101 protein-coding genes, 1 tRNA gene and 2 pseudogenes (1 of these 104 running past the window's edge) are annotated in these 115343 nt (G+C 63.5%); 65 read left to right on the forward strand and 39 right to left on the reverse strand.

The window, feature by feature from the left end; all coding sequences use genetic code 11:
* Positions 1–333: 333 nt before the first annotated feature.
* Genes imuA through QYH69_RS10860 form a run of 3 tightly spaced genes read left to right on the forward strand, consistent with a single transcriptional unit; the run spans position 334 to position 5695 of the window.
* Positions 334–1041: a translesion DNA synthesis-associated protein ImuA gene (imuA, locus tag QYH69_RS10850; protein WP_308831868.1), complete on the forward strand. Its 708-nt coding sequence runs from the start codon at positions 334–336 to the stop codon at positions 1039–1041.
* Positions 971–2458 carry a DNA polymerase Y family protein gene (locus QYH69_RS10855; RefSeq protein ID WP_308831869.1) on the forward strand — a complete coding sequence of 496 codons (1488 nt, stop codon included), beginning with the start codon at positions 971–973 and terminating at the stop codon, positions 2456–2458. The genes imuA and QYH69_RS10855 overlap by 71 nt, the downstream gene beginning before the upstream one ends.
* A 27-nt stretch (positions 2459–2485) precedes the next feature.
* Positions 2486–5695: an error-prone DNA polymerase gene (locus tag QYH69_RS10860; protein ID WP_308831870.1), complete on the forward strand. Its 3210-nt coding sequence runs from the start codon at positions 2486–2488 to the stop codon at positions 5693–5695.
* Positions 5696–5916: 221 nt separating this feature from the next.
* On the opposite strand, the gene QYH69_RS10865 is transcribed toward QYH69_RS10860, so the two are convergent.
* Together QYH69_RS10865 and QYH69_RS10870 are read right to left on the reverse strand one after the other, a co-directional pair.
* Entirely contained in the window at positions 5917–6864 is a 948-nt protein-coding gene (locus QYH69_RS10865; RefSeq protein ID WP_308831871.1) for an SDR family oxidoreductase, read from the reverse strand.
* A gap of 32 nt (positions 6865–6896) precedes the next feature.
* Complete coding sequence (locus tag QYH69_RS10870; protein ID WP_308831872.1) at positions 6897–7106, reverse strand: cation transporter; 210 nt, start codon at positions 7104–7106, stop codon at positions 6897–6899.
* 146 nt (positions 7107–7252) lie between these two features.
* On the opposite strand from QYH69_RS10870, the gene cueR reads away from it, so the two are divergent.
* The 3 genes from cueR (at position 7253) to QYH69_RS10885 (ending at position 8738) form a co-directional block, all read left to right on the forward strand.
* On the forward strand, positions 7253–7666 hold the full coding sequence (cueR, locus tag QYH69_RS10875; protein ID WP_308831873.1) for a Cu(I)-responsive transcriptional regulator: 414 nt from the start codon (positions 7253–7255) through the stop codon (positions 7664–7666).
* 283 nt (positions 7667–7949) lie between these two features.
* Positions 7950–8096 carry a DUF3563 family protein gene (locus tag QYH69_RS10880; RefSeq protein ID WP_075157570.1) on the forward strand — a complete coding sequence of 49 codons (147 nt, stop codon included), beginning with the start codon at positions 7950–7952 and terminating at the stop codon, positions 8094–8096.
* Between the two features lie 273 nt (positions 8097–8369).
* Complete coding sequence (locus tag QYH69_RS10885; protein ID WP_308831874.1) at positions 8370–8738, forward strand: hypothetical protein; 369 nt, start codon at positions 8370–8372, stop codon at positions 8736–8738.
* An 80-nt stretch (positions 8739–8818) separates the two neighbouring features.
* On the opposite strand, the gene QYH69_RS10890 is transcribed toward QYH69_RS10885, so the two are convergent.
* Both QYH69_RS10890 and QYH69_RS10895 read right to left on the reverse strand, forming a co-directional pair.
* Positions 8819–9664, reverse strand: a complete 846-nt coding sequence (locus QYH69_RS10890; RefSeq protein WP_308831875.1) for a 23S rRNA (adenine(2030)-N(6))-methyltransferase RlmJ — start codon at positions 9662–9664, stop codon at positions 8819–8821.
* 221 nt (positions 9665–9885) lie between these two features.
* Positions 9886–10857 carry an aldo/keto reductase gene (locus tag QYH69_RS10895; RefSeq protein WP_308831876.1) on the reverse strand — a complete coding sequence of 324 codons (972 nt, stop codon included), beginning with the start codon at positions 10855–10857 and terminating at the stop codon, positions 9886–9888.
* Between the two features lie 228 nt (positions 10858–11085).
* On the opposite strand from QYH69_RS10895, the gene QYH69_RS10900 reads away from it, so the two are divergent.
* Together QYH69_RS10900 and QYH69_RS10905 are read left to right on the forward strand one after the other, a co-directional pair.
* Entirely contained in the window at positions 11086–11883 is a 798-nt protein-coding gene (locus QYH69_RS10900) for a 3-hydroxybutyrate dehydrogenase (RefSeq protein ID WP_308831877.1), read from the forward strand.
* Between the two features lie 15 nt (positions 11884–11898).
* Positions 11899–13185: a patatin-like phospholipase family protein gene (locus QYH69_RS10905; protein ID WP_308831878.1), complete on the forward strand. Its 1287-nt coding sequence runs from the start codon at positions 11899–11901 to the stop codon at positions 13183–13185.
* A 204-nt stretch (positions 13186–13389) separates the two neighbouring features.
* Here QYH69_RS10905 and QYH69_RS10910 read toward each other — a convergent pair whose 3' ends face one another.
* Positions 13390–14589 (reverse strand): amino acid aminotransferase, encoded by a 1200-nt coding sequence (locus QYH69_RS10910; RefSeq protein ID WP_308831879.1) that lies wholly within the window; start codon positions 14587–14589, stop codon positions 13390–13392.
* A gap of 654 nt (positions 14590–15243) precedes the next feature.
* Between QYH69_RS10910 and uvrB the strand changes: the two genes are divergently transcribed.
* From uvrB to QYH69_RS10940, 6 genes are all read left to right on the forward strand, one after another.
* Positions 15244–17337 (forward strand): excinuclease ABC subunit UvrB, encoded by a 2094-nt coding sequence (gene uvrB / locus QYH69_RS10915; RefSeq protein ID WP_308831880.1) that lies wholly within the window; start codon positions 15244–15246, stop codon positions 17335–17337.
* A 368-nt stretch (positions 17338–17705) separates the two neighbouring features.
* Positions 17706–18254: an iron transporter gene (locus tag QYH69_RS10920; protein ID WP_308831881.1), complete on the forward strand. Its 549-nt coding sequence runs from the start codon at positions 17706–17708 to the stop codon at positions 18252–18254.
* Positions 18255–18376: 122 nt separating this feature from the next.
* Entirely contained in the window at positions 18377–18712 is a 336-nt protein-coding gene (locus QYH69_RS10925; RefSeq protein ID WP_374992391.1) for a cupredoxin domain-containing protein, read from the forward strand.
* A 132-nt stretch (positions 18713–18844) separates the two neighbouring features.
* A complete protein-coding gene (locus tag QYH69_RS10930; protein WP_308831883.1) occupies positions 18845–19690 on the forward strand; it encodes an FTR1 family protein in 846 nt (281 codons plus the stop codon).
* Positions 19687–21093: a 4Fe-4S binding protein gene (locus QYH69_RS10935; protein WP_308831884.1), complete on the forward strand. Its 1407-nt coding sequence runs from the start codon at positions 19687–19689 to the stop codon at positions 21091–21093. The genes QYH69_RS10930 and QYH69_RS10935 overlap by 4 nt, the downstream gene beginning before the upstream one ends.
* A gap of 53 nt (positions 21094–21146) precedes the next feature.
* Positions 21147–21563 (forward strand): heme-binding protein, encoded by a 417-nt coding sequence (locus QYH69_RS10940; RefSeq protein WP_308831885.1) that lies wholly within the window; start codon positions 21147–21149, stop codon positions 21561–21563.
* A 316-nt stretch (positions 21564–21879) separates the two neighbouring features.
* Here the strand turns inward: QYH69_RS10940 and QYH69_RS10945 are convergent, their stop codons facing one another.
* From QYH69_RS10945 to QYH69_RS10960, 4 genes are all read right to left on the reverse strand, one after another.
* Entirely contained in the window at positions 21880–22170 is a 291-nt protein-coding gene (locus tag QYH69_RS10945) for a hemin uptake protein HemP (RefSeq protein WP_308831886.1), read from the reverse strand.
* A 162-nt stretch (positions 22171–22332) separates the two neighbouring features.
* Complete coding sequence (locus tag QYH69_RS10950) at positions 22333–22827, reverse strand: SRPBCC family protein (protein WP_308831887.1); 495 nt, start codon at positions 22825–22827, stop codon at positions 22333–22335.
* A 154-nt stretch (positions 22828–22981) separates the two neighbouring features.
* Positions 22982–23380 carry an OsmC family protein gene (locus tag QYH69_RS10955; protein ID WP_075157554.1) on the reverse strand — a complete coding sequence of 133 codons (399 nt, stop codon included), beginning with the start codon at positions 23378–23380 and terminating at the stop codon, positions 22982–22984.
* Positions 23381–23601: 221 nt separating this feature from the next.
* Positions 23602–24474 carry a pirin family protein gene (locus QYH69_RS10960; RefSeq protein ID WP_308831888.1) on the reverse strand — a complete coding sequence of 291 codons (873 nt, stop codon included), beginning with the start codon at positions 24472–24474 and terminating at the stop codon, positions 23602–23604.
* Between the two features lie 122 nt (positions 24475–24596).
* On the opposite strand from QYH69_RS10960, the gene QYH69_RS10965 reads away from it, so the two are divergent.
* Complete coding sequence (locus QYH69_RS10965; protein ID WP_308831889.1) at positions 24597–25598, forward strand: LysR family transcriptional regulator; 1002 nt, start codon at positions 24597–24599, stop codon at positions 25596–25598.
* A 381-nt stretch (positions 25599–25979) separates the two neighbouring features.
* On the opposite strand, the gene QYH69_RS10970 is transcribed toward QYH69_RS10965, so the two are convergent.
* The 8 genes from QYH69_RS10970 to QYH69_RS11005 all read right to left on the reverse strand — a co-directional run bounded on the left by QYH69_RS10970 (position 25980) and on the right by QYH69_RS11005 (position 32850).
* A complete protein-coding gene (locus QYH69_RS10970; RefSeq protein WP_308831890.1) occupies positions 25980–26402 on the reverse strand; it encodes a biopolymer transporter ExbD in 423 nt (140 codons plus the stop codon).
* 16 nt (positions 26403–26418) lie between these two features.
* Complete coding sequence (locus QYH69_RS10975; RefSeq protein ID WP_075158869.1) at positions 26419–27177, reverse strand: MotA/TolQ/ExbB proton channel family protein; 759 nt, start codon at positions 27175–27177, stop codon at positions 26419–26421.
* A 98-nt stretch (positions 27178–27275) separates the two neighbouring features.
* The gene (locus QYH69_RS10980; RefSeq protein ID WP_308831891.1) at positions 27276–28025 is read right to left on the reverse strand and encodes an energy transducer TonB; all 750 of its coding nucleotides are present in this window, start codon (positions 28023–28025) and stop codon (positions 27276–27278) included.
* A 208-nt stretch (positions 28026–28233) separates the two neighbouring features.
* The gene (locus QYH69_RS10985; protein WP_308831892.1) at positions 28234–28470 is read right to left on the reverse strand and encodes a (2Fe-2S)-binding protein; all 237 of its coding nucleotides are present in this window, start codon (positions 28468–28470) and stop codon (positions 28234–28236) included.
* A 184-nt stretch (positions 28471–28654) separates the two neighbouring features.
* Positions 28655–29668, reverse strand: a complete 1014-nt coding sequence (murI, locus tag QYH69_RS10990) for a glutamate racemase (RefSeq protein WP_308831893.1) — start codon at positions 29666–29668, stop codon at positions 28655–28657.
* Between the two features lie 281 nt (positions 29669–29949).
* Complete coding sequence (bfr, locus tag QYH69_RS10995; RefSeq protein WP_075157548.1) at positions 29950–30432, reverse strand: bacterioferritin; 483 nt, start codon at positions 30430–30432, stop codon at positions 29950–29952.
* 220 nt (positions 30433–30652) lie between these two features.
* Positions 30653–32176: a fumarate hydratase gene (locus QYH69_RS11000; RefSeq protein ID WP_308831894.1), complete on the reverse strand. Its 1524-nt coding sequence runs from the start codon at positions 32174–32176 to the stop codon at positions 30653–30655.
* A 56-nt stretch (positions 32177–32232) separates the two neighbouring features.
* Positions 32233–32850, reverse strand: a complete 618-nt coding sequence (locus QYH69_RS11005) for a TIGR00645 family protein (RefSeq protein ID WP_374992387.1) — start codon at positions 32848–32850, stop codon at positions 32233–32235.
* A gap of 575 nt (positions 32851–33425) precedes the next feature.
* On the opposite strand from QYH69_RS11005, the gene acs reads away from it, so the two are divergent.
* The 4 genes from acs to QYH69_RS11025 all read left to right on the forward strand — a co-directional run bounded on the left by acs (position 33426) and on the right by QYH69_RS11025 (position 38124).
* On the forward strand, positions 33426–35408 hold the full coding sequence (gene acs / locus QYH69_RS11010; RefSeq protein ID WP_308831895.1) for an acetate--CoA ligase: 1983 nt from the start codon (positions 33426–33428) through the stop codon (positions 35406–35408).
* Positions 35409–35547: 139 nt separating this feature from the next.
* Positions 35548–35901: a DUF4212 domain-containing protein gene (locus QYH69_RS11015; protein ID WP_075157544.1), complete on the forward strand. Its 354-nt coding sequence runs from the start codon at positions 35548–35550 to the stop codon at positions 35899–35901.
* Entirely contained in the window at positions 35898–37916 is a 2019-nt protein-coding gene (locus QYH69_RS11020; protein WP_308831897.1) for a VC_2705 family sodium/solute symporter, read from the forward strand. Before QYH69_RS11015 ends, QYH69_RS11020 begins: the two co-directional genes overlap by 4 nt.
* Before the next feature lie 117 nt (positions 37917–38033).
* Positions 38034–38124: transfer RNA gene (locus tag QYH69_RS11025), tRNA-Ser, on the forward strand.
* Positions 38125–38874: 750 nt separating this feature from the next.
* On the opposite strand, the gene QYH69_RS11030 is transcribed toward QYH69_RS11025, so the two are convergent.
* A complete protein-coding gene (locus tag QYH69_RS11030) occupies positions 38875–39483 on the reverse strand; it encodes a VC0807 family protein (RefSeq protein WP_308831898.1) in 609 nt (202 codons plus the stop codon).
* 223 nt (positions 39484–39706) lie between these two features.
* On the opposite strand from QYH69_RS11030, the gene QYH69_RS11035 reads away from it, so the two are divergent.
* Positions 39707–39973: a hypothetical protein gene (locus tag QYH69_RS11035; protein ID WP_308831899.1), complete on the forward strand. Its 267-nt coding sequence runs from the start codon at positions 39707–39709 to the stop codon at positions 39971–39973.
* 184 nt (positions 39974–40157) lie between these two features.
* Positions 40158–40352 carry a hypothetical protein gene (locus QYH69_RS11040; protein ID WP_308831900.1) on the forward strand — a complete coding sequence of 65 codons (195 nt, stop codon included), beginning with the start codon at positions 40158–40160 and terminating at the stop codon, positions 40350–40352.
* Positions 40353–40374: 22 nt separating this feature from the next.
* On the opposite strand, the gene QYH69_RS11045 is transcribed toward QYH69_RS11040, so the two are convergent.
* Positions 40375–40794 carry a secondary thiamine-phosphate synthase enzyme YjbQ gene (locus tag QYH69_RS11045; protein ID WP_308831901.1) on the reverse strand — a complete coding sequence of 140 codons (420 nt, stop codon included), beginning with the start codon at positions 40792–40794 and terminating at the stop codon, positions 40375–40377.
* Between the two features lie 253 nt (positions 40795–41047).
* On the opposite strand from QYH69_RS11045, the gene QYH69_RS11050 reads away from it, so the two are divergent.
* From QYH69_RS11050 to QYH69_RS11105, 12 genes are all read left to right on the forward strand, one after another.
* On the forward strand, positions 41048–41743 hold the full coding sequence (locus tag QYH69_RS11050) for a GntR family transcriptional regulator (protein WP_308831902.1): 696 nt from the start codon (positions 41048–41050) through the stop codon (positions 41741–41743).
* Positions 41744–41822: 79 nt separating this feature from the next.
* Entirely contained in the window at positions 41823–43100 is a 1278-nt protein-coding gene (gene mtnK, locus QYH69_RS11055) for an S-methyl-5-thioribose kinase (protein ID WP_308831903.1), read from the forward strand.
* 8 nt (positions 43101–43108) lie between these two features.
* Positions 43109–44182, forward strand: coding sequence for an S-methyl-5-thioribose-1-phosphate isomerase (gene mtnA / locus QYH69_RS11060; RefSeq protein WP_308831904.1), 1074 nt, complete (start codon positions 43109–43111; stop codon positions 44180–44182).
* Complete coding sequence (locus QYH69_RS11065; RefSeq protein ID WP_308831905.1) at positions 44179–44976, forward strand: class II aldolase/adducin family protein; 798 nt, start codon at positions 44179–44181, stop codon at positions 44974–44976. Before mtnA ends, QYH69_RS11065 begins: the two co-directional genes overlap by 4 nt.
* A gap of 129 nt (positions 44977–45105) precedes the next feature.
* The gene (locus tag QYH69_RS11070) at positions 45106–46230 is read left to right on the forward strand and encodes a sugar ABC transporter substrate-binding protein (protein ID WP_308831906.1); all 1125 of its coding nucleotides are present in this window, start codon (positions 45106–45108) and stop codon (positions 46228–46230) included.
* A gap of 114 nt (positions 46231–46344) precedes the next feature.
* Positions 46345–47898 (forward strand): sugar ABC transporter ATP-binding protein, encoded by a 1554-nt coding sequence (locus QYH69_RS11075; RefSeq protein WP_308831907.1) that lies wholly within the window; start codon positions 46345–46347, stop codon positions 47896–47898.
* Positions 47895–48896 carry an ABC transporter permease gene (locus tag QYH69_RS11080; RefSeq protein WP_308831908.1) on the forward strand — a complete coding sequence of 334 codons (1002 nt, stop codon included), beginning with the start codon at positions 47895–47897 and terminating at the stop codon, positions 48894–48896. Before QYH69_RS11075 ends, QYH69_RS11080 begins: the two co-directional genes overlap by 4 nt.
* 40 nt (positions 48897–48936) lie before the next feature.
* Positions 48937–49947 carry a dihydroxyacetone kinase subunit DhaK gene (locus QYH69_RS11085; protein ID WP_308831909.1) on the forward strand — a complete coding sequence of 337 codons (1011 nt, stop codon included), beginning with the start codon at positions 48937–48939 and terminating at the stop codon, positions 49945–49947.
* A gap of 61 nt (positions 49948–50008) precedes the next feature.
* Positions 50009–50638: a DAK2 domain-containing protein gene (locus tag QYH69_RS11090; protein WP_308831910.1), complete on the forward strand. Its 630-nt coding sequence runs from the start codon at positions 50009–50011 to the stop codon at positions 50636–50638.
* Positions 50639–50943: 305 nt separating this feature from the next.
* The gene (locus QYH69_RS11095; protein WP_308831911.1) at positions 50944–52269 is read left to right on the forward strand and encodes a chloride channel protein; all 1326 of its coding nucleotides are present in this window, start codon (positions 50944–50946) and stop codon (positions 52267–52269) included.
* A gap of 63 nt (positions 52270–52332) precedes the next feature.
* Positions 52333–52662 carry a hypothetical protein gene (locus tag QYH69_RS11100; protein WP_308831912.1) on the forward strand — a complete coding sequence of 110 codons (330 nt, stop codon included), beginning with the start codon at positions 52333–52335 and terminating at the stop codon, positions 52660–52662.
* A gap of 26 nt (positions 52663–52688) precedes the next feature.
* Positions 52689–53246 (forward strand): cupin domain-containing protein, encoded by a 558-nt coding sequence (locus QYH69_RS11105; protein ID WP_308831913.1) that lies wholly within the window; start codon positions 52689–52691, stop codon positions 53244–53246.
* Positions 53247–53277: 31 nt separating this feature from the next.
* On the opposite strand, the gene QYH69_RS11110 is transcribed toward QYH69_RS11105, so the two are convergent.
* A complete protein-coding gene (locus QYH69_RS11110; protein ID WP_308831914.1) occupies positions 53278–53550 on the reverse strand; it encodes a hypothetical protein in 273 nt (90 codons plus the stop codon).
* A 243-nt stretch (positions 53551–53793) separates the two neighbouring features.
* Between QYH69_RS11110 and QYH69_RS11115 the strand changes: the two genes are divergently transcribed.
* From QYH69_RS11115 to QYH69_RS11125, 3 genes are all read left to right on the forward strand, one after another.
* Positions 53794–54285 carry an MgtC/SapB family protein gene (locus QYH69_RS11115; protein WP_308831915.1) on the forward strand — a complete coding sequence of 164 codons (492 nt, stop codon included), beginning with the start codon at positions 53794–53796 and terminating at the stop codon, positions 54283–54285.
* A 258-nt stretch (positions 54286–54543) separates the two neighbouring features.
* Positions 54544–54807: a hypothetical protein gene (locus QYH69_RS11120; protein ID WP_308831916.1), complete on the forward strand. Its 264-nt coding sequence runs from the start codon at positions 54544–54546 to the stop codon at positions 54805–54807.
* A gap of 175 nt (positions 54808–54982) precedes the next feature.
* A complete protein-coding gene (locus QYH69_RS11125) occupies positions 54983–55477 on the forward strand; it encodes an Lrp/AsnC family transcriptional regulator (RefSeq protein WP_308831917.1) in 495 nt (164 codons plus the stop codon).
* Between the two features lie 102 nt (positions 55478–55579).
* Here the strand turns inward: QYH69_RS11125 and QYH69_RS11130 are convergent, their stop codons facing one another.
* Positions 55580–56254: a TetR/AcrR family transcriptional regulator gene (locus QYH69_RS11130; protein ID WP_308831918.1), complete on the reverse strand. Its 675-nt coding sequence runs from the start codon at positions 56252–56254 to the stop codon at positions 55580–55582.
* A 198-nt stretch (positions 56255–56452) separates the two neighbouring features.
* Positions 56453–56845 carry an SgcJ/EcaC family oxidoreductase gene (locus QYH69_RS11135; protein ID WP_308832027.1) on the reverse strand — a complete coding sequence of 131 codons (393 nt, stop codon included), beginning with the start codon at positions 56843–56845 and terminating at the stop codon, positions 56453–56455.
* Positions 56846–57083: 238 nt separating this feature from the next.
* Here QYH69_RS11135 and QYH69_RS11140 point away from each other — a divergent pair, with 238 nt between their 5' ends.
* Together QYH69_RS11140 and QYH69_RS11145 are read left to right on the forward strand one after the other, a co-directional pair.
* Complete coding sequence (locus QYH69_RS11140) at positions 57084–57731, forward strand: TetR/AcrR family transcriptional regulator (protein WP_308831919.1); 648 nt, start codon at positions 57084–57086, stop codon at positions 57729–57731.
* 242 nt (positions 57732–57973) lie between these two features.
* On the forward strand, positions 57974–58183 hold the full coding sequence (locus QYH69_RS11145) for a hypothetical protein (RefSeq protein WP_308831920.1): 210 nt from the start codon (positions 57974–57976) through the stop codon (positions 58181–58183).
* 212 nt (positions 58184–58395) lie between these two features.
* On the opposite strand, the gene QYH69_RS11150 is transcribed toward QYH69_RS11145, so the two are convergent.
* On the reverse strand, positions 58396–58557 hold the full coding sequence (locus QYH69_RS11150) for a DUF1328 domain-containing protein (protein WP_028368672.1): 162 nt from the start codon (positions 58555–58557) through the stop codon (positions 58396–58398).
* A 643-nt stretch (positions 58558–59200) separates the two neighbouring features.
* On the opposite strand from QYH69_RS11150, the gene QYH69_RS11155 reads away from it, so the two are divergent.
* From QYH69_RS11155 to QYH69_RS11190, 8 genes are all read left to right on the forward strand, one after another.
* Positions 59201–62017, forward strand: coding sequence for a sugar ABC transporter (locus tag QYH69_RS11155; RefSeq protein ID WP_308832028.1), 2817 nt, complete (start codon positions 59201–59203; stop codon positions 62015–62017).
* Positions 62010–66122 carry a tetratricopeptide repeat protein gene (locus tag QYH69_RS11160; RefSeq protein WP_308831921.1) on the forward strand — a complete coding sequence of 1371 codons (4113 nt, stop codon included), beginning with the start codon at positions 62010–62012 and terminating at the stop codon, positions 66120–66122. Before QYH69_RS11155 ends, QYH69_RS11160 begins: the two co-directional genes overlap by 8 nt.
* An 86-nt stretch (positions 66123–66208) precedes the next feature.
* The gene (locus QYH69_RS11165; protein WP_308831922.1) at positions 66209–66784 is read left to right on the forward strand and encodes a penicillin-binding protein activator LpoB; all 576 of its coding nucleotides are present in this window, start codon (positions 66209–66211) and stop codon (positions 66782–66784) included.
* Positions 66785–66833: 49 nt separating this feature from the next.
* A complete protein-coding gene (locus QYH69_RS11170) occupies positions 66834–68252 on the forward strand; it encodes a PelD GGDEF domain-containing protein (RefSeq protein ID WP_308831923.1) in 1419 nt (472 codons plus the stop codon).
* Positions 68245–69303 carry a hypothetical protein gene (locus tag QYH69_RS11175; protein WP_308831924.1) on the forward strand — a complete coding sequence of 353 codons (1059 nt, stop codon included), beginning with the start codon at positions 68245–68247 and terminating at the stop codon, positions 69301–69303. Before QYH69_RS11170 ends, QYH69_RS11175 begins: the two co-directional genes overlap by 8 nt.
* The gene (gene pelF / locus QYH69_RS11180) at positions 69300–71000 is read left to right on the forward strand and encodes a GT4 family glycosyltransferase PelF (protein ID WP_308831925.1); all 1701 of its coding nucleotides are present in this window, start codon (positions 69300–69302) and stop codon (positions 70998–71000) included. The genes QYH69_RS11175 and pelF overlap by 4 nt, the downstream gene beginning before the upstream one ends.
* Complete coding sequence (gene pelG, locus QYH69_RS11185) at positions 71000–72373, forward strand: exopolysaccharide Pel transporter PelG (protein WP_308831926.1); 1374 nt, start codon at positions 71000–71002, stop codon at positions 72371–72373. The genes pelF and pelG overlap by 1 nt, the downstream gene beginning before the upstream one ends.
* A gap of 1 nt (position 72374) precedes the next feature.
* The gene (locus QYH69_RS11190; protein WP_308831927.1) at positions 72375–73340 is read left to right on the forward strand and encodes an endo alpha-1,4 polygalactosaminidase; all 966 of its coding nucleotides are present in this window, start codon (positions 72375–72377) and stop codon (positions 73338–73340) included.
* 15 nt (positions 73341–73355) lie between these two features.
* On the opposite strand, the gene QYH69_RS11195 is transcribed toward QYH69_RS11190, so the two are convergent.
* Positions 73356–74003, reverse strand: coding sequence for a LysE/ArgO family amino acid transporter (locus tag QYH69_RS11195; RefSeq protein ID WP_308831928.1), 648 nt, complete (start codon positions 74001–74003; stop codon positions 73356–73358).
* A gap of 99 nt (positions 74004–74102) precedes the next feature.
* Between QYH69_RS11195 and QYH69_RS11200 the strand changes: the two genes are divergently transcribed.
* Positions 74103–74996 (forward strand): LysR family transcriptional regulator ArgP, encoded by an 894-nt coding sequence (locus tag QYH69_RS11200; RefSeq protein WP_308831929.1) that lies wholly within the window; start codon positions 74103–74105, stop codon positions 74994–74996.
* A 96-nt stretch (positions 74997–75092) separates the two neighbouring features.
* Here QYH69_RS11200 and QYH69_RS11205 read toward each other — a convergent pair whose 3' ends face one another.
* Both QYH69_RS11205 and QYH69_RS11210 read right to left on the reverse strand, forming a co-directional pair.
* Positions 75093–76400 (reverse strand): MFS transporter, encoded by a 1308-nt coding sequence (locus QYH69_RS11205; protein WP_308831930.1) that lies wholly within the window; start codon positions 76398–76400, stop codon positions 75093–75095.
* The gene (locus QYH69_RS11210; protein ID WP_308831931.1) at positions 76397–77467 is read right to left on the reverse strand and encodes a PRC-barrel domain containing protein; all 1071 of its coding nucleotides are present in this window, start codon (positions 77465–77467) and stop codon (positions 76397–76399) included. Before QYH69_RS11210 ends, QYH69_RS11205 begins: the two co-directional genes overlap by 4 nt.
* 560 nt (positions 77468–78027) lie before the next feature.
* Between QYH69_RS11210 and QYH69_RS11215 the strand changes: the two genes are divergently transcribed.
* The gene (locus QYH69_RS11215; RefSeq protein WP_374992388.1) at positions 78028–79434 is read left to right on the forward strand and encodes an NCS2 family permease; all 1407 of its coding nucleotides are present in this window, start codon (positions 78028–78030) and stop codon (positions 79432–79434) included.
* 154 nt (positions 79435–79588) lie between these two features.
* On the opposite strand, the gene QYH69_RS11220 is transcribed toward QYH69_RS11215, so the two are convergent.
* Positions 79589–79771, reverse strand: a complete 183-nt coding sequence (locus tag QYH69_RS11220) for a hypothetical protein (RefSeq protein ID WP_075157504.1) — start codon at positions 79769–79771, stop codon at positions 79589–79591.
* 106 nt (positions 79772–79877) lie between these two features.
* Positions 79878–80789, reverse strand: a complete 912-nt coding sequence (locus QYH69_RS11225) for an NAD-dependent epimerase/dehydratase family protein (protein WP_308831932.1) — start codon at positions 80787–80789, stop codon at positions 79878–79880.
* A 105-nt stretch (positions 80790–80894) separates the two neighbouring features.
* Here QYH69_RS11225 and QYH69_RS11230 point away from each other — a divergent pair, with 105 nt between their 5' ends.
* The gene (locus QYH69_RS11230) at positions 80895–81782 is read left to right on the forward strand and encodes a LysR family transcriptional regulator (protein WP_308831933.1); all 888 of its coding nucleotides are present in this window, start codon (positions 80895–80897) and stop codon (positions 81780–81782) included.
* Between the two features lie 233 nt (positions 81783–82015).
* On the opposite strand, the gene QYH69_RS11235 is transcribed toward QYH69_RS11230, so the two are convergent.
* Genes QYH69_RS11235 through QYH69_RS11245 form a run of 3 tightly spaced genes read right to left on the reverse strand, consistent with a single transcriptional unit; the run spans position 82016 to position 85503 of the window.
* The gene (locus tag QYH69_RS11235; RefSeq protein WP_308831934.1) at positions 82016–82537 is read right to left on the reverse strand and encodes a hypothetical protein; all 522 of its coding nucleotides are present in this window, start codon (positions 82535–82537) and stop codon (positions 82016–82018) included.
* A 31-nt stretch (positions 82538–82568) separates the two neighbouring features.
* A complete protein-coding gene (locus tag QYH69_RS11240; RefSeq protein WP_308831935.1) occupies positions 82569–83093 on the reverse strand; it encodes a hypothetical protein in 525 nt (174 codons plus the stop codon).
* Between the two features lie 7 nt (positions 83094–83100).
* Positions 83101–85503 carry a DUF6531 domain-containing protein gene (locus QYH69_RS11245; protein WP_308831936.1) on the reverse strand — a complete coding sequence of 801 codons (2403 nt, stop codon included), beginning with the start codon at positions 85501–85503 and terminating at the stop codon, positions 83101–83103.
* 272 nt (positions 85504–85775) lie between these two features.
* Between QYH69_RS11245 and hutH the strand changes: the two genes are divergently transcribed.
* The 8 genes and pseudogenes from hutH to QYH69_RS11285 all read left to right on the forward strand — a co-directional run bounded on the left by hutH (position 85776) and on the right by QYH69_RS11285 (position 96481).
* Positions 85776–87299, forward strand: a complete 1524-nt coding sequence (gene hutH / locus QYH69_RS11250; protein ID WP_308831937.1) for a histidine ammonia-lyase — start codon at positions 85776–85778, stop codon at positions 87297–87299.
* A 1-nt stretch (position 87300) separates the two neighbouring features.
* Positions 87301–87996 carry a histidine utilization repressor gene (gene hutC, locus QYH69_RS11255; RefSeq protein ID WP_308831938.1) on the forward strand — a complete coding sequence of 232 codons (696 nt, stop codon included), beginning with the start codon at positions 87301–87303 and terminating at the stop codon, positions 87994–87996.
* 115 nt (positions 87997–88111) lie between these two features.
* Positions 88112–89800, forward strand: a complete 1689-nt coding sequence (hutU, locus tag QYH69_RS11260; protein ID WP_308831939.1) for a urocanate hydratase — start codon at positions 88112–88114, stop codon at positions 89798–89800.
* A gap of 14 nt (positions 89801–89814) precedes the next feature.
* On the forward strand, positions 89815–90438 hold the full coding sequence (locus QYH69_RS11265; protein WP_308831940.1) for a HutD family protein: 624 nt from the start codon (positions 89815–89817) through the stop codon (positions 90436–90438).
* 42 nt (positions 90439–90480) lie between these two features.
* The gene (gene hutI / locus QYH69_RS11270) at positions 90481–91698 is read left to right on the forward strand and encodes an imidazolonepropionase (RefSeq protein ID WP_308831941.1); all 1218 of its coding nucleotides are present in this window, start codon (positions 90481–90483) and stop codon (positions 91696–91698) included.
* 334 nt (positions 91699–92032) lie between these two features.
* Positions 92033–92701, forward strand: a complete 669-nt coding sequence (locus QYH69_RS11275) for a hypothetical protein (RefSeq protein ID WP_308831942.1) — start codon at positions 92033–92035, stop codon at positions 92699–92701.
* A gap of 291 nt (positions 92702–92992) precedes the next feature.
* Positions 92993–94305 (forward strand): annotated as a pseudogene (locus tag QYH69_RS11280) (MFS transporter).
* A gap of 283 nt (positions 94306–94588) precedes the next feature.
* Positions 94589–96481, forward strand: a pseudogene (locus tag QYH69_RS11285) (DUF3857 domain-containing transglutaminase family protein).
* A gap of 34 nt (positions 96482–96515) precedes the next feature.
* On the opposite strand, the gene QYH69_RS11290 reads toward QYH69_RS11285, so the two are convergent.
* On the reverse strand, positions 96516–97667 hold the full coding sequence (locus tag QYH69_RS11290; RefSeq protein WP_308831943.1) for a branched-chain amino acid ABC transporter substrate-binding protein: 1152 nt from the start codon (positions 97665–97667) through the stop codon (positions 96516–96518).
* 480 nt (positions 97668–98147) lie between these two features.
* Entirely contained in the window at positions 98148–99488 is a 1341-nt protein-coding gene (locus tag QYH69_RS11295; protein WP_308831944.1) for an aminotransferase class III-fold pyridoxal phosphate-dependent enzyme, read from the reverse strand.
* Positions 99489–99803: 315 nt separating this feature from the next.
* On the opposite strand from QYH69_RS11295, the gene QYH69_RS11300 reads away from it, so the two are divergent.
* The gene (locus QYH69_RS11300) at positions 99804–100790 is read left to right on the forward strand and encodes a helix-turn-helix domain-containing protein (protein ID WP_308831945.1); all 987 of its coding nucleotides are present in this window, start codon (positions 99804–99806) and stop codon (positions 100788–100790) included.
* Here the strand turns inward: QYH69_RS11300 and QYH69_RS11305 are convergent.
* Together QYH69_RS11305 and QYH69_RS11310 are read right to left on the reverse strand one after the other, a co-directional pair.
* On the reverse strand, positions 100787–101701 hold the full coding sequence (locus QYH69_RS11305) for a phosphodiester glycosidase family protein (protein WP_308831946.1): 915 nt from the start codon (positions 101699–101701) through the stop codon (positions 100787–100789). The genes QYH69_RS11300 and QYH69_RS11305 overlap by 4 nt on opposite strands.
* 347 nt (positions 101702–102048) lie before the next feature.
* Positions 102049–102510, reverse strand: coding sequence for a hypothetical protein (locus QYH69_RS11310; RefSeq protein WP_075157486.1), 462 nt, complete (start codon positions 102508–102510; stop codon positions 102049–102051).
* Positions 102511–102740: 230 nt separating this feature from the next.
* Here QYH69_RS11310 and QYH69_RS11315 point away from each other — a divergent pair, with 230 nt between their 5' ends.
* Entirely contained in the window at positions 102741–103616 is an 876-nt protein-coding gene (locus QYH69_RS11315) for an alpha/beta hydrolase (protein WP_308831947.1), read from the forward strand.
* A 70-nt stretch (positions 103617–103686) separates the two neighbouring features.
* Here QYH69_RS11315 and pdxY read toward each other — a convergent pair whose 3' ends face one another.
* The 3 genes from pdxY to glgC form a co-directional block, all read right to left on the reverse strand.
* Positions 103687–104550, reverse strand: a complete 864-nt coding sequence (gene pdxY, locus QYH69_RS11320; RefSeq protein ID WP_308831948.1) for a pyridoxal kinase PdxY — start codon at positions 104548–104550, stop codon at positions 103687–103689.
* A gap of 219 nt (positions 104551–104769) precedes the next feature.
* Positions 104770–106230, reverse strand: coding sequence for a glycogen synthase GlgA (glgA, locus tag QYH69_RS11325; RefSeq protein ID WP_308831949.1), 1461 nt, complete (start codon positions 106228–106230; stop codon positions 104770–104772).
* Between the two features lie 120 nt (positions 106231–106350).
* Positions 106351–107619 (reverse strand): glucose-1-phosphate adenylyltransferase, encoded by a 1269-nt coding sequence (glgC, locus tag QYH69_RS11330; RefSeq protein WP_308831950.1) that lies wholly within the window; start codon positions 107617–107619, stop codon positions 106351–106353.
* Positions 107620–108204: 585 nt separating this feature from the next.
* Here glgC and QYH69_RS11335 point away from each other — a divergent pair.
* Positions 108205–109239: an alpha/beta hydrolase gene (locus QYH69_RS11335; protein WP_308832030.1), complete on the forward strand. Its 1035-nt coding sequence runs from the start codon at positions 108205–108207 to the stop codon at positions 109237–109239.
* Between the two features lie 223 nt (positions 109240–109462).
* Here QYH69_RS11335 and QYH69_RS11340 read toward each other — a convergent pair whose 3' ends face one another.
* A complete protein-coding gene (locus QYH69_RS11340) occupies positions 109463–110461 on the reverse strand; it encodes an LLM class flavin-dependent oxidoreductase (RefSeq protein ID WP_308831951.1) in 999 nt (332 codons plus the stop codon).
* Between the two features lie 775 nt (positions 110462–111236).
* Here QYH69_RS11340 and QYH69_RS11345 point away from each other — a divergent pair.
* The 5 genes from QYH69_RS11345 to QYH69_RS11365 all read left to right on the forward strand — a co-directional run.
* On the forward strand, positions 111237–111794 hold the full coding sequence (locus QYH69_RS11345) for a hypothetical protein (protein WP_308831952.1): 558 nt from the start codon (positions 111237–111239) through the stop codon (positions 111792–111794).
* 42 nt (positions 111795–111836) lie between these two features.
* The gene (locus QYH69_RS11350; RefSeq protein WP_308831953.1) at positions 111837–112946 is read left to right on the forward strand and encodes a patatin-like phospholipase family protein; all 1110 of its coding nucleotides are present in this window, start codon (positions 111837–111839) and stop codon (positions 112944–112946) included.
* A gap of 205 nt (positions 112947–113151) precedes the next feature.
* Positions 113152–113955, forward strand: coding sequence for an ABC transporter ATP-binding protein (locus tag QYH69_RS11355; RefSeq protein WP_308831954.1), 804 nt, complete (start codon positions 113152–113154; stop codon positions 113953–113955).
* A gap of 173 nt (positions 113956–114128) precedes the next feature.
* Positions 114129–115115: a GlxA family transcriptional regulator gene (locus tag QYH69_RS11360; protein WP_308832031.1), complete on the forward strand. Its 987-nt coding sequence runs from the start codon at positions 114129–114131 to the stop codon at positions 115113–115115.
* A gap of 109 nt (positions 115116–115224) precedes the next feature.
* A protein-coding gene (locus QYH69_RS11365) for an aspartate aminotransferase family protein (protein ID WP_308831955.1) crosses the window boundary here: on the forward strand, positions 115225–115343 show its start. It continues 1117 nt past the right edge of the window; 119 of the gene's 1236 nt are visible here — the first part of the coding sequence; the start codon lies at positions 115225–115227; its stop codon lies off the right edge, out of view.

Here is a 115343-nt window from a genome sequence, read left to right on the forward strand (position 1 = left end):
CGTCAGGCTCCCCCTCAGCTGAAAACATCAACCCCGCCCGCACAGGCGGGGTTGCTGCGTTTACAGCCCGGCTAAAACCGATTAACACCGTGAGTATCGAATTCCCGATATACGGTGTGCCGTCCAATCGCCCCAACGAATTCTTCCTGAGCCGGTCCTTCAATTAACGCTTTCACCTGATTATCTCAACTGAGCCTGAAAGCGCCGGCTAATCGTCTTACTTCACGTCTTACTTCAGCTGAATCTCGTTCCGCGCATCTCAAAAAGTGCCAATTAGAGTGCTGAATTGCGTGTAGGATACTGTATATATATACAGGCTTTTTCCTACGATCGATGTCCCCCGTCGCTATCCCTGCCGAAGAGATTCATCCGGCGCTCTGGCGAGCCTCGCAGCTTGCGCACGGGCGTGGAAAGACGGTCGACACGGGTTATCCGGTCCTGTCTACCGAATTGCCCGGTGGTGGGTGGCCGCTCGGTGAGCTCGTCGATCTGATGGTGGAGCAGCCGGGTGTCGGCGAAATGCGGCTTCTGCGGCCCGCGCTCAGTCTGCTCAACGATCGACCCATCGCGCTGATCAGGCCGCCGCATATCCCGGACGGACCGGGTCTGAACTATATCGGTCTGTCGCTCGACCGGCTGTTGCAGATCAAGGCGACGAAGATCACCGACGCATTATGGTCAGCGGAGCAGATGCTTCAGGCCGGCAGTTGCGGTGCAGTACTGCTGTGGGTGCAGCACGTAAAAGCATCGTCGTTGCGGCGTTTGCATCTGGCTGCTCAATCATCCGAGACGCTGTTCATCATGGTCCGGCCGCTTACGGCCGCACAAGACTCATCGCCGGCTCCATTACGGCTGGCCTTACGAGCGGCTGCGGAAGGCCTGATGGTCGACATAGTGAAACGACGAGGTCCCATGCGCGCGCAGCCTCTGTCGATTTCCCTGCAACCCACACCTGTTCTGTATTCCCGTCATGCGCGTCTTTCTCGCCGTTCATTTGCCGAAGCTGCCCCTCGAAGTCTTCCAGCCGAAGTGGCTGCGTGAGGGCGCGGCGGCCGGTGCGGAGCATGGCTGTGCCGTGCTGGAGAAGGGCGTGGTGGTCATCGTCGATCGCGCAGCCCGCGCGGCCGGTGTGCGTCCTGGCATGAAGCGGGCAGGCGTGCACACGCTTGCGCCGCAGACGCGTTTATACGACCGCGACATCACACGCGAAAGCGCCGCGCAGCAAGAAGTCGGCATCGCGCTGATGAAGTTCTCACCGGATGTCGCCTTGCTCGACGAGGCGACGGTTATCGTCGAAGTCGGTGCGAGTCTACGGCTTTTCGGCGGCGTGCTGTCGCTGTGCCGACAGGCGAAAGCGTTGCTCGATACGTTCGGCCTGACCGCGCGCATCAGTGCGGCGCCGACCGGCCAAGGCGCGTGGCTGCTCGCGAAGCACGGCAATCGCAGGGTGCTGCAAATCAGTTCGCTCGAGCGCTCGCTCGCGCCATTGCCGATGCATGCGGTGCCGGAGATCCGTCCGTTTGCCGACTGGTTCACCGGGCTCGGCTGCGAATCGATTGCCGATGTGCGTCGTCTGCCGCGCGCGGGCTTGCAGCGTCGTTGCGGCGAGCATCTGCTCGACTCGCTCGATCGTGCATTCGGCGTTGCGCCCGAGTTGTTCGACTGGCTCGAATTGCCGCCCACTTTTTCCGCGCGCATCGAGCTACCTGATCGTCTTGAGCATGCGGACGGTGCGGTATTTGCCGCGCACCGGTTGCTCGTACAACTATGTGGCTGGCTATGTGCGAAGCAACTCGCGGCCGCCGCCGTGACGCTCACTTTCGAACACGAGCGGGGCAGGCAGGCCCTCGAGCCGACGCTGATCGACATTGCGCTCGGCGAACCGGCATGGCGCGAGGAGCATCTGTTGCGGCTCGTGAAAGAGCGTTTGCATCGCGCGGAACTGCCGGCGGCGGCCATTGCGCTGCGGCTCGATGCGACGAAAATCGCTTCGGCGAAACAGGCCAACGACAATCTTTTCCCGGAGCCGGGCGGCACGCTGGAAGACCATGCGCGTCTGCTCGAATTGCTGATCGCGCGTCTCGGCCCAGAAAACGTGTTGCGTTCCGCGCCGACGGCCGATTATCGCCCTGAAATTGCGAACCGCTGGGTGCCGGTCGCCGATCAGGAGAAGAAGATCGCTTTACCGCAGGGCTTGCCGCGCCCGACATGGCTGCTGGAAACGCCGGTGCGTCTCCTGATGCGCGAGAACCGTCCGTTCTACGGTTCGCCGCTGCGCAAGGTGTCTCCGGCCGAGCGGATCGAAGCCGGCTGGTTCGACAACGGCTTCGTGACGCGCGATTACTACGTCATGCAGGCAGAGGATCTCAGCTGTTACTGGATATACCTCGAGCGCGTCGGCAGCCGTACAGCCGCTGATGAGGAGCAGCGCTGGTTCCTGCATGGCCTGTTCGGCTGACGGAACACAACGGGAACACAACGCACCATGGCCTCGACCGTCGTCCCGCCCGCCGTGCCGCCGTCCGCCGATGGCTCTTTCATCGAACCGTCCGCTGTGTCGTACGCATTGCCGGCCTATGCGGAGCTGTTCTGCTTCTCGAATTTCACGTTCCTGCACGGCGCATCGCATGCGGAGGAACTGGTGCAGCGTGCAGTGGAACTGGGCTATTCAGGACTCGCGATCACCGACGAATGCTCGCTTGCCGGCGTCGTTCGCGCACATGTCGCGGCGAAGGAAATGAATCTGCCGCTCGTCATCGGCTCGTATTTTCAACTGCGCAATGCCGACGGATCGCCCGCATTCGGGCTGATTCTGCTCGCGCAGAATCGCGAGGGATACGGCAATCTGTCCGAGTTGATCACGCTTGCGCGCACGCGCGCGCCGAAGGGCGAGTACCGTTTGACGCCGCACGATCTGTCGCGGCCCGATCGCGATCACGCGCATCTGCGCGGCATGCCCGATTGTCTTGCGATTCTGGTGCCGGAATTTCCGGCCAAGGAAGAAACGCTCGATGCGCAAATCGCATGGCTCGATGAGACGTTTTCCGATCGCGCATGGGTGGGCCTCGTGCTGCATCAGCGCGCAATGGACGATATTCATCGCGGCTCGGTTGAATATGTGGCGGATCGTCAGCAGGTGCCGGTCGTCGCGCTTGGCCATGTCGTGATGCACGTGCGCTCGCGCAAGCCGTTGCAGGACACCTTGACGGCGATTCGTGCCGGCAAGCCGGTGCGCGAATGCGGCTACGATCTCGCGCCGAATGCGGAACAGCATCTGCGTTCGCGTGTGCGCATCGCGAATCTTTATCCCGAGCATACGGTGCGCGAGACGATGAGCTTGCTCACGCGCTGCACGTTCTCGCTCGATAGCCTTCGTTATGAGTATCCCGATGAGATCGTGCCCGCGGGCTACACGCCGACCACGTATTTGAGGCAGGAAACCTACAAGGGCGCGCATCGGCGCTTTGCATCGGGGATTCCATACGAAGTGCAGCAACAGCTCGAATACGAACTCGCGCTGATCGCGGATATGAACTACGAGTCGTACTTCCTCACGGTTTACGACATCGTGCGTTATGCACGCAGCCAGCACATTCTGTGTCAGGGGCGCGGTTCCGCGGCCAACTCCGCGGTCTGCTATTGCCTCGGCGTCACCGAAGTGGACCCGGCGCGCGGCAACATGCTGTTCGAGCGATTTATTTCGAAAGAGCGCGGCGAGCCGCCGGATATCGACGTCGATTTCGAGCATCAGCGGCGCGAGGAAGTCATTCAGTACATCTATAACAAATATGGCCGCGACCGCGCGGCGATCGCCGCTGCGGTATCTACCTACCGGCCGCGCGGTGCGCTGCGGGAAACCGGCAAGGCGCTCGGCATCGATTCGCAGATTGTCGACAAGGTGGCGAAGACGCATCACTGGTTCGATTCGAGCAGCGATCTGCTGAAGCGTTTCGAAGAGGCGGGCCTCGATCCGGAAACGCCGTTGATCCAGATGTGGGCGAAACTCGCATCGCAACTGCTCAATTTTCCGCGGCATCTGTCACAGCATTCGGGCGGTTTCGTGATCAGCCGCGGCAAGCTGACACGGCTCGTGCCGGTCGAGAATGCGGCGATGGCGGACCGGTCGGTGATCGAATGGGACAAGGACGATCTCGAATCGCTCGGTCTGCTGAAGGTCGATGTGCTCGCGCTTGGCATGCTGTCGGCAATTCGGCGCGCGCTCGATTTCGTTTCGCAGCGGCGCGGCGAAGACTTCGAAATGCAATCGATTCCGCCCGAAGACAAGGAAACATACAGGATGATTTCGCGCGCCGACACGGTCGGTGTGTTCCAGATCGAATCGCGTGCGCAGATGAGCATGTTGCCGCGCTTGCAGCCCAGAGAGTTCTACGACCTCGTAATCGAAGTCGCGATCGTGCGGCCAGGGCCGATTCAGGGCGGGGCGGTGCATCCGTATCTGCGGCGGCGGCAAAAGCTCGAGCCTGAAACCTATCCGAGCGACGCGCTGAGAGTCGCGCTCGGCCGCACGTGCGGCGTGCCGATTTTCCAGGAGCAGGTGATGCAGGTGGCGATTATCGCGGCCGGCTTCACGCCGGGCGAAGCCGATCAGCTGCGCCGCTCGATGGCGGCCTGGAAGCGCAAGGGCGGCCTGCAGAAATACTATGACCGCATCGTCAGCGGCATGCTGGAGCGTGGCTACGAGAAGGATTTCGCTGACTCGATCTTCGAGCAGATCAAAGGGTTCGGCGAGTACGGTTTCCCGGAGAGTCATGCCGCCAGCTTTGCGTTGCTTGTTTACGCGAGCAGCTGGCTCAAGTGTCATGAGCCCGAGGCGTTTCTCGCTGCGTTGCTGAACAGTCAGCCGATGGGCTTTTATTCGCCGTCGCAGCTCGTGCAGGACGCGAAGCGTCATGGCGTCAAGGTGTTGCCGGTCGATGTCATGGTGAGCGGCTGGGATGCGTCGCTCGAGACACTCGCAGGCGAAGCACGTCCCGCGGTGCGTCTCGGACTCTCGTTACTGCGCGGAATGAAGGATGGCGCGGCGGAACGCATCGAGATTTCACGCGCGGTGCGGCCATTCGTCAGCGTGCACGATCTTGCGCACCGCGCGCAGCTCGACCGTCGCGATCTGCATGTGCTGGCCGATGCGAATGCGCTCGCGACGCTCGCCGGCAATCGTCGCGCGGCGTTGTGGCAATCGGTGGCTGCGGTGCCGGACAAGGACATGCTGGCGGGCACCGCGGTCACGGACGAAACGCCCGCGCTGGGCGCGCCGTCGGAAGCGCAGGACATCGTCGCGGACTATCGGTCCGCGGGCCTCACGCTCGGCCGCCATCCGCTCGAGCTGCTCAGACCGCAATTGCTCGAACACCGGTTGATGCCGGCCGCGACGCTCAACAGGTATCGCAACGGCCGGCTCGCACGCGGCTGCGGCATCGTCACGGTGCGGCAGCAGCCGGGCACCGCGAAAGGCGTGATCTTCGTCACGATCGAGGACGAAACCGGCAACATCAATGTGATCGTATGGCCGAAGCTTGTCGAAGCGCAGCGCAAGGAGCTGCTGGGCGCGTCGCTGCTGGCGGTGTATGGCGTCTGGCAATGCGAAGGCGAAGTGCGGCATCTCGTTGCGCATCGGCTTGTCGATATGTCGCATCTGCTCGGCGGACTGCAGTCGACGAGTCGCGACTTTTGCTGACGGGCGTTGCCGGCAAGAAAGCGGGCGCCGCAATGATGCGCGAGTACGGCCGATTCAACCATTGAACCCGTGTATCTGCACGCGACGAAAATCGCGCGGCATCCCGAAGACTGGACGCAAAGATGCGTGCGAGCGCGCCGGCAGGCACGGCATGCGCGCTACGTTGCGCGTCGCGGCGCATCACGAGCTGAACTCATGTAGCGGCACTCATGTAGCGGCACTCAGGCCGCAGTGCCGCGCCATGGAAAATTGGCCAGCACCTGCCGGATCGCGACGTCGAACGGTGTGCGGCGTCCGATGCCGAGCGCTTCGAGCACGCTCGAGTCGAGGTGGCAATCGCGCGGACGAGGCGTCGCGTCAGCCGGCGCGTATTGTGGCGTCAACTGCGGTGGCGTCAACTGCGGCGGCATCGACTGCGCATCGAGTTCGAGCGCTTTGGCGAGCCGGCATGCGATGTCGTACTTCGTCATCGGTTCGTCGCCCGACCATTGCGTGATGCCGCACACGGGCTCGCCGCGCGCATGCCGCTCGAGCATTTGCATGATTACGATCGCGACGTCCGGCGTGAACGTCGGATAGCGCGTTGCCCATGCGTCCATCACCGCCGGACCCGCCGTGGCGCTAGCCGAAGCGGCGATCGCCGGCACGAGGCTCGTCACCGCCGACTCCTGCCAGCTGACGATCGGCCCGTACAGCAACGGCAAGCGGAGCACGCAGCCATTGTTCGTCGCATCGAACAGTGCCCGCTCGCCTTCGAGCTTGCTGCGGCCGTAGGCGTTGATCGGCGCTGGAGGCGTATCGTGACGATAGGGCGGCCGCGTGCCGTCGAACACGTAGTCGGTCGAAATCGACAGCACCCACGCGCCGTGCCGTCGCGCCGCTCCCGCAATTGCACGCACCGCTTCGACGTTCAGCGCGCGAGCGAGCGCGGGATCGTTCTCGCAAACATCGGGACGCCGTTCGGCCGCGGCGATCACGATCGCGTCTGGTGCCTGCTCATCGACGAAGCGGGTAATCGCATTTTCATCGCGGATATCAAGCACGACCTGCGGTGCCCCGGCATGCGCAAACGCCGTTTGCACGACCTGCCAGTCATTCCGTTGCGACAGGCGATGCGCAACGGCGCGGCCCAGCAGCCCCGATGCACCGATTAATGCGACCTTGTACATGTGTCGTCAGTCCTGGGCGGGCTTTTCCTCCGTCACTGATTCGCGACGGCGACGACCGTGTAGCCGGCGTCATCGATGGCCTCTTTCAAGCTCTCGACCGATGCGGACGATTCGACGGAGACCTTGCCTGCCGTCAGATCGACGCTCACATGCGCGGCTGCGTCGCGTTCGCGAATCGCATGGGTAACGGCCGACACGCAATGCTGGCAGCTCATGCCTTCCACGTTGAATTCGATGGTCATTCGAAACTCCTTATCAAACAGGTAAGACGACAGTTGGATTATGCCTGGCGGATCCCAATTAAGCCCCGATGAGACCTCGAGCTGAGCTTCCCATCATGGGAAGGTGTAGGATCAGACGGCAAAGTGATGAAACGGGAACAAGTGACATGAATATCGGCGAAGCCGCTCGCGCGTCGGGCGTCACGGCGAAAATGATCCGCTACTACGAAAGCGTGGGCCTGCTCGCAGCGAGGGAGCGCACGCCGGCCGGTTATCGCGTGTACGGAACGCAGGAAGTGCATTCGTTGCGGTTTATCCGCCAGGCGCGACGCCTCGGTTTTCTTGTCGACGACATTCGCCGCCTCCTTGCGCTGTGGCACGATCGCTCGCGCGCCAGCGCCGAAGTCAAGGCGATCGCGCTCGAACACGTCGCGGAGCTCGACCGGCGGATCGCCGAACTGTCGGAGATGCGCGACACGCTTTCCCATCTCGCGGCTCATTGCCACGGTGACGATCGGCCCGACTGCCCGATTATCGAGCGGCTCGCAGCCAGTGAGAGTGGCGGATGCCAAGGCGACTGATCGATTGGTGGGGAGGGTTCGCGGTCATCGTTGTATGGAGTGTTGCACAAGAGTGGTGCGTTTTTGATTCGCAAACTGCCGTTCTGTGCCTGGTCGTCAAAAAAGGACAGTGAATCAACTGCTTACCGCTGCGAAGTGAGTGCACCATTCCAAATCGGAATGCACGCAATTCAGGCATTTCACTGGCGGATGCGCCGTGGAAGGCTATAATGCGGGTTAACCCTTTTACGGGAAATCCCTGATGTCCAATCCACCGGGGATTCATAGTCCTTGGAGAAGCATCATGATCGCGTACATTGTCGAAAAACTGAGCAACTGGTTTGAAACCGCGGAGCAAAGCCGTCGCGAAACGTATTTGGCCGAATCGGCCGATATCGTTCAGCTGGAACAGCGGATCCGCGAACTCGAAAAGGGCGGCTATTCGCTGTAAGGCAGCCCGAAGGCACGATGCCGTGGTTGATCGAGCCCCGCTTTGCGGGGCTTTGTCGTTTCTGGCACCCGTACACTTAATATTCACTAGTCTGAACGTTGCCACTGCGGTAAGGTAAAGCGGTTTTTGATATAGGCGCTCGTGTCTCGCTATTGCATCCGCTTGTACCTTCATTTGTACTTTTCTTTGTATCTTGGCTTGTATTTTTACCGGTCTTGCAGTCGACTTCGTTGATGTCTATTTTTTTGGCCTCGTCACCCGGCTTGTTCATTCATGCGCAACATCCGTTCGATCCGCTTCGCGCTCCCCGCCGCGGCCTCGACGCTACTGGCGACCGCGCTCGTTGCTTCGACAGCCTTCGCCGCAGGCGGCGGACAACCACTGATCCTCGACACGCAACATGGCATCAGCGACGGCCAGAGCGGCATCGTGCTGCAAAACGCACCGCTCTCGCAGGAGCCGATCGTGCAGGCGGCGCCCGCGGCCCAACCCGCGCAGCTTGCACCGTATAACCAGTCGACGCCGATTTACGTCGCACCATACATCAACCTGCCGACCAACACGGCGAATGGCGGCAGACCGCCCCACGCGGGCGGCCTGCAAGCGCCACGTCCGACGCCACAGCCGCGGCTGCCCCAATAGCGTCGCGCGGCATCAACGACAACGGCGCAGGCTGTTTGCGGAAAGACTGGCGGTGGCCTCGGCAACGGTAGACCGTCGATCTAGTCGAGCCGGAACTCGACCTTGAATTGCGCCGCTTTGTCCTGCCCTAACGCTTCTACGAGCCAGGGCATTGTTTCCTTCATCGCATCCGGCAGTGTGTACGGCGGGTTCACGATGAACATGCCGCTGCCGAACAGGCCGAAACCATCGGCCGGCGGGCTGGAGACAGTCAGCGACACATGCAGCCAGTTCTTCTCCTGCAAGCGCTTGAGCTGCTCCGCGAATCGCTGGGATTCGGGCCGCGCGACCTGCGGATACCAGACCGCATAGGTGCCCGTCGCAAAACGCTTCAGCCCGTCTTCGATGCAACTGAGCGTGCGCGAGTAATCGCGTTTGTCCTCATACGACGGATCGATCAGCACGAGCCCCCGTCTTGGCGCCGGCGGCAACAGCGGCTTGATGCCTTCGATCCCGTCGCCCGCGAATAGCATGGCCCGCTTGCCCGCGTCGCGGAAGTTGTGCCGTAGCACGTCGATTTCGGTGCTGTGCAGTTCGAAGAGACGCATCCTGTCCTGCGCGCGCATCAGACGCCACGCGAGATAAGGCGAGCCCGGGTAGTAACGAAGCTCGCCGTCCGGATTGAGCGCCGATACTTCTTCGACGTACTCGGCAAGTACAGGTGGCAGATCGGTGCGTTTCCACAGCTTCACGATGCCGCTTGCCGACTCGGCGGACTTGACCGCGTAGCCTTCCTTCAGTGCATACACGCCGGCGCCAGCATGCGTGTCGATGTACCAGTAGGCTTTGTCTTTCTGACCAAGATATTTGAGCAACTGCACGAGTACGGCGTGCTTCAGTACGTCGGCGTGATTGCCCGCATGGAAGGCGTGTCGATAGCTGAGCATGTTGGGATCGATCCGGGGCGGGTGTCCAGAAACAGATAGGCACGTGCCGGCCGTTCCGACCGGTGACGCATGGTTTGTACGTTGACGGTTCGTCCAACGCGGGCGCGTATTGTAGTACGGTAGTACGCGCCGCCGGTAGCGCGCGACACCGCGCGACGGTCCGGTGCATTCAGCTTCCAGCGGCGACGTCCCGGCGTTGCGGCGTTACGTTCGAGCGAAGCTCATTGATACGACTCACCGACGATCGCCTCGATGCGCTGCTTGATTTCCGGCGTGATCTTCGCCGCGACATCTTGCGCCTTCATGTTTTCGCCGATCTGCTCGACGCGCGACGCACCAGTAATGACGGTGCTCACGTTCGGGTTCTTCAGGATCCACGCGAGCGCCAGTTGCGCGAGCGAGCAGCCGAGTTCGTCAGCGACGTTGCCGAGCTTGCCGACAATGCTGTTCCTGTTCGTGTCGGTCACCGCGCTGCGCAGCCAGTCGAAACCCTGCAGTTCCGCGCGGCTGCCAGCCGGCACGCCATTGCGGTATTTGCCGGTCAGCAGGCCCGAGGCAAGCGGGCTCCATGTCGTCAAGCCGAGACCGATGTCCTCGTAAAGGCGGCTGTACTCTTCCTCGACACGTTTGCGGCAAAACAGGTTGTACTGCGGCTGTTCCATGACGGGCTTGTGCAGATGATGCCGCTCAGCTATTTCGTACGCCGCGCGGATTTCATCGGCGCTCCATTCGGACGTACCCCAGTATTGCGCCTTGCCGCGCGAAATGATGTCGCTCATTGCCCAGACCGTTTCCTCGATCGGCGTATGCGGATCGGGACGATGGCAAAACACGAGATCGACGTAGTCGAGCTGCAGGCGCGCAAGCGAGCCATCGATCGCGTTCATCAGGTACTTGCGATTCAGCGTGTGATACTGGTTCGGCGCTTCATTGAGGCCCCAGAAGAACTTCGTGGACACAACATAGCTAACGCGCGGCCACGCGAGTTCCTTGAGCGCATGACCCATGATTTCTTCTGACTTGCCGCCTGCATAAACTTCCGCGTTATCGAAGAAATTGATGCCGGCATCGCGTGCCGCAGCGAGCGATTCGCGCGCGAGGCGACGGTCCACCTGATTGCCGTACGTGATCCACGAGCCGATCGACAATTCGCTGACCTGCAGGCCCGATCGGCCCAGACGACGATAGTTCATGCCTTTCCCCTTTGGTATGCATACGGTTGTTTCAAGCAATATTCGAAACCGCTTAGCTTAATCCGATTCCGCGCGATACGTGACGCGTGCTTTGCGCATTCAGGTTCATGCACAATAGCAGCGCTGGCTGCAGTGCAACATTCGGCCGGATGGCATATGCCGTTCGGCTAGCTTCACGGCGCACGTGCGTCATGGTTTCATTGTTCATCTACTGCATGGAGGTTCCGGATGTCGTCACTGAATACGAGTCTCACGGGCAAGGTCGCGGTCGTCACCGGCGCGGCAAGCGGCATCGGCAAACAGATCGCGTTGACGCTGTCGCGAGCGGGCGCGGCCGTCGCGATTGCCGACCTGAACCAGGACGGTGCGAACGCCGTTGCCGATGAAATCACGAAGGCGGGCGGCAAGGCCATCGGTGTCGCGATGGACGTGACGAACGAAGACGCCGTCAATCAAGGCATCGACAAGGTTGCGGCCGAATTGGGCTCGGTCGACATCCTGGTTTCAAATGCCGGCATCCAGATCGTTAACCCGATCGAGAGCTACGCGTTTTCCGACTGGAAAAAGATGCAAGCCATTCACGTCGACGGTGCGTTCCTCACCACGAAAGCGGCGCTCAAGCACATGTACAAGGACGATCGCGGCGGTGTCGTGATCTACATGGGCTCGGTGCATTCGCACGAAGCGTCGCCGCTGAAGTCAGCGTACGTGGCTGCCAAGCATGCGCTGCTCGGTCTCGCACGCGTGCTCGCCAAGGAAGGCGCGAAGCATAACGTGCGCTCGCACGTGGTTTGCCCGGGCTTCGTGCGCACGCCGCTCGTCGACAAGCAGATCCCCGAGCAGGCGAAGGAGCTCGGCATCAGCGAAGAAGAAGTCGTCAAGCGCGTGATGCTGGGCGGCACGGTGGACGGCGTGTTTACGACCGTCGAAGATGTTGCGCAGACAGTGCTGTTCCTGTCGGCCTTCCCGACAGCGGCATTGACCGGGCAGTCGTTTATCGTGAGCCACGGCTGGTACATGCAATAACCATGGAGAGCGCGAATGGCACAACGCAACGTCAGCAACGCCAAACAGGCTCGCGCGGGCGTGGCCGGCGAAGGTAGCGGCGAGCCTGCCGGTGCCGCAGGCGGCGGCACCGCTGCCAGTGCGGCGGCCGACGCGGGTGCACGCGCGAGCGGTCGCCTCGAGTTGCCGCAGTACGAAACGATCGCGCTGATGCTGCAAGGCGGCGGCGCGCTCGGCGCGTATCAGGCCGGCGTGTACCAGGGGCTCCACGAGGCGGGCATTGTGCCGAACTGGCTCGCCGGTATCTCGATCGGCGCATTGAATACGGCGATCATTGCCGGCAATGCGCCCGAGCATCGCGTCGAGCGGCTGCTGGAGTTCTGGGAGACCATCTGCCAGCCTGCGTTCGGGCCACCGCTGCCGCCATTCGTCGAGCACGCATTTTTCAATTCCACCGACGCCGTCCGCAAGGCGTTCACCGCGATGCAAGCCGTCGGTGCGATCGTCGACGGGCAGAAGGGCTTTTTCGTGCCGCGCTTTCCGCCGCCGCTGCCGACCGTGTCCGGCCCGCCGCAAGTCGCGAGCTTTTACGACACCACGCCGTTGAAAGCGACGCTCGAGCGGCTTTGCGATTTCGATCGCATCAACTCGGGCGAGATGCGCGTATCGGTCGGGGCGGTCAACGTCGGCACCGGTAACTTTTCGTACTTCGACAACATGCACCCGGATACGGTGTTGAAGCCGGAGCACTTCATGGCGTCCGGCGCGTTGCCGCCGGGCTTCGGCGCTGTCGAGATCGACGGACAGTACTACTGGGATGGCGGGCTGATGTCGAACACGCCGCTCTATCAGGTCGCTCAAACCACGCCGAGGCGCGATACGCTCGCATTTCAGGTCGATTTGTGGAGTGCGATCGGCCCGGTGCCGGACAACATCACCGATGTGCAGGGGCGCGTCAAGGACATCCAGTATTCGAGCCGCACGCGCTACGTCACCGACACGATGCAGCGTACGCAGCGTTTCAGGCACGTGCTGCGCGAACTGCTCGATCGTGTCGCGCCTGAGCATCGCAACGACCCGTGGTGCAAGCTGGCCGACGAGCTATCGTGCTCGAAGCGCTACAACGTGATCCATCTGATCTACCGGAACAAGGAGTACGAAGGGCACTACAAGGACTATCAGTTCGGCTTGTCGACGATGCGGGAACACTGGCAAAGCGGGCTCGAAGACATTCGCGCGTCGCTTGCGCAGCCTGGTTGGCTCGATATGCCGGACAACGACTCGGGTTTCGTCACGCACGATATTCATCGCGACGCACGTTGATACCCGCCGGGCGCGAGCGGTGCCACAGTCGATGCACGAGATATCGCGAAAAAGCGTAGAGCAAAAGCGCAAGGCGAACGAGCAAAGAAAAAGCGGCACCGCTTTCACAGTGCCGCTTTCGCTTTTACTCTTTCTTTCGCCTTCACACGCCGCGTCGACCGGAGCGGGAGCGTATAACCCGGCCACCCGGTACGAGCGGCGGCTTTACTTCAACACGTGCGCGATCGCGTTCGCCACGACATCGAGGTTGCGCGTGTTGAGCGCCGCGACGCAGATGCGTCCGGTGCTGACCGCATAGATGCCGAACTCTTCGCGCAGACGATCGACCTGGGCAGCCGTCAGCCCCGAGTACGAGAACATGCCGCGTTGCACGTTTACGAAACTGAAATCGCGATTGACGCCAGCAGCCTGCAGGCGCTCGACGAGCCCGTTGCGCATCGCGCGGATACGATCGCGCATTTCGCCGAGTTCCGCTTCCCATGTCGCGCGCAGCTCCGGCGAACCGAGCACGGCCGCGACGATCGAGCCGCCGTGCGTCGGCGGGTTCGAATAGTTCGTGCGGATCACGCGCTTCAACTGGGACAGCACGCGCGAGCCTTCTTCCTTGCTGTTCGTGATGATCGACAGTGCGCCGACGCGCTCGCCATACAGCGAGAACGACTTCGAAAACGACGAGGACACGAACACGTTCAGCTCCGACTGCGCAAAAAGACGCACGGCGGCCGCGTCTGCCTCGATACCGTCGCCGAAGCCCTGATACGCGATATCGAGGAACGGCACGAGCTGACGTGCCTTCACGACTTCGACGATCTGGCGCCACTGGTCGGCCGTCAGATCGACGCCGGTCGGGTTGTGGCAGCATGCGTGCAGCACGACGATCGTGCCCGGCGCATAGCCGTTCAGCGCCGTCAGCAGGCCTTCGAAATTGACGCCGTTCGTCTTCGCATCGTAGTACGGGTACGAGATCACCTCGAAGCCGGCATTCTCGAACAGCGCGCGGTGATTCTCCCAGCTCGGGTCGCTGATCGCCACCTTGGCCGACGGGTTCAGACGCTTGAGGAAATCCGCGCCGATTTTCAGCGCGCCGGTGCCGCCGAGCGCTTGCGCGGTGATGACGCGGCCGGCCGCGACGAGCGGCGAGTCCTTGCCGAGCAGCAGTTGCTGGACCGCTGCGTCATAAGCGGCGATGCCTTCGATCGGCAGGTAGCCGCGCGGCAGCGCCGCTTCGATGCGTGCCTTTTCCGCGTCGCGCACTGCGCGCAGCAGCGGAATCTTGCCTTCCTCATTCGTGTAGACGCCTACGCCGAGATTGACCTTGGTCGGGCGCGGATCGGCGTTGAAGGCTTCGTTGAGGCCCAGGATCGGGTCGCGGGGGGCAAGTTCGACAGCGGAAAAGAGAGACATGATGGTTCGGCAGTAGTGAAAAGGAAGACGGCGACGGGACAGCTTCTCAATCGGCTAGGTCGGCGCTTGCGAGCGCATGGCTTGCCACCACGCAAAATGCAACCCGGTGACGCGCGGGCGAAGCGCAACGCGCCATTGTAGCGAATCCGCGAGCGGTTTTCGGCGCGAATCTGTTGGAATGCAGCACGATGGCCACATATGCAAGCTTGCGCGCCTGGTCGCGGCGCAGACGACAACGCGCCGCGCGGGCGGTCGCGGCCAGCGCATTGCGAGACGATTTGCACGGATTTCAGCGTGGATTCGAGCGGATTTTGAGCGGGTCCTGAGCGGGTCCTGAGCGGGTCCTGAGCGGTTTCGCGTGGTTTTGAGTGCCGGATCACTGCTCGTGCCGTGCCCGCTCGAAGCGCGGAAACAGCGCTCCAGGCAGGCGGTACGAGCGGGCCGTACAAGCGGGCCGTACAAGCAGGCCCCCGGCCGCCGTGCCAAGTGCCTTTAGCGACGCAAGTGCCGCCCCTGAACCCTCGTAAGCGGGAATCTGACCGCCCGGCCCCATGGCTGTATCCGGATCCGCGTTCAAACCGCCTTTAACTCACAGCTTGCCGCTTCGCAAATCGCTAGAATAGTCGTTTGCTTTCGGCCCAGGATGCCGCCCTCATGTCCGAACATCACTTGAGTGAAGTCGACGACACGCTAGACGAATCCAAATTCGTCTCGTTCGAAGGCTCGCCGTTTAAGCTCTATCAGCCGTATGCGCCGGCCGGCGACCAGCCGACGGCCATCCAGACGCTCGTCGAAGGTGTCGAGGACGGACTGTCGTTCCAGACGCTGCTCGGCGTGACCGGCTCCGGCAAGACTTACACGATGGCGAACACGATCGCGCGGCTCGGCCGCCCGGCCATTGTGTTCGCGCCGAACAAGACGCTCGCCGCGCAGTTGTACGCGGAGTTTCGCGAGTTCTTTCCGCGCAATGCGGTCGAGTACTTCGTCTCGTACTACGATTACTACCAGCCGGAAGCGTATGTGCCGCAGCGCGACCTGTTCATCGAGAAGGACTCGTCGATCAACGAGCACATCGAACAGATGCGCCTGTCGGCAACGAAAAGCCTGATGGAGCGTCGCGACGTGGTGATCGTCGCGACCGTGTCGGCAATCTACGGTATCGGCAACCCATCCGAATACCACCAGATGATTCTCACGCTCAGAACCGGCGATCGGCTGGGGCAGCGCGAGGTAATCGCGCGGCTGATCGCGATGCAGTACACGCGCAACGAGGCCGATTTCCAGCGCGGCACATTCCGCGTGCGCGGCGATACGATTGACGTGTTTCCGGCCGAGCACGCCGAAATGGCCGTGCGCATCGAGCTCTTCGACGACGAGATCGACACGCTGCAGCTGTTCGATCCGCTCACGGGCCGTGTGCGCCAGAAGATTCCGCGTTTCACCGTCTATCCGTCGTCGCACTATGTCACGCCGCGTGAAACCGTGATGCGCGCCGTCGAAACAATCAAGGCCGAATTGCGCGAGCGGCTCGAGTTCTTCCATTCGCAAGGCAAGCACGTCGAAGCGCAGCGGCTCGAGCAGCGCACGCGCTTCGACCTCGAGATGCTGCAGGAACTCGGCTTCTGCAAAGGTATCGAGAACTACTCGCGGCATTTCTCCGGTGCGCTGCCGGGAGAGCCGCCGCCGACGCTCGTCGACTATCTGCCGCCCGATGCGCTGATGCTGCTCGACGAGTCGCACGTGTTGATCGGTCAGTTGAACGGCATGTACAACGGCGATCGCGCGCGCAAGCAAAACCTCGTCGATTACGGCTTCCGGCTACCTTCGGCGCTCGACAACCGGCCGCTCAAGTTCAATGAGTTCGAGCGCAAGATGCGCCAGGTCGTGTTCGTGTCGGCGACGCCTGCGGACTACGAAAAGAAGACCGCGGGCCAGGTGGCCGAGCAGGTCGTGCGGCCGACCGGCCTCGTCGATCCGGAGATCGAAGTGCGCCCGGCGCGCAGCCAGGTCGACGACGTACTCGGCGAAATCAACGAGCGCGTGAAGGCGGGCGAGCGCGTGCTCGTCACGGTGTTGACGAAACGCATGGCCGAACAGCTGACCGAGTTTCTCGCGGACCACGGCGTCAAGGTGCGCTATCTGCACAGCGACATCGACACGGTCGAGCGCGTCGAAATCATCCGCGATCTGCGTCTTGGCACGTTCGATGTGCTGGTCGGCATCAACCTGCTGCGCGAGGGGCTCGACATTCCCGAAGTGTCGCTCGTCGCGATTCTCGATGCGGACAAGGAAGGCTTCCTGCGCGCCGAGCGCTCGCTGATCCAGACGATCGGCCGCGCCGCGCGTAACGTGAACGGCAAGGCAATTCTGTATGCGGACAACGTCACGGATTCGATGCGCCGCGCGATCGACGAAACCGAGCGGCGGCGCGCGAAGCAGATCGCCTACAACGCGCAGATGGGCATCGTGCCGCGCGGCGTCGTCAAGCGGATCAAGGACATTATCGATGGCGTCTACAACGCGGACGAAGCGCGCACCGAACTGCGCGAGCAGCAACAGCGCGCGAAGTTCGAGGACATGTCCGAAAAGCAGCTCGCAAAGGAAATCAAACGCATCGAAAAGCAGATGATGGACTACGCAAAGAACCTCGAATTCGAAAAGGCGGCGCAGGCGCGCGATCAACTCGCGCTGTTGCGCCAGCGCGTGTTCGGCGCGAACGTCGGCGACCATCTGACCGGCACCGACTGACGAGGTGAAATCTTCTCCGGTTACGCTGCGTGCGGCATCGCGCCGCACGTGGCGAGACCCCTTGGATTCACTTCCTGTCTTACTCCGGCAAGACGGCTACAAGCTCCCCGTAAACCCCTGTCGCGATTAGGTTTCCAGCACATTTGCATTTGTCCCGGAAACAGAAGAGTGATAAACTCGCGACAAGTATTGAGAATGGTTCGCATTACCGTTATTTACTGGTTTCGCAGTCGCAGAAGTCCGCAGTGAGCACGCAGTCGGCGGTCGTGGTTGGCACTCGTGGCCGGCAGTACCAGGAAAGTCCTCGCGTGAATCGTCGTGGCAGGTCGTGACGGTCAGCTTCGACTTACAAAAACAAAGGAGTTTCAATGCGCGTTTCGTCAATTTTGTGCGGCGGTGTTTTCGCCGTTGCGGCGGCTGTTGCCTTGCCGGCCGCGGCTGCCGAGTACCCGATCGGCAAACAGCAGATTCAGGGTGGTATGGAAATCGGCGCCGTGTATCTGCAGCCGATCACGATGGATCCTGAAGGGATGATGCGCAAGGCGTCGGATTCGGATGTTCACCTCGAAGCCGACATCCATGCGGTCAAGAACAATCCGACCGGCTTTGCGGAAGGCGACTGGATGCCGTACCTGCAGGTGCATTACGAACTGACGAAGAACGGTTCGAGCTGGTCGCAGAAGGGCGATCTGATGGCGATGGTCGCGAACGACGGTCCGCACTACGGCGACAACGTGAAACTGTCGGGACCGGGCAAGTATCACCTGAAGCTGATCGTCGAACCGCCGATGCAGACGGGCCATATGGCGTTCGGCCGTCACATCGACAAGGAAACCGGCGTGGGCCCGTGGTTCAAGCCGTTCACGCTCGATTACGACTTCACGTTCGCCGGCATCGGCAAGAAGGGCGGGTATTAAGCGCGGGAACGCGCAAACGCAGGAACGCAGCGAGTCGCATGACTCGACGATAACGCGTGGCGCGCGGCGCCGCGCGTTCTTAAGCGAAGCTTCAGGGATGATGCATGAGACTTAACAACAGGATGGTGCGTGCGGCAATCGCGGTGGTGTCGCTGGTCGGGCCGACTGCTGTCGTCGATGTCGCGTACGCTGCCGATCTGCCGACGTTCCAGCTCCAGATGAACGACGGCAAGCTGAACCCGGCTCGCATCGAAGTGCCTTCCGGCCAGCGTATCAAGATCGAAGTGCATAACGTCGGCAAGGGCGCGGCCGAGTTCGAGAGCGTCGAGCTGCGCAAGGAAAAGGTATTGGCGCCCGGCGCGTCGTCGTTTGTCGTGATCGCGCCGCTGTCGCCGGGCGAGTACAAGTTCTTCGACGATTTTCATCAGCAGGCGCAAGGCGTGATCGTCGCGAAGTAAAAGAAGCAGCAGGGCAGCGGTAGCAGAGCAGCAATTGCGGGCACCGGTTCGGGCAGTCGGTCGATGTCCACGGTCACACAGGCAAGGATCGGGAGCGCGCAGGCGCTCCCTGCAATGCGGTTGGAGGGTTTGATGGGTCAGGTGATGTTCGTGGTGTGGCGGGAGAGTGTCGAGGCGCTGCTGGTAGTCGGCATCCTGTATGCGTGGCTGAAGAACGGCGACGAGAATGCGCGGCGCGGCTTGCCTTATCTGTGGGCGGGCGTCGGCGCGGGCGTGCTCGCGGCGATCGCGCTGGGCGCCGCACTGGTCGGCTTCACTGAAGTTCTTTCAGGCGACGCGCAGGACTATTTTCAGACCGCGATCGTGCTGATCGCCTGCGTGCTGATCGTGCAGATGGTGCTATGGATGAAGAAGCACGGCCGCACGCTCAAGCGCGACATGGAGCAATCGCTGCAAAAGAGCACGCAGGATGCGAACTGGTGGGGCATCACGCTGCTCGTCACGCTCGCCATCGCCCGCGAGGGCAGCGAGACGGTGATCTTCCTTTACGGCGTCGGCTTTGGCCAGTCGGGGCATGTTCCGGTGAGCCAGTCGCTGGCGGCGCTGATCGGACTCGCGCTAGCGTTCCTGACCTTCTACGTGCTGCAACTGGGCGGCAAGGTGTTCTCGTGGCGCCTTTTCTTCCGCGTCACCGAGATCATGCTGCTGTTCCTCGGCGCGGGCCTCTTCGAGACCGGCGTCGACAAGCTGATCGACAAGGAATTCCTGCCGACCATCGTCGACCAGGTGTGGAACTCGTCGTGGCTGCTCGATGATTCGAGCACGTTCGGCTCGCTCGTCGCGACGCTGACCGGCTATCGCGCGCATCCGGCGCTGATGAATCTGATTGCCTATGCCGTGTACTGGGCGGTCGTCTATCTGCTGATGCGCCGTGCGCAGCGCCCGCTCGCGCAACGTCAGGCGGGGCGCACCGCATGAGTAGCGTGGTAAGCCGACCGGGCCGGCTTGCCGAAGCCGGCCAGTGGATGCAACGCCACGGCGCGGCAATCCGCGCCATCCAGTGGGTGGTCGTCGCCGTTTATGCATTTCTGATCCTCGTTCCGGCCTTCACGCCGCTGCCCGGCGATACCGCGCACCTGTGGAACAACCTGACGCTGGCCGCGCAGTTCGTGTTCTGGGGCATCTGGTGGCCGTTCGTGCTGCTGTCGATGGTGATGCTCGGCCGCGTCTGGTGCGGCGTGCTGTGCCCGGAAGGCGCGCTCGCCGAGTTCGCGAGCAAATTCGGCCGCGGCCGCGCGATTCCGCACTGGATGCGCTGGGGCGGGTGGCCGTTCGTCGCGTTCGGCATCACGACCATCTATGGACAGATGGTGAGCGTCTATCAGTATCCGAAAGCGGTGCTGCTGGTACTCGGCGGATCGACGTTCGCGGCGATGATCATCGGCTTGCTGTACGGGCGCGAGAAGCGCGTCTGGTGCAAGTATCTGTGCCCCGTGAACGGGGTCTTTGCGCTGCTGGCGCGGCTGGCGCCATTTCACTACAAGGTCGACGAAGACGCGTGGCGCCGCTCGTACAAACAGGGCGAGCACGGCCACCGCGTGATACCGATCAATTGCGCGCCGCTCGTGCCGCTGCGCAATATGAAAGGCGCTGCAGCGTGCCATATGTGCGGGCGCTGCGCCGGCCATCGCGATGCGATTGCGCTGACGTGGCGCAAGCCTTCCACCGAAGTCGTCGAACTCGGCGACAAGCAGGCGAGCGCGTGGGACACGGCGCTGATTCTCTACGGCCTGCTCGGTATCGCGATCGGCGCATTCCACTGGACCGTGTCGCCGTGGTTCATCGGCGTCAAGCAGTTCCTCGCGACATGGCTGATCGACCGCGACATCACATGGCCGCTCGAAACCGACCACGTGCCGTGGTTCCTGTTCACGCACTATCCGGAGCAGAACGACGTCTTCTCGTGGCTCGACGGCACGATGGTGATCGGCTATATCGTCGTGACGGGACTCGCATACGGCACCGTGCTGCTGGCGCTGATGGCAGGTGCGTCGCGCGCGCTCGGCCGTTTCGACAGGACGCGCCTGCATCATCTCGCGCAGGCGCTGATTCCGATCGCGGGCACGGGCGTATTTCTCGGACTGTCGGCCACCACGCTATCGCTGTTGCGTGCCGAGCATGTGCCGCTTTTCTGGGCGTCGGATGTGCGGCTTACGATTCTCGCCATCGCGAACGTGTGGAGCGCCTGGCTCGCGTGGCTCGTCACGCGACGTCACAGCGAACGGCTTTTCCAGCGCGGGTTCGCCATGCTATGGTTCATCGCTGCATTGGCCGTCGTCGATAGCGCATGGTGGCTCATGTTCTGGGGCTGGGCGCGCTGACGGCGAATCGAGCGACCCGGTTAGGCCTCATGCAGGCCTGTACGGAGACTACCGTGAGAAGCAAACTTGTTCTGACCGACGACGACGTCAGGAAAATGGCCGCCGCTGCCGAAGCGCACGCGGCCTCGAACCAGTGGCATGTCACGATCGCGATCTTCGACGAAGGCGGCCATCTGCTCTATCTGCACCGCGGCGATGGCGTCGCGGCGAGCACCGTCGAAATGGCGATCGGCAAGGGCCGCACCGCGCTGCTCGGGCGGCGCGAAACCAAGGTCTACGAAGACATCATCAAGCAGGGGCGCACCGCGTTCCTGAGCGCGCCTTTGATCGCGATGGTCGAGGGCGGCGTGCCGATCATCGTGAATGGCGAGGTGGTCGGCTCGATCGGCGTGTCGGGCGTGAAGTCCGATCAGGACGCGTCGATCGCGCGGGCCGGCATCGCCGCGCTCGATGAGGCGCACACGCCCTGATACGCGACCGCTGAAAGCGCAAAAGCCGCGCAGGGGTTTATCCATTTGCGCGGCTTTTGTCGTATCGCTTAGCTGCATCGCGATGCACTGGCCCGATTGGTCGATACGGCCATATGACGCGTTGCCATGCGTGAGAACCAAAAAAAGTGGCCTGGCTGGCTTCGACGGCTGGCTTGGGTGTCTGCACGAAGGGGTCTAGATCTCGCGTGCAAGCCGTCGTGGCTGGCTAAAGCCCAACACCTCTCGCAGAGGTGGTCCCCACAATACCCTTTAGTACTGCAATCAGCGACTGCAACGCTGCCTTTTCACGCAGCGTCTACTTCGTCAGAATCAGTTTGCCCAGACGCGTTGCGCGCAACTGGTACGTCTCGCCGTTGTGCGTGATGCTGATGTGACTGCGGCCCTGCAGCAGCGTTTCGCTGCGGACGACGCGTTCGGCGACACGTTCTCCAGCCGATGACTCCGGCGACGCTGCCGCGGCGTTACCCGCGCGTTCCGCGGTAGGCGTGGCGGCCGGTGCGCTGGTCTTGCTCGCACGGCTGGTCGTCAGCGCTTGCGCGGCGGGGCGGCGCAGGCTCAACGTTGAAGGGCGCGTCACGTTCGTCATTCGGTGCCATCGGTTTGTCGATTCGATGGAGTTGATTCTAAATGATAACCATTCCTATTCACAAGAAATCGAAATTCATCGGAATGACGATCTGATAGTGAAGATCGAAAAGGCAGCCGTGGGCGCGTCTGCGCGAGTCTGCGGGCGAGTGCCGCAACGGAGTCAGTGCAGTCGGTCCGGCGTGTTGTGCCCGAGCACGTACTCGCGAATCAGGCGCACCGTATCGATATCGGATTCGCGATACGCGGATTTCACGATTTCCTGCGTCTGGCGCACGTCGTTGTCGGCCGGCTTCTCTTCGGTAGTCGGCAGCGTCGTCCGATACTCGAAGCGCAGGAACAGCTGCAGTGCGTCGGGCTGCTCGATTGTCATCGTAAGCGAGCCGCCGACGTGCGCCGACGTCGCCATGATGTCGTAGCGCACGCTTTCTTTCGGTTCAAGCGTGACGCGATCGCGCACGGTGGCATGGCCGTAATGCAGTTCGCGCTCGAGCGTGCTTTCGGTGCGCGACAGTATCGTGCAACTGTCGAGGCCCAGTACGAAGAGTTGCGGCTGTTCAGCGCGCAGCACGAGGCCTTCCCAAAGCTGATCGCGCGTCATGTCTTCCATGAGCGGGTTCAGCGGGTCGTTGATCTGGATCAGATGTTCGAAATTCAAAACGGCAGCTTCCTCGTTGTCGCGAACGGCGCGTCGGCATCGTCACCTCAGATCGTCGGATCGTCGCATCAGTGCGGCGCATCAGTACGTCGCATTACATGGGGCGCACGACGTGCGACATCGACCTTGCCTCGGCGCCACGTCGCGGCGCATATCAAACAGCGGTCAAACCCGTGCGGATCGCAATCGGCCGCGTCAGGATCTTGTGGACGGGACATGCATTGGCGATCTGCAGTAACCGTTCCCGCTGCTCGTCGGACAAATTGCCTTCGAGCGAAATCTGGCGGTCGATCGTCGATCCTTCGTCGCCGGTTTCAATCGACAGCGTGACGTGCACATCGTCGAGCGGCCAGCCTTTTCGTTGCGCATACATCTTCAGCGTGATCGATGTGCATGCGCCAAGGCTCGACAGCAGCAGGCTCACCGGCGTCGGTCCGCGGTCGCCGCCGCCCAGCGATTCGGGCTCGTCGGCGAGCCACGTATGTGCGCCGTCGTCGAAAAGAACCTGGAAGTTCGTCGAGCCGATATGTGCGCCGACCTTGGGCTCTGCCATGTACGCTCCTTTAACGGTAGATTGCAGCGCGCGGGCATGAAGCCTGAGGCCCCTGACGCCCCTGAAGCCCCTGAAGCCCCTGAAGCCCCCCGAGGCCATCGACGTGCATCAGACGCCGCGCGCAAGGCGAACCGCTATTGTGACCGAAATCGCGCGAAACATCGTGTTGGCGTGGGCAACGCCAGCGCGGGCTCGCAATGCGTGCTCATGCGTCAAACGCATCAATGCGCGATGCTGCCCATACGGCCCGCCTGGTAGTCGATCACCGCCTGGCGGATTTCGTCTTCCGTGTTCATCACGAACGGGCCGTAGCGAACGACCGGTTCGTTGAGCGGCACGCCGCCGAACAGCAGCACATCGAGCGGCTCGTCGCCGGCCGCGAGCGTGATGCTGTCGCCATCGGCGTTGAACACGACCATCTTCCGCGCGTCGATCGATTGCCGGCTTTCGCCATACAGGCCCGTGCCCGACAGACCGTAAGCGAACACGCGGTATTCGCGCGGCACCGGATGCACGAGTCGTGCGCCTGGCTGCAGCGTGAAATGCTGATACAGAATCGGCGTGCGCGTTTCGATCACCGCTTTTGCACCGAGCGCTTCGCCTGCGATGAGCTTCACGCGAACCTTGCCGTCCGCCGACGTCGCAACCGGAATACGTGTCGACGGTATCTCCTGATAGTGCGGTGCGATCATCTTGTCGCGGCGCGGCAGGTTCACCCAAAGCTGCAGCCCGTGCACGCGGCCGCCCGTCGCAACGAACGAAGGGTCAGGCATCTCGCTGTGCACGACGCCGGCGCCCGCCGTCATCCATTGCACATCGCCCGCATGCAGCGTACCGGAATGTCCTGCCGAATCCTTGTGGCCGAATTGCCCTTCGAGCACATACGTAACCGTTTCGAAGCCGCGATGCGGGTGGTCGGGTGCGCCCTTCGCTTCGCCCGGCGCATAGTCGACCGGGCCCATTTCGTCGAGCAGCAAAAATGGGTCGAAGTCCATCAGCATTCGGGTAGGGAACGGACGGTGGACGACAAAACCACCGCCTTCGGTCGTGCGAACGGCGGGATACGTGCGTTCGATCGTTCGGGTCGAGCTCATCAAAGTCACCTCGAAAAATGGGGAATGGCGTTATTTTTGAAACGTAGGGCTATTATATGGACCGCTTTTGGCGCTAACAGTGGGCGCGCCGCAATGGATTGTTCTACCAGTGGAACGATAAGATGAAGATCGATTCGCATAACCTGAACGACCTCATGTACTTTTCGCAGGTCGTCGAGCACGGCGGTTTTTCCGCTGCCGAGCGCGTGCTCGGCATCTCGAAGTCGCGGCTATCGCGCCGCCTGACGGAACTCGAAGGCTCGCTCGGCGTGCGACTGTTGCAGCGTTCGACGCGCAAGCTCGCGCTGACCGAAGCGGGCCATCTGTTTTATCAGCACTGTCAGGCGATGCTCGCGGAGGCGCAAGCGGCCGTCAACGTCGTGCAGCAACTGCGTTCGTCGCCGCGCGGCACGGTTCGCGTGAGCGTGCCCGTCACCGTCTCGCAAACGATCATGTCGCAGATTCTTCCCGAGTTCATGCATCGTTACCCGGAAGTGCACATCGTGATGCGCGTGACGAACCGTGTCGTCGATCTGTTCGAAGATTCGATCGATGTCGCGCTGCGTGTGCGTTCGGATCCGCCCGATAACTCGAACATCATCGTGCGGCCGCTGTGGCGCACGGAGCAGATGCTCGTCGGCGCGCCGAGCCTGTTGGACCAGAACGCTCCGCCGCTGCAGCCGTCGGACCTGAACCGCTTCGAGACGCTCGATACGCCGACCCACGACGGCCGTTACGTATTCAATCTGATTGCGCCCGATGGCACACGGCATATGCACGAGCATGAACCGCGCCTCGTCACCGCCGACCTCGGGACGATACGCGAGGCGGCGATGGCGGGCGTCGGCATCGCCGCGCTGCCGGAAATGCTGTACGGCGCCGCGTTGCGTTCGGGCCAGTTATCGCCGGTGATGCCGGGCTGGACGCTGCCGTGGCCGCAGCTGTATGCGGTGTTTCTGTCGCGGCAGGGCATGGTGCCCGCGGTGCGGACTTTCGTCGATTACCTCGTCGAAATGCTGGATCCCGATGCGGGCAAATACATCACGCGCGAGTGCCCGACGCGATTTTCCGCCGAACTGGAGCACACCGAAACCCATGCCAACGCGCGAGCGGAATCGCTATAGGCAGTGCCAGGTATCGAGGATGCTGCTCGCGGCTGCTGCATGGCTGGCGGTTTGATTTAGGCATTCGAGCGCGCGCATCGATCAGTACTTTCAATGGCCGTTTGCTTGAATGCGCGCCCCGCCAGGCCTATATTGGAATCCCGTTCGCAAGGGAGCTTCCTATGCGAAAACTCATGGCCGCTATCATAGCGAGCCTGATAGGGCTGACCGCGCTGTCCGTGTCGACCACGGCTGTCGCATGCGGTGATGCTGGCTACTCTTCCGATGGCAAGTAATCCCGCCGCCCGAAGGCGCCGCGTGCGCAAGGAAAAAAGGCCTTCATCCGACGATGAAGGCCTTTTACTTTATCTGCTTTGTCCGTCCAGCGCGTGAGCTCAGAGCTCAGGGCTTCCCGACCGGCTGCGTGACGAAGCCGATTTTCGTCAGTCCGCCTGCCTGCGCAGCGGACATAACGTCGGCCACCTTCTCGTACGCAACCTTACGATCCGCATTCAGATGCAGTTCCGGCTGCGGCGTCTGCTGTGCCGCCGCAGCGATCTTCGCACGCAGATCGTCATCGGAAATTTTCTTGTCGTCCCACATTACGTTGCCGTCGGCGTCGATCGACACGGTGACCTGCGCCGGCTTCGTGTCTTCCTTCTGGCTGCTCGCGTGCGGCAGATCGATCTTCACCGCATGGCGGATCACAGGAATCGTCACCATGAAGACGATCAGGAGAACCAACATGACGTCGACGAGCGGCGTCATGTTGATTTCGTTCATCAGGCCGTCGTCGTCGTCGCCGGCGAAAGGGCTCATTGCCATCGAAGTGCCTCGTCAATCAGTTCGCGTTGGCGGCATGGGCCGGGCGTCGCTGCGCCGCCAGCCGAAGACCGTCAGCGCTACGCCGCGACGACGACAGACGCGCGCCCGTCACGAAGAACGCGTGCAAGCCGTGCGCGAAGCGGTTGAGTTTCGTGACGATGCCCTTGTTCGCGCGCGTCAGCGCGTTGTATGCGAGCACCGCGGGAATCGCGACGAACAGACCGGCCGCGGTCATGATCAGCGCCTCGCCGACCGGACCGGCCACCTGGTCAATCGACGACTGGCCGGTTGCGCCGATCGTCAGCAGCGCGTGATAGATGCCCCACACGGTGCCGAACAGACCGACGAACGGCGCGGTACTGCCGATCGACGCGAGAATCGCGAGACCGCTCTGCATGCGCGCGACGCAATCGTCCATCGTGTCTTTGAGGCAGCGCGTGATCCAGTCGGACACATCCATGCGGTCATGCAGATGCGGTTGCGTCTGGTGATGATGATCGGCGGCTTCCTGGCCCGACAGCGCGAGCGCGAGGAACGGATTGTCCTGCGGCGTCGACTTGCCGCTGCCGAGTTTGCCGATACCTTCGGCGAGATCGTCCGAATGCCAGAACGCGCGCTCGGCGTTTTTCGTGAGCCGGTTCAGGCGCATCACGCCGAGGCTCTTGACGACGATCACGGTCCACGACAGCACCGACATGATCAGGAGCGCGAGCGCGATGCCGCGCGTCACGAAATCCCCTTGCGCCCACACGTGGGCCATACCGTAGTTTTGCATTGCCATTCCTTCTTTTTGAAAACTGCGTCAGCGGTTCGACGGCGCCGACAGATCGAATTCCGCGTTGACTGCGCTGGAGCGCCCGCCCATGCGCAGGCTCAATCCTTGAGGCCGAACTCGAACGGTTGCGTGTACGTTGCGCGGATCGGCTGGCCGTTTTCCAGATACGGCTTGCAGGAACTCGAACGCATCGCCGAGATCGCGGCGTCGTCGAGCCGGTCGAAACCGCTGCTCTTTTTGAGCTCGATGTTTTCGATCTTGCCCGTCAAGCCGACGACGAAACGCACGTACGCAGTGCCGCTTTCGCCGCGGCGGCGCGACAAGGCCGGATAGTCGGGAGCCGCGATGCTGCAGTCGAGATGCGAGACGCTCTTCGGTGCCGACAGCGCAAGCGTCGGCCTGGCGGTTGCGGGCGGCGCCGCCGCTTCAGGCGGCGCGGCGGGCGCGGGCGGAGCGGGCGGCGCCGGCTCGGGCGAGGCGATCTCGTGTTGCGACGGCGCGGCCGCTTCGGGCAGCGGCGTCGGTGCCGGTTTTTGCACCGGCGTCGGCCGCGGCTGGACCTTCGGCTTTTCGCGATGGACCGGCGGCGTGGGTTTCGGCGGCGGCGTCGGCGTCGACTGGATTGCCGCCGGCGCGGCCACGGGCGGAGCGGGCGGGCTCAGCAGTTCGGCCGTGATCGAGCGCAGTTCGACTGGCTTCGGCATGGGCTTGTCGCGCATCGTCAACACAATGACGATGAGCACGGCATGCACGGCGAGAACCGCGACGATCGCCGCCGCGAGGCGCGGCCTGAACCGGGCGGATCCGGCGGGCGGGAAGCCTGCCGTGGTAGGGGAGGAAGCCTGCATGTTTAGCGTAGCGGCGCGCCGGCGATGCGGCACGTCAGGCAAAGCAAGGTCATTTGCGGAATATAAGCAGCGAAATGAACAGCGTCGTGACAAAACCAATCAGCAATTCCATCCCGAACTCCTCGAGAATCGTGTCGCTGGCTTGAGTCCGATAACTGGGTGGCTTGCTGACGGCGGTTGGGCGCGGAGACTGCCGCGCCGGCAGAGCTTACGCGGCCTTGCGTTCGTAGAACCTCAGCGGGACGGCCTCAACCGGCGCATCCACGCCGCAGCGGCTCGCGCAGACGCCGCTTTGCGCCATCACGTCGCGCACGGTCTCCTCGCATTTGCCACAGCAGATCGCAACGCCGAGTTCGAACTGCAGCTCGTCGAAAGTATCGATGCCCTCGGCAATCGAGGCGCGGATTTTCCGGTCGGAAACGGATTTGCACACGCAGACAATCATGGTGGATCGCGATAGGCAACGTTAATGCGAATTATTATCATTTTGTAGACGCGGTTTGGCAAGCGCTACGTGCGGAATTTTGTAACAAAACCAGCCTCCTGGCAGGGTTTTCGCCGGCCGGACGTGCTGTGCCGCACTCAGGTGCGCGGAGAGCGGGAGGGCTGGATTTCGCGGGCGAAGGGAATCAGGCCGCTTCGGGCTCCGAACGCGAGGTAGGTGCCAGATCGGAGAGCTGATCGTCGCCAGGCGTAGTCGCTTGCGCCCCCGTTTTGGCCTCGATGTCGGCGTGCCCGGCCTCTTCGAGCTCGATCGTTCGGGGCGACGGAATCGTCACGCGTTCGACGGGCGCTTCGATATCGAGCAAGGTGCGCGTCAACTGCCGCAGATGCGCTCCGTCGCTCGTCGAGCAGAAGCGCGGCACGCCCGCCGCGGCGCCGGGAGCCGCGCGCAAACCGTGCTGGTCGAGTACGCGTTCGAGCTGGCGCGCGATCGCGACACTGGTGTCGATCAGCGCGAGCCGGTCGCCGACAAGATCGCGGATCGTGGCATCGAGAAACGGATAATGCGTGCAGCCGAGCACCAGCGTGTCTGCACCGGCATCGAGCATCGGCTGCAGATAGCCGTCGAGCAGCGCGCGCAATTCAGGCGAACCGAGGTCGCAGCGCTCGATTGCCTCGACGAGACCGTGGCCCGGCTGGCAGAGGAACCTGCAATCGGCCGCGTAACGCTCGTGCAGTGCGAGAAACCGCGCGCTGCGCAGCGTAACCTGCGTCGCCAGCACGCCGGCGACATGGGTCTTCGACTGCAGCGCCGCAGGCTTGATGCCGGGCTCGACGCCGATCACCGGAATCGGCAAGCGCTCGCGCGCCTGCGCGATCGACTGGGCGGTGGCCGTATTGCAGGCGACGACGAGCGCTTTTGCGCCCTGCGCGATTAGCCATTCGCCGATCGCAAGCGTGCGCTCGGCGATGAAATCGTCGTCGCGTGCGCCGTACGGCGCGTAACGCGAATCCGCGACGTAGATCACTGCTTCGTCGGGCAAGTGCGCACGCACGGCGCGCAGCACGGACAGCCCGCCGAGGCCCGAATCGAAGATGCCGACCGGCGCATGCGAGCCGACCGCCGGGATACGCTCCGCCGTCGGCGCGCCGGACGGCGAGGAGGGGGCGTTGATCGAAGCGGACGGCAAAGCGGTCATGGAAGGAAGAAAGCGTTCAGCACGAAAATCGTGCGGCGTATGCCACGGGCGCGCGATGACGATGAACGGCGATTGCGGCTAGCGCGATGCAAGTGGCCGGCAGTTTAACAGCATAGAAGCAGGATAGAAGCAGGACAGAAGCGTATCAAAGCGGAGCCGGACGGCAACTGCAGTACAAGCCATAACCGGCATGCGACATCACGTCAGATCGCATCGCATGTGCACTGCGCGGCCGAACGAAAACCAACGACCACGCGCGAGCATCGATCACAGCATCGTGCTTACGACTCCATCGAGTCGCCCATGCCCGATTGCTGGTAATTCTGAATGCCGACCTTGTCGATCAGGTCGAGCTGCGTTTCGAGCCAGTCGATATGTTCTTCGGTGTCTTCGAGAATCGACACGAAAATTTCGCGCGACACGAAATCGCGTACCGATTCGCAATGCGCGATCGCTTCCTTGCACGTTGCCTGCGAGCCTTGCTCGAGTTTCAGATCGCACTCGAGAATCTCTTTGGTTTCTTCGCCGATGAGCAGCTTGTGCAGGTCTTGCAGATTGGGTAGCGCATCGAGCATGAAAATACGTTCGATCAGTTTATCGGCGTGCTTCATTTCGCCGATCGACTCGTCGTATTCGTGCTTGCCGAGCTTGTCGAGGCCCCAATGTTTGTACATCCGCGCGTGCAGAAAATACTGGTTGATCGCAGTCAGTTCGTTCTTCAACTGCGCGTTCAGATATTCAATGACCTTCTTGTCGCCTTGCATGATGGTATTTCCTCTTGGAGACCGGGCAGATTTGATTTTCCACAACAATAAACGCCCGGTTCGAAAATGCCAAGAACAGATGTGGTTGATGAGAATCGTTTGCGCGAATCGGCTTCGCGCCTGATTGATAAGAATGCTCTGAACGATAAAAAGGCCGGGACCTGAAGCCCCGGCTTTGCTTCTTTAAAGCGGTGCAGACCGCTTGAGCCGCCAACGGTGTTCAGGCGGTCGCGACCGGAATCTTGCCGATCTTCGCTTGCCATTCCTTCGGCCCGGTCTGATGGACCGACGTGCCGTTCGAGTCGACGGCGACGGTCACCGGCATGTCCATCACATCGAACTCGTAGATCGCTTCCATGCCGAGGTCTTCGAATGCGAGCACCTTCGCGCTGCGAATCGCCTTCGAGACGAGATAGGCGGCGCCGCCCACGGCCATCAGGTACGCGGCCTTGTGCTTGCGGATCGATTCGATCGCAACGGGACCGCGCTCGGCCTTGCCGATCATCGAGATCAGGCCTGTCTGCGCCAGCATCGTCTCGGTGAACTTGTCCATGCGCGTCGACGTCGTCGGCCCTGCCGGGCCGACCGCTTCATCGCGTACCGGATCGACCGGGCCAACGTAGTAAATCACGCGATTCGTGAAATCGACCGGCAACTTCTCGCCCGCGGCCAGCATGTCGGCGATGCGCTTGTGCGCGGCGTCGCGGCCCGTCAACATCTTGCCGCTCAACAGCAAGGTCTGGCCCGGCTTCCAGCTCGCGACTTCTTCGGGCGTGAGCGTATTCAGATCGACGCGCTTGCTCGTTTCGGTGTTCGCGGTCCATTGCACTTTCGGCCATGCATCGAGTGACGGCGGCTCGAGCTTCGCGACACCGGAGCCGTCGAGCGTGAAATGCGCGTGACGCGTGGCCGCGCAGTTCGGGATGATCGCGATCGGCTTGCTCGCCGCATGCGTCGGCGCGGCCATGATCTTCACGTCGAGCACCGTGGCCAGACCGCCGAGACCTTGCGCACCGATACCGAGCGCGTTCACTTTCTCGTGCAGTTCGACGCGCAGTTCTTCGATCCAGTCTTGCGGGCCGCGCGCGATGACGTCCTGAATGTCGATCGAATCCATCAGCGATTCCTTGGCCATCAGCATCGCCTTCTCCGCCGTGCCGCCGATGCCGATGCCGAGCATACCCGGCGGGCACCAGCCCGCGCCCATCGTCGGCACGGTCTTGAGCACCCAGTCGACGATCGAATCGGACGGATTCAGCATCGCGAACTTCGACTTGTTTTCCGAGCCGCCGCCCTTCGCCGCGACCTGCACATCGATCTTGTCGCCGGGCACGATCTCATAGTGAATCACCGCCGGCGTGTTGTCTTTCGTGTTCTTGCGCGCGCCTTCGGGCGGGCTCACGATCGATGCGCGCAGCACGTTGTCGGGATGCATATAGCCGCGGCGCACGCCTTCGTTGATCATGTCGGTGACGCTCATCGTGGCGCCGTCCCAACGCACGTCCATGCCCACTTTCACGAACACGGTGACGATGCCGGTATCCTGGCAGATCGGCCGGTGGCCTTCGGCGCACATGCGGCTGTTGGTCAGGATCTGCGCGATCGCATCCTTTGCCGCAGGGCTTTCTTCGAGCTCGTAAGCACGGCCGAGCGCCTGGATATAGTCCAGCGGGTGGTAATAGCTGATGTATTGCAGCGAATCGGCGATGCTCTGAATCAGGTCTTCCTGTTTGATAACGGTCATGGCTAGCTCAGTGGGGACATTGGCGTTTTTTGTCGTGATCGCGAATGCGCTATCACTCATGCGCCTTCAGGGGAGGAGAAATCGGTGGTCTCGGGCGCCTTCGGTTTGCGCGGCGCGGGCTCGTGAAAGTGCTCGGGATGCGTGTGCGTCGTCAGTCGGTCGACGAGTGCCATTACGACCGCCGACAGCAGGAACGCGAGATGAATGAGCACCTGCCAAAGGATTGCGTGTTCGCTGCGCTGGTCGGGATCGATAAAGGTCTTTAACAGATGGATCGACGAAATGCTGATCAGCGCCATCGAAAGCTTGACCTTCAGCACGCCGGCGTTCACATGGTCGAGCCATTCGGGCTCATCGGGATGGCCTTCTACGCCCAGACGCGACACGAACGTTTCGTAGCCGCCGACGATCACCATGATCAGCAGATTCGAGATCATCACCACGTCGATCAGGCTCAATACGACGAGCATCGTGCTCGTTTCGTCGAGCTTCATCGCCGACGTGACGAGATGCCAGACTTCCTTGAGGAAAAGCACCACATAAACTGCTTGCGCGACGATGAGGCCCAGATACAGCGGCACCTGCAGCCAGCGGCTCATGAAGATGATGGTGGGCAGCGGGCGCATGCGGCGGCGGGGCGAGTGGCGGCCGGGATCGAAGTTCGAGGCGGACATAGGCGGTCAGGATCGCGGAAGAGGTCGCCGGTCGTGCCGGCTGGGGGCTGCGCCGGGTCAGTTCCGTTTCGGACGTGCGCGCGGCGCGACATTGTACCGCGACACCCGCCGGCGCCGCGCCGCTGGGGATAATCGCGTCGATATGTGTGCCCGTTGCCGCTTCGCTGGAAGAAAAATGCTCAGTTCAGTTAGCATTGCAGGAGTGGAGTATCACCGTGCAACGCGGCGAGTAGGGGATGACCCGAATGGGTAGGGCCGCGTAAGTGCACGGTAAGTTGCGGCGTTTAATTTGGCACGGTAAGGGGTCGGCAGGGCGGTATCCGACCTGTGCGCGAAGCGCACTCATCTGAAGTTACGTACGCGCTGGCCGACGGGCGCGATGTTGCGTTGCCGCATGCGTGTTTGCTTCACATCGTGCCGAACGGCGCGGATCGTCACGCGACTTCGTTGTGCACAAGGGTAAGGAGACAGGCGCCACGCTGCGCTCGCAAGCGCTACGCGCAAGCCGGCGTCATACGGCGTGCCGAGGCACGCCGGCACAGGTTTTACGTTTCATCTTCACCAAGGGGTAGTCGATGTCAGCGATTGAATCCGTTCTTCAGGAACGCCGCGTATTCCCGCCGTCCGCCGAAACGATGAAAGCGGCCACGATATCCGGCATGGACGCTTACCAGGCGCTCGTCGCCGAAGCGGAACGCGATTACGAAGGTTTCTGGGCGCGACTGGCGCGCGAAACGCTCAGTTGGCACAAGCCGTTCACGAAGGTGCTCGACGAATCGAACGCGCCGTTCTACAAGTGGTACGACGATGGCGAGCTCAATGCGTCGTACAACAGCCTCGATCGTCATGTCGAAGCGGGCAACGGCGAGCGCGTCGCCGTGATCTTCGAAGCCGACGACGGCACCGTGACGCGTGTCACGTACGCGGACATGCTGCAGCGTGTGTCGCGCTTCGCCAATGCGCTGAAAAAGCGCGGCATCAAGAAAGGCGATCGCGTCGTCATCTATATGCCGATGTCGATCGAAGGCATCGTCGCGATGCAGGCATGCGCGCGCATCGGCGCGACGCATTCGGTCGTGTTCGGCGGCTTCTCGTCGAAATCGCTGAACGAGCGCCTCGTCGACGTCGGCGCTACAGCGCTGGTGACCGCCGACGAGCAGATGCGCGGCGGCAAGGCGCTGCCGCTCAAGAGCATCGCCGACGAAGCGCTCGCGATGGGCGGCTGCGACGCGGTGAAGAACGTGATCGTTTATCGCCGCACGGGCGGCAAGGTTGCCTGGAACGAAGGCCGCGATCTGTGGATGCATGAAATCACGCAAGGCGAAAGCGATCAGTGCGCGCCGGAATGGGTCGGCGCCGAGCATCCGCTTTTCATCCTGTATACGTCGGGTTCGACGGGCAAGCCGAAGGGCGTGCAGCACAGCACGGGCGGCTATCTGCTGTGGGCCGCGCAGACCATCAAGTGGGCGTTCGACTGGAAGCCGACCGACGTGTTCTGGTGCACGGCCGACATCGGCTGGGTCACCGGCCACAGCTATATTGCTTACGGGCCGCTCACGCTCGGCGCGACGCAAGTCGTGTTCGAAGGCGTGCCGACCTATCCGAACGCGGGCCGCTTCTGGGACATGATCGCGAAGCACAAGGTCACGCTGTTCTACACGGCGCCGACGGCGATCCGTTCGCTGATCAAGATGGCCGACGCGGACCCGAAGGTACATCCGAAGAGCTACGATCTGTCGTCGCTGCGCGTGCTCGGCACGGTCGGCGAACCGATCAATCCCGAAGCATGGATGTGGTACTACGAGCAGGTCGGCGGCGCGCGCTGTCCGATCGTCGATACGTGGTGGCAGACCGAAACCGGCGGCCATATGATCACGCCGGTGCCGGGCGCGACGCCGCTCGTGCCGGGTTCGTGCACGCTGCCGCTGCCGGGCATCATGGCCGCTGTCGTCGACGAAACGGGGCAGGACGTGCCGAACGGCCAGGGCGGCATTCTGGTCGTGAAGCGTCCGTGGCCGTCGATGATCCGCACGATCTGGGGCGACGCCGAGCGCTTCAGGAAGAGCTACTTCCCGGACGAGCTGGGCGGCAAGCTGTATCTCGCCGGCGACGGCAGTATCCGCGACAAGGAAACCGGCTACTTCACGATCATGGGCCGCATCGACGACGTGCTGAACGTGTCGGGTCACCGGCTCGGCACGATGGAGATCGAATCGGCGCTGGTCGCGAATCCGCTCGTGGCGGAAGCGGCCGTGGTTGGCCGCCCCGACGAAACGACGGGCGAAGCGGTATGCGCGTTCGTGGTGCTGAAGCGCTCGCGTCCGGAAGGCGATGAAGCGAAGCAGATCGCCAACGACCTGCGCAACTGGGTCGGCAAGGAAATCGGGCCGATCGCGAAGCCGAAGGACATCCGTTTCGGCGACAACCTGCCGAAAACGCGCTCGGGCAAGATCATGCGGCGCCTGCTGCGCTCGCTGGCGAAGGGCGAGGAGATTACGCAGGATGTGTCGACGCTCGAGAACCCGGCGATTCTCGATCAGTTGGGCGAGTCTCGCTGAAGTGAAGCGCGGCTGAAGCAGGCGAAGCGCTTCAGAAAGCAATACAGCAATACCACGACAGTCGTATTGCAGTCGTACGAAAGGCCGTTGCGCGGACAATCCTGATTGCGTGCGCAACGGCTTTTTGTTAAATAGGCGCATGGCCGCGCCACACGCTTCGAACCGACAAACAATCAATCCACCGCCTGAGCCGCCGCCGGTTTCAGACGCGATGGCGCTCGCGCATCGTCGTTACTGGCGATTCAATCTGATGCTGATCGCGACGCTGATGGTGATCGGCTTCGTCGTATCGTTTATTGTGCCGGCCGCCTCGCGAGGGTTGGCGGGTGTGCGGCTCTTCGGGTTCAGCTTGCCGTTCTATGTCGGCGCGCAGGGGGCGATTCTCGTCTACCTGGCGTTGATCGTCGTCTACATCGTCTCGATGCAATTCGCGGATCGCGCATTGCAGCGTGCATTCGAAGCGGATGCCGCCGCGCGGCAAGCGAACCGATGAAGCTCGCGCATCGGCTGATCCGCTCGTATTCGATTTATACGCTCGGCTTTCTGCTTTTTATCCATATTGCGTGGCGCATCGAAGCGGCGAACGGGCCCGGCATGTGGGTCGGCTATGTGTTCCTGTTCGTGCCGATCGCCGTCTATGCGGTGATCGGTTTGCTGTCGCGCACGTCGGATCTCGTCGAATACTACGTGGCGGGGCGGCGCGTGCCGTCGGCGTTCAACGGCATGGCGACCGCGGCCGACTGGCTTTCCGCGGCATCGTTTATCGGCCTTGCGGGTTCGCTCTACGCGACCGGCTACGATGGCCTTGCATACATGATGGGCTGGACCGGCGGTTACTGCCTCGTCGCGTTTCTGCTCGCGCCGTATGTGCGCAAACTCGCGCGCTATACGATTCCCGATTTTCTCGGCACACGGTTTTCGAGCAACGCGGTACGCGGACTCGCGGCACTCGCGGCGATTCTCTGTTCATTCGTGTATCTGGTCGCGCAGATTCAGGGTGTCGGCTTGATCGCGACGCGCTTTATCGGCGTCGATTTCGCGATCGGGATTTTCTGCGGACTGGCGGGCATACTCGTGTGCTCGTTTCTGGGCGGGATGCGCGCGGTGACATGGACGCAGGTCGCGCAATACATCATTCTGATCGCCGCGATCCTGATTCCGATTTCGATGATCGCGCACAAGGACGGGCTTGGCTGGGTGCCGCAGTTCAACTATGGGCGCGTGATGGAGCGCGTCGAAGCGCTCGAGCGCGACGTGCGCAGCGCGCCGCAGGAGCAGGCCGTGCGCGAGGTGTACCGGCGGCACGCGGCCCAGATACAGACGGAGATCGACGCGTTACCGCAATCGTTCGTCGACGGGAAGAATGCGTTGACGCAACGGCTCGAGGAGCTGCGCCGACACAACGGGCCGCTGCGCGAAATCGCCGAACTCGAACGCACGCTGGCGCGGTTTCCGCGCGACGCGGCGGCGGCGCGGGTCGTATGGACGCAGCAACGCGATGAACTGCTCGCGTTGGCCGCGCCGCCCGTGCCGATGCATGAGCCGTTTCCCGATGAAGGCGAAGAAGAAAGACGCGTGCACAAGCGTAATTTTCTTTCGCTGCTGCTGTGCCTTTCGTTGGGGACGGCGAGCCTGCCGCATATTCTGACGCGCTATAACACGACGACGTCGGTCGCTTCCGCGCGTCGCTCGGTGGGGTGGACGCTGTTTTTTGTCGCGCTCTTCTATTTGACTGTGCCGGTGCTTGCGGTGTTGATCAAGTACGAGATCTTGACGAATCTGGTCGGCGGGCGCTTTTCGGACTTGCCGCAATGGGTGATGCAGTGGCGCAAGGTCGAGCCTTATCTGATCAGTATTGCGGACCTGAATGGCGACGGCATCGTGCGTTGGAGCGAGATCCGCATGCAGCCCGATATGGTCGTGCTGGCCGCGCCGGAGATTGCGGGACTGCCGTATGTGATGTCGGGGTTGATTGCGGCGGGTGCGCTCGCCGCGGCGCTTTCGACGGCGGACGGTCTGTTGCTGACGATCGCGAATGCGCTGTCGCACGATGTCTACTATCACATGGTCGATCCGCAAGCATCGAGTCAGCGGCGCGTGACGATCTCGAAGATCCTGCTGCTGGGCGTGGCATTGTTTGCGTCGTATGTCGCGTCGTTGAATACGGGGAATATTCTGTTTCTGGTCGGCGCGGCGTTTTCGCTGGCCGCGTCGAGTCTGTTTCCTGTGCTCGTGCTCGGCGTGTTCTGGAAGCGGACGACGCGTCTGGGCGCCGTGGCCGGGATGGTGGCGGGGCTCGCGGTGTGCGTCTATTACATCGTGTCGACGTACCCGTACTTCACGCAGATGACGGGCTTTGCCGGGCCGCGGTGGTTTGGGATCGAGCCGATCAGCTCGGGCGTGTTCGGTGTGCCGGCCGGGTTTGTGGTGGCGATCGTGGTGAGTCTGGTCGACCGGAAACCGGATGCTTATACGCGGGCGTTGGTGGACTATATCCGGCACCCCTGAGGGGGCTATTCCCGGGTGATGCGCGGGTGTTTGGCGGCGGTCCGTCCGCCGTTTGGCTGTCGGCCGTTCGGGGTATGGGCGAGCGCCCGGGAGTTTGCTATAATGCGCGTCCCCGCCGGAGAGATGGATGAGTGGTTTAAGTCGCACGCCTGGAAAGCGTGTATAGGTTAATAGCCTATCCGGGGTTCGAATCCCCGTCTCTCCGCCAGAACGGAATGATAAGCCGTTGAATCCAAAGAGATTCAACGGCTTTTTCTTTTTTGACTCATCAAGCGGCCATCATGGCGCGCATGAAGATGGCGAGTAACGCCGGAAGACTGGATGTCTTTCTTCTGGATTTACCGCAGCATCAAACGATATTAGCGCATACGAACATAGCGCTCGCGCATAGGCTTCGCGAAGAGCAAAACCGTGCGCCGGGCGAACCTTGCACGAGTTCCAGGAAGATATTTTTCCGCCCTTCAAGGACAATGCTCGACTCTCGCGAAAGCGACAGGCGTACGCCGCCGCTTTCGGAAGCAAACACCCGTTCGACAGAGAAGGGGCCCTTCGCCAACACCAGTCAGCAATCTTTTCAATGGTTACATCAGCCTGTTCGTCGGAACGCTGGAGCCCTGATTGTGAGGCAAGTACATCTTCAGCGACGTCGATCTTCCACGGGCATTGCACGTGAAGAACCCACTTTCCGATGTGCTTTATCGCGCCATTTGGTTGACCAGTTTTTAATTCTGTCGCCAAGTCTTTCTCAGGTTTCGAAAGAACCGGCAGACATTAGCGCGTAACTGTCAACGTCCTTCTCAAAGTTGCGGGCCTGGTGTCATCGGCGAAGCACTTGCCGGCGGTCATAAGCCAGATGACGAGCAAATCCGATAGCTTGACCGATAGAACAGATCATGGCTAGAGCGAGCGAATTAGCGGGGAGTTAGACAAAGACAAGACCGAACATCGCAGCAAGGCCTCACTGCGTTTTGATCACCACATGCCGATAAACGATCGTCCACACCGTCAACGCCGCATATACCGCGTAGCCGACGTAAGTCGAGATACGATGCGCGTCATCGGTGTCAAACGACAGCACGACTCCTAGCCGCGCCGCGTTTTCACAAACGAGGCCGATGCCCCAAACGGCCGTCATCAACCGGATCGATCTCGCGAGCGCGGGCCGGCTCAGCCACATCGCGTCGAATTCGGACTCGCGCCCCTGGCGCTCGCGCGATAGCGTCGAGCGCGCGAGATAGAAAACGAGCGGCCGCCGCAGCAGAAGCGAAAGCAGAAAAAGCACACCGACGATGCCGCTTACCAGAGGCTCACGCGCCGCGCGCAATGCATCGGCAGCACCGGATGCGAAGATCAGCACCGACATCGCGATGCTCGCGAGCACGAGCGCACTGAGCGCATCGAAGTGCCGATAACGCAAAAGATCGATCCCGATCCACACAAATAGCGGAACGGAAGAGACGAGCAACGCGCCGGGCAGGCCGATGTGCGGAAAGGCGATGCGATACGCCGCCGTCGGCAATACCACGTTGACGAAAAATGCCAGCCCGTAACGAACGGAGGGAATCATCGTGACCGCCTGCTTTCAGGTGGGACAGGTGCGGCGAGACGCGAGAAAGCAGCGCAAGTATATCGGTTCAACTTTCCGTCAATCTGCTGTAAGGCGCACACGCTTGCACGAGTCCCTGAAAGCGCCCATGTCGCTGAACGACTTCTTCGCCAGATGTATAGTCGCGGCCTCTCCGCATCTCGCGGCGAGCTCGCGTGCAGTTTGTTAGGAATCTGGAGGATTTATGGCATTCAATCACCGCGGCTTTCGGGTAACTGTCGATATGGCGCCCGACCCGTCCGGCACGCAATGGCATTGCGAGGCCACGATTGAGGGCATCGAAGAACGCACACGCCAGGCGCACATTCCAGGCGTCGACGTGACCTTCCCGAAGCTGAAAATCGACGTGCTGATGGCGATGAGCATCATCGAACGCAACGCAGTCACGTCGATTGACGATTGGCATACAGCGCAGGTTGCATCTACCCAACTGCCGTGCGAACTTCACTGATCGATAAACGCCGTTTGTGCCGTAATCGAGGCGGCAACCTGTCGTGACGATACGAAATCGCGACATGGCCGGAGGAGACAAATTGACGCACCGCCGAAGCTTACGAGGTCGAGGCAAGCTTACGGGTTTCGTCATGCCCAAGCTTCGGGTAAGCTGAAACCACGTCAAAACCGGGGAGCAGCGAATGACGCTCAGAATTACAGCTGTCACAATCGATCGCAATGTCCATCCGAATACCGTCTTCGTGGTTCTGCAGAATCCGGCAGGGGAGTCGGCGAAGGTGCAGGTTCACTTTCAAGCCAGCATGAACGTCAACGACTTCACGCTAAAAGAACTCGAGCGAATGGCTCACGAAGAGCTCAAGCGTCTCGAAGACTGATGCTGCGCTGACGGACCGCAATTCAGGTCCCAAGCAGGTGCAACACGATGTCGCGCGTCGACGGCTCACGCCGGTGCTCGAACAGATAGATCCCTTGCCATGTGCCAAGCACGAGGCGACCCTCTTCTACCGGCACGGACAACTGCACCTGCGTCAACGCCGTGCGCAGATGCGCAGGCATGTCGTCGAGTCCTTCCGTATCGTGTTCGTAGCGATGCGCATCTTCGGGCGCGATCGTCGCGAAGTATCGCTCGATATCGCGTTGCACCGATGGGTCCGCGTTCTCCTGAATTAGCAGCGATGCCGAGGTATGCCGGCAGAAAATCGTCAGCAACCCGACTTCAATCGACTGTTCCGCGACGAACTCCCTGATCTGCTTCGTCATGTCGACGAGTCCGCGCGTGCGCGCCCGCACGTGCAGATGGTGAAGCGCTTGCAGCATTCAAAACTCCCCAAGGTCATTGCGCTGGTTCAGCCGGCGCCCAGGACAATTGAAGCAATCAAAGCGAAAAATCGCTAAAGCTCAAGCATAGGCGGCGATGTGCGCGCGCAGCAACCGTATCGCCCATCGGGCTCGCTCTCTCTGAGGGTCGTCTAACCACGGGTAAACACCCACGGAAACATCAGACATCTGATGTATATTCGGTCCGTTAGCCGACTCCCTTGCCCCTATGCGCCTGTCCGTCGAACACTCGATGAGCGAGAAGATCCAGGAATCGCTGATGGCGATGATCCGCGAGCGATCGTTGAAGCCGGGCGACCAGATACCCACTGAAATGGAGCTTTGCGAGCTGTTGGGGGTCGGGCGGTCAAGCCTGCGCGAAGCGGTCGCGCAGATGATTTCGCATGGTCTGCTGTCGAGAGTACAGGGACGCGGCACGTTCATCAGACAAATTTCGCTTAAATTGCAAGGCGGCCTCGATGATCTGATGTCTGTAACCGACATGATCCGCAGCGTCGGTGCAGTGCCGTCCACGTGCCGGATCCAGATCGAGCATATCAAGGCGTCGGAAAGCCTGGCGGGCAAGCTGCAGATCAACGTCGGCGATGATTGCGTGCGCATCGAACGCGTGCGCTGTGCCGATGACGCGATTGCCGCCTACTGCATCGACACGGTGCCGAAGGCCGTTTTCGATGCGGCCGGCAGCGATCTCGGCGAGTCGCTGTTTGCGATGTTCGCACGCACGGGCCGCCGCCTGTCGCACACGCATACGTCGATCCAGCCGACCATCCTGACGCCGCGCGATCTGCCCGAACTCGGCGATGGCTTCGGTCTGTTTCTGCTGCTGGACGAGGTCGATTTCGATCAAAGCGGCGAGCCGCTTTGCTACAGCAACGACTACTACAACACGAGCATCTTCAAGTTCGACCTGGTTCGCAAGAAGCGATAACACGCGGGCACTAACGCCTGGCGCAAAAGCGCCAGAGAACGAACCGGGCATTGCGGTTCAACCGTGGAGGAGACAGTCCATGGAATTTGAGGCAATGAGTTGTGACGAACTCTCGGCTTATCTATGCAGCGTACCTTCAGTCTATGCGCTGCTGAACGAGCCTGGCCAACTCGACATTGCCGAAGTCGGCGACGGCAACCTGAACTACGTCTACTTCGCGAGCAATGCGAAGACACCCGAGAAAAGCGTGGTCGTCAAGCAGGCGCCGCCGTTTCTGCGTCTCGTCGGCAAGACCTGGCCGCTGACGCGGCACCGCATGGAGCGCGAGGTCGCGGCGCTGCGGCGCTTCGGCGCACTGTGTCCGCAACATGTGCCGCGCGTCTATCACGCCGACAACGAGCGCTTCCTGATGGTGATGCAGCGGCTGTCCTCGCATCGCATTCTGCGGCAAGGACTGATGGACGGCATCGTCTATCCGAAGCTTGCCGGCCATCTGTCGACCTATCTTGCGCATACGCTGTTTTTCGGCTCCGATCTCTATCTCGCGCCGGACGTGAAAAAGCAGGCCGTGAGCGCCGCGATCAACAGCGAGCTGTGCAAGATCACCGAAGACCTCGTCTTCACCTATCCGTTCGAGGACCACGCGTCGAATGTCTACAGCGCTGCGTTTCCGCGCGCCGAAATCGAGCGGCTCTGGAAATCGCCCGCGTTGCGCGTCGCGGTCGGTGAAATGAAGTGGTCGTTCATGAACGACGCCGAAACGCTGCTGCATGGCGACTTGCATACGGGTTCGATCATGGTCAATCAGGACGAGACCTACGTGATCGACCCGGAGTTCGCGTTCTACGGACCGATGGGCTTCGATGTCGGCGCGGTGCTCGCGAATTTGCTGCTCGCCTATTTCTCGCGCGATTGGCACGACGGACATACGAAACCACACGCAAAAACGAGCGCGGCACCCGCGTATCGCGACTGGTTGCTCGAACAGGCCACGCAAATCTGGAACGGCTTTGCGACACAGTTCGCCGCGCTGTGGCGCGAGCACGAAAGCCGCCGTAAAAGCCATTTCATCGGCGACGATCGCAGCGGCGCATGCGCGGAAGCATTTCGCGCGCGCTTCATGCAGCGGCTCTTCGCAGCATCGCTCGGCTTTGCGGGCTGCAAGGTGATCCGGCGCATCGTCGGCATGGCGAAGGTTGCGGACGTCACGAGCATCGCCGACGATGCATTGCGCGCAACGGTCGAAGTACGCGCGCTGCGATGCGCGGAGCGGCTGCTCGTCGACCGGCATTCGATTGCATCGATCGACGACGTCGTCGCGCTGGCGCGCGAAGTTCAGGCGACGCACTACGAATAGGAGCATGCATGGTTTCGCCGTCGCTTTTCCAGAATTTGCCGGCCACGCTCGCGTGGGACAGCGATAGTCTGCGGATTCTCGATCAAACCCGTTTGCCGAATGAAACGGTGGTCGAGACGCTAGGCACCGCACAGGATGTCTGGCGTGCGATTCACGAATTGCGCGTGCGCGGCGCGCCCGCGATCGGCGTCGCGGCGGCCTATGGCTTGTGCGTCGCGGTGCAGCGCGCACGGCATTTGACGCTCGAGGCGTTTCGCGCCGCATTGAAAGAACAGGCTGCATATCTCGACAGCGCACGTCCAACCGCGGTCAACCTCAGCTGGAGCCTGAAACGCATGCTGCGCGCAGCGGATCGCGCGAGCGCCGCCGATACCGCCTCGCTCTATCGCGCGCTAGTCGATGAAGCGACGCGCATCCATCGAGAAGACGTAGCGCTTTGCGAAGGTATCGGCCAGCATGGCTTGCCGCTCATTAGCGCAGGTAGCGGCGTGCTCACGCATTGCAACGCGGGCGCGCTTGCCACGACCGGACTGGGCACCGCAACCGCGCCGATCTACACGGCACAGCGCGAAGGCATCGCGTTTCGCGTCTACGCGGACGAAACGCGGCCGCTGCTTCAAGGCGCGCGTTTGACCGCATACGAACTGCAGCAAGCCGGCGTCGACGTTACGTTGATCACGGACAGCATGGCCGCATCGTTGATGGCGCAACGATTGATCGACGTCGTGATCGTCGGCGCGGACCGCGTGGCCGCGAACGGCGACTTCGCGAACAAGATCGGCACGCTGAGCGTCGCAATTGCGGCGCGCTATTTCAACGTGCCGTTCTATGTTGCGTGCCCGTCGTCGACGCTCGATTTCCAGACGCCGACCGGCCGCGGCATCGTCATCGAAGAGCGCCGCGATGACGAGGTCACGCATCTGGGCGGCACGCCGATCGCGCCTGCGGGAATCAAGGTCCGTAATCCTGCGTTCGATGTGACGCCGCATGATCTCGTAACCGGCTATATCACCGAACGCGGCATCGTCCGCACTCCGTTCGATGCGAATCTCGCGGCGCTGTTCGGAGGAGCGGCGGCATGAACGGCACGAGCGGCACGAGCCGCACGAGCCGCACGAGCCGCACGAGCCGCACGAGCCGCACGAGCCGCACGAGCGCGGGCACGAACGATGCGGATGCGCAGAGCGGACACGTTCCGCAAGGCACACACGAAGCCGCGCTGCGCGACGAAATAGTCCGCACGGCTCGCGAATTGGAACGCCTCGGCATCAATCAGGGCACGTCCGGCAATGTCAGCGCGCGTTTCAACGAAGGCCTGCTGATCACGCCGAGCGGTGTGCCCGCAAGCGCACTGAGCGCCGATGCGATCGTGTGGCTGCCATTCGATGTCGAAGCCGACGCGCCGGTCTTCGCGCAGAGCCGTCCGTCGACCGAATGGCGTTTTCACCGCGACATCCTGCGCGCACGCAGCGATGTCGGCGCGGTCGTGCACACGCATTCGAGCGCGGCCACGGCGATCGCGATACACGGCAGGGACATCCCCGCGCATCACTACATGGTGGCGGTCGCCGGCGGCAATTCGATCCGCTGTGCGCCGTATGCGACGTTCGGCAGTCAGGCGCTGTCCGACCATGCGCTCGAAGCGCTGAAAGACCGCACCGCCTGTCTGCTCGCACATCACGGCGTGATCGCGCTGGGCCGCGATCTCGCAAAGGCGCTGTGGCTCGCGAACGAAGTGGAAGTGCTTGCGACGCAGTATCTGCTCGCGAGTCAGCTTGGCCCGCCGCCGGTGTTGTCCGACGACGAAATCGCCGAGGTGGTGAAGAAGTTCAGCAACTATGGTTTGCGCCGCGCAAGCGGCAGCGACAAGCCCTGACGTGCACCGCACGACACGCGTCAGGACCGGTTTTCGCATCGCAGTTCTGTTTGCCGCAGTTCTGTTTGACCCAACGCCAGACCGGATGCATCGGACACGGCGCATACAACTTGAACAATGGAGACACTCATGGCCTGGAACGCAGGAAGATTCGATCGCTGGACCTCATTCGGCCCGTCGGCCGCCGCCGTGCTGCTGTGCACGGCGGCCGTGCTGAGCGGCTGTTCGAAAAACGAATCGTCGTCGGGCAGCAACGCGGCAAGCGATACGAGTGCAAGCGCGCCCGCCGCGGCAAGTGCGGCGCCGGCCGCGGCCGCGTCGGGCGGCGGCGAGAACGGCGGCAAGGCGAAGGTCGGCTTCTCGGTCTCGACGCTGAACAACGCGTTCTTCGTCGGCCTGAAACTCGGTGTCGAGAAAGGCGCGAAAGCCGAGGGCTTCGAACTCGTGCAAACGAACGCAAACGGCGACGCGCAGCAACAGGTCAACGATGCGATCAACCTGTTGAGCCAGGGCGTCACCGCGCTCGTGCTGAACCCGATCGATTCGAAGGCGATCATTCCCGCGGTGCAGAAGGCGAACCAGATGGGCGTGCCGATCTTCACGCTCGATCGCGGCTCCGATGGCGGCAAGGTCACGTCGTTCGTCGCGTCGGATAACGTCGCGCTGGGCCAGACCGCGGCGAAGTGGATCGCCGATCAGCTCAAAGCACGCTATGGGTCGCCCAAGGGCAATGTGGTCGACCTGATCGGCCTCGTCGGCACGACGGCCGCCACGGACCGCGAAAAGGGCTTTAGCGACGAGATCGCGAAATACCCGGACATCAAGGTCGTCGCGCGTCAGGAGGGCGGTTTCGATCAGGAGAAATCGTTGAACGCAATGACCAACATCCTGCAGAAATTCCCGCAGATCGACGCGGTGTTCGGTGCCAACGACGACAACACGGTCGGTGCGGAAAAGGCGATCGACAACGCGGGCCGCTACAAGCCGCTCGGCGACAGGCAGCACATCATGGTGATCGGTGCGGACGGCACCGCTCAGGCGCTTTCCGCGATTCGCGCCGGCAAGCAGGACGCGACGATCTCGCAGAACCCGATCCAGATGGCGGCGAAATCGTTGAGCTTCATTTCCGACTACATCGCGAAGAAGAACGTGCCGGCGAACTACGCATGGCCGACGCTTCTGATCGACAAGTCGAATATCGACTCGGACGAAGTGAAGAAGTACGGCTTGTGGTCGCTCGAGGTCAGCCAGTAAGCGGCGGCATCGACAGCGCGCGTGCGTCGCGTCGAACGGTGGCACGACTCGACGTACGCGCTTCCTTGCACGCTCCGCTTCAACGCATGCTTTAAGAGCAGGACGGAATCATTCATGAATGCCGGAACGAGTTCGCAGCAGCAGGCCGCCGCCCGGGCCGAAGGGCGCCCGGGCGGCGTGCCGCCGTTGCTGCATATGGAAGGCATCGTCAAGAGCTTTCCCGGTGTGAAGGCGCTGCGCGGCGTGAGCCTCACGCTGCATGCAGGGCACGTGATGGCGATTGTCGGCGAGAACGGCGCGGGCAAATCGTCGCTGATCAAGACCTTGTCCGGCGCATACGAGCCGGACGAAGGCACGATCGAGATCAACGGCGTGGCGCTTGCGCGCGGCACGCATGCGGCCATCGATGCAGGCGTCGCGGTCATCTATCAGGAGCTGTCGCTCGTCAACGATATGACGGTGGCCGAAAATCTGTTCCTCGGCCGCATGCCGGCAAGCGGCGGTTTCGTGAACCGCCGTGCGGCCGACCGTCGCGCACGCGAAGCGCTCGCGCAGGTCGGGCTCGATAACGTGCCGCCGTCGATGCGGCTCGGCGATCTGCCGCTCAACAAGCGGCAACTCGTCGAAGTCGCAAAGGCGCTCGCGCGCGAAGCCCGCATCCTCGTGATGGACGAGCCGACCGCCGCGCTGCAGCACGACGATATCGCGAACCTGTATCGCGTCGTGCGGCGCCTGCGCGAGGGCGGCATGGGCATCATCTTTATTTCGCACCATCTTGAAGAGGTGTTCGAGCTCGCGGACTCGGCCGTCGTGATGCGCGACGGCGCGACCGTCGACGCGCGGCCGATGTCGCAATGGACCGAGCAGGACCTCGTGCAGGCGATGGTCGCGCGCAACCTCGATTCGTTCTATCCGTGGGAGCCGCGCGAATATGGGCCGGTCGTACTCGAAGTGCGCGATCTCGCCAGTCCGCCGGTCGTGCGGCACGCGGGCTTTGCCGTGCGCGCCGGCGAAATCGTCGGTATCGCAGGCATTGCCGGCGCGGGCCGCACTGAATTGCTGAAGGCGATTTTCGGCGCACAGAAGGTCACGCAGGGCGAAATTCATGTGCGCGGCCGCAAGGTCGACATTCATTCGCCGGCAGCCGGCGTCAGTGCAGGCCTCGTCTATACGGCCGAAGACCGCAAGCTCGAAGGGCTCGTGCTCGATGCGAGCATCGAGGAAAACATCGCGCTGTCTAGCCTGAAGGCGCTTGCCACGGGAGGTTTCGTGCGCAGTGCGCGAAAACGCAAGCTCGCGCAGGAGGCCAGTGCGCGTTTCGCCGTGCGCGCGCCGTCGGTGACCGCGATCACCGGCAATCTGTCGGGCGGTAACCAGCAAAAAGTGATTCTGGGCCGCGCAACGGCGACCGGCCCCGCGGTCATCATGCTCGACGAGCCGACGCGCGGCATCGACGTCGGCGCGAAGACCGAGATTTACGCACACATGATAGCGATGGCGCGCGCGGGCGCCGCGGTATTGATGGTCAGCTCCGAATTGCCGGAGCTGCTTGGCATGTCCGACCGCGTGCTCGTGATGTATCGCGGTCGTATCGTCACCGAGTTGCCGCGCGACAAGGCAGATTCGGAGACGGTGATCCAATGGGCTACGACAGGAGTAGGCGCATGAATTCGACGGCAGCAAAAGAAGCCGATTCGCAGGCGTGGTCGACACGCGTGATCCGGCAAATGCGCAGCGGCATCGGTCCGCTGCTCGCGGCACTTTTGATTATCTGCATCGTGTTGTCGTTCGCGTTACCGGAGTTTCTGACGACGAGCACGCTGACCAACATCATGGTGCAGGTGTCGGTGGTCGGCATCGCGGCGGTCGGCGGCACGTTCGTGATCATCACGTCGGGCATCGATCTGTCGGTCGGCTCGCTCGTCGCGTTGACGGGCATGGTTGCCGCGACGTTCATGGCCGGCTCGCAGCCCGATGCCCTGGGCCTCGGTCTGGCGGGTCTCGTGATCGCGCTTGCCGTGGGCGCCGGCGTCGGCGCGCTGAACGGCTTTGCGGTCGCATGGCTGCGGCTCGTGCCGTTCATCGTCACGCTCGCGATGATGGCCATGGCGCGCGGCCTCACGCTCGCCATTTCCGATGGCCGCACGAAGTTCGATTTCCCGAATGCGTTCACGGCGTTCGGCGCGAAATCGATCGCCGGATTGCCGATGCCGATGCTCGTGATGCTCGTCGTGTTCGTCATCGGCCATGTGCTGCTTCGTAAAACGACGTTCGGTCATCAGGTGTTCGCGGTCGGCGGCAATCGCGAGGCGGCGCGTCTGGCCGGTATTCCGGTGCAGCGCGTGATGTTCATCACCTACGCGCTCGCCGGCCTGACGGCGGCGATTGCCGGCATCGTGCTGGCCGGGCGCCTGAATTCGGCATTGCCTTCAGCAGCGAACGGGCTCGAACTGCAGGTGATCGCAGGCATCGTGATCGGCGGCACGTCGCTCGCGGGCGGGCGCGGCTCGATCGTCGGCACCTTTATCGGGGTCGTGCTGATCGGCGTGATCAACGTCGGGCTATCGCTGCTCGGCGTGAACCCGTTCTGGACGCAATTCATTCAGGGCGGCGTGATTTTCGCCGCCGTGATGCTCGATGCGCTGAGCCAGCGCCGCAAGAACTGAAACCCTTTTCTTTTCAGGCAGATCATTTCGGGAGAAACACGTGAAGAAGATCATCAATCAGCCGGACCAGTTCGTCGACGAAATCATCGAGTCGCTGTTCGTCGCGCATCCGGGCTGGATCAAAGCCGCCACCGCGGATCAACGTGCGCTCGTGCGCGCCGATGCGCCTAAAGCAGGGCACGTCGGCATCGTTACCGGCGGCGGCTCCGGCCATATGCCGGGCTTTCTCGGTTACGTGGGGCAGGGGCTGTGCAGCGGCGTCGCGGTCGGCAATGTGTTTTCGTCGCCGTCGTCGGAACAGATTTTCGAAGCGACGAAAGCAGTCAACGGTGGCGCAGGCGTGCTTTATGTGTACGGCAATTACGGCGGCGACGTGCTCAATTTCGATCTCGCGGCGGATCTGGCAGAGGCGGAAGGCATCGACGTGAAAACCGTGGTGCTGACCGACGATGTCGCGTCCGCGCCGCGCGAACGCTCGAGCGACCGGCGCGGCGTGGCGGGCATGGTGTTCGCGTTCAAGTGCGGCGGCGCGGCGGCCGAACGCGGCGATTCGCTCGATGACGTCGCGCGCATTACGGCGAAGGCGAACGACGCGTGCCGCACGATGGGCGTCGGCTTGTCGCCGACCATCCTGCCCGCGGCCGGCAAGCCGACGTTCACGCTGCCCGACGGACAGATGGAAGTCGGCATCGGCATTCACGGCGAGCCGGGCACGCACCGCGGCGCACTCGAAACGGCCGATGCGATTGCGGACCGGCTCTCCAGCGAAATCCTGCGCGATCTCGCGGCTCCGAAGGGCACGCGCGTCGCGGTGCTGGTCAACGGCCTTGGCGCCACGCCGCTCGAGGAACTGTATCTGCTGTATCGGCGCACTGCGAAAAACATCGCGGATCAGGGGCTTACGATCGCGCGCTCGTACGTCGGCGAGTATGTGACAAGTCTCGAGATGGCCGGCGCATCGATCACGATAATGAAACTCGACGACGAACTCGAGGCGTTGCTCGCGGCGCCCGCGCGTTCGCCGTTCTTTCGTGACTGGCTGCCGACGTGACGGCGACGGCGCGCGTTGGCAATGAACGGATCTCGTTGAACCGGAGTGAGGAGAGATAGGCATGAGCGTTTCCAGCAGTGACATGCGCGAGCGCGTGAGCCGCGCGCTCGATGCGTTGCCCGCGCATACCGAGGAATTGCGCGATCTCGACGCCGCGCTCGGCGACGGCGACCTCGGCATCACGGTGCAGTCCGGCTCGAAGGCCGTGGTCGCGGCGTGGGCCGCGCTGCCCGCCGATGCGTCGGCGTCCGACCTGCTGCTCGCCGCGGGCAAGGCGTTTTCGACCGCGAATCCGTCGACGTTTGCGGCGCTGGTCGGCGGCGGTCTGCTTGCGGCGGCAAAGACCGTCACCGGCAAACACGCACTCGAGAAAGCCGATGCGCTCGCCATCGGCCGCGCGATCGCGGCGCGCATCACCGAGCGCGGCAAAAGCAAGGTCGGTGACAAGACCGTGCTCGATGCGCTCGTGCCGAGCCTCGACGTGCTCGAAGCATCGCAGGGCGATGCGGGCGCAGTGCTCGACGCGATGATCAGCATCGCGAAGGAACAGGTCGACACGACAGCCGCGCTGCAATCGCAGAAGGGGCGCGCCGCATGGGTACAGGAGCGCAGCATCGGGCATCCCGATCCTGGCGCGACCGCTTATTTGAGGTTCCTCGAGAAACTGCGTCAGGCGTTCGCGGCGAGTTGACGAAGCTGCTGCCCGCGCAGCGACGCAGGCGCGAAGCGATGCAGCGGGCTGCAGTGTGCCGCAGCGGACGACGACTGGACGTGAAGGGCTGCGTGCGGGAAGCGATTGGGCAGTGCGGTTATGAAATGGCGCCATGTCGGCTTCGCGTAGCGTTGCAAGGCTTACGGCAACGGCCCGGGCGCACGGCATACGGGCTTTGCGCGCGGTGCCTCGCGTGCATCGATGGCCCGGGCCGAGTCATTTGATTCATCGGCATGTAAATTCTATAGTGCACGGGTCGCCGACGCCTTTCAGGGAGCTCCTTCATGCCTTCCGAATCCGTGCGCGAGCAATCGCCGCCGCCGCATCCCGGTCGCGCCGCGCTGCGCCTCGCGGTGGCGACAGTCGCGACCGGTATCGTCGCCGGCCTCGGTGGCGCGCTGCTCGCGCTGCTGCTGCACGGCATCCAGCATGTCGCCTACGGCTACAGCCTCGACAGGCTCGTCGATACACAGACGTTCCTGCAGGGCGTGACCGATGCGTCGCCGCTGCGTCGTGTGGCGGCGATGTTCGTCTGCGGCGTGGTCGCGGGTTTCGGATGGTGGGCGCTGCATCGTTTTGGCCGGCCGCTCGTCGGCATCGCGAAGACGCTTGCCGCGCCCGATGCGCCGATACCCCCTCGCACGACGCTCGTGCATGTGCTGCTGCAAATCGTGACCGTCGCGCTGGGTTCGCCGCTCGGCCGCGAGACCGCGCCGCGCGAACTCGGCGCCGTTATCTCCGGCTGGCTTGCAAAGCTCGCGCGGCTCACGCCCGCGCACGTGCGGCTGCTGATCGCATGCGGCGCGGGAGCGGGGCTCGCGGCCGTCTATAACGTGCCGCTCGGCGGCGCGGTGTTCGTGCTCGAAGTGCTGCTCGTCTCGATGAACGCGACTGCCGTCGCGATGGCGGTGACCGCCTCGGTCATCGCGGCGCTGACTGCACGTCTCGCGCTCGGCGACGCGCCGCTGTACGTCGTGCCCGCGCTGACAGACAGCACGAGCCTGATTATCTGGGCCGTGAGCGTGGGGCCGATTCTCGGTGTTGCGGCCTATGGCTTCAGTTGGGCGGCGAAGAAGGCGGGCGCGGCAGCACCGCGCGACGGCTGGCGCTTGCCGGCGTTGTGCATGTTGAACTTCACCGCGATCGGCGCGCTCGCCGTCTATTTTCCGCAGCTGCTCGGCAATGGCAAAAGCGCCGCGCAGCTCGGCTTGGACACGCATGTGACGATCGGCCTCGCGGCCGCGCTGCTCGCGCTCAGAGTAGTGGTGACGCTCGGCAGCCTGCGCGTGGGCGCATATGGCGGCGTGCTGACGCCGAGCCTCGCGATCGGTTCGCTGGCCGGCATCGTGCTTGGCAGCGTGTGCGGATTCGTCGGCGTCAATCTGCCGACGGGTGCATTCGCGTTGATCGGCGCGACGGCGTTTCTCGCGTCGTCGATGAATATGCCGATCACCGCGGTTGTGCTGATCGCCGAGTTCACGCATATGCGCCATGCGATGCTCGTGCCGATCGTGCTTGCCGTTGCGGGTTCCGTCGCCGCCGCCCGGCTGTGCAAGATGCTTGCGCGCAAGCCGTGTCAGGACGCGCCAACGCAGGGCGCGTCGGTCTGAGCGCGGCTGCGCCGGGTACGTCCGTTGCTGGTTCGTAAGCTCAGTGTGTTCAGGGAGCGCATGATGGCCACGACGAAACCAGGCAGCGGCGCGGACGACGCCGAGCCCTTCGATCCTTCCGAACAGTCGCCGACTGAAATATCGAAGCCGATCGGCGACGCGATACCGACGCCGGTCGAGCCCGGTCTCGATCAGCCGCTGCCCGAAAAGGGCGAGCAGCCTGCGAAGCATGATCGGGCGGACCCTGCCGATCATGCCAATCCGGCGGCGCCGGCCGATGCTGACGAACCGTTAGGCGAATCGGACCCGCCCAAGGGCGTGCCCGCACCAGGACCATCGGATTTCGCGTTGCGCGAAACCGTCGGGGAGCGCACGCGCGGCGGTGCTGCCTGATCTGTAACGATTGCCCGGAGGCAAGCATGCACGCGGATCCCGCAATCCGGCCCGATGCCACGAAGCTCGACGTCGAAGTATTCAAGCTGGCGCCTCACGACTGGGTGCCGAACAATCGCAAGCTGCCGGTCGTTTTGTACCGCGACGCGCTGTCCGGCGACGCCGGCATCGACGCCGAAGAGCGTGCCGCCGCATTCGAAGCACTGTTTGACGAGCACCACTGGCCGCCGCGCTGGCGCGACAGCATCTTCGACTACCACCATTTCCATTCGACCGCGCACGAAGTGCTCGCGATTGTGTCCGGCGAAGCCGATGTGATCGTCGGCGGGCCGCGCGGCCGCGTCGTGCATGTGCACACCGGCGATGTGATGCTGCTGCCCGCCGGCACCGGCCACTGTTTGCAATCGGCAAGCGGCCGGTTCAGCGTGGTCGGCGCCTACCCGGCAGGACAGCAGTGGGATATCCGCCGCGATGCGCTGACGCGCGAAGAGTGCACGAGGATGGAGGCCTTGCCGTTCCCGCCGTCCGATCCGGTACTGGGCCAAACCGGACCGTTGATCGATTACTGGTTGCGCGCCGGCTGAATCCGGATACGACGGCGACGGCGCTGTCGCGTCAGAAGCACTCGAATGTAATTTCGATCGATTCGTTGTCGACGCCACGCACGCCGATCGTGTGCACCGAAATCGCGTGCATGCGCTTGTTCTGCTCGCGGCAGTACGTATTCGCGTGTTTCATTCCCGCATTGCGGATGCTGTTCCATGATGCAAAGCTATTGCGCGCACGGCTCGTAACGATCAACGAGCCGTTCGGCCGTACTTCCACATTCGATACCGCCGTGCAGGCAGTCAGCACACTCACCCCAGCCAGCAGCAGACGTCTCTTCATGTTCCTCCCGAAGTGCGCGCATTGTGAGGGCGCACGCGCCCCGACGGCAATAGGTACAAAGACCCGGTACGAAAACCCGTCGACAATGTTTGACAACGGCGCGGCCGCTCCGCATGCGGCATCGTGCGGCAGACGATGACGCGCCCGCCCGCAGCCGTCATCATACTGGCATCGCGCCGCGGGCCGGCTCAGGCGTCGCGCGGCCGATGAGCCCATTTTCCGCCGACCGTAAGGAGAGCCAATATGAACGGGTGGATGCACGAGGTCTGGGTCGTGGCGCAGCGCGAGTTCTCCGATCTCAACGATCTGGCGAGTATCACTCAGCTCGTCATCCGTCTTTGCGTTGCGCTCGTGCTCGGCAGCGTGGTCGGTTTCGAGCGCGAACTGGCCGGCCGGGACGCCGGCTTGCGTACGCATATGCTGGTCTCGACCGGATCCGCGCTTTTCGTGCTCGTGCCATTGCAGGCCGGCTTTGGGCAGGACGACATGAGCCGCGTGCTGCAAGGCCTCGTGTCCGGCATCGGTTTTCTCGGCGCCGGCGCAATCATCAAACTGAGCGCCGAGCGCGAAGTACGCGGACTCACAACGGCGGCGAGCCTGTGGTTCGCGGCCGGCGTCGGTGTCGCGGCCGGGCTCGGGCGCGAGGCGACCGCGATCCTCAGCACGGTGATCGCGCTCGTGATTCTCGCGGGCTTGCGAGCGTTGAAGCCGTCGATAGGGCCGCTCAACAAGTGAGCGTATCGTAAGGAACGGTGGCGCGGGTGCCTCGAACGCTGCCCGATCAAACTTCAGGCGAACGATATTCCGGCGGCATGTAAAAGGGCGTCGTCTCGGCGCTTTCGGTCGCGATCGGTCGACATGGCGACCGCGCACCTGGGCGTCCATGAAAGTGGTGCGATGGGTGCGCGTGCCGACCCTGTGATGGCCATCGGGTATTGGCGTAACGACGCGGCGGTGCACGGCAAATTTGTGGCTGAAGGACTGTGACGGGCGATGCTGGCGTTGCGGACGACGAAGGTTTCATTCGTTTTATCGGACGCGACGACGATGTCGTTGCCGGAGCGTCGTGCGGATAGGCGCCGCGACTACAGAAGGCTGCCTGTTGCGGCATCTGGCCGCATCATTCATTTTGCCGGCGATCTGCCGTTAACGGCGACAGGCAAAGTGATCGCGCGCGAACCGGGCAAATACATGGCGCGTGCGGCATTGGCAATTTTCGGGACAACAATGTTCTGTAAAGCGCAGATATTTGATTGAAGCCATACAAAGTGTCGACATATTGTGGGCATCATTTTTTCACTTGAGCTATACTCAACCCCGCGCAGCTGGTAAATTCGGCTCGTTGGGCGGAGTTCATTAAAAAGATGTAGATGTTTGCATTTTTAACTTGACTAAAGCTCAACCAGCCTCTGATTTGTTCAGGTGAGGCTAGATGACTTCAGGGACCGATAAGGATCGCAAAAAATCGTGTGCGGGAACGACACTGGACGCTACTGACCGCAAACTATTGGCGTTGTTATCGGAAGACGCACGCCTCACGTACGCCGAGCTCGGCAAGCGCCTCCACCTCTCCGCTCCCGCCGTACATGAACGCGCGAAGCGCTTGCGCCAGGATGGCGTCGTCAAGGCTACCGTCGTCACAATGGATGCCGCAAAACTCGGACGGCCTCTACTCGCGTTCGTGCATGTCGATACGACAAGCTGGATGGCTACCCGGCAACTGCTGCAGCTCGAAGAGTTGCCCGACATTGAAGAGATTCATACCGTCACCGGCGAAAGCGCGATGCTGTTGAAGGTTCGCACGCGCGACACGCAAAGTCTTGAACGTTTGCTCGAGCGTATTCATTCAATCGAAGGCTTTGCCGGAACGCGCAGCTACATTGCTTTGACGACCTATCTCGAACGTGGCCCGAGCCCGTGCGTATGAACGCGCGTCGGCGCGCACACCGGGCTATGCGCATCACCGCGATTTCATTTCAATTGCCTGCGCGACGACATTCATTCGCCGCGCAGTGTCTTCGGCAGCACGTTACTGGTCGATGCGTTTGAGCGACGCGGCGACGTCCTCGCGGAATTGACGAAGACGGCGCAGTTCGTCGCCGTTTGGCGCAATTGCCTTCATGATGAGTCGGGTGACTTCGGAGGCGGTCGTGGGGATGTCCGGCACGCGATCGGCTTCGATATTGCGCCACAGGATGTGTTCCATCATGCCGAACAGCATGTCGCGTACGATCGATAAACGGATCTCCGGGTCGATCTCGCCGGCTGCTTGCGCTTCGCGCAGCGCGATCATGAAGCTCGCGAGGTAGCGGCGTTTGAGATCGGCAAGATCTTCGGCGAACTCGCCGTGAACCGTGCGGCCCTCGCTGAGGATGAGCGCACAGAAGCCTTTCGTATCTTGCAGCAGATAATTGAGGTGCCGCGTCACCACATAGTCGATCTTGTTGCGCAGGCCTTCGGTGCGTGGAAAGTCCTCTTCCATTTGCGCGGTGATCATCGTGTACCAGGTGTAAAGCAACTCCTGGCAAAGCTCACGCTTGCTGCCGAAATACGTGAAGATCGTCGCTTCGGAAATGTTGAGGCGGCGCGCGATTTCCGCGGTCGTGCCGCGGTCGAAGCCCTGTTCCCCGAATACAACCTGAGCCGTATTCAGAATATCGATTACGCGTTGTTCCGAACGAGCGCCAAGAATCTTCGCAGCCAATTTTGGGCTGGTGAATTTAGGCGATAGAACCACGAAGCCCCCTGAGGATCGAGATTTGATTATTACTCAGGTTCGCGGATCGCTGCAAGTCCAAAACAAAACGTTATAAGGCAATCAGCATACGTTGCCACACGAAGTTAGACGAACATCGCGCTCTTCGCATTGCGGCGTGGCTTGCGACCCGTTTGTGCGAAAGTCTTATGCTTGCGGTTTCGTGACCATCAGGTTCGCATCCCTTGCGAGCCGCCATTTGCCGTCCGGTTCCTTGCGCAGGATCGTCAGGGTATAGCCTGCGCGACGGGCGGACTGCGTATTGCCAGGCAATGTCATCGTGACGTCAAGACAATTGCGCAGGAACGCCCAGTCGCCGAGTATCTGTAATTCCTCGATATTGCTTGTCGCTTCGAAATGCGCGGGTTTCAGGTTGTCCATTTCAGCCATGAAAGCCGCCTTTCCGAAAGGCTTTTCACCGCACACCATAAAAACGGCATCGTCTGCGATCAGACTCGACAACGTGGCTAAATCGCCGGCTCGCGTGGCGGCGAGCCAGCTATCCACGAGATTGCGAATTGCGCGTTCATCCTCGTTCATTGCTCTTTCCTCGATCGGTTTTGCAAGAATTTCGATTACGGGCCGTGCGGTCGTGCCGGTGTTGAGTCCGGGTTGAAGTCGATTTTTGTTTCGGAGTCGCGACGAAAAAGTCCGAATCACGCAATCGATGATCTTTTCGGCCATCCATTCGGGCAAGACGTTGCGGATATTACACAGTGCCTGCTGAAAGCCGTTGCCAACTCAACTAAGATAGCGGTGTCCCGTTATAGGAGTCCCTTTGTCCAACTCGTCTTCGGAACGACGTCGGCCGAAGCAGGCCCGCGCGTCATTCGCACTCGACAGCATTCTCGAAGCCGCCGCGCGCATTCTCGAAGTACATGGCAAATCAGGACTGACCACTCAGCGCGTAGCCGACGCGGCGGGCTTCAGTATCGGCGCGCTCTACCAGTATTTCCCGAACAAGGAGGGCCTTGTCGAAGCGCTCGCACGGCGCGAACTGGATCGCCTCACCGAACTGATGAGCAACGCGCTTGCCGACGCTGCTCCGTCGGGTACGGGCCTCAACGCGCGTCGCATGATACGCGCGATGGCCGCGTTCATCGGCGACAGGCCGCGCCTCTACGGCATTTTGCGCGCCGAGTGGAGCGATGCGGCGCGGGATTCGCCGATCGGCGAGGGCATGCAGCGTTATTTCCGGCTGATCTCGGACGCATTGCATAACGAGAGCCCCGAACCCGGCAAGCGCATTGCCGCGGACGAGGCGCGCTTCGTACTGTTCCGTGCGATTTCGGGTGTGCTGCTCGCCACCGCGCTCGAGCGGCCCGAATATCTCGGCACGCGCAGGTTCGAGGACGAAATGGTGCGCCTCATTCTCGGCTTCATCCGCTACGATCTGCCGTCCGGCGTCGCTCCCATGGGCAGCTAATCGCCGCCGGGCACCGACATGCGCGATGCATATGTGCCGCGCGCCGTTCGCGTGCCAAGCTAAGTTATGAGGAATCCTCGCATACTGTGCGAGCCTCTTGTCCGACCGTTTGTGCCGATGTCATATTGTCGGTCCGCGGACGGGCCAAGCCTGTCCATTCTTTCCACTCGAACAAGAAAGCTTGTCGGCGCCTGGCGATCGAATAGCTGTCAAAAAACGCTTGGCCGTCATCGGGGAAGGCCATGAATCACTACCAGCTGGAAACGGATATCCAGCACCTCGAGCAGGTGCTTACCCATGCCTGCGCAAATGATCGGATTCCGCTTTCGCTTTCGTACTGGCGCAAGCGCGTGGAGAGCGTCACCTCCGCCGCATCCGTGCCGTCGCAACGCAGCCGCGTAAAGAAGCTGAACGAAGCTTTGCTTGCCCTCGAAGCGCGAGCGCGGTCGTAACAGTCCCTGGTCGTCGTTTCTACATGTGCCTGCGCCGGCGCGGCCCGCATCCGCGGACCGCATCTTCGGCGCGCATCACCTTTGCTATCCGAACCTAACCAGGTCCGGATGCATGGCCTGCCCGCGCAGGCGGCAACAGTTTCAATCGCCCCGGCACGGCTTGCAATTTTTGCGGCCCGGCACGCCGACCCGGCGGGTTCGAGCGGTGCGCGTCAACGTCGAATGACGCCCATCAGCAGCGTCACGAGGAAGATCACGATAAAGATGAAGAACAGCACCTTCGCGATTTCCGCGGCGCCAGCCGCTATGCCGCCGAAGCCGAACACGGCCGCGATGATGGCGATCACGAAGAAAATGGCAGCGTATCGAAGCATGAATCCCTCCACCGTTGAGTAGCTGAAACGAACTGATCAACCCGATTGCGGCGGCCGTCGCATGGTTGCTCCCGACTCACCGACGCATCCAGCAGAGCAACACTTGTGCCTGTCACTCGGGAATTTTTCCGGGAAATTTTGCGGATATTTCTGCAGAATTGCCAGTTGTAAAAAAGCCAAAACGTTGCAGATGCGATTTCCATGCAAAATTCTGTTTTAACGTTTGCGCGTCTTTAACGATAAGGGCTATTGATCAATCGCACCTTTCATTCGGTAGTTTTTGCGCAGTCTATTTCGACAAAAGGCCTTTTCTTTGTGCGGCAACGCACGCTAAAATGCGCGCCAAATTCAGGGAATAGCGCTTCGTGAAGTCCGTTCGTTGCTGGTCTGCAATTCGACGCGGAAATAGCGCGTGGCGGAGAAAAAACCGGTGCGTTGGGAATCCGATTCAGGAAGTCGCATAAGCCGTCGATAAGCAGGTAATTCGATGGTCCGGTTAAAAGCAATAAGCGAACGGACAGCCATCATGTCAACGGAGTTTGGGGCGGGGACGGCGAGGCCGGTATCGGCACGCATTCGTTGGTTTTTTTCAGCACTTCCGGTGCGGCATACCGCGTGCGTCTGGGCGACGCTCGCGCTCGTCATGCTCGCGGGCGCCGTGTCGCAACGCGAAGCGCAGGCACAGACGCATTCTCAGACTCCCGACGTTCAGGACACCGCTGCGGCGCCGTCCGGCAACCGCGCAACTCGCAGCAGCGCGCCTAACATTGCCTTCTTCGATGGCGCGCATCCGCCCGTCGATCTGCTGCAGGCCTTCGATGCCGTGGTGATCGACCCGGCGAGCGGCTTCGACCCCGCCGCACATCCGCTCGCGCATACGGCCTGGATCGCACGCACGCACGCGATGAGCGGCGATGCATCGTCATTCGTCGCACAGCAGATCGAGCCGCTGTGGCAGCGCGGCTATCGAGGCTTCCTGCTCGACACGCCGACGGCGATTGCCGCGATTGACGCAATTCGCGCGGCGCATGCCGACGCGCGTCTGGTCGTCGGCGGCGCCGACGCGCTCGAGGCCGCGCTGCCGCACGCCGCCGCGCTGTATGCGGTGGTGGGTCCGTCGCTCGTGCGCGGCGCCGCGCCGGGCGCCGGCACGCGCACGCTCGACGTGTCGGCCGATGAGCGTGCCGCTCGCAGCGCGGCCGCGCGTTCGTTCACGCAGCGCACCGGCGTGCCGGTGATCTCGATCGAATTGTGCCCAGGCGACGATCGCGCCTGTGCGCGCACCACCGCCGCGCAGGTCGTGGCGAGCGGCGTGACGCCCTATGTGACGAACGTTTCGCGCAACGTGGTCGGCATCGGCGCGATCGAGGTGCTGCCGCGGCGCGTCCTCGTCGTGCAGGATCGCCCCGACGATCTGCCGCTCGACGAAACGCCCGGCGTGCGCGACGTCGCCACGCCGCTCAACTACCTCGGCTACGACGTCGCATACGCGAACATCAACGACGGATTGCCCGACGACGTGACGCCGGACCGCTATGCGGGCGTCGTCGTCTGGCTCGAAGGCGACGAGGCGCGCGACACGGCTACGTGGCGCAGATGGATCGACGCACGCATCGCTTCGCATGTGCCGGTGGCGTTCATCGGGCAGTTCGGTTTCGATGCGGCCGAAGACGAAGGTCCGGCACTCGATCTGGAGCCGGTGGCAGGGCCCTTCACAGAACCGGTCAGCGTGGTGTCGCGCGACCCGGTCATCGGTTTCGAGACGGACCCGAAGCTCGGTCCGCGCGATCTGACGGGCGTGCGTGTCGGTGCGGCGAGCCGGTCGCTGTTGCGTGTGAAGTCCGGCGAAGCGACGCTCGATCCGGTCGCGATCACGCCATGGGGCGGTTACGCACTGAGCCCCTACACCGTCGTTTCGCTGAACGGCATCGGCCAGGAGCGCTGGGCGATCCAGCCGATCAGATTCTTTGCCGATGCGCTGCGTCTCACGCCGATGCCGGCGCCGAGCGTGACGACCGAGAACGGGCGGCGTCTTTTCATGTCGCACGTCGATGGCGACGGCTTCGCATCACGCGCGGAGTTTCCGGGCGCCGACTACTCGGGCGAAGCGCTGTACCAGCAGATCTTCACGCGCTACAAGGTGCCGATGACGCTGTCGGTGATCGAAGGCGAGGTCGGTCCGAAGGGCCTGTATCCGCAGATATCGCCACGCCTCGAAGAGATCGCGCGCAAGATGTTCGCGCTGCCGTACGTGTCGATCGGCACGCACACCTATTCGCATCCGTTCGAATGGGAGAACGTCGATGCGAAGACCGGCGAGCGAATCGATCGCGGCGGCGGCGACACGGCATTCTCGCTGAACATTCCGAACTACAAATTCAACATCGACCGCGAGATCACGGGCTCGATCGACTACATCAATTCGCGCCTCGCGCCTCCGGGTAAAAAGACCGTGGTGCTGCAATGGCCCGGCAACTGCGAGCCGCCCGCGATCGTCGTGCGCAAGGTATATGCGGCGGGCGTCGACAACATCAACGGCGGCGACACGGTCATCACGAAGAGCGCGAACAGCTGGACGAACATCGCGCCGATCGGTGTCGCGAAAGGGCCGGGCGCTTACCAGGTGTACGCGCCGAATCAGGACGAGAACGTTTATACGAACGACTGGCTCGGGCCGTTCTACGGATTCACGCGCGTGCTGGAAACGTTCGATATGACCGACCGGCCGCTGCGCTTCAAGCCGATCGACATCTATTACCACATGTATAGCGGCACGAAAGTCGCATCGCTGCGTGCGCTCGACCAGATCTTCGCAGCAGTGTTGAAGCAACCGGTGCTGCCGGTGCAGATCACCGATTACACGCATAAGGTGCTCGACTGGCGGACGTTCGCGGTTGCGCGCGAAGTGCGCGCAGCGAGCGCCGAGAACACGGCAGCCGCCGCGGGCAGCACGTGGATCGTGCGCGGCAACGGCGAAGTGCGCGAACTGCATTGGCCGGGCACGAATGCGCCCGATCTGCGCGCGTCGCGCGGCGTGACCGGCTATGCGCCCGGTCCCGACGGCACGTACATCCACATCGCCGACGGCGCCGCGCGCGTCGCATTCGACACGCCGTTGCGCGACGCGATCGCCGCGCAGGCGCCGACGGCATCATCGGCTGCAGCGACGGCCGCGAACCGCGCGCAAACGCCGGCCGCATCGTCGAACACCATGCCTTACATCGCGCAGGCCAACGGTTTCGTGCGCGATTTCAAGCGCGACGGCCGTGGCATGTCGTTCCAGTTCGGCGGCTACTACCAGCCCTTTGTCGAACTCGCGAACGCGCAGGGCTGCAGCGTCAGCGTAGCGGGGCGGCCGGTCGCAACGAAGCGCGATGGCTCGAAACTGCGTTTCGACACGGCGCCCGCCGCCGGTCTGAACGTCGACTATCAGCCCGTCGAGGTTGCGTGTCATGGCTAATCCGGCGGCGAATGTGGAAACCCAAACGGCCAGTTCCGCGGCGCAGAAGCGCCCGCGCATCGTTTCGACATGGCTCGTGCTGACGCTGGCCGCCGTCGTGCTCGCGACGATGTACGCTGTGGCGCCGCGCGGTGGCATGCGTGAGCGCATTGCGTCGGTCGGCGCGCCAAGCGATCTCTCCGTTGCCTATCTCGAAGCGTGGTCGCGCGTGCAGCCGGACAACGAAGAATTTCTGTCGCTGCTCGGTGCGCAGTATCTGTATCTCGGCCGCGCCGACGATGCGCAGCGCGTTGCTGCGCGGATGGACGCACTGCATACCGACGATATGCGCCGCGCCGCAACGATGCTACGTCTTGGCGTCGCCGAGCAACGCACGTTCGCGCTCGTCGAAACCGATCCGCGCCGTGCGGCCGCGCTCGACGACCTTCGCGCAAAATTGACTGCCGCGGCAAACGAGCAATGGGCGCCGCACGATCTCGAATGGCTTGCGCAGCGCGCGGCCGCGGCCGGCTTGCCGCGAGTCGCCCTCGATCTTTATGCGCGGTTGTCGGCGCACGACCCGAAAGGGCGCCACGAGTGGGACACGCAGATCACGCGCTACGCGCTGCAGGTCGGCGACTACCATGCGGCCGCCGATGCGTGGTTCCGCAAGCAGGCCACCGCGCAGACGCGCGACGAAGCACGCCGCTGCTTTATCGCGGGCATCCGCACGCTGCAGTCCGGCAATCTGCTCGACGATGCGCTCGCGGCGGCCGACGCGCATCTCGGCACGCTCGACGACGATCCGGCGACGCTGATCGTATTGCTGAATCTCGCGCGTGCGGCGAACCGTCCGGAGGCGGTCGACCGCTACGCGCGGATGCTGGCCCGCTATGCGCAGGCGCAGCCCGCCGAACCTGAGGGGCCGCATTCGCCGCGTTCGCCGGCCGCACTGGCATACGCGCAGGCGCATGGCGATCTGGCTGCCGCAATGGCGATCGTCGCGAAGATGCATGCGCGTACGCGCGTCAATGCAGCTTCCGCGTCGTACGCGTATCTGGACGGTCCGGTCGCGCGGCGCGCCGCGGGTGCGTCGTATGCCGCGCCTAACGCTATGCATGATGGTGTGTATTTGATTCGCGTTGCGGCGTCGACGCAGCCCGTCGCGGCGCCCGAGCAACCGGTTGTTCCGGCTACTGCATCGACGTCAGCCGCATCGACGTCGGCGGCAGTGCCGGCCGGCGCATCGGCGCCCGTCGCGAACGGGAATATAGCCGACGTCGTCTACAACGCATTCGTCGAATCAGGCGACCTCGCGAGCGCCGAGAAGATCGCCGCGCAACAGGTCCAGCGCGATCCGCACTCGGTGCTGTGGGTCAAACGCCTCGCGCAGACGGCCGAGTGGAACCGCGATGCGCCGCGCGCGCTGAAATCGTGGCTCGACTACGCGCAACTGTCCGACGACCCGGTCGGCTGGCAGAACGTGCTGCGCATCGCGCCGATGCTCGACGACGACGAAGCGTATCTGACCGCGCTCGTCCATCAGGCACGCCAGACGCCGAACGACCTGAAGCTGATCGACAACGTCACCGCGACCTACGAGCGCCTCGGCCGCCCCGACGACGGCCTCGCGTTCCTGCGTTCGCTGCCGCGCGGCGTGAATGGCGATGCGCTCGACCAGCGCATCGGTGCCCTCGCGGAGCGGGCCGGCCACGACGATCAGGCGCTCGCCGCCTATCGCGCAGTGCAGGCACGCCATCCGAACGATGCAAATGCGGCATTGCGCACTGCAAGCGTGCTGTATCGCGCGGGCGACTATCGCGCGTCGTTTGCGGCATTGAAGCGCGCGCGCGCCGGCGCGAGCGACAAGGACGAGGATTTCTGGCGCGACTACGCGGAGCTCGCGCGCCTGCTGCAGCTCGACAGCGAAGCGAACGATGCATACCAGCATCTGCTCGCAAGCGGCGTCGCGACGCCCGAAGAGCTCGGCGAAATGACGTACTTCTACGATCCGTATCCGATCGACGCGGGACGCGTGGCCGAACTGCGCTACCGGCGCGATCACACGCCGCGCGCGCTGCAGGATGCGATCTTCTATTACACCGACGCGCAGGCATACGACCGCGTCGCCACATTGCTCGCGAGCCTCACACCCGACGAGTTGCGTGCCGCCGAAGCTTCGCCGGGCGTGCTCGCCGTGCGCGCCGAATACGAGCGTCTGACCGACCGGCCGCTCGATGCGCTTGCCGACCTCAAGCGTGCGGTGGAGCTGCCCGATGCGACGTCGGACATGCGCGCGGCGTATCTGTGGACGCTCGTCGACTACGGCAGCGATGCGGACCTGAAGCTCGCGCTCAATCGCTGGCGCGGCAATATCGATCGCAGCGCCGCGTTGTGGGAGCCGTATGCGGCCGCCGAGATGCGTCTGAACCGGCCGGTCGCCGCGCTCGAGTATCTGCGCCGCCAGGCCGGCGCGCTGTCGCGCGATCCGCTGTGGCTGCTGACCTATGCCGACGCGCAGGAAATGGCGGGCCACGCGGACCTCGCTTGGTCGATTCGCCACAAGGTCTGGCTGCAGCTGCAACAGGATGCAGCCGCGCTCGCGAAGCTGCATGGGGCGCCGCGCGGCGCGCTGCGCGGACGCACCGCGCAGGATGCGGAAACATTGGCCGATGTGCGCGGCCGGCGCGTTGCGCTGTCGACCGACTACACGACGGCCGACGCCTCGGCGGCACTGCTCGATAACCTGCTCTCGACGCAAGCCGCACCGCCCGACGTTTCGTATGTGCGCCGCACGCTGCTCGGCAGCGCGAGCGGCTTGCCCGGGGGCGCGCCCGAGGCCGGCGCGAAACTGCCGCAAAACAGCCGCCTGCGCGATGCGGTCGCCAAAGAGGTGGCGATCGCATGGGCGCTGTCGCACGAAAGCAATCCGCTTGCGAAGCGTTGGCTCGCGCAGCAATACGCGGCGCGTCTCGCGCGCCCCGCGGATGCGCAACTGACGATCGCGCTTGCCGACAACGACATTCCCGCGCTCGAGCGCCTGCTGTCGCAGGAGCGCTCGCGGTTGCCGATCGCGGACCGCATCGACGCGACGATCGCTGTCGACCAGCGGCGGCGCGCGCAGCAGATTGCATTCGAGGGCCTCGAAGGCGCGCCGGAAGACACGGCCTTGCATACGCGCGTGACCGAAACGGCGCTCGACTGGCCGCAATCGATCGACGCGACGGTGACGAGCCACGTCGAGCATCCGCTCGACTATATCGAGCAGACACTCGCGGCGAGCCACAAGATCGCCGAGCGCTATATGGTCGGCGTGCTCGGTGTGCAGAACTTCCAGCATTCGACCGATATCACGCAGCTCGTCGATGTGCCGTCGGTCGACCGGTCGCTGAGCATCTATGGCGAGCGCCAGACACGCGATACCTCGTTCAAGGTGACAGCCGGCCGGCGCGACGCGCTCGCAAGCTTCTATACGTTTGCGCTCGCCGCCGAAACGGGCCGCAATTCGCCGCTCACGCTCGGCCTGCGCGCGGGCCGCAATCAGCTTGCCGACGAAACGCAATCGCTGCAGGTCGGCGCCATGAAGGACAACCTCGTCGGCGACTTCACGTATCGCGTGACCGAGCGCATTACGATCACCGGTAGCGTCGAAGCAGACCGTTTCTATAGCCAGGCGCGCAGTTATATCGGCAGCGGCGTGCTGTCGAACGGCGAAATCAGCTATCGCTTTCACACCGAATATCCGGACTACACGTTGCGCGTGGTCGGCACGCACGGCGGTTACGGCGCAAGCGGCAGCGCGGATCCGCTGATCTCGCGGCTGATTCCCGCGGCCGATCAGCCCGCGGTCGCGAGCGATTTCCTGCCCGATACGTACACGCAGTACGGCCTCTACTTCGGTTTCGGCAACGATCTGCTCGAACAGTACACGCATCGCTGGCGGCCGTTTCTCGACGTCGGCATCCTGCACGATTCGAATCAGGGCTGGGGACCGGACTTCAACGTCGGGCTGGCGGGCACCGTGTTCGGTGGCGACCATATGGCCTTGTTTATCCAGCATCAGCGCGTGTCGCGTCTCGGAACGCCGGTCACGCTGATGGGTGCGCGATATAGCTGGTACTACTGATGGGCAGGGCAGGGCGGCAGTGACCAAGACTCGCATCGAAAACGCGCGACAACGTAAAACGCAATGAACGGGAAAGGAGTGGTTCGATGAACACCAGAGACAAACTTACGCATACGGCACAGGGGCGGTTCCGTCCGCTTCGTTGGCTTGCCGCCGCCGCAACGACCGCACTGCTGCTTTCCGCATGCGGTTCGATCAGCCAGAGCGCGGCAACGCCGTCGCTCGTCACCGGCGATTCGGTGGCGGTCGTCGCGCTGGCGAATTTCACCGAGACGCCGGCGGCCGGCAGCAGCGCGACCGCGATCGCCGCGAACGTGCTGCGTCAGAACGGCCTGACGGACGTGCGCGTCGCGCCGGCCGATGCGGCGTCGAATGCGATGTTCGACACCGCGCAGCGCGAGATCGGCGAGAAGAAGCTCGCCTGGGCGCGCGAGCAGCACGTCAAATACGTGCTGACCGGCGCGGTCGAAGAGTGGCGTTACAAGGCGGGCGTCGATGGCGAGCCGGTCGCGGGCGTCACGTTCGAACTCGTCGATGTCGCGTCGGGCCAGGTCGTATGGAGCGCAACGGGCTCGCGCAGCGGCTGGAGCCGCTCGAGCCTCGCGAACGTCGCGACCTCGCTGATCGGCAAGCTGCTCGCGCCGTTGCGCGCGCACGCATGAAGCGGCGCATGCCGTCATCGGGTTTTAGACAAGCCATCAGGAGTCGGCCGTGAATACCGCCACTTCCCGACCGGACAGCAGCGCGAACGCGGCAGCCGTGAAGCCGCGCAGCGCGCACCCGTTCGGTCATCTGAATGCCGTGCGGCGCTTCGTGGCGCCTGCGGTCACGCGGCCGTTCGCGATCGTCGAGACGATCGGCTTCATGCTGATCGTCTGCCTGCTGTGCTGGCATTTCGATCCGTCCGACCCGCTGCTGCTCGACACGGGCTTTCCGTGGCTCTGGTTCGCGACGCTCGTGGTCGCGCTGCGCTACGGCACGCTGCTCGGTCTTCTGGCGAGCGCGATGCTGGTCGGCGCCTGGCTCGTGCACACGCACGGCGGCGGCGACGCATGGCCGACGACGTTTTTCATCGGCGGCCTGTTGCAGACGATCCTCGTCGGCCATTTCGGCGATATCTGGGGCGCGCGCGCGGCACGCGCGAACGCGCTCAACGGCTATCTGAACGACCGGCTCGTCGCGATCACGAATAGCCACTATCTGATGCGGCTATCGCACGAGCGGCTCGAGAAAGACCTGCTGTCGAAGCCGACCACGCTGCGCGACTCGATTACCGAGTTGCGCCGCCTGTCGGTCGCGCACGGCCTCGAGGCGCCGCGCACGCGTGCCGCGGACGATATGCCCGGGGCGCACGAACTGCTCGAATTCGTCGCCCAGGCGTGCCAGATCGAAGTGGCCGCGCTGTTTCCCGTGCATGGCGGCAAGGCCGGCGCCGCCGCGCTCGCTCGCGTGGGCGACGCATTCGAGCTCGATGCGCACGACGATCTCGTGGCGCGTGCGCTCGAAACGAAGAGCGTTGCGCATCTGCGCAGCGACGAGCGGCCGGTCGTGCATACCTCGCTGCTCGTCTGTGCGCCGGTGGTCGCCGCGGACGGCGAGGTGCTCGCGCTCGTCGCGATCCGGCGTATGCCGTTCCTGTCGCTGAACTTCGACAATCTCCAGTTGCTGCTCGTTTTGCTCGGCTATTACGCGGACGGCGTCGAGCACTCGCGGCAGGTACGCGAGATTCTCGATGTCGTGCAGAACTGCCCGTACGACTTCGCGCTCGATTTGAGCCGGCTCTCGCGGCTTGCGCGCTCGGCGGGCATCGCGTCGTCGCTGGTCGCGCTCGTGTTCCCGCATGACGATGCCGGCGATTCGTTCTTCGAGCATGTGATGCGCCGGCGCCGCTCGCTCGATCTGCTGTGGCCGATCAGGACCGAGGGCAAGTCGGTGCTCGTGAATCTGATGCCCGCGACCGACGAGACCGGCGTCGACGGCTATCTCGCGCGCATCGAAGCGAGTCTGCGCGTGCAGTTCGATCTCGATCTCGAAGGCGCGCGCATCGGCGTGCATACGCTGCATCTGGGCAGCGGCGCACCGGGCCCGGCGTTGCGAGGGCTGCTGACACGCAGCGGCATCGATGGCTAAGCCCGAGCGCTCTTCGAGCGCTTCCAACGCTTCGAACGCGTGGCGCGTGGTGTTGTCGGTGCTGGCCCTGCTGGCGATCGTCGCGCTGGCACTCGTGCAGGGCAGCGTGCTGTGGCAACTCGCGCCCGGTGCGACCGTCGAAGGGCCGATCCTGCCTGCGATGCTGCTCGACGCGATCTGCGGCGCGCTGCAGGCGGTGCTGTTCCGCTTGCTGTTGCCGCCACGGTATCGCGAGCCGCGCGGCTTCACGCTGCTGTTCCTGTGGCTCTTCTGCACGTTCGTGCCGGTTGCGGCCGGCCTCGTCCTGCTCGCGAGCTGCATATGGGCTGCCTGGTTTCCAGGCAAGCGCAGCGACGACGATCTCGAAGAAGTGCCTGCGCCCCAGTTCGTCACGTATCTGATGTCGCGCGTCTCGCACGGCGGCGGCGCGCGCCTGCAGGCGCGGCTCGTCAATACGCAGGTCAATGCATCGGACCGGCTGTCGGCGCTCGTCGCGATCCAGAGCATGCCGACGCGTACCACGGGCACGTTGCTGCGCGACCTGCTCGCCGATCCGATCGAAGACGTGCGGCTGATTGCGTACGGCACGCTCGATCAGGCCGAGAACGACGTGATGCAGAAGATTTTCCAGACCGCGCAGACACTCGAACTCGCGCAGACCGATAGCGAGCGTCACGCGATCAACCGGCAACTGGCCGAGCTGTATTTCGAGCTCGTTTATCAGAACCTCGTGCAGGGCGCGGTCTATACGCACACGCTCGAGCAGGCCGACCATTACGCGAGCGCCGCGCTCGAGATCGACGCCGGCGACGCAGCGCTGTGGTTGATCCGCGGGCGTCTCGCGCTCGCACAGGGCGCGGCCGCCGATGCCGCGGGCTATCTGGCGCGCGCCCAGGCGCTCGGTTTTCCGCGCGAGCGCCTCGTGCCGTGGCTCGCCGAAGCCGCGTTCCTGCAACGCGATTACACGCGCGTGGCCGAATTGCTCGCGTCGCTCGGCCATGCATCGGCGCTGCCGCTGCTCAAACCCGTCGTTCAATACTGGTCGCCATGAATTCGTCACTTTTTCGTCGCGCCGCCGATGCCGATGTATGCCTGCTGCTCGAAGGCACGTTCCCTTACGTGCGAGGCGGCGTGTCGAGCTGGGTCAATCAGATGATCCGCTCGTACCCGGGAATTCGCTTTGCGATCGCATTCGTCGGCAGCCGCGAAGAGGACTATCACGGCGCCGCGTATGAGCTGCCCGATAACGTCGTCCACTTCGAAGCGCATTACCTGTATGAGGCGGCACCGGCCGACAGGCAGACGGCGCGCGAAATTCCCGGCGATGCGGCCGCATTCGCAAAATCGGCCCAACTGCACGATGCATGGCGTAACCGGCACGGCGCAAATCCGGCCGCGCTGATGGCCGACCTCGTGCACCTGATCGGCGACGACGGACCGCTCAACGAGCAGCAATTCGTGTCGAGCCGCGCGGCATGGGACTTTATCGTCGATCAGTACCATCGGCATTGCACGGACCCGTCGTTTACCGACTACTTCTGGACCGTGCGCATCATGCACAAGCCGCTGTGGCAGCTCGCGCGCATTGCCGCGCAATTGCCGCCGGCGCGCGTGTACCACACGGTATCGACGGGCTATGCGGGCTTTCTCGGCGCGCTGCTGCACTATCGGAGCGGCCGGCCGCTGCTCGTCTCCGAGCATGGCATCTACACGAAAGAACGCAAGATCGACCTGCTGCAAAGCCAGTGGATTCGCGACAACCGCGGCGCGTTCGAGCGCGACATCTCGAAGATCAGCTATTTCCGCGAGCTGTGGGTGCGTTTCTTCGAAGCGCTCGGCAAGCTCGCGTACGACGCCGCCGACGATATCGTTGCGCTCTACGAAACGAACCGGCAGCGGCAGATCGCCGACGGCGCCGATGCGGCGCGTACGCGCAATATTCCGAATGGCGTCGATGTCGACGGGCTGGCGCCGCTCGTCGCAAAACGCGCGCCGCATGAGCCGGATCAGGCGCGGGCCGGCAAGGTCGTCGCGCTGATCGGCCGCGTCGTGCCGATCAAGGACATCAAGACGTTTATCCGCGCGATTTTCATTGCGTCGCGCACGATGCCCGATATCGAAGGCTGGATTGTCGGACCGGAGGAAGAAGACCCGGCCTATGCACAGGAATGTCGCGCGCTCGCGCAAAGTCTCGGCCTCGCGCGACACGTGAAGTTTCTCGGCTTTCAGCGCATCGATGAAATCCTGCCGCAAGTCGACGCGCTTGCCTTGACGTCGATCAGCGAGGCGCTGCCGCTGGTCGTGCTCGAAGGCTTCGCCGCGGGCGTGCCGTCGATTACCACCGACGTCGGGTCGTGCCGGCAGCTGATCGAAGGCTATGGCGACGAAGACCGTGCGCTCGGCGCGGCCGGCCTTGTCGTGCCGATCGCGAACCCGGCGGCATTCGCACAGGCGGTGCTCGAACTGCTCGGCGACGTGCCGCGCTGGCGATCTGCACAGGCAGCGGGTCTCGAACGCGTGCGCCGCTTCTATACGAAGGCTCAGATGATCGATCAATATCGCGAACTGTACGAGCGGCTTGCCGCCGCGCCGACGCGGACCGCGCGTGGCGGTGCGAGCGCGGCGGGCGGTGCGGCGGGCAACGCATCGGGCATGACGGGTTGCCCGGTGCACGCGGGCGCGCGCGGCGCCGCGGCCGCGGCCGGTGCAGCGGGCGTACAGCCTTCGCAGGCGCAGGAGAATCGCTGATGGCAGGCATTGGTTTCGAGCTTCGCAAGATCCTGCGGCGCGACACGCTGACCGGCGCGATGCGCGCCTACGCTTACGCGGGGCTGATCAGTTCAGGGCCGCTGATCATGTCGATCGTCGGCATTCTCGTGATCGGCCTGATGAGCCTTGCGTTCACGATCCCGAAGTACGCGATCGTGCAATTCCAGGTGTCGGTCACTTACCTGATTGCGGGCAGCCTGATTCTGACGGGGCCGCTGCAGCTGTCGTTTACGCGCTTCATTTCAGACCGCCTCTTCGAAAAGCGCGACGATCTCGTGCTGTCGAACTACAACGGCGTCGTGCTGGTCTCGACGGCTGCGTCGGGAATCGTCGGCTATATCGCCGTGTGGCTCGGGTTCGGCGGCGAGCCGCTGCTGTACCGGCTGCTGATGGTCGCGGGCTTTGTCGTGATCAGCAATATCTGGATCGCGGTGATCTTTCTGTCGAGCGTCAAACAATACCGGCAGATTCTTGTCGTGTTTTTTGTCGGTTACGGCTGCACGGTGGCGTTTGCGCTGATGCTGAACCGGCACGGCATTGCGGGACTGCTGGGCGGCTTCGTCGCGGGGCATATCGTGCTGCTCGCGGGCCTTTCCGGGCTCATTTACCGGAACTACCGCAGCGAGCGGTTCATTTCGTTCGAAGCGTTCGAACGGCGTTTCGCGTATCCGAGCCTCGCGCTGGCCGGTTTGCTGTTCAATCTCGGCGTGTGGCTCGACAAGTTCATGTTCTGGTACGCGCCGGCCACGGGGGCGACCGTGATCGGACCACTGCATGCGTCGGTGATCTACGATATCCCGGTGTTTATCGCCTATGTATGCGTGATGCCCGGCATGGCGACGTTTCTCGTGCGTATCGAGGCCGACTTCGTCGAATACTACGACGCGTTCTACGATGCGGTGCGCAGCGGCGCGACGCTGCGCCATATCAACGACATGCGCGACATGATGGTGTCGAGCATCCGCGCGGGCCTTTACGAGATCGTCAAGATCCAGGCGGTGGTGCTGCTGCTTATTCTTGCGTTCGGCAGGTGGGTGCTCGATGCACTGCATATCTCCACGCTGTATATGCCGCTGCTGATTCTCGACGTGATCGCGGCAAGCCTGCAGGTGCTGCTGCTCGGTTTGCTGAACGTGTTCTTCTACCTCGATGCGCGGCGCTCGGTGTTGAAGCTCTGCGTCGCTTTTGTCGCGCTGAACGGCGTGCTGACCGGCATCACGTTGCGGCTTTCGCCCGACACGTATGGCTACGGCTTTGCGCTGACGCTGCTGATTCTCGTCGTCGCGGCCGTGCAGATGCTCGACCGCAAGTTCGCAAGGCTCGAATACGAAACCTACATGCTGCGCAACTGACATGGCCGCGCTCGCGAATCTGTTTGCACGGCTTGGGCCGCCCTGGGTGCAAATCGCGTGCGTGGCGGCGGTACTCGTGCTGTTATCGGTTATCTGTGCGCGGCCTGCATTGGCAGCCTGCTCGCGCGGCGCGAAAAGCGGTGTCGGCGCGGTGGCCCTGTTTTACGGCGAGCAGGTGCCGGTCGATCAGCTGTCGAAGTTCGATACGGTCGTGGTCGAAGCGGATAGCGGCTTCGATCCGCGCACGGCATCTTCGATGGCGTCGGCGAACGGTGCAGGCAAGTCGCGCTGTACGAAATGGTATGCGTACGTGAGCGTCGGCGAGGTCACGAAGGATCGCGACTACCTGGCGTCGATGCCGAAGCAGTGGCTGATCGGGCGCAATGCGGAATGGGCCTCGGCCGTGATCGATCAAGGCGCGCCCGGTTGGCCGCAGTTCTTTGTCGAACACATCATTGCGCCGCTATGGGCGCGCGGCTATCGCGGCTTTTTCCTCGATACGCTCGATTCGTGGCAACTGATCGCGAAGACCGATGCTGCGCGTGCGCGGCAGCAGGCGGGCCTCGTCAATACGATTCGCGCGCTGAAGGCGCGTTATCCGGACGCGCAACTCATTGTTAACCGCGGCTTCGAAGTGCTGCCCGAGCTTCGCGGCGACGTCGCGGCGGTTGCATTCGAATCGCTGTACGGCAACTGGGACCAGGGCAACCAGCGCTATGGAGCCGTACCGGCCGACGACCGCGAATGGCTGCTCGATCAGGCGCGCACGATTCGCGAGCGTTACCGGCTACCGGTGATTTCCATCGATTATTGCGCGCCGGACGATGAAGCGTGCCGACGCGACATCGCCGCAAAAATCTGCGCGGCAGGCATCGAGCCGTATGTGACCGATGGCGCGTTGCGCACGGTCGGCGTCGGCGCCGATGCGGCATGCCGTGCGCGGCTCGATGCCGCGCAACGCAACTGAGCCGGCGGCATCGAATCAGCGGAACTGCGCGAGCGCGAGCAACAACACCATCCCGCCGATTGCTCCATCGAGAACGCGCCATGCATTGGCACGACGAAATAGCGGCGCAAGCACGCGCGCGCCATAACCGATCGCGACAAACCATCCCGCGCTGACCGCCATTGCGCCGAGCGCGAATGCGGTACGCGCGCCTTCGGGCTCGCGGGCGCCGGCCGTGCCGATCAGCAGAAACGTGTCGAGATACACATGCGGATTGAGCCATGTGAACGCGAGCGTCATCAAAATGATCGGGATCGTGCGCTGCGTTTCGCGGGAGGATGCAGTCGAGGACGCAACCCGCGACGAGTCGGAGCCTTGCGCATCGAGGACCTTGCCGCTCGGCCGTAGCGCGCGGCGCAACGCGCTGATGCCGAACCATGCGAGATATGCAAGGCCGACGTACAGCAGCGTGTGGATAAACACGGGATAGCGGCTGACCAGTGCCGAGGCGCCGCCGACGCCCGCGCCGATGAGGATAAAGTCCGACAGCGCGCACAGCAGCACGATCTTGCCGACATGCGCCCGCATGATGCCTTGCCGCAGGACAAATGCGTTTTGCGCACCGATCGTCACGATCAGCGACGCGCACAATGCGGCGCCATGAGAGAAAGATATCCAGTTCATCGCGTATCAAAACAATATAAAAAAGGTGGATCGCCGCAGTCTGAAGTAAGCTGACGGCTAAGAAAACCTAATTCTCTTAACACCGGTTAAGGAACGCTAATGCTCGACTACGCATTGCTCGATGCGCTTGCGGCTGTCGTCCGTCACGGATCGTTCGAGCGTGCCGCACGCGAACTGAACGTCACGCCGTCGGCGGTATCGCAGCGCGTGAAACTGCTCGAGGAGCGCGTGGGCAGCGTGCTCGTCAGGCGCGGCTCGCCATGTGTCGCCACCACCTCGGGTGCACTGCTGTGCCGGCATACGGAGCGCGTGCAGTTGCTCGAGGCTGAACTGGCCGGCCCGCTTCCCGCCTTGCCGGGCGCGCAGTTGCAGGCGTGGCCCATGCTGCGCGTCGCGGTGAACGACGACAGCGTGGGGACATGGTTCATCGATGCGGTTGCGGGCTTTTGCACCGAGCGCGAAATGCTGCTCGACCTCGTGATCGACGACCAGGACCACACGGCCCAGTTGATCCGCGACGGCAGCGTGCAAGGCGCGGTGACCACCCAGGCCGAGCCGGTGCAGGGCTGCCGCTCGACCCGGCTGGGCCGCATGCGGTACCTCGCGGTCTGCACGCCGGCATTTCACGCGCGGCACTTCGCCGAGGGCGTGACGCGCGAAACGCTGCGCCGCGCGCCGTGCATCGACTTCAATCCGAAGGACGAACTGCAGAAGCGCTTCATGCGCAAGATCACGCGCGCGGAAGTCGATCCGCCAAAGCACTGGATTCCGCACGTCGCGGGCTTCATGCGCGCGTGCATGACAGGGCTCGGCTGGGGTATGTGCCCGGAGCGGATGGTCGCGCCGTCTCTCGCCCGCGGGGAACTGATCGACATGTTGCCGGGCAGGCATCTCGACGTCGATCTGTACTGGCAGAGCTGGCGGCTCCCGATTGGCTGGCTCGACGAGTTCGGCCTTGCGTTGCGCACGCAGGCGGCACAACTGCTCGACTGAATCGGCGAATCGGCAGCGGGCGGCACCGCGGCGGGCATGCATCGGCGGCTTCGTCGCGCCCACGACTCTGCGCGCGTTACCGGTTACCGGTCACCGCTACCGCGCTTCCGGCAACGCGTCGGTTTTCTGCTGCGCGCCCCCATTGCGCGTCTCCGGCATCGCGGCCCACACGAGCAACACGGCAAGCGCGCCGGCGCCCGCGAGGCCGAAGAAGCTGACCGCATTGCCGAAGCGGTCTGCGACAAAGCCCGCCAGCGACGTGCTCAGCGTCGCGCCGATGCCCGCCGCGAGCCCGAAGAGCCCGATACACAGGTTGTAGCGGCCCTTGCCGCCCGCGACGTCGGCGGCGATCAGCGGCAGCATCACGCCGAACACCGCGGCGCTGATGCCGTCGAGCATCTGTACCGGCACGAGCAGATACGGGCTGCTCACGCCCGCAAACAGCAGCGCGCGAATCGGCAATGCGGAGAAGCCGAGCAGCAGGATCGGCCGCCGGCCCCAGCTTTGTGCGGTGCGGCCGACCCACGGCGAGAGCAGCGCGACGATTGCCTGCGGCACGATGATGCACGCGGCGATCACGAGCTGAACGTTATCGCCCATGCCCGCGGTCACTTCGCCGGCCGCGAGGTTCAGCATCGCCGCGTTCGACAGATGGAACAGCACGACGCAAACGGCGAACACGAGCAGCCGCTTGTCGCGCAGCAGTTCGAGAATCGACTCGCGCTGCTCGGGCTCGACAGGCGCATCGTCCGGCGCCGCATCCGCGGGCAACGTCGGCTCGGCGTCGCCGAGCGACGGTTCGCGCGGCCTTGGGGCGCCCGGTGCGCGCGGCGGCGCGTTCGGCAGATGAATCATCGTCAGCGCGAAAAGCGCGGGCATCGCGAGTGCGGCGGTGAGCCAGAACACTGCGCGCGCGGAGAAGTATTCGCCGGTCAGCCCCATCAGCCCCGCCGCGACGGCGCTGCCGATCGATGCCCAGCGTGCGTTACGGCCGAGCCGGTCGCCGAGATCGGCGCGTCCGACGAGCGAGAACGAGATCGCCGCCATCGCCGGCACGAGCATGCAGCTCGCGAAGCCGTGCAGCACCTCGGCGGCCATCACAGGCAGCACGGTCGGGCTGACGGCCAGCAGCAGCGCGCTGGCGATGATCGCGATGGTCGCCCATGCGGCGGCGGCCTTCTTGTTGCGCAGCGCGTCGACGGCGGCGCCGCCCGGGATCTGGCTCACCATCGCGCTGATCGTGCCGACCGATAGCGCGAGACCGATTTCGCCCTGGGTCCATTTGTGCGTCGCGAGATACGACGCGATAAACGGCCCGAATCCCGTCTGCACGTTCGCGACGAAGAAGTTGAGCCAGTCGAGGGCGCGGAGACTGCGTGCGTTGACCATGTGCCGGCTCGTCATCGGGAAGTGCGCGCGGAAGAAGCCGTCGCGCCGGACGACGAAGCAGGCGGCGAAGCCGGGGACGCCGCAGGGGGCGGGGCGCCGCCCGCGGCCGGCGCCGATGCAGTCGATGCGGGCGCTTGCGACGGCGCAGGCGACACCGCGACGATCGGCTTGCCGTTCTCATACGAGGGCGCCGCCTTGATCTGCGCCTCGTTCAGATCCATCAGCGCGCGCAGCGATTTGTCCTTCGGCGTGAAATGCAGCGCGGACCAGCTCGCCGCAATCGAGCGGCGGTCGAGATTGATGATGCCGCTCACGTCGATGATGACCGCTTGCGGTTGCGCGTTGCCGTCGACCAGCACATCGATCACGCGTCCAACCTGCGCGCCGTTCGGCCGGGCGACGGTCGCGTCGAGCAACTGAAGCTGGCCGTCCGGCACCGGCGGCGCGGGCGCAACGCCGGCAAGCGGTGTGGCAAGCGAGGTCGATGGCTTCGCGCGGCCCACCGATGCCATCTGGTTCGGCGGCAATGTGATCGTGATCGGCGCGGGCTTCGCGGTTGGATTGAAGCGGAATGCGTTCCACGGGAAGCTTGCCTTGCGGTCGCCGATGCCCATGAAGCCCTGCAGATTGACGACGAGTTCGCGCGGCGCGCCATGCACGTCGACGGTCAGATCGACCGCGCGGCCGATCACCTTGCCGTCGGGCTTCTGCACTTCGCTGTCGAGCAGGCCTCGCACCGTGCCGCGGTCGATCGCGTGTGTCACGATCAGCGGCGGCGGAGGAGGCGGCGGCGGAGGCGGAGGGGGCGGCGGCGGTGGCGGCGGTTCGACCTTGTGCGGCCGCACGATCACCCGCTTGGGCTTTTTCGGCTGAGCCGGCTCGGCCGGTTCCGTTTCCTCGGGCTCCGTCTCGACGAGCGGCAGCGCAGGCGGCTCGACGATGCTCGGCACCGCCTCGACGATCGGGGCGGGCTCCTGATGGGCCGGGCCGAACAGCGCGCAGCCTGACAGCGCGAGGGCCGCGAGCGCCAGGACGGCGAGAAACAGTAGACGGAAAGCCGGACGTAGGAAACCGCCGCTCATCAACAGGGACTCCGTGCGTGAAGCGGGATGCCTTTGAACATCGCCGCGATCGGTGCGGTGAAACGTGCCGTGAAACTGGCTGTAAAAGTTGCTGCGAAATCTGCTTTGCAGCGCGCGCGCACGGCATTCATCGCGAGCGTGAATGCGAGGCGGAAAGCGCGCCGCGGACAGAGTGTAACCTGCTGCGCCGGCCAGGCCGGGTTTGCCGCACGTTGCGCATCGCACACGACACGCTTTCGCGCATTTTTCCTCGTAGGTGTAAACACCCGGCACGCGCGCTGCGAGTCCCGCGCGCTCGCCGATATAAGCATCGAGACATGCCGGGCATGCCTTCGCTGCGATAGGAGACATATTTGTCTTCACCTACCCTTCGCAACTACAGAAAAGGCGGCGGCGCACGGACCAGCTGCCGCGCGTGCTGCGATACGAACAGGCGGCACAAGCGGCACAAGCGGCACGAGCGGCACAAGCGGCACAAGCCGCACGACAACTCGACGAGACGAACCTGATGACGGCTCCCGCATGGCCGTTTCAGCTTGCTGATAAAGGAGGCACTCACCATGATGGAATCAGAGGCGCATGCGCAACGCTTGCCGGCAACCGGCCTCGACGGCGACCCCGGCGCATTCGAAGGCGCGGCTGCAGGAATGATCGACCGCTACTTCGAAGTGTCGGCGCGCGGCAGTACGCAGCGCCGCGAAGTCGTGGCGGGCATCACGACGTTTCTCGCGATGGTGTACTCGGTGTTCGTCGTGCCAGGCATGTTCGGCAAGGCCGGCTTCGACACGAGTGCGGTATTCGTCGCCGTCTGTCTGACAACGGCGTTCGGCTCGCTGCTGATGGGCGTATGGGCGCGCTTGCCGATCGCCATCGGCTGCGCGATATCGTTGACCGCGTTTACCGCGTTCGGGCTGGTGCTGGGCAAGGGATTGCCTCCGACCGTCGCATTGGGCGCCGTATTTCTGATGGGCCTTGTGTTCACCGCAATTTCGGTGACCGGCGTGCGCTCGTGGATTCTGCGCAACTTGCCGGCGGGCGTTGCGCACGGCACGGGCATCGGCATCGGGCTCTTTCTGCTGCTGATCGCGGCCAACGACGTCGGTCTCGTGGTGAAGAATCCGGGGCCCGGCATGCCGGTGTCGCTCGGCCATATCACGTCGCTGCCGGCGCTGATGTCGGTGATCGGGCTCGCGGCGATTTTCGGGCTTGTGCGGCGCCGCGTGCCGGGCGCGATCCTGATTGTGATTGTCGCGATCTCGTCGCTTGCTCTGCTGCTCGACCCGGCGGTCGCATTTCATGGCGTGTTCGCATTGCCGTCGCTGAGTGCGCCGGGACATGCGTCGCTGATCGGCGCGATGGACCTGAGAGGCGCGTTGTCGCTCGCGGTGCTGCCGAGCGTGCTTGCGCTCGTGATGACCGCGGTGTTCGATGCGACGGGCACGATTCGCGCGGTTGCGGGGCAGGCGGGGCAACTCGATCAGAACGGCCGCATCATCAACGGCGGCCGCGCGTTGACGGCCGATTCGGTCAGTTCGATCTTTTCCGGCCTGATGGGCGGCGCACCGGCTGCCGCATATATCGAATCGACAGTCGGCGTGGCCGCCGGTGCGAAAACGGGTCTCGCGGCCGCGGTCGTCGGGCTGCTGTTTCTTTGCGTGATGTTCTTTTCGCCGCTTGCGGCGCTAGTGCCGTCGTATGCGACCGCGCCCGCGTTGATGTACGTCGGACTCCTGATGCTGTCGAGCGTCGGCAAGCTGCATATGGACGATATGGTCGACGCGATGTCGGGTCTCGTCTGCGCGGTTTTTATCGTGCTGACCGCGAATATCGTGACCGGCATCATGCTCGGCTTCTGCACACTCGTAATCGGTCGGATTGTGAGCGGCGAGTACAGCAAGCTCAATGTCGGGACTGTTGCGATCGCGATCGTTCTGGCGGTGTTCTATCTGGGCGGCTGGGCGATCTGATCTGATTAGATCCCGCTGGAACTGGCGCGATCATGCGTAACGCTTGATGTGGAAGTTTAGCGGTTACTGGTTAGCAGTTTCCTCCACGGGTGCGGCGCGGTTACCTTGCGCGGCGCCCGTCGTTTTATACGCGCGCACCGAGGCGCACGCCGCGCTATAACGACATTTCGAAAGCAGGCTTGAGAAACAGATGGATCGCCATCACGACGAGCCCCATGGCGGCGACGGCGAGCGTCAGCGTCCCATACTCGTCGTATCGCATGTCGTACATACAAGCGACGAGAAAGAGAATCGCAAGCAGATTGGTCAGCCAGTCGAAGTTGAGCGCGAGCAACATCGGCGAATCCGGGCTCGCCCGGAAGAATCGTCTGTTCAGGTGAGCCGATTCTATCGAGTTGACCTTACGGATTCGCAACGAAGTCGCGCAAATGAGACGTAAGCTGTTATTCAGCCGATGCTGTGCGCATTTCCTGTTTGATCCAGTCGGTCACCGACGTGCGCTTCGGCGTCCAACCGAGCAGTTCGCGTGCGCGCGTGCCGCGCACGCGGCTGTTCGAACCAAGGCCGTACGAGGCCATTTCGTAGCCCCATTCTTTTTTCGCTGCTTCGAGCGGCCAGTCTTGCGGCGCGCCGAGACCGAGCGCGTCGGCAATCGCCGTGCTCATCTCGCGAAACGACGCCTCGCCGCTTTCGACGAAATAGAACGTGCCGGCGGGCGTTTTATCGAGCGCGAGACGATAGAGCTCGACCACGTCGTCGATATGCACGTTCGACCAGATATTGCCGCCGCTGCCGACGTGCCTGACGATGCCGCTCTTTTGCGCCTGACGGATGAGCCGCGGCAACTGCACGCTTGCGCTGCCCTTGATCGCGCCATGTCCGTAGATCAGCGTATTGCACAGCACGGCCGAGCGAATGCCGCGTTTCGCGGCGTCGAGCACGAGCCGATCGATGGCCACGCGAGCGGCTTTATCGGCAGTTGGTTCGGGTAACGAATCTTCGCGATGGATCGCAGCCGAGCCGGCTTCGCCGCCCGACGCATCGCCGACGATGCTCGAGCCGCTCGTATGCAGAAACGGCTTGTTCGAACCGGCAAGGCCTTCGATCAGCGCTTCGACCGCGCCGCGATGATCGCTGCTTGCTGCGTTGATGACGGCGTCGGCCGCTTGTGCTTGCGCGACCAGCAGTTCGCGGTCGTCGAGCGAACCGATGACGGGCACGATGCCGAGTCGTTCGAGTTCGGCGGCCTGTTCGGGCTTGCGGATCAGACCGGTGACGCGATGCCCCGCGCGCGCGAGGCCGGCGGCGATCGAACCGCCTATAAAGCCGTTCGCGCCTGTGATGAAGATATTCAAGGTGTTCTCCCATACCGCGTATTGCGGCGTTGAACTCAGTATGCGGCCGGCTGATTCTCGCAAAAAGCGTGTTAGTCTCAAATCACACTTGATTTGAAATCAACAATGAAAACTTCGACCGATGAATTGCTTGTGTTCGTGACGGTGATCGATAGCGGATCGATCACGGCGGCTGCGGAAAAGCTGCAGCAAACGGTATCGGGCGTGAGCCGCGCGCTGTCGCGGCTCGAGAAGAAGCTCGACACCGCGCTCGTGCGGCGCACGACGCGGCGTTTGCAACTGACTGAAGAAGGCGAGCTGTATCTCGCCAAAGCGCGCGCGATCCTTGCTGCGATGGAAGAGGCCGAGGAGTCGGTCGCACGGCGGCGCAGGCGCCCTTCGGGCCCGTTGAGGGTGGATGCGGCCTCGCCGTTCATGCTGCATTGCATAGCACCGCATATGAAGGCGTTTTCGGCGTTGTATCCGGAAATCAGGCTCGAACTGACGAGCAACGAACGGACCGTCGATCTGTTGAAGCAGCGTGTGGATATTGCGATCCGCATCGGCGAGTTACAGGACTCGACGCTGCATGCGCGCGCGTTGGGCAGCAGCAAGCTGAGGATCGTGGCGAGTCCTGGGTATGTGGCGGAGCGCGGGGTGCCGCGCTCGGTGGATGCGTTGCACGAGCATCGGCTGATCGGGTTTACGGCGCCTGAACATTTGAACCGGTGGCCGCTGCGCGATGGCGAGCGCGATTTGCTGAAGATCGAGCCGGGTATTGCGGCGTCGAGCGGCGAGACGTTGCGCAAGCTGGCGATCGACGGGTGGGGCATCGCGTGCCTTGCGGACTTCATGATTGCCGGCGATCTGCGGGAAGGGCGGCTTGTGCCGGTGCTCGAGAACGGGATGGTCGATCGGCGGCAGCCGATTCATGCGGTGTACTACCAGAGTGCGTCTTTGGCGGGTCGGGTGAAGTGTTTTCTGGATTTTATTCAGGGGAGGGTGAGGCTTTAGCTTGCGGATCGCGCCTGGATTGCTTCGCTGTATTCCCGGTGTCGAAGCCGGGTATGGCGAGGTTTTCGTTTTCGCAATCGCCGATGAAATTGAGCATGTCGGGAAGCGTGAAGGTAAATTTCGCCGCCGTTGGAGGTGACGGCGCGGGGTACATAACGGTTGTAGATTTCGTCGGCTATCTGTCAGTGGGTCATCTAGCAGCTGCATACTCGCCGAGCAAGTGCCCGGTGTGGCTAATCGAGCAACCGGATCAGGCGATGCGCTTCGTCTGCCGGGATATAGTCATGGGGGAACGGCGTTGCCGGGAACGGTGCCCGGCTTTGGATGCGCGCCAGTTCGATATCGTAGAGGCCGTATATGTGCCAGTTCATCGATAACGGGAAGAACGCGTACTCGTTCGTGTAGCCCATCGCATAGTTCACATTTTCGATGAAGTTGACCGAGCTGTAGAGTTCATTGAAATAGTCGCGCTCGTTGGCGCGAGTATCGAGCTTCATCGCGGGGAAGTCTCCAGCCGTCAGGATGAGGTTGTCGCTGGCCAACGCGAGAACATCGACGAAATAATATTCGGAATCACCGTTTTCATGCGACAACGCATTGACAAAATCTATAAAGCCGGCGATCCGAAATTCCAGCCAATCACCGTATGCGACCTTACCGCCATATCGATTGGCGTCATGGGCTTTCCAGTTCGCGATTTCCTCGGAGATCCGTCGCAATTGGTCGAACGTTTGATCGTCTCGGACGATTGCCATTGCATACTCGCTGAACAAGTGCCCGGTGTCACTAATCGAGCAACCGGATCAGGCGATGCGCTTCGTCTGCCGGGATATAGTCATGGGGGAACGGCGTTGCCGGGAACGGTGCCCGGCTTTGGATGCGCGCCAGTTCGATATCGTAGAGGCCGTATATGTGCCAGTTCATCGATAACGGGAAGAACGCGTACTCGTTCGTATAGAACATGGTGTAGTAGTCCATGTCTTTTATAAAGTTCACCTTCCGGTCGAGTTCGTGAAAATAGTCGCGCTCGCTGATCTGGCAGTCGAACCTTATTGCGGGGAAATCTCCGGCGGTGAGCACAAGGTCGTCGCGCGACATTGCGCAAACATCGACAAAGTAGTACTCGGCGTCACCGTTCGCATGCGAAAGCGCATTGACGAAATCTAAAAAATTGGCGACCTTGAACTCCATCCAGTCGCAATATTCGATGTTCTGCCCGTATTTGTCCGGGTCATGTGACCTCCAGTTCGCGATTGAGCTACACATTTGCCGTAGGCGATCAAAGGTGGGACGGTCTTGGATGATACTCATAGCTAGCTCACTTCAGGCGGATCTTGACACTGATTGGGTCGGTCCCTCTGCGATAGTCTGCGGTGGGTGTTCCTGTTGAACGCGCATCATCGCGTACGGAGTAGCTCACGTTATCCTTGGAGTAGAGAATGACGTTCCTTTTGGGATTGACCACTTCCCGGGTGTAACCATTCGCCACCAGATTCGCCTCGAATTCGGCGCGACTGATATCCGTTTGAATATTTCGGACGCTCTTGCCGACGGTGATGACCTCGTATTCGGACACTACCCGGCCAGGCGGTATCGCGTCAAATTCCGCTAGCCCTGCGGACTTGCATTGTCCGGTGGTGACAATGTCGAGTCCGATTTTGATCCAGCGGACAGGAGGTATAAAACATTCGAGGCAAACCGGCTCCAGCCCCGGCTCTTGCGTAAGTCCCAGTGCTTTTAGCAATCCGATCGTGCCGACCGCCGGCCCCGCCGGCCTGACCCCCGACTCATAGTTATCCAGCCACTCATCAATCTCGTCACGACCAATCGCGACCGCGCTACCGCCTTCCGGCTTGACCATCCCCGTGCGCGCCGCGATCTGCCCATCTGGCGCATAGGTATAGTCGACCGTCAGCGTGCGGCTCACATTGCCATTGGAAGGCCTTGCAGCCTCGACATAAGTGAACTTCGTCACGCGGCCACGCACGTCATACGCGACGTACACGGTCATACCGTCGTCCAGCAGTTCAAGCGGTCGACGCGCTGCGTCGCGCAACACGATCCCGTAGTTGCGGCCAGCCATGAAAGACATCGCTACGCGCCGGTTGGCGCTACGGTCATAGGTTTGATGCCACTGTTCGACCGTTTGCCCACCGACCATCGTCAACGTGTCCGTTAGCCGGTTCTGATTGTTGTACGTGAATCCATACGTGCGCTGCTGACCAGTGGACTTCGCATCGAAACCGTTCGCACCGGTCGCATCGTCCGTGCCGAGTTCGCTGAGCCCGACAAGATTTCCGCGCTCGTCATAGGCGAAGCCACGCATCATGCGAGGCGTCGCGACCAGCGACGGATGCAACGTGGTCGTGTCGTCGTAGCGAACCGTGGTAACCGATAAACCCGCCGGCGTTCGCCGTGCCACGCGCGTAGGGCGGCCCAAGTCGTCGTAGCTGTACTCCGTGCTGCTGCCATCGGCCGCGCTATCGGTCAGCAGATTGCCGGCAGCGCCCCATGTCGTCGCGGTATTGCCCAATGACGAACTGCTCCCAGTCGGTCGTTGCACACCCGCAATCGAAGAGAAGTTCAGCGCGGTGGTGCGACGGCTGTCCGTCACCGTCGTGCTGTTGCTGCCGTAGCCGAACTGAACGTTGCGCGTCGTATCGGGATGGCTCGCCGCAATCGCACGCCCCTTGGTGTCATACGTCCACGTGGCAACGCGTGAGCCCGTTTCATCGATCACGCCGGTCATGGCGGACCAGAAGCGGATGTCTTCGAACAGATAGCGCCGTACGTAGCCGTCGGGCCATGTCACCGAAACGAGATTGTTGTTCGCGTCGTAGCCGTAGCGCGTGACAGCGCCGGTCGGATCCGTCATCTGCGTGATGCGATATTTCGCGTCGTAGGCAAACCGGAGCATGAGGTCGTCATAAGGGCTGGTATCGGCGGCGTGCTCGGTGACCGTGATCAGAAGGCCCGCCGCCGGCGCCACGTTCGATGGCGTATTCGCATCGCTGTAGGTCAGCGTCGTGACATGGCCATCGTGCGTGCTGACCGATAGCAGTACGCCCGCGAACGAATACGCCTCGGCGGTATCGGTCGTCAGGTCGGTGAGCGTCCACCCGTTCGTGCCATCGCGTAGCGCAAACGAGGCCGTGCCTTTTCCACGCCACGCGCCGTTTGTTTTGACAAACGTGACAGGCTCGCCATCTTCGCGATAGGCGATCACCTGAGGCGAAGCGGCACGCGCATTCGTCAGGTCGAGCTGGCGCTGCCAGTTATGAAACCAGCCCGAACCGACGCCCGCGTCCGGATGAAGATGCGGTACTGATCGATACGTACGTCGAAACGTCACCGGCGTATCGCCGCCGCTGACGAAATCGGCCTCGGCAAGCGTCGTGACGCCGGTGCCAGGATAAACCGGATCGGCGACGGGGCAACTCGTTTCCGGCGCGACCGGCTCCGGCGCATTGCAATAGCGATTGATGCGATCGAGGCTGGCCGTGCAAAAGTACGATCCCATGCCGACCGGCGTGCCACCCGCAACAGTGAGCGAGCATCCTTTAGTGCCCGGTATTCCACGCGACTTGGGGTAGAGCGAATAGCAGATCGCGTCGCCGCTTTCGGCATGGGCGGCAAACGGAACAAGCAGTGCAGCCAGAAGCAGCAGCGATTTCAGCGCGCGTAGCGACAGCTTGCGCGGCAGCGAAGCATAAAGAGCCATTCGAATTTTCTCTCGTCGTATGTGTTTATTACCCGCGACAACGGGCATCACGATAAATGCACATTCAACAAAAAAACCGTCGAACGATCCGAATCTGGCCGCGACTTTTCCTCTTTTGAGCAGAGTCCGCGTATCCGTCCGGCCACCGCCCCGAAACGCTTTCCCCTAATGGAATTCCCCGACTGTCCCGCCTGAAAAAACGACTTGTATATACAACTCGAAACGGCTAGACTTCCGCCATCACTTCACTTGTCTAGACAGGAACGCCGTCCATGATCCTCACGCCTGGCTGCCTCACCTTGCCGCAACTGCGCCAGATCGCACGCGAGCAGGTCACGCTTGAACTGGATCCCGCGAGCTTCGCCGCCATCGATGCCTGCGCGAACGCGGTCCGCGATATCGCGGCGAAAGGCGAGCCCGCGTACGGCATCAATACCGGCTTCGGGCGCCTCGCCAGCACGCATATCCCGCACGATCAGCTCGAACTGCTGCAACGCAATCTCGTGCTGTCGCACGCGGTCGGCGTCGGCGAGCCGATGTCGCGTCCCGTCGTGCGCCTGCTCATGGCACTGAAACTTTCGAGTCTGGGCCGCGGTCATTCCGGCATTCGCCGCGAAGTGATCGACGCGCTGATCGCGCTTTTCAACGCAGATGTGCTGCCCGTGATTCCGGTCAAAGGCTCGGTCGGCGCATCGGGCGATCTCGCGCCGCTCGCGCATATGTCCGCCGTGCTGCTCGGCGTCGGCGAAGTGTTCAGCAAGGGCGAGCGCATGTCGGCCGTCGACGGTCTGCGTCTCGTTGGTTTGAAGCCGCTTACGCTGCAGGCGAAAGAAGGTCTCGCGCTGCTGAACGGCACGCAGGCGTCGGCCGCGCTCGCGCTCTATAACCTGTTCGCGATCGAAGACCTGTATCGCACGGGCCTCGTCGCCGGCGCGTTGTCGGTCGATGCGGCAGCAGGCTCGGTCAAGCCGTTCGACGCGCGCATTCACGAACTGCGCGGACATCGAGGCCAGATCGAAGCGGCGGCCGCCTACCGGTCGCTGCTCGACGGGTCGGCGATCAATCTGTCGCATCGCGATTGCGGCAAGGTGCAGGATCCCTATTCGTTGCGCTGTCAGCCGCAGGTCATGGGCGCATGCCTGGATCAGATGCGTCACGCTGCCGACATCCTGCTGATCGAAGCCAATGCGGTTTCCGATAACCCGCTGATCTTTCCCGACACCGGCGAAGTGCTGTCCGGCGGCAACTTCCACGCGGAGCCCGTCGCATTCGCCGCAGATAATCTCGCGCTCGCCGCGGCCGAAATCGGCGCGCTCGCCGAGCGCCGCATCGCGCTGCTGATCGACGCGACGCTGTCGGGCCTGCCGCCGTTTCTCGTCAAGGATGGCGGCGTCAACTCCGGTTTCATGATCGCGCACGTTACGGCGGCCGCGCTTGCTTCGGAAAACAAAACACTCGCGCATCCGGCGTCGGTCGATTCGCTGCCGACCTCCGCGAATCAGGAAGATCACGTGTCGATGGCGACGTTCGCCGCGCGCAAGCTCGCCGACATTGCCGAAAACACCGCGAACATTCTCGCGATCGAACTGCTTGCCGCAGCGCAAGGCGTCGACCTGCGTGCCCCGCATCGCACGAGCCCTGCGCTGCAGCGCGTGATGAGCGTGGTGCGCAACGAAGTGCCGCACTACGAACTCGACCGCTATTTCGCGCCGGACATCGCCGCGATCACGCGCCTCGTGCAAAACGGCACGATCGGCGCACACAGCCCGCTCGAATTTGCATCCGGGCGTAGCTGATATGAACGCTCCCGCCTATCAGGGCATCAAGGACTTCATCCTCGGCCGCATTCATGCAGGCGAATGGGCCGAAGGCGACCTCGTGCCGTCGGAAAACGAGCTTGCGCGCGATTTCAATGTCGCACGCATGACGGTGAACCGCGCGCTGCGCGAGCTGACCGCCGAGCAGGTGCTGACGCGTGTGCAGGGCTCGGGCACCTTCGTGGCGCGTCCGAAGTACGAGTCGACGCTGGTCGCGATCCGCAGCATTTCGGATGAAATCGTCGCGCGCGGTCATCGCTATCACGCGAAGGTGCTCCACATCGGCCGCGAAATCGCCGATGCCGCGCTTGCGGACGAGATGCAGCTGAAAGCGCGCAGCCCGATCTTCCATTCGCGCGTGCTGCACTTCGAAAACGACGAAGCCGTGCAACTCGAAGAGCGCTGGGTCAACCCCGCCGCCGCGCCCGACTATGCACAGCAGGACTTCACGAACACGACGCCGAACCAGTACCTGGTACGCGTCGCGCCGTTGCAGCGCGTCGAATACCGGATCGAGGCACTGGCCGCCGACGGGACCACCCGCGAGCTGCTGTCGATGGACGACGGCGAGCCGTGTCTCGTGCTGCACCGGCGCACATGGTCGCAAGGCATCGTCGCGTCGGTGGCCAACCTCTGGCACCCCGGCAGCCGCTACCGGTTTACCGGGCATTTCTGAGCGCGCGCAGCGTTGCCGCGCAGTTGCTCTTCGCTGCTGCAGTAGCCGTTTTCATTTCGTTGTCGTGGCCGCGGTTTTCAAGCCGCTTCTATCCGCACTTTCAAGGCTCATCACCATGAACAACCCGAAGCATATCGATCCGCGTCTCGACCCGTCACGCACGGTCCGCGCGCCGCGCGGCAGCGAGAAGACCTGCAAGAGCTGGCTGACCGAAGCCGCGTACCGGATGATCCAGAACAATCTCGATGCGGAGGTCGCCGAGCATCCGCATGCGCTCGTCGTCTATGGCGGGATCGGGCGCGCGGCGCGCAACTGGGATTGCTTCGATCAGATTCTCGCGTCGCTGAAAGACCTCGACGACGACGAGACGCTGCTGATTCAATCGGGCAAGCCGGTCGGCGTGTTTCGCACGCATCCGGACGCGCCGCGCGTGTTGCTTGCGAACTCGAATCTCGTACCGCACTGGGCAACGTGGGACCATTTCCACGAACTCGATCGCAAGGGCCTCATGATGTACGGGCAAATGACCGCGGGCAGCTGGATCTACATCGGCAGCCAGGGCATCGTGCAGGGCACGTATGAAACATTCTTCTCGGTCGCGAATCAGCATTTCGGCGGCAAGCCGCAAGGCCGCTGGATTCTGACGGGCGGCCTGGGCGGGATGGGCGGCGCGCAGCCGCTCGCCGCGACAATGGCGGGTTTCTCGATGATCGCGGTCGAATGCGACGAGACGCGCATCGACTTCCGCCTGAAGACGCGTTACGTCGACAAAAAGGCGAAGACGCTCGACGAAGCGCTGGCGATGCTCGACGAAGCGAAGGCCGGCGGCAAGCCGGTCTCGATCGGTCTGCTCGGCAATGCAGCCGATGTCTTCGCCGAACTCGTGAAACGCAACATCACGCCCGATTGCGTGACCGACCAGACGAGCGCGCACGACCCGATCAACGGTTACCTGCCGCAAGGGTGGAACGTCGCGGACTGGCGCGAACGTCAGAAGACCGACCCGCAAAGCATCGTCATGCCGGCCAAGCAGTCGATGGCCAACCAGGTGCGCGCGATGCTGACACTGCAGCAGCGCGGCGCCGCGACGCTCGATTACGGCAACAACATCCGGCAGATGGCGCTCGACATGGGTGTCGAAAATGCATTCGATTTCCCGGGCTTCGTGCCCGCCTATGTGCGTCCGCTGTTTTGCGAAGGGAAGGGGCCGTTCCGCTGGGTCGCGCTGTCGGGCGACCCCGAGGACATCTACAAGACCGATGCGAAAGTGAAGGAGCTGATTCCCGGCGATGCGCATCTGCACAACTGGCTCGATATGGCGCGCGAACGGATTGCTTTCCAGGGCCTGCCCGCCCGCATCTGCTGGGTCGGCGTAAACGACCGCTATCGCCTGGGGCAGGCGTTCAACGAAATGGTCAGGAAAGGCGAACTGAAGGCGCCGATCGTGATCGGCCGCGATCATCTCGACACCGGCTCGGTCGCAAGTCCGAATCGCGAAACCGAAGCGATGCTCGACGGTTCCGACGCCGTCAGCGACTGGCCGTTGCTCAATGCGATGCTGAACACCGCGGGCGGTGCGACCTGGGTGTCGCTGCATCACGGCGGCGGCGTGGGCATGGGCTACAGCCAGCATGCGGGCGTCGTCATCGTTGCCGATGGCACCGACGCCGCGCATGCGCGACTGGGCCGCGTGCTGTTCAACGATCCGGCAAGCGGCGTGATGCGTCATGCCGATGCCGGTTACGACCTCGCGCGCAAGACCGCGGTCGAGGCAGGCCTCAAGCTGCCGATGCTGGGCCGGTGAGCAGGATGCCGCGCATGGAGCCCATGACCACGGCGATGCAAACGTCGCTGCTTCGCGGCGCCGACCTGATTGCGGCGCCATGGAAAAATGGCGGCGGCGTCACGCGCGAGATCGCGGCGTATCCGCACCGCGCTGGCTTCGACACGTTTATCTGGCGCGTGAGCCTCGCCGACGTCGCGCAACCGGGACCGTTCTCGTCTTTCGCAGGCATAGACCGTACGCTCGTGCTGCTGTCCGGTGCGGGCATGCTGCTCGATGAAGCGCAAGGCCGTACGCATGCGCTCGAGCAACCGTACGACATCGCGCGCTTTGCCGGAGAAACGGCGATCGACGCGCGGCTTGTCGACGGCGCGACACGCGACTTCAACCTGATGATCCGGCGCGACGCCGCGACAGGCGATATCGGCGTATGGCGCGACGGCGAGTCTCATCGCATCTGCGCGGATACGCTGCTGCTGTTCTGCGGCGCAGGTTCGGTGGACGTGGCGCTTGCCGGCATCGACGGATCGGTTGCGCTGGCAACAAACGACACGTTGCGGATCGACGACGCGCGGCAGGCTTCGCATTGTGCCGTGCGCGGCAATGGCACCGTGCTTGCCATATCGATCCGTTATCGGCAGCAGGCGGCGCGAGCCTGAGCCGAGTGCGGCTGGCGCGCATACTTATCGAGCGAACCGACCATGAAGCAAACCGTCTGGCAGCACCTCAAGCTTTGCGCGCAGGGCGATCCGAACGACACGATCGCCGATGCCGCGATCGCGGTGCAGAATGGCCGCATCGAATGGCTCGGCGCCGCGCACGAACTGCCGGCCGCGTACCGCAGCTGGCCGCGCGAAGATCTGGGCGGCGCGTGGGTCACGCCGGGGCTCGTCGAGTGCCATACGCATCTCGTCTACGGCGCACAGCGTGCCGATGAATTCGCGCAGCGCCTCGCCGGCGTCAGCTACGAAGAGATCGCGCGGCGCGGCGGCGGCATCGTATCGACCGTGCGCGCGACGCGCGCCGCCGCCGACAATGCGCTGCTGCGCGCCGCCGCCGCCCGGCTCGAACCGCTGATCGCCGAAGGCGTCACCGCGATCGAAATCAAATCCGGCTACGGTCTCGACCTCGAGAACGAGCGCAAGATGCTGCGCGTCGCACGGCAACTGGGCGAGCGCTACCCGGTATCCGTCTACACGACGTTTCTTGGCGCGCACGCATTGCCGCCCGAATACGCGGGCCGCGCCGACGAATATATCCGCGAGGTGTGCGAACGGATGCTGCCCGCGCTGGCCGACGAAGGACTCGTCGATGCCGTCGACGTGTTCTGCGAGCGCATCGGTTTTTCGCTGGCGCAGAGCGAGCGCGTATTCGAGGCCGCGGCGCGCTACAACCTGCCGGTGAAGATGCACGCGGAACAGCTATCGAACAGCGGCGCCGCGGCGCTCGCTGCACGCTTTCGCGCTTTGTCCGCGGATCACCTCGAATATCTCGACGAAGCGGGCGTTGCCGCGATGAGAGAAGCCGGCACCGTTGCAGTGCTGTTGCCGGGCGCGTACTACTTCATCCGCGAAACACAATTGCCGCCGCTCGAACTGCTGCGCCGCCACGCGGTGCCGATCGCAATTTCGACGGACAGCAATCCGGGCACCTCGCCTGTCACCTCGCTGCTGCTGATGATGAACATGGCCGCCACGCTATTCCGCATGACGGTGCCCGAGATACTGCAGGCCGTGACGCGTCATGCGGCGCAGGCGCTTGGCAAGGCCGATGTGCACGGCATACTCGCGGCCGGCCGCGCGGCCGATTTTGCGGTGTGGTCGGTCGCGTCGCTTGCGGAACTGCCGTACTGGATCGGACGGCCGTTGTGTGCGCGCGTCGTGCGGGCCGGCGAGACCGTTCACGCGAGCAGGACCTGAAGAAAATTCGCACGGCCGCTCGACCCTCCAACGAGCCCACCGTCGCGCGAACGTGAGTCCCCTCGCGCGAAGCCCTGGTCGCGCGTCAGGCCGCTCATCGGCGCAATTCGCGTGCCCAGGAACAAGGCACGTCTTGCGCAGTCAATCCTGTGATGGAACGATGCGCCGCGGGCACGGCTGTTGCGTCCGTGCGTCGACGGCGGCGGGCGTCCCGCTTGCGCGCGGCATCGCGAAGCGACTAATCTTTGACGGGAATCGGCGATCACGGCCGCGCATCGATGCGCGTCGCGCCGCATTGCCTTCGGGAACGAAAGAGCGAAAGGAAAGCCCAGCAATGCAATATTCCGACGAAACCCTGCTGTCGGTCTGGCGGGGAAATCTGCTGTTGTTGACGCGCGAGGTCGGCGCGGCGACGCGTCTTGCGCGGATGATGACATTCTCCGCGTCGTACCTGAAGCTCATGCTCGCGGGCCAGCGCGATTTCAGCGAGGAGTTCGCGCGCGGCGTCGAGGCTGTGACGGGTCTGCCGGCCGGCTGGATGGACGCGCCGCATGAAGCGGACGATGTGCCCGAAGCCGCGCAGGCTGCAATCGACAACGAAGCCCCGCTTGCGCGCTTTCGCGGCACCGCGGCGCCGGTGCGCAAGAAGGCGGTGCTGCGGCCGCCCGAGCCGATCTTCGGGCAAACGCCGGCGAAGAAGCCCGAGGACGACGCGAAAGACGCCGAAACGCATCGCAAGCAGGCGTATCTGCGCAAGGTGCGCGACCTCGCGATGCAGGAGGTGCGGCGCTTCGAGCGGCACCTCACGCATCCGCCCGTCGACATCGGCGCGTTGCGCACGAAAGTCGAGGACGTGATGGGCGCGGTCGATCTCGACGATCACGTGCACGCGGATCTCGCGGGCCGGCTCGAACAGATCGAGAAGCACCGGCATATGCTGATCCGGCATGTCGAGAAGCTGCATGAACTGCTTGCGGGGCTCGGCGAGAACGACGGCCCCTGAAGACTTCCGGGCAGCGCAAGGCACTCGGGGCAGAGGTTGAACTGGCTTCGCGATTCGATGCGCATGCAACGATCCTCGGCGCGGTACGCGGCGGTGTCGGAGCAGGCCAGTCGAGCACGTCGCATCATGCTCCGCGAAGGTCGGCGCGAAATGCCCCGTAACAGTGGAAACGACGCAAGCGCTCGTCGTGCGATGTGTTTTGCGGTAAAAGAACGCATGACCGACCGTGCCCGACTGATTCCCATCATCGTTGCCTGCCCGCTGTTGCTGCAAAACCTCGATACCTCGATCATGGCAACCGCGTTGCCGTCGATCGCGCGCTCGCTCGATGTCGAGCCGCTGCATCTGAATCTGGCGATCACCTCGTATCTGCTGAGCCTCGCTGTGTTTCTGCCGGCAAGCGGCTGGCTCGCCGACCGGTTCGGCACACGCCGCATATTCTGCACGGCGATCGCGCTGTTTTCGGTGGGCTCGGCGCTGTGCGGCCTCGCCACATCGCTGCCGCAACTCGTGCTGTTTCGCGTGGTACAGGGAATGGGCGGTGCGATGATGGTGCCGGTCGGACGATTGATCTTGCTGCGCAGCGTGCCGCCTGCGCGCATCGTGGCCGCGATGGTCTGGTTCACGGTGCCGGGCGCGGTGGGGCGGCTCGCCGGCCGCTGCTCGGCGGCTTTGTCGTCACCGTGGCATCGTGGCGCTGGATCTTTCTGCTCAATGTGCCGTTCGGCGTGATCGGCGTGATATGCGCGCTCGCGTTTATCGAAGATGCGCAGGAGCCGCACGACGCGCGCTTCGATCTGCCTGGCTTTCTGCTGCTGTCGATCGGGCTCGTCGGCATGGTCGGCGGCTTCGAGACGGCTGGGCGCGGCCTCGTCGCGCAACCGGTGACGCTCGCCCTGATCGGCACCGGCGCGCTTGCGCTCATGGCGTACTGGTTCTATACGCGGCGCCATTCCGAGCCAATCATCGATCCGGGCCTGCTGCGTTATCACGCCTATCGCACCGCGGTGGTCGGCGGCATGCCGTTGCGCATCGCGCTCGGCGCGTCGCCGTTTCTGATGCCGCTGATGCTGCAGCTCGGCTTCGGACTCTCGCCGCTCGCCTCCGGTTCGATCAGTGTCGCGACGGCGGTCGGGTCGCTGTCGGTACGCGCGCTGATGGGGCCGGCGATCCGCGGCATCGGTTTTCGCCGGCTGCTGATCGGCACGACGCTCGTCACGGGCTGCTTCTATGCGAGCTACGGCCTCTTCACGCCGGCTACGCCGCACGCGCTGATTTTCGTCGTGCTCGTGTTCGGCGGCCTGTTCAATTCGCTCGCGATGGTGACGCTCAACACGCTCGGCTATTCGGACATGCCGAAGCCGCAAATGAGTCGCGCAACCGCGCTCGCGAGCATGGCGCAGCAACTGTCGATCAGTATCGGCGTGGCGTTTGCCGCGTCGTTGCTCGCGTTGACGGCGTATCTGAACGGCGGCAGCGCGGCGCGACTGGGTGCGCGCGATTTTTCGCCGGCGTTTTTCGTGATCGGCGCGTTGACGCTCTGTTCGCTGCTGTTCTTCGTCAGGCTCTCGCATGAAGAGGGGAACGAATTGCGGCAGCGTTGAATCGTCCGTGCCGGCGATCGCCGCCGGCGTTGAAAAAGGGTGGGACGCGTTCGCGACCATGCGCCGCGTCGATGTGTTAAAACGGCGGTACGACGATACGGCGTTCGGGAGGTCTCATCGTGAGGAAAATTGCCGCGCAACTGCGGGACGCGCCGCGCGAGCGCAAGGACGCCGGCACCCTTCGCGCACTGCACGCGAGGCTCGCATGACTCGCCGCATGCGAGCCGTGCGCAAACTGAGCCAGCGACGCTTGCTGCGCGCATGGCTGCTGTCGCTCGGCTGCATGTTGCTGGTCGCGCGAGGCGCACGGGCCGATGACGCGACGGCCATGCCCGGCGATACGCCGCCTTCGACGATCGAGCGCGACGTCCATCTGTTCGTGGTGCAGAAAGACGGCTCGGTCGAAGAACACGACGACACCGTGTTACGCGCGAATACGACGAGCGGCGTCGACGATATCGCGCAGCGCTACGTCTGGTTCAACAAGGACATCGAGCAGGTGCAACTGCTTGCCGCGGAAACGATCGACCGCGACGGCGTCGTGCATCCGGTCGGCCCCGACGGCATTCGCGACGTGCAGGAACCGCGCTCGGCCGGCGCGCCGACGTTTCAGGACGGCGTATTGCGCACGGTGATTTTTCCCGGTGTCGAACCTGGTTCGCGTGTGCATCTCGCGTTTCGCAAAACGCGCACGGTGCCGCTGCAAACGGGTACATTCGCGTATTTCGTCGAACCGACGCGCGGCCCGATCGAGATGCAGAAGCTGATTTTCGATCTGCCCGCCGACGTGCCGCTCCATGCGGATGCGCGCGGCTATGTTGCCGAGCCGCCCGTCACCGAAAACGGCCGCACGCGCTATACGTTCGATTACCGGCATGGCCCGTATGCGCCGGTCGAATCGGGCGCGGTCGGCTATGCGACGTGGGGCGACCGGCTGATGGTCTCGACGACGCCCGATTTCGCCGCATTCGCCGCACGCTACCGCAATGCAGCCGCCGACCCGTCGACGAACGATCCCGCCATCGTGCGGCTCGCGCAGCAACTGACCGCGCAGACCGACGACCCGCGCGAGAAGGCGCGGATTCTGTACGACTGGATGCGTTTCAATATCCGCTACGTCGCGCTTTTTCTCGGCGAGACCGCCGCGGTGCCGCACCGCGCAGTCGACGTGCTGCGCAACCGCTACGGCGATTGCAAGGACCATGTCGCGCTATTCGGCGCGCTGCTTGCCGCGGTCGGCATTCAGAGCCAACCGGTGCTGCTGAACCTCGGGCCGGTTTATACGTTGCCCGACGTGCCCGGCTATGGCGCGAGCGCGATCAATCATGTGATTACGTGGATTCCGTCGCTCGCGCTGTTCGCCGATACGACCGCGGGCGGCACCGGTTTCGGTTATAAGTCGGATCGTAGCCATGTCGTTCTGTGAGCCAAGGAGTTGGTAGAATGTTTTGTCTTCCTAAGACCGCTTGGCCTCCGACTTGCACGCGAAACGCGCGTGCAGATCGACGTCGATCGCAGCGGCGCGGGCCGTTTCGGCTATCGCGTCGAAGATATCGGCGCGCCCGCCGAAACCGAGCGCAATGTGTTTCGCCGTTCGACGCGGCAGCGCTGGCAGCAGATCGCCGCTGAACGGCTGCGGCAAACGGGCCTTACCGGCTTTGCGCGAATCCAGCCCGGCGAATTGAACGCGACCGCGGGGCCGTTCGTGACGTCGATGCAAGGCACGCTCGAGCATGTGACGTGGCCCGATGGCACGACCGCGCTGCCCGCGTTGACGAGCCTGTCGGGCGGCATCGCGACGCAGGTGCAGGCGTGGCTCGCCGAGCCGCAGCGCACGCAGCCATGGGTCTGCATCGGCGGCGACTTCGACGAGACGTCGCAAATCACGCTGCCCGACACCGTGCGCGTGACCGATTTGCCGCAAAACGCCAAGGTGCACGACCGCTTCTTCGATTTCACGTCGCACTACATATTCGATCCCGATACGCGGATCGTGCAGATCACGCGGCGCTTGAGCGCGCGCTTCGACCATCAGATGTGCAGCGCGGACGAGTTTGCCGCGGCGCGCGCAGCGCTCGTCAGAATCGAGCGCGATGCGCTGTCGCAGATCGTCGTGCGCGCCGGCAACGGAGCGCAGCCGCCGGGGTCGCGGTTAGCGCCCAACGCGGCACGATAAAAGCAATACGCGAAATGCCGAGCGAAGCGAGCGACTATGTACCGGTCTTCGTCACCACCGGCACCCACACGCCGTTTTTCACCTGATACATCGTCGATGCGGCGTTCTTCAAGGCACCGGTGCTGTCGAACGCAATCGTGCCGGTCACGCCTTCGAAACTGATGCTCTTGAGTTTTGGCCGATAGGCGGAGGGCTCGGCGGACCCGGCCGCCTGCATCGCCTTGATTGCGGCCCACGTGCCGTCGTAGCCGAACGGCGCGTACGACAGGATGTCTTCGCCGAATTTCGCCTTGAATTTCTGCGCGAAGTCCTTGCCGCCCGGCAGTTGCGCGAGCGGCCTGCCGTATTCCCATGCCATCGCGCCTTCGGCTGCATCGCCGGCAAGCTTGATGAACTCGGGGTCTTCCACGCCGCCGCCGCCGAGCAGTTGCGTGTTCATGCCGAGCTGTTTCATCTTCTTTGCGATCGCAGCCGCCTGCGTGTCGAGACCGCCGAAGAACAGCAGATCCGCGTTAGTGGATTTGATCTTGGTGAGCTGCGTGCTGAAGTCGACTGCATGATTGTCCGTGTACTCGCGCGCGACGATCGTGCCGCCCGCGGCCTTGACCGCTTTTTCGAATTCATCGGCTTCGCCCTGGCCGAAAGCGGTGCGGTCGTCGATGATCGCGATACGCTTCGCCTGGGTCGTCCTGACCGCATAGGTGCCCGCGTTGCCGGCATTCTGCGCGTCGGTCGAAATCACCATGAACGTGTTCGCGAAGCCTCGGTTCGTGATTATCGGGTTCGTCGCAGCCGGATCGATCATCGGGATACCTGCCGTTTCGTAAACCTGCGATGCGGGAATCGTCGTGCCCGAATTGAAGTGGCCGATCACCACAGCGACATTCGCATCGACGAGCTTCTGCGCGGCCTGCACGCCGACGCGTGGGTCCGCCTGGTCGTCTTCGGAAACGAGGACGAAGTTCGCCACTTTGCCGCCGATCTTGATCTTCTGCGCGTTTGCTTCGTCGATCGCAAGCCGGATGCCGTTTTGCAGATCCTTGCCGTAACCGGCGTTCTGGCCGGTCAGCGGTGCGGCCGAACCGATCTTCACGGTCAGATCGTCCGCGTACGCGGTGGGCGCCGTGATGGCGAACGCGGCTCCCAGCAACAGCGCAAACGGCTTTAGTGTTTTGCTCAAGCTCATGGGCTTCTCCTTATGTCGGCACAGACGATGGGCAGGAAGGCGCGCGTTTCGCGCTGCGCAGCTACACGCTTGCTACGGCGCGGCTTGCCGGATTGCTCGATGCAATGCTTGATCGGATGGGGCGGCGATGTCGTATCGATCTGGCGGCGGGATCTCCTCGCACGATAGGAATGCACGAAATGACGGATGACGCGAAGCAGCCCGCAATGCAGGAAAACGCGAAGCATGTCGAACGAAAGCGCAAGCAGTTCATGTCCGATTGGCGCGAATATAGAAAGCCAATTTCTGGCCGTCTTGGCAGATCACGGCATGCGCGATGCGGATTTCGGCATAGCGGCCACGCTATGAAGCGGTTTGCGAGGAACGGTGAACATTCGCGGCCGTTCGGAACGGCGCAAAACGACTAGCGCCCGATAAATGCGAAAGGGTGCCCGTGTATAGGAGAGGCGTGAGAGAAACGAGGCGAGAAGCGTGGCGCGATTAAAGCGTTGCCTGTTCGAGTCCGGCTGCAAGCGCCGCAACGATCACGTCGAGATGCTTTTTATCGGCAACGAGCGGTGGCGCGGCAACGATCATCGTTCCCATCGGTCGCACGAGTGCGCCGTGCGCGCGCGCGATATCGCACACGCGGTTGGGGTGGCCGCCCATCAGATCGAGCGGCTCACGCGTCGACTTGTCCGCCACGAGATCGAGCGCGACGAGCAGGCCTTTGCCGCGCACGTCGCCGACCGTGTCGAAACGGTCGACAAACGGGCGTAGCGCGTCGAGCAGGTAGTCACCTTGTGTCGCGGCATTGGCCGTGAGCCCGTCGCGCTCGACGATATCGAGCGTGGCGAGCGCAGCCGCGCATGCGACGGGATGACCGGAGTTCGTGTAGCCGTGCATGATTGCGCCGGTGAAATCGTTGCTGGTGTGGAACGCGCGTGCGACGCGTTCGTTGACGACGGTCGCGCCGAGCGGCGCATAGCCCGACGACAGGCTCTTCGCGAAACACATGATGTCGGGCTTCACGCCCCACATACGGCTGCCGAATAACGCACCGGTACGTCCGAAGCCGGTCACCACTTCATCGGCGATCAGCAGCACGCCGTGACGGTCGCACACTTCGCGCACGAGCGGCCAGTAGTTCGCGGGCGGCACGATCACGCCGCCCGCGCCCTGAATGGGTTCGGCGATGAACGCGGCGACCGTGTCCGGTCCCTGGAACACGATCTCGCGTTCGAGCAGCGCGGCGCAGAGCTTGCCGAGTTCATCGGGATCCTCAGTGAACGGATTGCGATACAGCCACGGCGGCTCGACGTGAAACACGCCGGGTAGCGTCGGTTCGTAATTGCGCCGGAATACAGTGAAGCCGTTGACGGCGGCCGAGCCGAAATGCGTCCCGTGATAGGCCATGCGCAGCGCGATGAACTTGCTGCGCTCGGGCTGCTTTTCGACCTTCCAGTACTGGCGAGCGAGCTTCAGCGCGGTTTCGACCGCGTCCGAGCCGCCCTGACTGAAGAACACGCGGCGCATCTCTTCCGGCTCGAGCATGTCGACGAGGCGCGTCGCGAGTTCCTCGGCGCGTGGATGCGAGATGGCACCGCCGAACAGCGTCGAGTACTCGAGCTCGTCGAGCTGCTTCGTAATTGCTTGCTTGACTTCGCGGCGGTTGTGTCCCACCGCGACATTCCAGAGGCCGGATGAACCGTCGACCAGTTCGTTTCCCTGATCGTCGTACAGATAGCAGCCGTCGCCGCGTACGATGCGTAGCGGCCGGACGGCCTGGTCCGCGGCCGGATGGGATTCCCAGTTCCAGAAATGGGTTTGAAAAGCTTGCATGCGGGCTCCTTGAAGCGCAAACGTTGAGGGCGGCGGGGCGCGACGCGTGCGGACGCGGTGCGTTGCGTTGTCGAGTGGATCGGTAGGACAAGCGTAAGGGAGCCGCGCTCACGCGAGTGTTCCAGAACCGGCAGGCGATTTGGCCGGAGCGCGCGTTCGGCGCGGCGTCGACGCGCGCTTGAATTCACGCGCTTTTCCGTTCGTATAAACGGCGTTGCCTGGAATAAGCGATCGTCTGCGCCTGTTCTTTGAGTACGGTTCGGCAGGGCGCGATCTCCCGATCCGCGCTCCATTTGCCGACCACTTTCTGAAGACATGCAAAACGACTACTGCCGCCGAATCGCGGTGACCGACGATCCCAATAGCAAGGACAACTGGCGCCACGACAGCGCGACGAAGCTGCATCTCGACTGCAAGTACGAGTCGGGCGGATCGGCCGGCTCGAGCCTCGACGTGTGGAGCCTCGGCCGGCTCGACATGCTGGACGGGCGTTTCACGCATATGTCGCTGTCGCCGCGGGCCGACCGCGACGACTCATGGCTGTATCTGAAGCTCGTCACGAACGGCGCGATGCATATCGAACAGGGCAGGCAGGCGCGGCGCATCGGGCCCGGCGAGATCGTGCTCGTCGAGTCGTCGCAGGCGTACCGGCAATCTTTCGGTCAGCAGACCGATATGATCGCGCTGCGCTTCCCGTCGCATGCGCTAAAAGAACGCGGGCTGCGGCACGCGCTGCGCGGACTGATCACGCCCGACATGTCGGCTGCCGATACGCGCGCGATCGGCGAACTCGTGATGTCGATCGCCGCGCAGCGCGGCGAGACGAGCACGGCGTTTCGCTATCGCCAGGGCGATCAGTTGCTCGAACTGATCGATTTGCTGATCGAGGACCCTGCCGCGCTGACGCGGGCGCGCAGTAGCGACGCGACATTGTTCCGGGCGAGGCGCTTCATCGCGCAGAATCTGCGCAATCCTGAGCTAACGGTGCCGCTGATCGCAGCGGCCGTCTACGTATCGGAGGCGCACCTGAGCCGGCTGTTCCGCGCTGAGGGCCAGTCGGTCATGCGCTATGTCTGGCAGAGCCGCCTCGCGCTGGCGGCGGACATGCTGAGACGCGGCGGGCGCGGCGATGGCGGCCGTGTGCAGATTGGCGATATCGCGTATCGCTGCGGGTTTTCGACGCCCGCGCACTTCAGCCGCGCGTTCAGGGAACGCTATGGCCTATCGCCGCGCGAGGCGCTTGCGGCGAATGGGTGCGAAGCCGCGATCTGGTTCGGCACGGCCTGCACCCATGAGGCTTAGAACGGCAGTTGCGGCAACGCTAACGCGTGCACCCCGAAGCCGACCGCATCGAAGCGCTCGGCGCCGCCGCTCGGCGTATTCACGATAAACGGCTCTCCGAGCACGTCGGCGCGGACCATTTCGGTCGAACCGCCGCCGTCGAGATTGATCGCATCGGTCGCACCGGCCGCGAGCATCAGCTGCGCCGATTGTTCGTTCGTCGTGCCGGTCGAGTAGCCGGGCAGGCGGCCGTCGATCACCGCGAAGTACAGGTAGCGGCCGTTATGCGACAGGCCGACGAGCGTGCGCGGATTCGGATTCAACGGGTCGCCTTCGTTCGGGCTTTGCGCGCTGACGTCCTGGCCGTTCTTCACGAGGATCGCCGAACCGGCGACCGCGTACTGGATCAGCTTCAGTTCCGCCGGCGAGATCTGCGGCGCTTCAGCGATAAATGCGCGGTTCTGCCGCGTCACCGCGAGCACCGCTTCGCTTTGCGTCGGATCGGTCGTGAGCGGACTCACCACGTTGCCGTTCGAGACGAGCAGGCCGATCACGGTTTTCGGTTCGGGAGCCGCGTTGCAGCACGGCGCGAAGAAGTTGCCATTGATCGCGATGCGCGTACGCGTACGTGCGGCGAACTGCGAAATCGTCTCGGCCGTCGTATTGAGCGGGCCGCTGTGCTGCGTCGTCTCGAGCGTGATGCCCGGCGCGAACAGGTCGACGCGCGTGATATAGGCACGGCTGATCGTCGGCGGGCCGCCGGCCGTCGCGGGATTCGACGGCACGGTCGCGGTTTCGGCATCGACGCCGAGGTAGATCGGCGAGTAGCCGCTCTGCGTGATTTCGGTGCTCGGGTTGGGGATCTGCGATGCGGTTGCCGCGGTCTGCGCTTGCGCGCCGAGCGAGGCGAGGCCAAACAGTGTTGCAGCCACAAGGGGCTTCAAAGCAGACTTCAAAGCGCTCTTCGGACGGAACGATGCAAGGGGGTGGGCACGTGCCATGTCGTAGTCTCCCGGGACTAGCGTTGAAAAAACGGTTTCGGATCAATCCGGGAGACGATAGTTACGAGCAGTGAACGCCGCGTGATATTTAGCTGACGTTTAAATTTCTTTTTTGCCTGTTAGCAACTTCTTTAGAAGAAACGCGGGGCCGCGCAAGCACGATGATGGGTGCGGAAGTAAGTCAGAAAAAAGACAGCGTGGCTCGCCTGGCGGCGCGAGGGCCGCGGCGCGAGTGCGTTCGCGGGCGCGATACGGCCCGCGAACGCCGGATCAGGCGGTCACTGCTCGCCCTGCATGCGCAACAGTTCTTCGCGCAGCCCTAAAAGCGGCTCTTTGGTTTCGTCGTCGGCCCACGTGTCGAGGTCGTCGAGTGCGTTCTGGCAGCCGTCGAGCACGATGTCGAGATCGACGGGCACGCCGTTGGCCATCGCGAACTGCAGCGTCTCGGCGAATTGCCGGCATTCTTCCTCGCCGTACGAGATGTCGAGACTGTCGGCGATGACGAACGCAATATTGCTGCGCGCCTTGTCGTCGGGCGTGACCATGTCGATGATGCCGCGCGCGACCGCGGGCGAGTAGTAGAGCGCAATGTCGAGCCATTGCGCGGCGTCGAAGCCGTCCTCTGCGAACTGTGCTTCGAAGAATTCGATCGCTTCCTGCTCGTGTGCTTCGTCTGCGTCGACGCTGACGCACAGCGCCTCGAATTGCTCTTCGCGTTCACTGCGGATATAGCCGTCCATCGATACCTCTATGCCTTGATTGAAAAACTGCGCGCGTTCGTGGTGCATGGGCGCTGCGACCGCGCTGCGTTTGCGATGTGATCGCGATCGCGCGGCACGCATTATAGGAAGTGGGTCAGGCGTGAGATCAGCGTTGAAGCGTTCTGAAGGAATAATGCAGGGATACCGTTTGTTATCTGTACCAGTTGCGACACCCGATATGAACCCGCATCCTCCGAGGAGATCGCCCCATGCCCGCAAAACCCCAGTCACGCCTGTTGCGCTTCTTTCTGTTCGCGTGCACGGCATTAGCCATGCATCACGCGCAGGCCCAGGTCCAGTCGCCGCCGCGCTGGCAGACCTTGCCGCCGACGCCCGCGCCGGTCGTGGGCGAGCAGACGGGCAGGGCGGACGTAAACGGCATCCATCTCTACTACGCGACGATCGGGCGCGGTTCACCGGTCATCCTGCTGCACGGCGGGCTGGCGAATTCGGATTATCTCGGCAACCAGGTTCGGGCGCTGATGAAGCGCCACAAGGTGGTGGTCGTCGATAGCCGCGGTCATGGACGCAGCTCGCGCGATACGCGTCCGTTCGGCTACGACCTGATGGCCGACGACGTCGTGGCGCTGATGGACAAGCTGCATCTGCAAAAGGCCGATGTGGTCGGCTGGAGCGACGGCGCGATCATCGGGCTCGACCTGGCAATCCGGCATCCCGAGCGCGTCGGCAAGGTGGTCGCGTTCGCCGCGAATACGAAAACCGACGGCGTGATCGAAGGCGTCGAAAAGAATCCGACCTTTGCCGCCTTTATCAAACGCGCCGGCGAGGAATACCGGCGGCTGTCGCCGACACCGAAGGAGTACGACGCGTTCGTCGAACAGATCAGCCATATGTGGGCATCGCAGCCGAACTGGACCGACGATCAGCTGAAGTCGATCAGATCGCCGGTGCTCGTGCTCGATGGCGACCACGACGAAGCAATCAAGCGCGCGCACACCGAATATATCGCCGCGACGATACCGGGCGCAGCTCTCGCGATCTTGCCCGATACGAGCCACTTCGCGTTCCTGCAGGACCCCGCGGCGTTCAACTTCGCGGTTCTGCATTTCCTCGGCGACGAGTAGCGAGGCAGGCGCAGCCGTGCTCGGGAAGCCTCGCGCAAGCCGACGCCAGCTTGCGCTGCGTCGCGCATCCTCACGCCGATTCGACGACCCAGGCATCGAACCACTCGCGCGGATGCGCGATGTCGTCCTGCGCCGCGACGAGCTCGAGTTCGTAGCGGCCGGCGTCCCACGTCGCGCGCATCACGCCGTTGACGGCCGCGAGCGTATGCTCGAATGCGACGCGCAGCGGGTCGCCCAGCAGCGTGCGCGCGACGAACACCGCACTCGTCAGATCGCCGACGCCGACCGGCTGGCGCGCAAACGGATAGAGCGGGCGCTGCCCGACCCAGCTCTCGCGCTCGGTCACGACGAGCATATTGAAGCGGTCGGCCGGGCTATTGCGATCGAGCAGATGTTTGACGAGCACGAGCTTCGGCCCGCGCTGCATCAGTTCGCGGCACGCGACGACCGCTTCCTCGGTAGTCTCGATCATGCGGCCGACGAGCCGCTGCAGCTCGCTGTGATTCGGCATGATCGCGTCCGATACCTCCGGCATCGACTTGACGAGAAACTCCTGAATGCCCGGTTCGACGCGGCAACCCGCGGCGGTGCCCATCACCGGGTCGCAGAAGTAGCGCGCGTGCGGGTTCGCCGCCTTGACGGCGCGGACGATCTCGATCACCGCCTGCGCCTGCTCGGGCGTGCCGAGATAGCCGGACAGCACGGCGTCGCAGCGCGGCAGCATGCCGATTGCGCCGATCCCTTCGACGAGCTCCTGCATCTGCTTCGCGTCGATCGCGCTGCCGGCCCAATGGCCGTATTGCGTGTGATTCGAAAACTGGACGGTATTGAGCGGCCACACGTTGACGCCCAGACGCCGCATCGGGAATTCCGCGGCGCTGTTGCCCGCGTGCCCGAAGACGACGTGCGACTGGATGCTCAGAACGCTTTTCATGACTGGCGGTGCGCAGGACGCGCGTAATTTTTATAGCGAGCGGCTCGCCGGGTTGCCTCGATCGATCGGGCTTGCGGCCCGATGCCCATGCACATTGGGTGTTGCGCGCGGACCCTCGCGCGCAATGTGCTTCAATGAACAATACATGACTTTTTGTGCCGTGCAACGATCGGGCGATGCGCTGTTGCGCCGAACCGTCAAGCGCGCCTCGCGGGTGAGTCAGACGAGCTCGCGATACAACGCCAGGTACCGTCCGGCCGACGTGCTCCAGCCGAAATCCTCGCGCATTGCGCGCTGCTGCGTGGCCTTCCATTCGCTGCGCCGCGCGTACAGCGCAAAGGCGCGGCGGATCGCGGCGGCGAGCGCCTCGGGCTCGAAGCGGTCGAACACGAAGCCGGTCGCGGCTTCGTCGGCGAGATTTTCGAGCGATGCGTCGACGACCGTGTCGGCGAGGCCCCCCACCCGATGCACGAGCGGCAGCGTGCCATAAGCAAGCGCGTAGAGCTGCGTGAGCCCGCACGGCTCGAAACGGGACGGCACCGCGACGACGTCGCTGCCGGCGATGATCGCGTGCGCGAGCGTCTCGTCGAAGCCGAGTTCGACCGCGACCGATTCCGGATGCGTCTGCGCGACGCGTTGCAGGCCCGTTTCGAGCGCGGGGTCGCCGGTGCCGAACACGACCAGTTGACCGCCGCGCCGGATGATTTCGGGCAGCGCGGCGAGCAGCAGGTCGAGGCCTTTCTGCTCGGTGAGCCGGCTTACCACGCCGAACAGCAGCACGTCGCTTTTCTGCGGCAGCCCGAAGCGGGCCTGCAGCGACGTCTTGCAGGCGCGCTTGCCGGCAAGGCGCGTGTCGGTATAGCGCGCGGGCAGCAGCGTGTCGGTCGACGGCTTCCAGACCGTGTAGTCGACACCGTTCAGAATGCCCGACAGGTCGTGCGTGCGTTGGCGCAGCAGGCCGTGCAGACCGCCGCCTTGGGCGAGCGTCTGGATTTCGCGCGCATAGGTTGGGCTGACGGTAGTCAGGCGGTCCGAAAAGTAGAGGCCCGCTTTCAGGAACGACATCTGGCCGTAGAACTCGATGCCGTCGATGCCGAAGAAGTCCGACGGCAGTCCGAGCATGCCGAACTGTTGCGCCGGGAAGACGCCCTGGTAGGCGAGGTTGTGCACCGTGAACACGCTTTTCGCGAGCGGCCGGCCGCGCTCGCGCCCGGCGGCCTTCAGATAGGCGGGCGCGAGGCCCGCGTGCCAGTCGTGTGCGTGCACGATCTGCGGCGCCCAGGCCGGATCGAGATGCTGCGCCAATTGCGCGGCGCACCAGCCGAGCAGCGCGAAACGCTGCGCGTTATCGCCATACGGCACATGTTGCGCATCGAGATACGGATTGCCGGGCCGCTCGTAAAACGCGTCGGCGCGCAGCACATAGACGATCACGCCGTTCGCCGCGAGCGTGCCCTGTTCGAGCGTCGCCTCGCGCGCGCCGAAAGTGCGTTCGAGGCGCGCGACGGGCTTCAGGTCCGCCAGTCCCGCGAGCACGGACGGGAAGCCCGGCAGCAGCACGCGCACGTCGGCGCCGAGCTCGATCAACGCGGGCGGCAGCGCGCCGGTTACGTCGGCGAGGCCGCCTGTCTTCAGAAGGGGATACAGCTCGCTTGCTACGTGCAGCGCGCGAATCGTCATAGGCGTCGTCCTCGCAGTCCGGGTTCGTCGATGTTTGTGCCGCCGCGGCGCGCGGCGGCCTTCTGGAAATCACATATGCCGTGCTGCGCGCAGGCGTGCCGACGTGCGTGCGCTCCGGTCTCAGCGTGCCGCGTCCCGTCGCAACGCTTCGGGCGTCACGAGCACGACGCCGCTTTCGGTGCGATAGAACCGTTCGGCATCGCGCGCCGGGTCTTCGCCGATCACCGTGCCGTCCGGAATCTGGCAGCCGCGGTCGATTACGACCTTGCGCAGCCGGCAGCTCGCGCCGATCGTTACCTGCGGCAACAAGACTGCCTCATTGATGTTACAGAATGAGTTCACGACGACGTTCGTCGACAGCACCGAGCGGGAAATCTGCGAGCCCGAGATCACGCAGCCCGCGCAGACAACCAGGTTCGTCGCCGACCCCTGCAATCCATTCAGGTCGCGCACGAATTTGGCGGGCGGCAACTGCTCGAGATGCGTCCAGATCGGCCAGTTGCGGTCGTACAGGTCGAGCGTCGGAATCGTCGACGCGAGGTCGAGATTCGCGGCCCAGTATGCGTCGATGGTACCGACGTCGCGCCAGTAAGACTCCACGGTCGGGTCCGACGAGACGCACGACATGCTGAACGGATGCGCGATCGCCTTGCCCGAGGTCACGACGCGCGGAATGATGTCCTTGCCGAAGTCGTGGTCCGTCGCGACGCTCGTGATGTTGTCCTCGAGCTGTTCGTACAGGTATTGCGCGTTGAACACATAGATGCCCATGCTGGCCAGCGCGATATCGGGGCGCCCCGGCATCGCGGGCGGATCGGCCGGCTTTTCGACGAAGCCCGTCACGCGGCGCTGTTCGTCGACGGCCATCACGCCGAAGGCGACCGCTTCCATGCGCGGCACCTCGATGCAGCCGACCGTGCAGTCCGCGCCGCTTTCCACATGGTCCATCACCATGCGCGTGTAGTCCATCTTGTAGATGTGGTCGCCCGCCAGCACGATGATGTACTTCGGCCCGATCGAGCGGATGATGTCGAGGTTCTGGAACACCGCGTCGGCCGTGCCGCGATACCAGTGCGCGCCTTCGACGCGCTGCTGCGCGGGCCACAGATCGATGAACTCGTTGAACTCGCCGCGCAGGAAACCCCAGCCGCGCTGCACGTGCCGCAGCAGCGAATGCGCCTTGTATTGCGTGACCACGGCGATGCGGCGGATGCCCGAGTTCAGGCAGTTCGACAACGCGAAATCGATGATGCGGTATTTGCCGCCGAAGTGAACGGCCGGTTTGACGCGCTTGTTGGTGAGCGGCCCGAGCCGGGTGCCGCGGCCGCCCGCAAGCACAATGGCGAGCGTGGTGTGTTGCAGATCGTTCAGGCTTGCCGGAGTATCCATCTGCGTCTCCTTTGTCGACCTGCGATGGCGCTTTGGCGCTTATGCGGGTCGCTGTTGCTTTCGATGAAGCCCCCGGACGGACAAGCTGACGTGCTGCGAACCGTATTGTTCTTGTTTGTTGTTGTGAATGCGAGCTTCGACAGTCTGGACCTTGCGGACCCCGCACGCAATGCGCGGCAAGACTGCATGCTGCAAGCCTCGTGCCTCCTCGTGCCTCCTCGTGCCTCCTCGCGCCCGCGCGGGCATGGGTGCCGGCTGCGCTTGCGCCAGCGCGTTCGAGCGGCGCCAGGTAGAATCATCCGCTCCGATCCACGTCGGTTCAAGTTCGGGTTACTGCTGCCGTGCACCGCGATCGGTGGTCGATAGCGATGCATGGCAAGCGGCTTGCCCCTGCGCCTCTCAATCAACAACAAATCCATGAAACCGCGCCATCCTTTCACGCTCGCGTCGTTGTCTTCGCTTTTGCCCGCAGTTTTCCCTTCGGTTTACCTTTCGGTTTCCCGAGTTTCGTCTGCGTTGACGGGTGGCGTCTGTGCGCTGACGATCGCGCTGGCGCCGGCCGTTCAGGCGGCCGAGGGCACCGGTATGGCGCCGGTGGCCGTGTCCGCCGCCGGCGCGGCTTCCGGCGTTTCCGGGAGCAGCGGGACAGCGGCCGGCGACGCCGGGCCGGCCTACGGCCCCGAACTCGAAGGCTTCGACTACCCGTATCCGGTGCGCCAGTTCACCTTCATGTCGCAAGGCGAACCGCTGCATATGGCGTATATGGATGTCGCGCCCGCCGACCCGGCCCATGCGAACGGCCGCACCGCGGTGCTGCTGCACGGCAAGAATTTTTGCGGCGCGACATGGGTAGAGACGATCCGCCGCTTGAGCGATGCCGGCTACCGCGTCATCGCCCCGGATCAGATCGGCTTTTGCAAGTCGAGCAAGCCCGAGCGTTACCAGTTCACGTTCCAGCAGCTCGCGCGCAATACGCACGATCTGCTCGAATCGATCGGCGTGACGCGCGCGACGATGATCGGCCATTCGACGGGCGGTATGCTCGCGATCCGCTATGCGCTGATGTACCCGGACGCGACGCAGCAACTCGTGCTGGTCGACCCGATCGGCCTCGAAGACTGGAAGGCGAAGGGCGTGCCCTCGCTCTCGGTCGACCAGTGGTATGCGCGCGAGCTCAAGACCAGCGCGGACAAGATCCGCCGCTACGAGCAGGCCACGTACTACGCAGGCCAATGGAGCGATGCCTATGAACCGTGGGTGCAAATGCTCGCGGGCATGTATCGCGGACCGGGCAAGCAACTCGTTGCCTGGAATTCCGCGCTGCTCTACGACATGATCTATACGCAGCCCGTCTATTACGAGTTCGGGCTGCTTAAGGTGCCGACGCTGCTGATGATCGGCGACAAGGACAACACCGCGATCGGCAAGGACGCCGCGCCGCCCGACGTGCGCGCGAAGCTTGGCCATTATCCGGAGCTCGGCAAGGCTGCGGCCCGCGCGATTCCGCATGCGACGCTTATCGAATTCCCGACGCTCGGTCATGCGCCGCAGCTGCAGGATCCTCAGGCGTTTCACAAGGCGCTGCTAGACGGAATGGCCGCGGTGCAGGGCGCGAAGTAACGCAGTTGCGCGGCCCGAAGTGTCCAGGCCCTGTAACGGTAAAACGTGAATTTCACGGTTACGCATCGGGATTCGTAGATCGTGGCGCCGCATGCGTGAGCCGCCACCGTACGATCCGCGTTCAGGCGTGTGCGAGCGATACCCGGTACGCCGCCGCGGCGGCGAGGCCGATCGGCTCGACCGTCGTACCTGCACCCGCCTGCAGGCGGCTGCCGATGCGCCGTTATCGCGCCGCCGCGTCGAGTTCGTCGCGAATCTGCGCGGCCAGTTCGAACGAATGCAGGCGCGCTGCGTGATCGTAGATCTGCGCGGTCAGCATCAATTCGTCGGCGGCGGTCTGCTCCACGATCGACGCGAGTTGCTCGCGCACCGTGTCGCGGTCGCCGATCACCGAATAGGCGAGGGAATGCGCGACGCTCGCCAGTTCGAACTCCGATGCTTCGAGGCGCTCGACGGGCGGCTGCAACTGCCCCGGCGTGCCGCGCCGCAAATTGACGAACTGCTGCTGCAGCGATGTGAAGAGTCGCCGCGCTTCGTCGTTCGTATCGGCGGCGAACAGATTGACGCCGACCATCGCATACGGCCGCTCGAGCGCAGCCGAGGGGCGGAACTGCGCGCGATACAGTTGCAGCGCGGTCATCATATGATCGGGCGCGAAGTGCGACGCGAACGCGAACGGCAGGCCGAGCGCCGCGGCCAGTTGCGCGCTGAAAAGGCTCGAGCCGAGCAGCCACAGCGGCACATTGAGTCCCGCGCCCGGCACCGCGCGCACGCGCTGGCCCGCGACGGGTTCGGCGAAATAGCGCTGCAGTTCGACGACGTCGTCGGGAAACGAGTCTGCGCTGCCCTGCAGATCGCGGCGCAATGCGCGCGCGGTGGTCTGGTCCGTGCCGGGCGCGCGGCCAAGACCGAGATCGATGCGGCCCGGATACAGCGATGCGAGCGTGCCGAACTGCTCCGCGATGACGAGCGGCGCGTGATTGGGCAGCATGACGCCGCCCGAGCCGACGCGGATGGTTTGCGTGCCGCCGGCGACGTGGCCGATCACGACCGACGTCGCGGCGCTCGCGATGCCCGTCATGTTGTGATGCTCGGCCAGCCAGAAGCGCTTGTAGCCCCAGCGTTCCGCATGTTGCGCGAGGTCGAGCGTGTTGCGGAAGGCGTCGCCGGCGGTCGAGCCGGCGGTGATCGGAGACAGATCGAGTACGGAAAAGGGAATCATGGCAATCCAGAGGAAGGCCGCTCGAGCGGCGCAGATCAGAGCGGATTGTGCCAAACCGCTTTCATTTCCGCTGAAGGCCGCGATAAGTCCACAATCGCCGCATGGTCGGGCTGCACGATGCCGGGGCTGGGCGGCAGCGAGTCTGCGCCGCAGCCGCAAGCGTGTGAATTCGCACAGAAATGCAGGCACGAGCGCATTAGCCTGAAGCTGGCGCTGTCGACATGGCCGCGGCCTTCCTCGGACTTCGACGCCGGTCGCTTGAGCTCGTCACGCGTAGGTCGGCTACGCAGTGCACCCCCGGACGCAGCGGGCGACCGGCTCAGCCGGTGCTTGACGCCGTCGCATCATTCGCGCGTATCGTCGGCATCGCGCGTGATCGAAGTTTCGTCAGCCGATTCGGTGTAAACGCGCTCTCGCGTGTTCGTCCTTGCGACGCTAGATTGTGAACAATCGGCGCATAGTCGAGGGGCCAACCGGTCGCGTACGCGCGGCCGCACAAAGCGGAGCATGCACAACGGCCGTGGGACGAAGCGCCCGCGGCCGTTGTGTTGCCCTCCCGATCTCCGTTCACATTTCCGCGCATCCATCTCCCACGCACCGATCCGATCGGCCCCGCGGTCCGTGCGTGCCGCTGCGCGCGTGCGCCGAAGCTCGCTCAGGGGCCGCGGCACGTCCGGTTCGTCCTGGCTTCGCAGCATTGCGCGCCGCTTCGCCCGTCTGCGGTATCCTGTCACGTCGCTGACTTCGTGACATCCGTCACCTTCCACGCTTTCAGATGGCCTTCCGCTATTCATCGCTGGTCGCGGCCACGCTCGGCGCATCGATTGCACTGACTGGCTGCGACAATCAACAGACCGGGCAAGCCGTGCAGAAGCTCAAGGATTTCTTCAACGCGATCAAGCCCGACGTGTTGCTGCTCAAGGGACTCACGCCCGGCGTCACGACCGAGGCGCAGATTCGCGACCAGATGGGCAAGCCAGAAACCGAGCGCTACTTCACCGACGGCTCGAAGCGCCTCGAATATCCGCGCGGTCCGGAAGGCCTCAACACCTATATGGTCGACATCGGTCCAGACGGCCGCTTGCAGGCCGTCACGCAGGTGCTGACCGCAGCGAACTTCGCGAAAATCCGCGCCGGCATGACCGAGGACGAAGTGCGCCGGCTGCTCGGCAAGCCCGGCCAGATCGCGGTCTATCCGTTGAAGCCCGAAACGGTGTGGAGCTGGAAGTGGCGCGAAGGCGGCGTCACCGAGGAAGCGTTCTTCAATGTGCATTTCGATGCGAATCACGTCGTCTACACGACGTCGCGCTCGGATGTGATGCGCGGCCATTGAGCGGCCAGGTCATTGACGGCAATACGAGGAGAGGGCAGGCAGGTGGCGCATCGACGTCGTTACAAGAAGATCGGTCTCGTGCTCGGCGGCGGCGCCGCGCGCGGTTGGGCGCATATCGGGGCGATTCGCGCGCTGCACGAGGCGGGCATCAAGCCCGACGTCGTCTGCGGCACGTCGATCGGCGCGCTGGTCGGCGCGGTCTATGCGCACGGCGACCTCGACTGGCTCGAGGACTGGGTCTCGCGGCTCACGTGGCAGTCGGTCGTGAGGCTGCTCGATCTGCGTTTCTCGGGTGGACTGTTCGGCGGCAAGAAGGTGATTCAGGTCTTTGCCGAGCGCTTCAACGGCTGCGAAATTCGCGACCTGAAGATGCCGTTCGCGGCGGTCGCCACCGAGCTCGATACGGGCCGCGAGACGTGCCTGCAGGAAGGCAGTGTCGTCGACGCAGTACGCGCGTCGATCGCGATTCCAGGCATTTTCACGCCGGTCTGGCATGAGGGGGTCTGGCTCGTCGATGGAGGGCTTGCGAATCCGGTGCCGGTATCGGTCGCGCGCGGGATGCGCGCGGACTGTGTGATTGCCGTCGACCTGAACAACGACATCCTGAATGGGCGCGACCTCGGCGGCCTGGCGCTGCCGTTGCCGGCCACCGCACGGCCGCGTGCGCGGGCGCGCCCACGCGCGGCGCCTCGCGCGGCCGCGCCCATGCCGCTCGAAAATCCGCTTCACCCGCAGGCCGATGTGCTGCTGACGGGGCCGTCGCTTGCGGACCAGGTTGAGCCTGCCGACGGGACGCGCGCATTGCGCCGTAACGGCAAACCGTGGCCGCGCTGGCTGCAGCCGGCGCCGGGATTCGAAGATCGCGTGGGCGACGTGCACGTAGGCAATGTGCATCCGGGCGACGTCCGGGTGCCGCCGGCGCCGAGCGCGCGCGTGCCGTCGATGCTCAGTTCGATCGCACAGAGCATCGACATCATGCAGGTGCGCATCACCCGCAGCCGCCTCGCCGGCGAACCGGCCGACGTGCTGATCCAGCCGCGTCTCGGCGGCCTCGGCATCTTCGATTTTCATCGTGCGCAGCCGGCTATCGCCGAAGGGCGCGCGGCCGTCGAGGCCATGCTGCCCGCGATCCGCGCGCTGCTCGGCGAATGACGCGCGTTCGCGGCTCGTCGGTTTGAATGGGTCGCCGCGGGTTCGAGCGGTTTCGTATGTGATGCCGAGCGTCGCGCGACGCTGCCCGGATGTGCTATTTTCCGCGCTGCGCCGTTCCTTGCCTTTGTGCAGCAATACGGCGATCCTGATGCCGTCGCGGACCTTGCCGTGCCGCGCCATCGACTCCTCTGCACTGGAGACCATCTTGCCCGATAACAGTCAAACTCAAGCCAGGGATGAAGTCTGCAAGCTCGTCGTGCAGGATATCCACAAGCGCTATGGCGACAACGAAGTGCTGAAGGGCGTGTCGATGAACGCGCAGAAGGGCGATGTGATCAGCATTATCGGCGCGAGCGGCTCGGGCAAAAGCACGTTTCTGCGTTGCATCAATTTTCTCGAGCGGCCAAACGCGGGCAAGATCATCGTCGACGGCGAAACGGTGCGCACCAGGGCCGACCGCGAAGGCAATTTCGAAGTGGCCGACCACAAACAGCTGCAGCGCATCCGCACGAAACTCGCCATGGTGTTCCAGCACTTCAATCTGTGGGCGCACATGACGGTGCTGGAGAACGTCGTCGAAGCGCCGATCCATGTGCTGGGCCTGTCTCGCAAGGAAGCCGAAGACCGCGCGCGCACGTACCTCGAGAAGGTCGGCCTCGCGCCGCGGCTCGAGAAGCAGTATCCGTCGCACCTGTCGGGCGGGCAGCAGCAGCGCGTCGCGATCGCGCGTGCGCTCGCGATGAACCCCGATGTCATGCTGTTCGACGAACCGACCTCGGCGCTCGACCCCGAACTCGTCGGCGAAGTGCTGAAGGTCATGCAGGCGCTCGCCGACGAAGGCCGCACGATGATCGTCGTCACGCATGAGATGGGCTTCGCGCGCAACGTGTCGAATCACGTGATGTTCCTGCATCAGGGCCGCACCGAAGAGGAAGGGCCGCCCGCCGAAGTGCTCGCTACACCGAGGAGCGAGCGGCTCAGGCAGTTTCTGTCCGGCAGCCTCAAGTAGCGGCGTGCATGACGCGATCGATCCGTGCCGATTCCGGCAGCAGTACTGGCGAAGACGCCGGCCGCGCCGAGAGCAGCGTTGGCGCAGGCGCTCGAGCCCAGGCGCGAACCGGCGCTGAAACCGGCGCTCCGCGCACCACGCAGGTCGCGATCGTTGCATTGCCGCCGGTGTCGATGTCCGGCGTCGGACCGGTCGTCGATACGCTGAATCTCGCGAATGAAATCGATGGCCGCGCACTGTACCGCTGGCAGGTCTGCTCCGCGGACGGGCGCGCCGTGCCGTTGGCGGGCGGCGCGCAATGGCCGGCCGACGCCGCATTCGGCGCCGCCCTCGCGTGCGACTGGCTGATCGTGATCAGCGAGCGTTTCGAGCCATTCTCCGACTACCGGCTTTTTCTCGCGAACCTCGCACGTGCGAGCGAGCGCACGCCGCTCGTGACAGGCATTCATCACGGCGTCTGGTGGCTCGCGATGGCGGGGCAATTGTCCGGCTATCGCGTGAGCGCCAACTGGGAGACGTATCAGCAGTTCACCGAGCAGTTCGAGCAAGCGATCGTCACGCAGCAGATCTTCGAAATCGATCGCGACCGTGCGACCTGCGCGGGCGGCCAGGCGAGCGTCGACTTCATGCTTGCGATGATTGCGCGCGACCACGGCCAGCCACTCGCCGAACGGATCGCCGATGCGCTTGGCGTCGGCACGCTGCGCGCGGGCGCCGAGCGGCAGCGCATTCCGTATGTGACGGCGCCGGGCGAACGCCATCCGCATCTGAACGACGCGCTGCTGCTGATGGAAGCGAACATCGAAGATCCGCTCACGACCGACGAGATCGCGGGTCTCGTCGGCGTGTCGCGGCGCCAGCTCGAGCGGCTGTTTCGCCAGTACCTCGGCGCGATGCCGTCCCGCTACTATCTGGGCCTGAGGCTTGCGAAGGCGCGCACGCAGTTGCAGCGCACGAGCAAGTCGGTCGTGCAGATCAGCCTTGCGTGCGGGTTTTCGTCGGCCGCGCATTTTTCGAATGCTTATCGCGAGCGCTTCAATGTGACGCCGCGCGAAGAACGCCGCAACTGGCTCGACAAGCAGGCGGCAGGCGCGCCGGCGTACGGCGCGCCCGCGGCGCCGGCCGCACCGGGCGAGCCGCCGGCGCGCGACGCACGATAGCGCGGCACGCCGCCCCTCGCGATCTTCGATAGAACACGTCGCGTATGCGCAAGACGGCGCGCGCATCGTTTTCTACACTACCGATATTGCCCGCCACGAGGATCCCGCCATGAACGGCCAGAATGTGACACGCCAGACCTTCGACGAAGTAATGGTGCCGGTGTTCTCTCCCGCATCGTTCGTGCCGGACCGCGGCAAAGGTTCGCGTGTCTGGGACACGCAAGGGCG

Source organism: Paraburkholderia sp. SARCC-3016, assembly GCF_031119615.1.
Classification (GTDB): Bacteria; Pseudomonadota; Gammaproteobacteria; order Burkholderiales; family Burkholderiaceae; genus Paraburkholderia.

Excerpts from the sequence above, each read along its gene's own strand:
- imuA (WP_308831868.1), top strand. The coding sequence starts at position 334 with ATGTCCCCCGTCGCTATCCCTGCCGAAGAGATTCATCCGGCGCTCTGG.
- QYH69_RS10855 (WP_308831869.1), top strand. The coding sequence starts at position 971 with ATGCGCGTCTTTCTCGCCGTTCATTTGCCGAAGCTGCCCCTCGAAGTC.
- QYH69_RS10860 (WP_308831870.1), top strand. The coding sequence starts at position 2,486 with ATGGCCTCGACCGTCGTCCCGCCCGCCGTGCCGCCGTCCGCCGATGGC.
- QYH69_RS10865 (WP_308831871.1), bottom strand. The coding sequence starts at position 6,864 with ATGTACAAGGTCGCATTAATCGGTGCATCGGGGCTGCTGGGCCGCGCC.
- QYH69_RS10870 (WP_308831872.1), bottom strand. The coding sequence starts at position 7,106 with ATGACCATCGAATTCAACGTGGAAGGCATGAGCTGCCAGCATTGCGTG.
- cueR (WP_308831873.1), top strand. The coding sequence starts at position 7,253 with ATGAATATCGGCGAAGCCGCTCGCGCGTCGGGCGTCACGGCGAAAATG.
- QYH69_RS10880 (WP_075157570.1), top strand. The coding sequence starts at position 7,950 with ATGATCGCGTACATTGTCGAAAAACTGAGCAACTGGTTTGAAACCGCG.
- QYH69_RS10885 (WP_308831874.1), top strand. The coding sequence starts at position 8,370 with ATGCGCAACATCCGTTCGATCCGCTTCGCGCTCCCCGCCGCGGCCTCG.
- QYH69_RS10890 (WP_308831875.1), bottom strand. The coding sequence starts at position 9,664 with ATGCTCAGCTATCGACACGCCTTCCATGCGGGCAATCACGCCGACGTA.
- QYH69_RS10895 (WP_308831876.1), bottom strand. The coding sequence starts at position 10,857 with ATGAACTATCGTCGTCTGGGCCGATCGGGCCTGCAGGTCAGCGAATTG.
- QYH69_RS10900 (WP_308831877.1), top strand. The coding sequence starts at position 11,086 with ATGTCGTCACTGAATACGAGTCTCACGGGCAAGGTCGCGGTCGTCACC.
- QYH69_RS10905 (WP_308831878.1), top strand. The coding sequence starts at position 11,899 with ATGGCACAACGCAACGTCAGCAACGCCAAACAGGCTCGCGCGGGCGTG.
- QYH69_RS10910 (WP_308831879.1), bottom strand. The coding sequence starts at position 14,589 with ATGTCTCTCTTTTCCGCTGTCGAACTTGCCCCCCGCGACCCGATCCTG.
- uvrB (WP_308831880.1), top strand. The coding sequence starts at position 15,244 with ATGTCCGAACATCACTTGAGTGAAGTCGACGACACGCTAGACGAATCC.
- QYH69_RS10920 (WP_308831881.1), top strand. The coding sequence starts at position 17,706 with ATGCGCGTTTCGTCAATTTTGTGCGGCGGTGTTTTCGCCGTTGCGGCG.
- QYH69_RS10925 (WP_374992391.1), top strand. The coding sequence starts at position 18,377 with ATGGTGCGTGCGGCAATCGCGGTGGTGTCGCTGGTCGGGCCGACTGCT.
- QYH69_RS10930 (WP_308831883.1), top strand. The coding sequence starts at position 18,845 with ATGGGTCAGGTGATGTTCGTGGTGTGGCGGGAGAGTGTCGAGGCGCTG.
- QYH69_RS10935 (WP_308831884.1), top strand. The coding sequence starts at position 19,687 with ATGAGTAGCGTGGTAAGCCGACCGGGCCGGCTTGCCGAAGCCGGCCAG.
- QYH69_RS10945 (WP_308831886.1), bottom strand. The coding sequence starts at position 22,170 with ATGACGAACGTGACGCGCCCTTCAACGTTGAGCCTGCGCCGCCCCGCC.
- QYH69_RS10955 (WP_075157554.1), bottom strand. The coding sequence starts at position 23,380 with ATGGCAGAGCCCAAGGTCGGCGCACATATCGGCTCGACGAACTTCCAG.
- QYH69_RS10960 (WP_308831888.1), bottom strand. The coding sequence starts at position 24,474 with ATGAGCTCGACCCGAACGATCGAACGCACGTATCCCGCCGTTCGCACG.
- QYH69_RS10965 (WP_308831889.1), top strand. The coding sequence starts at position 24,597 with ATGAAGATCGATTCGCATAACCTGAACGACCTCATGTACTTTTCGCAG.
- QYH69_RS10970 (WP_308831890.1), bottom strand. The coding sequence starts at position 26,402 with ATGGCAATGAGCCCTTTCGCCGGCGACGACGACGACGGCCTGATGAAC.
- QYH69_RS10975 (WP_075158869.1), bottom strand. The coding sequence starts at position 27,177 with ATGCAAAACTACGGTATGGCCCACGTGTGGGCGCAAGGGGATTTCGTG.
- QYH69_RS10980 (WP_308831891.1), bottom strand. The coding sequence starts at position 28,025 with ATGCAGGCTTCCTCCCCTACCACGGCAGGCTTCCCGCCCGCCGGATCC.
- QYH69_RS10985 (WP_308831892.1), bottom strand. The coding sequence starts at position 28,470 with ATGATTGTCTGCGTGTGCAAATCCGTTTCCGACCGGAAAATCCGCGCC.
- murI (WP_308831893.1), bottom strand. The coding sequence starts at position 29,668 with ATGACCGCTTTGCCGTCCGCTTCGATCAACGCCCCCTCCTCGCCGTCC.
- bfr (WP_075157548.1), bottom strand. The coding sequence starts at position 30,432 with ATGCAAGGCGACAAGAAGGTCATTGAATATCTGAACGCGCAGTTGAAG.
- QYH69_RS11000 (WP_308831894.1), bottom strand. The coding sequence starts at position 32,176 with ATGACCGTTATCAAACAGGAAGACCTGATTCAGAGCATCGCCGATTCG.
- QYH69_RS11005 (WP_374992387.1), bottom strand. The coding sequence starts at position 32,850 with ATGTCCGCCTCGAACTTCGATCCCGGCCGCCACTCGCCCCGCCGCCGC.
- acs (WP_308831895.1), top strand. The coding sequence starts at position 33,426 with ATGTCAGCGATTGAATCCGTTCTTCAGGAACGCCGCGTATTCCCGCCG.
- QYH69_RS11015 (WP_075157544.1), top strand. The coding sequence starts at position 35,548 with ATGGCCGCGCCACACGCTTCGAACCGACAAACAATCAATCCACCGCCT.
- QYH69_RS11020 (WP_308831897.1), top strand. The coding sequence starts at position 35,898 with ATGAAGCTCGCGCATCGGCTGATCCGCTCGTATTCGATTTATACGCTC.
- QYH69_RS11030 (WP_308831898.1), bottom strand. The coding sequence starts at position 39,483 with ATGATTCCCTCCGTTCGTTACGGGCTGGCATTTTTCGTCAACGTGGTA.
- QYH69_RS11035 (WP_308831899.1), top strand. The coding sequence starts at position 39,707 with ATGGCATTCAATCACCGCGGCTTTCGGGTAACTGTCGATATGGCGCCC.
- QYH69_RS11040 (WP_308831900.1), top strand. The coding sequence starts at position 40,158 with ATGACGCTCAGAATTACAGCTGTCACAATCGATCGCAATGTCCATCCG.
- QYH69_RS11045 (WP_308831901.1), bottom strand. The coding sequence starts at position 40,794 with ATGCTGCAAGCGCTTCACCATCTGCACGTGCGGGCGCGCACGCGCGGA.
- QYH69_RS11050 (WP_308831902.1), top strand. The coding sequence starts at position 41,048 with ATGAGCGAGAAGATCCAGGAATCGCTGATGGCGATGATCCGCGAGCGA.
- mtnK (WP_308831903.1), top strand. The coding sequence starts at position 41,823 with ATGGAATTTGAGGCAATGAGTTGTGACGAACTCTCGGCTTATCTATGC.
- mtnA (WP_308831904.1), top strand. The coding sequence starts at position 43,109 with ATGGTTTCGCCGTCGCTTTTCCAGAATTTGCCGGCCACGCTCGCGTGG.
- QYH69_RS11065 (WP_308831905.1), top strand. The coding sequence starts at position 44,179 with ATGAACGGCACGAGCGGCACGAGCCGCACGAGCCGCACGAGCCGCACG.
- QYH69_RS11070 (WP_308831906.1), top strand. The coding sequence starts at position 45,106 with ATGGCCTGGAACGCAGGAAGATTCGATCGCTGGACCTCATTCGGCCCG.
- QYH69_RS11075 (WP_308831907.1), top strand. The coding sequence starts at position 46,345 with ATGAATGCCGGAACGAGTTCGCAGCAGCAGGCCGCCGCCCGGGCCGAA.
- QYH69_RS11080 (WP_308831908.1), top strand. The coding sequence starts at position 47,895 with ATGAATTCGACGGCAGCAAAAGAAGCCGATTCGCAGGCGTGGTCGACA.
- QYH69_RS11090 (WP_308831910.1), top strand. The coding sequence starts at position 50,009 with ATGAGCGTTTCCAGCAGTGACATGCGCGAGCGCGTGAGCCGCGCGCTC.
- QYH69_RS11095 (WP_308831911.1), top strand. The coding sequence starts at position 50,944 with ATGCCTTCCGAATCCGTGCGCGAGCAATCGCCGCCGCCGCATCCCGGT.
- QYH69_RS11100 (WP_308831912.1), top strand. The coding sequence starts at position 52,333 with ATGGCCACGACGAAACCAGGCAGCGGCGCGGACGACGCCGAGCCCTTC.
- QYH69_RS11105 (WP_308831913.1), top strand. The coding sequence starts at position 52,689 with ATGCACGCGGATCCCGCAATCCGGCCCGATGCCACGAAGCTCGACGTC.
- QYH69_RS11110 (WP_308831914.1), bottom strand. The coding sequence starts at position 53,550 with ATGAAGAGACGTCTGCTGCTGGCTGGGGTGAGTGTGCTGACTGCCTGC.
- QYH69_RS11115 (WP_308831915.1), top strand. The coding sequence starts at position 53,794 with ATGAACGGGTGGATGCACGAGGTCTGGGTCGTGGCGCAGCGCGAGTTC.
- QYH69_RS11120 (WP_308831916.1), top strand. The coding sequence starts at position 54,544 with ATGCTGGCGTTGCGGACGACGAAGGTTTCATTCGTTTTATCGGACGCG.
- QYH69_RS11125 (WP_308831917.1), top strand. The coding sequence starts at position 54,983 with ATGACTTCAGGGACCGATAAGGATCGCAAAAAATCGTGTGCGGGAACG.
- QYH69_RS11135 (WP_308832027.1), bottom strand. The coding sequence starts at position 56,845 with ATGAACGAGGATGAACGCGCAATTCGCAATCTCGTGGATAGCTGGCTC.
- QYH69_RS11145 (WP_308831920.1), top strand. The coding sequence starts at position 57,974 with ATGAATCACTACCAGCTGGAAACGGATATCCAGCACCTCGAGCAGGTG.
- QYH69_RS11150 (WP_028368672.1), bottom strand. The coding sequence starts at position 58,557 with ATGCTTCGATACGCTGCCATTTTCTTCGTGATCGCCATCATCGCGGCC.
- QYH69_RS11155 (WP_308832028.1), top strand. The coding sequence starts at position 59,201 with ATGCTCGCGGGCGCCGTGTCGCAACGCGAAGCGCAGGCACAGACGCAT.
- QYH69_RS11160 (WP_308831921.1), top strand. The coding sequence starts at position 62,010 with ATGGCTAATCCGGCGGCGAATGTGGAAACCCAAACGGCCAGTTCCGCG.
- QYH69_RS11165 (WP_308831922.1), top strand. The coding sequence starts at position 66,209 with ATGAACACCAGAGACAAACTTACGCATACGGCACAGGGGCGGTTCCGT.
- QYH69_RS11175 (WP_308831924.1), top strand. The coding sequence starts at position 68,245 with ATGGCTAAGCCCGAGCGCTCTTCGAGCGCTTCCAACGCTTCGAACGCG.
- pelF (WP_308831925.1), top strand. The coding sequence starts at position 69,300 with ATGAATTCGTCACTTTTTCGTCGCGCCGCCGATGCCGATGTATGCCTG.
- pelG (WP_308831926.1), top strand. The coding sequence starts at position 71,000 with ATGGCAGGCATTGGTTTCGAGCTTCGCAAGATCCTGCGGCGCGACACG.
- QYH69_RS11190 (WP_308831927.1), top strand. The coding sequence starts at position 72,375 with ATGGCCGCGCTCGCGAATCTGTTTGCACGGCTTGGGCCGCCCTGGGTG.
- QYH69_RS11195 (WP_308831928.1), bottom strand. The coding sequence starts at position 74,003 with ATGAACTGGATATCTTTCTCTCATGGCGCCGCATTGTGCGCGTCGCTG.
- QYH69_RS11200 (WP_308831929.1), top strand. The coding sequence starts at position 74,103 with ATGCTCGACTACGCATTGCTCGATGCGCTTGCGGCTGTCGTCCGTCAC.
- QYH69_RS11205 (WP_308831930.1), bottom strand. The coding sequence starts at position 76,400 with ATGACGAGCCGGCACATGGTCAACGCACGCAGTCTCCGCGCCCTCGAC.
- QYH69_RS11210 (WP_308831931.1), bottom strand. The coding sequence starts at position 77,467 with ATGAGCGGCGGTTTCCTACGTCCGGCTTTCCGTCTACTGTTTCTCGCC.
- QYH69_RS11215 (WP_374992388.1), top strand. The coding sequence starts at position 78,028 with ATGATGGAATCAGAGGCGCATGCGCAACGCTTGCCGGCAACCGGCCTC.
- QYH69_RS11220 (WP_075157504.1), bottom strand. The coding sequence starts at position 79,771 with ATGTTGCTCGCGCTCAACTTCGACTGGCTGACCAATCTGCTTGCGATT.
- QYH69_RS11230 (WP_308831933.1), top strand. The coding sequence starts at position 80,895 with ATGAAAACTTCGACCGATGAATTGCTTGTGTTCGTGACGGTGATCGAT.
- QYH69_RS11235 (WP_308831934.1), bottom strand. The coding sequence starts at position 82,537 with ATGGCAATCGTCCGAGACGATCAAACGTTCGACCAATTGCGACGGATC.
- QYH69_RS11240 (WP_308831935.1), bottom strand. The coding sequence starts at position 83,093 with ATGAGTATCATCCAAGACCGTCCCACCTTTGATCGCCTACGGCAAATG.
- QYH69_RS11245 (WP_308831936.1), bottom strand. The coding sequence starts at position 85,503 with ATGGCTCTTTATGCTTCGCTGCCGCGCAAGCTGTCGCTACGCGCGCTG.
- hutH (WP_308831937.1), top strand. The coding sequence starts at position 85,776 with ATGATCCTCACGCCTGGCTGCCTCACCTTGCCGCAACTGCGCCAGATC.
- hutC (WP_308831938.1), top strand. The coding sequence starts at position 87,301 with ATGAACGCTCCCGCCTATCAGGGCATCAAGGACTTCATCCTCGGCCGC.
- hutU (WP_308831939.1), top strand. The coding sequence starts at position 88,112 with ATGAACAACCCGAAGCATATCGATCCGCGTCTCGACCCGTCACGCACG.
- QYH69_RS11265 (WP_308831940.1), top strand. The coding sequence starts at position 89,815 with ATGGAGCCCATGACCACGGCGATGCAAACGTCGCTGCTTCGCGGCGCC.
- hutI (WP_308831941.1), top strand. The coding sequence starts at position 90,481 with ATGAAGCAAACCGTCTGGCAGCACCTCAAGCTTTGCGCGCAGGGCGAT.
- QYH69_RS11275 (WP_308831942.1), top strand. The coding sequence starts at position 92,033 with ATGCAATATTCCGACGAAACCCTGCTGTCGGTCTGGCGGGGAAATCTG.
- QYH69_RS11290 (WP_308831943.1), bottom strand. The coding sequence starts at position 97,667 with ATGAGCTTGAGCAAAACACTAAAGCCGTTTGCGCTGTTGCTGGGAGCC.
- QYH69_RS11295 (WP_308831944.1), bottom strand. The coding sequence starts at position 99,488 with ATGCAAGCTTTTCAAACCCATTTCTGGAACTGGGAATCCCATCCGGCC.
- QYH69_RS11300 (WP_308831945.1), top strand. The coding sequence starts at position 99,804 with ATGCAAAACGACTACTGCCGCCGAATCGCGGTGACCGACGATCCCAAT.
- QYH69_RS11310 (WP_075157486.1), bottom strand. The coding sequence starts at position 102,510 with ATGGACGGCTATATCCGCAGTGAACGCGAAGAGCAATTCGAGGCGCTG.
- QYH69_RS11315 (WP_308831947.1), top strand. The coding sequence starts at position 102,741 with ATGCCCGCAAAACCCCAGTCACGCCTGTTGCGCTTCTTTCTGTTCGCG.
- pdxY (WP_308831948.1), bottom strand. The coding sequence starts at position 104,550 with ATGAAAAGCGTTCTGAGCATCCAGTCGCACGTCGTCTTCGGGCACGCG.
- glgA (WP_308831949.1), bottom strand. The coding sequence starts at position 106,230 with ATGACGATTCGCGCGCTGCACGTAGCAAGCGAGCTGTATCCCCTTCTG.
- glgC (WP_308831950.1), bottom strand. The coding sequence starts at position 107,619 with ATGGATACTCCGGCAAGCCTGAACGATCTGCAACACACCACGCTCGCC.
- QYH69_RS11335 (WP_308832030.1), top strand. The coding sequence starts at position 108,205 with ATGGCGCCGGTGGCCGTGTCCGCCGCCGGCGCGGCTTCCGGCGTTTCC.
- QYH69_RS11340 (WP_308831951.1), bottom strand. The coding sequence starts at position 110,461 with ATGATTCCCTTTTCCGTACTCGATCTGTCTCCGATCACCGCCGGCTCG.
- QYH69_RS11345 (WP_308831952.1), top strand. The coding sequence starts at position 111,237 with ATGGCCTTCCGCTATTCATCGCTGGTCGCGGCCACGCTCGGCGCATCG.
- QYH69_RS11360 (WP_308832031.1), top strand. The coding sequence starts at position 114,129 with ATGTCCGGCGTCGGACCGGTCGTCGATACGCTGAATCTCGCGAATGAA.